The following is a 115,343-nucleotide window of genomic DNA, read 5'->3' on the forward strand; positions in this document are numbered from 1 at the left end:
GCCACCCCCAGGCACACCCCGGCGAACCCCACCTGCAACGCCCGGGCCGGAACCTTGGCTGATAAATGCCGGCCAAGCATCATCCCGACGATGCTCGCCACAATGAACGCCGCCCCGACCCGGTCGATGCTCACGCCGGCATGAAACGCACCCACCACGCCAATCAACGAAATCAGGCTGATGACCATCAACGAGGTCGCGACGATCCCGCGCATCTGCACGTCGGTCAGTTGCTTGAACGCCGGGACGATCAGGAAACCGCCGCCCACGCCCAGCAGTCCCGAGACCATGCCGGTTACCGCACCCAACGCCGACAAGGTGGCGGTGCAACGGGCGGTCCAGGCCAGGCGCCCGGTCTCGCGGTCGAGCATGCAGTTTTTCTGGCCCCAACTGGCCGCGCCATGATCGCTGGGGCCCGGTTGTGCGGTCTCTCGACGCAACATGCGTGCCGCCACCAGCACCATTAGCAAGCTGAACAGCATCATCAGGATTTTTTCCGGAAGCCGGTGGGCAAAATAAATACCCACCGGCGAGAACACCGCGCCCAACAGCGCGATGAGCAACGCCGCGCGATAACGCACCAGGCCGTGGCGCAGCCCATCGATGGCGCCGACCGCCGCTGCACTGCCCACCGCCAGCAATGCCACGGGGGCGGCTTGGGTCATCGTCCAACCCAGGCCCAACACCAGGGCCGGCACCGCAAGAATGCCACCGCCCGCGCCCGTCAGGCCCAGGACCAGCCCCATGACCACACCCAGAAAACTTGCCAGCAACATAAAAGTCTCTCAAGCCGCGCACGCCTGATGTCAGGCGTGATCGCATTTGCAGGACTCGGTGGCCCTCACTTAAGCTGCGGACCTTATGTTGAAAATCCTACGCACCGCAATAGACTCTTCCTACAGGTCCGTCACCATGCCTGCGCAGATCCAGAGCTTCCTCGACCCCGCCTCGAAGACCTACACGTACGTGGTTTATGAGCACGATGGCGGGCAATGCGCGGTAATCGACCCGGTGCTTGACTATGACCCGGCTTCGGGCCGCAGCGGCACCGAACAGGCTGATCGGGTAATCGCTTTCGTGACGGAACACCAACTGACGGTGCAATGGCTGCTGGAAACCCACGCCCATGCCGACCACTTGTCCGCCGCCCCTTACTTGCGAGGGAAACTGGGAGGCAAGATCGCCATCGGCGAATCGATCCACCAGGTTCAGCGTGTCTTCAAGGCGCTGTTCAACCTTGAACCGCATTTTGCGGTGGATGGTTCACAGTTCGATCACCTGTTCACGGCGGACGAATCTTTTTTCATCGGCAACCTCAAGGCCACCGCCCTGCACGTGCCTGGCCACACCCCGGCGGACATGGCCTACCTGATCGATGGCGACGTGATCATGGTGGGTGACACGCTGTTCATGCCAGACGTCGGCACCGCCCGTTGCGACTTTCCCGGTGGCAATGCCCATCAGCTCTACGCCTCGATTCAAAAGTTGCTGGCCTTTCCCGCCAGCGTGCGCCTGTACGTGTGCCACGACTATCCGCCGGAAGATCGCGAGCCCCAATGCATGAGCCCCGTGGGCGAACAACGCCGGGACAACATTCATGTTCGCGACGGCATCGACGAAGCCGCGTTCGTGGCCATGCGTACCCAGCGCGACAAGACATTGGGCATGCCAACGCTGCTGTTGCCAGCGATTCAGGTGAATGTGCGGGCCGGCCACATGCCGCCGGCCGAGGGCAATGGCGTGACCTATCTGAAGATTCCGATCAATCAGCTTTAGAAGCTTTTACGTACCCAACGTCAACCCATTCGCCGGCAACGGCAACGCGGTCTTGTAGCGCACCTGCTTGAGGGCAAAGCTTGAGCGGATGTTCGCCACGCCCGGCACCTTGGTCAGAAAATCCATCATGAACCGCTCCAACGACTGGATCGTCGGCACCAGCACGCGGATCAGATAGTCCGGATCGCCGGCCATCAAGTAGCACTCCATCACCTCCGGCCGGTCGGAGATGGCCTCCTCGAAATGCTGCAGCGCCTCCTCCACCTGCTTCTCCAGGCTGACATGGATGAACACGTTGACGTGCAACCCCAGCAGGTCGGCATCCAGCAGCGTGACCTGCTCGCGGATCACTCCCAGCTCCTCCATGGCCCGGACGCGGTTGAAGCACGGCGTCGGCGACAGATTGACCGAACGGGCGAGATCGGCGTTGGTGATGCGGGCGTTTTCCTGAAGGCTGTTCAGAATGCCGATGTCGGTGCGATCCAATTTACGCATGAGACAAATAATCCTGATTTTTATCGTTGTGCAGATTTTTTATCTGCAAATGATCTGAACAGCAAGCTAACAGAGAAAAATATTCTTCTTCGTCGAGCCTATGATTGTTGTAGGACAATTTCCCGTACCCGGGGAAATTCGTCAGCTAGCGCGCCCACTACAAGAAATTCACAAGATCGAGCGTAGAAAGCCATGAACCCAGCGTACGAACCGCTACGCCTGCACGTCCCAGAACCCTCGGGCCGTCCCGGCTGCAAGACCGACTTCTCCTACCTGCATCTGTCCGATGCCGGCACGGTGCGCAAACCACCCATCGACGTCGAACCCGCCGACACCGCCGACCTGGCCCGCAGCCTGATCCGCGTGCTCGACGACCAGGGCAATGCCTTGGGCGACTGGGCCGCGGACATTCCCGTCGAGATCCTGCGCAAGGGCATGCGTGCCATGCTCAAGACGCGCATCTACGACAACCGCATGGTCGTCGCCCAGCGTCAGAAAAAAATGTCGTTCTACATGCAAAGCCTTGGCGAAGAAGCCATCGGCAGCGCCCAGGCCCTGGCGTTGAACATCGACGACATGTGCTTCCCCACCTACCGCCAGCAAAGCATCCTGATGGCCCGCGAAGTGCCGCTGGTGGACCTGATCTGCCAACTGCTGTCCAACGAGCGCGACCCGCTCAAGGGCCGGCAATTGCCGATCATGTACTCGGTCAGGGACGCCGGTTTCTTTACCATTTCCGGCAACCTCGCCACCCAGTTCATCCAAGGCGTGGGCTGGGGCATGGCCTCGGCGATCAAGGGCGATACCAAGATCGCCTCGGCCTGGATCGGTGACGGCGCCACCGCCGAATCGGACTTCCACACCGCCCTCACCTTCGCCCACGTCTACCGGGCGCCGGTGATCCTCAATGTGGTCAACAACCAATGGGCCATTTCGACGTTCCAGGCCATTGCCGGCGGTGAAGCCACCACGTTCGCCGGGCGCGGCGTCGGCTGCGGCATCGCTTCCCTGCGTGTCGATGGCAACGATTTCATGGCGGTCTATGCCGCCTCGCGTTGGGCCGCCGAACGCGCCCGCCGCAATCTCGGCCCGGCGCTGATCGAATGGGTCACCTACCGCGCCGGCCCGCACTCCACCTCCGATGATCCCTCCAAGTACCGTCCCGCCGATGACTGGAGCCATTTCCCGCTGGGCGATCCGATTGCCCGCCTCAAGCAGCACATGGTGAAGATCGGCCAGTGGTCCGAAGAGGAACATGCCGCCGTCACCGCCGAACTCGAAGCCGAGGTGATCGCCGCGCAGAAGGAAGCCGAGCAGTACGGCACCCTCGCTGGCGGGCAGATTCCGAGCGCCGCGACCATGTTCGAGGACGTCTACAAAGAGATGCCGGAGCACTTGAAGCGCCAGCGTCAGCAGTTGGGGATCTGACATGAACGATCACAACAACACTATTGCGTTGGACACCGCCATGACCACTACCACCATGACCATGATCCAGGCCCTGCGCTCGGCCATGGACGTGATGCTCGAGCGCGACGACAACGTCGTGGTGTTCGGCCAGGACGTCGGTTACTTCGGCGGCGTGTTCCGCTGCACCGAAGGCCTGCAGAACAAGTACGGCACCTCGCGAGTATTCGACGCACCGATTTCCGAAAGCGGCATCGTCGGCGTGGCGGTGGGCATGGGCGCCTATGGACTGCGGCCGGTGGCCGAGATCCAGTTCGCCGACTACGTCTACCCGGCTTCGGACCAGATCATTTCCGAAGCCGCGCGCCTGCGCTATCGCTCGGCCGGCGAGTTCACCGCGCCGATGACCCTACGCATGCCTTGCGGCGGTGGTATCTATGGCGGCCAGACCCACAGCCAGAGCATCGAGGCGATGTTCACCCAGGTTTGCGGGCTGCGCACCGTCATGCCGTCCAACCCCTACGACGCCAAGGGCCTGCTGATCGCTTCCATCGAAAACGATGACCCGGTGATCTTCCTCGAACCCAAGCGCCTGTATAACGGCCCGTTCGACGGCCACCACGACCGCCCGGTGACGCCGTGGTCAAAGCACCCTTCGGCACAAGTGCCGGATGGCTACTACACGGTGCCGCTGGATGTCGCCGCCATCACCCGTCCTGGCAAGGACGTGACCGTTCTCACCTATGGCACCACGGTCTACGTTTCCCAAGTCGCGGCCGAAGAGACCGGCATCGACGCCGAAGTCATCGACTTGCGCAGCCTCTGGCCGCTGGACCTGGACACCATCGTCAAATCCGTGAAGAAGACCGGTCGCTGCGTGGTGGTCCACGAAGCCACCCGCACCTGCGGTTTCGGCGCCGAGCTGGTGTCATTGGTACAAGAACATTGCTTCCACCACCTGGAAGCGCCCATCGAGCGCGTCACCGGTTGGGACACCCCCTACCCGCACGCGCAGGAGTGGGCGTATTTCCCTGGGCCGTCCCGTGTGGGCGCGGCGTTGAAACGGGTCATGGAGGTCTGAATGGGCACGCACGTTATCAAGATGCCGGACATCGGCGAAGGCATCGCGGAAGTTGAGCTGTCGGTGTGGCACGTCAAGGTTGGCGACATGGTGGTCGAGGACCAGGTATTGGCCGACGTCATGACCGACAAGGCGATGGTGGACATCCCTTCACCGGTGCATGGCCGGGTCATTGCCCTGGGTGGCGAGCCCGGTGAAGTCATGGCGGTGGGCAGCGAGCTGATCCGCATCGAAGTCGAAGGCGCGGGCAATTTGAAAGAATCGGCACAACCGGCTCCAGCTGCGGCGGCTGTACAGGCGCCAAAGCCAGCGCCAGTGGCCACGCCTGAACCGGTGGTGGAAAAAACCGTCGCGCCACGCTGCGCCCCGCAAGCCCCGGTGGCCCGCGCCCCTGAAGAGCGTCCACTGGCCTCGCCGGCCGTGCGCAAACACGCATTGGACCTGGGCATCCAGCTGCGCCTGGTCCAGGGCAGCGGCCCCGCCGGGCGGATTCTGCATGAAGACCTGGAAGCCTATCTGGCCCAGGGACCGTCGGCCCAGGCCAAGGCTGGCTCGGGTTATGCCGAACGTCACGACGAGCAGCAGATCCCGGTGATCGGCATGCGCCGCAAGATCGCCCAGCGCATGCAGGAAGCCACCCAACGCGCCGCCCATTTCAGCTACGTCGAGGAAGTCGACGTGACCGCCCTGGAAGAACTGCGGGCTCACCTGAACGAAAAACACGGTGCCAGTCGCGGCAAGCTGACCTTACTGCCGTTCCTCGTGCGTGCCCTGGTCGTGGCCTTGCGGGATTTTCCGCAGATGAACGCCCGTTACGACGATGAAGCCCAAGTGATCCACCGCTCCGGCGCGGTGCATGTCGGTGTCGCCACCCAGAGCGACGTCGGCTTGATGGTGCCGGTGGTGCGTCATGCCGAGGCCCGTACACTGTGGGACAGCGCGGCGGAGATTTCGCGCCTGGCCACGGCCGCCCGTAATGGCAAGGCCAGTCGCGATGAGCTGTCCGGCTCGACCATCACCCTGACCAGCCTCGGCGCACTCGGTGGCATCGTCAGCACGCCGGTGCTGAACCTGCCGGAAGTGGCGATTGTCGGCGTGAACAAAATCGTCGAACGCCCGATGGTGATCAAGGGCCAGATCGTCATTCGCAAGATGATGAACCTCTCCAGCTCCTTCGATCACCGGGTGGTCGATGGCATGGACGCGGCGCAATTCATCCAGGCCCTGCGTGGCTTGCTCGAACAACCCGCCACTTTGTTTGTGGAGTAAGAGATGCAAACTTTGAACACCACGCTGCTGATCATCGGCGGCGGTCCTGGCGGCTACGTGGCGGCGATCCGCGCCGGGCAACTGGGCATCTCAACCATCCTGGTGGAAGGCCAGGCGCTGGGCGGGACCTGCCTGAACATCGGCTGCATTCCGTCCAAGGCGTTGATCCATGTCGCCGAACAGTTCCACCAGACCCGGCACCACAGCCAGGGCTCGGCCTTGGGTATCTCGGTGTCGGCGCCAACCCTGGACATCGGCAAGAGCGTGGAATGGAAAGACGGCATCGTCGATCGCCTGACCACCGGCGTCGCGGCGCTGCTGAAAAAGCACAAGGTCCAAGTCATTCACGGCTGGGCCAAGGTCATCGACGGCAAGACTGTGGAAGTCGGCGACAGCCGTATCCAGTGCGAACACCTGTTGCTGGCCACCGGCTCGAAGAGTGTCGAGCTGCCGATGCTACCGATTGGCGGGCCGATTATTTCATCTACCGAAGCCCTCGCCCCCACCTCGGTGCCCAAGCACCTGGTGGTGGTCGGCGGCGGTTATATCGGTCTGGAGCTGGGCATTGCCTATCGCAAGCTCGGCGCCGAGGTCAGCGTGGTCGAGGCCCAGGAGCGGATTCTGCCGGCCTATGACGGCGAGCTGACGCAACCGGTGCATGAGGCGCTCAAGCAGTTGGGCGTGAAGCTGTACCTCAAGCACAGTGTCGAGGGTTTCGATGCCCAGGCCAGCACCTTGCAAGTGCGTGATCCCAACGGCGACACGTTGAACCTGGACACCGACCGGGTGCTGGTGGCGGTTGGGCGCAAACCCAACACCCTGGGCTGGAACCTCGAAGCGCTGAACCTGGCGATGAACGGTTCGGCGGTGAAGATCGACAGCCGTTGCCAGACCAGCATGCGCAACGTCTGGGCCATCGGCGACTTGAGCGGCGAACCGATGCTCGCCCACCGGGCCATGGCCCAGGGCGAAATGGTCGCCGAGCTGATCGCCGGCCAGCATCGGGAATTCAACCCGACCGCCATCGCGGCGGTGTGCTTCACCGATCCAGAAGTGGTCGTGGTCGGCACAACGCCGGACGAAGCCAAGGCCGCCGGGCTCGACTGCATCGTGTCGAGCTTCCCGTTCGCCGCCAACGGCCGGGCCATGACCCTGGAATCGAAAAGCGGTTTCGTCCGGGTCGTGGCGCGCCGGGACAATCACCTGATCGTCGGTTGGCAAGCGGTGGGCGTGGGTGTGTCGGAGTTGTCCACGGCGTTCGGCCAATCCCTGGAGATGGGTGCGCGCCTGGAAGACATCGCCGGCACCATCCACGCCCACCCAACGCTGGGCGAGGCCGTGCAGGAAGCGGCGTTGCGAGCGTTGGGGCATGCGTTGCATCTGTGACGCATTGATCGTTCCCATGCTCCGCGTGGGAATGCAGCCAGGGACGCTCCGCGTCCCAAAGCCGAACGCGGAGCGTCCGTTGAGGTATTCCCACGCGGAGCGTGGGAACAATCATCTGAGTGAGGCTGCGAAACAGCCCCGGAATGAAGTATTGTTGTCCCCATCCAAAAAACGTCAGAAGCCTTGAACCGTTTCGACGGTTGTTAAGAAATAGAGGGTGTCATGGGTAACGAGAGCATCAATTGGGACAAACTGGGCTTTGACTACATCAAGACCGACAAGCGCTACCTGTCGCACTGGCGCGATGGCGCCTGGGACACAGGCACCCTGACCGAAGACAACGTGCTGCACATCAGCGAGGGCTCCACCGCCCTGCACTACGGTCAGCAATGCTTCGAAGGCCTGAAGGCCTATCGCTGCAAGGACGGCTCGATCAACCTGTTCCGCCCGGACCAGAACGCCGCCCGCATGCAACGCAGCTGCGCCCGCCTGCTGATGCCGCACGTCGACACCGAGCAGTTCGTCGAAGCCTGCAAGCAAGTGGTCCGCGCCAACGAGCGCTTCATCCCGCCGTATGGCACCGGCGGCGCGCTGTACCTGCGCCCGTTCGTGATCGGCGTGGGTGACAACATCGGCGTGCGCACCGCACCCGAGTTCATCTTCTCGATTTTCTGCATTCCGGTCGGCGCCTACTTCAAGGGCGGCCTGACCCCGCACAATTTCCTGATCTCCAGCTTCGACCGCGCTGCCCCACAGGGCACCGGCGCGGCCAAGGTCGGTGGCAACTACGCCGCCAGCCTGATGCCCGGCTCCCAGGCAAAGAAAGCCAGTTTCGCCGACTGCATCTACCTGGACCCGATGACCCATTCGAAAATCGAGGAAGTCGGCTCGGCCAACTTCTTCGGCATCACCCACGACAACAAATTCATCACCCCCAACTCCCCGTCGGTCCTGCCAGGCATCACTCGCCTGTCGCTGATCGAACTGGCGAAATCGCGCCTGGGCCTGGAAGTGATCGAAGGTGATGTGTTCATCGACAAGCTGGCAGATTTCAAGGAAGCCGGCGCCTGCGGTACCGCCGCGGTGATCACGCCGATTGGCGGCATCAGCTACAAGGACAAGCTGCACGTGTTCCACAGCGAAACCGAAGTCGGCCCGATCACCCAGAAGCTCTACAAAGAGCTGACCGGTGTGCAGACCGGCGATGTGGAAGCGCCAGCGGGTTGGATCGTCAAGGTTTGATCCAAGCCCCTCTGGGCACCTGAAGCTCCAGTAAAAAGCCCACCCCTGTCCATGCAGGGGTGGGCTTTTTACATTCTTCTTTCAGTTACTCCCGCCGCAAAACCGACCCTCGTCCCCAACGCTGGCGAAACCAGCCGTAGCCGCTGACCAGCAGAATTCCGCCCAGCACCAAGACCGCGCCAACGATGAAGTTCGGCTCCAGCGGCTCATCCAGCAACCAGACGCCAAAACCGATGCCATACAGCGGCGTCATGAACGACAGCACTCCCAGTTGCGACGCCAGGTAGCGACGCAGAAGGGAGAACCAGATCAAGAAACTGGCGAAGGACACCAGCAACACCTGGAACGCCATGCTCGCAAAGAGCTGCGGCGTCGGGTTGATCGCCGTTTCCCCGAGCGCCGCCGACACTCCGATCAGCAGTATCCCGGCGCCCACCAGCTGATAAAGCAGCGTCTGGCTGGCCGGCAAGTCCGTCAGTCGCGAACAGCGTACCGTCACCGTGGTTGCGCCCCACAGTGCGCCGGCCAGCAAGCCCATCCCGTCGCCCAGCAACGAGCTGCCGCTCGCCGCGCCCGAGCCGCCACTGAAGGCCACCACGATCCCGCCGAATGCCATCGCGATACCGAGCCATTGCGCCGGTTTGAGACGTTCGCTCGGCAATCTCCAGTGCAGGCCGAGGGCGGCGAACATCGGTGCGGTGTACAAGAAAATCACCATGTGCGAAGCCGTCGTATGACGCAGGCCTTCGCCCACCAGCACGAACTCCAAGGCGAACAACAACCCCACCAACAGGCCCGGACGCCAACTTCCATCGGCCAGGGATAAACGTTCACCGCGCCCCAATACCAACAGCCAGACCAGTACCGCTGCGATGGCCGAGCGCACGCCCAGTTGCAGCATCGGCGCCATGTCGGCCGCGCTGGCCTTGATCGCGACTTGCTGGAATCCCCAGATGGCACAGAGGCCGGTCATCAGGACGCCGACCTGGCCATCCAGGGCGCGGCGGGTAGTCATGGGAAAACTCCTCGGGCAGAAATAGATGAAAGGATTGTCTGCCTGACAGCTTTGCTGGATATAGTGATTACCCGACAAGCCATCCCGGTAATCCGCCATTGCGGTCGATATGCAGCCTCCAGCCCAACATCTGAAGATTCCTCCGTTCGAAGCGGCCCTGCCCTCGCCGATTTTCTTTCGCAGCGCCTGCATGCCGGCCCATGCCACTTACCCTCGGCACCGGCACGCCTGGGGTGAGTTCGTCTACTCCTACAGTGGCGTGATGGAAATCGAGATCGCCCAGCACCATTACCTGGCGCCACCGCAGTACGGCATTTGGCTACCGCCGGACATGGAACACGTTGGGTTCAATCGGCATGAGGCCTGCCATTGTTCGTTGTATCTGGCGGCCGAACTGTGCGGTGCGCTGCCCGCCGTGCCCTGCGCGCTGACCTTGAGCCCACTGATCCGCGCCCTGTTGGAAGAGTTGCGCAGCGACCCGCCGAGCCAGCCACAGACGCCCGAGCAGCAGCGCTTGTTGCAGGTGCTGCTGGACAAGCTGGTCCAGGCACCCCATGTCGGCAGTTACTTACCGTCTTCGGATGACCCGCTGTTGGGCCCAGTGCTACGGGCCTTGGAGGCGAACCCCAGCGACCCGCGCTCCCTGCCACAACTGGCCCGCGCCGCCAACACCACCGAGCGCACGCTGATGCGTCGGGCCCAGCGGGACCTGGGCATGTCACTGGTGGAATGGCGCCAGCGCCTGAAAGTCATCGAAGCCCTGGCCCTGCTCGAACGTGGCCAGAGCGTAGAAACCATCGGCCTGGACCTGGGCTACAGCAGCGCATCGGCGTTCATCAGCATGTTCCGCAAAATGATGGGCACCACGCCGGATGAATACCGGCGCAAGCATATGGCCTGATTAGCGCAGGTCCACAGGCGAGGCAAGCCTGCTCGCGATAGCGGCCGCGGGTTTGGTCTGCGTTTCGGTGATGATGCCAAACCGCGCCGCCATCCCTCGCTGTCCTTCAGCCGTCAGCCTCAAGGCACGACTGTCCAGGTCCTGGATCACCCACTTGCGCTTGATCGCCACTTGCAGCAATGCCTTGCCCAAGGCACCGCCCAGATGCGGCCGGCGCATGCTCCAGTCCAGGCACGGGCAGGCGAATCGGCGTCGCTGGAGCGTCAGCGCCGGAACGTCAATGCCCAACCCGTTGAACAGCGCCTCGCCGGGCTCACTCAACTGGTAGCCGTCGCCCTCCACACCTACGAGCCATCCGGCTTCCAGCAGACGGTCATGCAATCTCACCGCCAAGGCGCCGGCCATGTGGTCGTAGCAGGTGCGAGCGAATTGCAGGCGATCCGGCGTGCGCGAAGTGAAGGGCGGGCTGGCGCTCTGGCCGATCACCATCAAGGCTTCGAGGGCCTGGGCCACACGTGGGTCAGCGAGGCTGTAGTAACGATGACGACCCTGGACATGCAACCGCACCAGGGCCAACTCCCTGAGCTTGGCCAGATGTGCACTGGCGGTGGAGGCGCTGACTTCGGCGATGCTCGCCAGCTCCGTGCTGGTGCGCGCATGGCCGTCCATCAACGCGCAGAGCATGCGGGTGCGGGCCGGTTCGGCAATGGCCGCCGCCACCCTGGATACGCCCACGTCATGTTGTTCTGCATCCATATTTCGCTCCCCGCCGAATCAAGCCGTGCATCGACTGGAGATAGTAGCAACACTTTCTCCATCACGAACGAGGCAGCGCTTCATGGACCCGATCATCGCCGCGACTCACGTCGATCCTTACCCTTACTACGCGAGCCTGCGGGCCAATGGCGGGTTGACCTTCGACCCTCGATTGAAGCTCTGGATCGCCAGCAGCGCCGAAGCGGTTTGCGCCATCTTGCATCATGCCGATTGCCATGTGCGTCCGACCGATGAGCCGGTGCCGAACGCCATCGCCGATGGGCCTGCCGGCCGGGTCTTCGGGCGCCTGATGCGGATGAACGACGGGGAACGGCAGCGGTGCCCGAGGGCGGCGGTTGAGCCCGTGTTGCGGGACGTCGATCCCTGGCAAGTCGAAGCGTTGGTCAAGACGCGCTTTCTCAGGGATGGCGCCGAGGGCCTGCATCAGGCCCAGTTTATCGGGCCGGCCAGCGTGGTGGCGGCGTTGCTGGGCTTCGACCCGGCGCAGAGCCGCCTGATCAGCGAATGGACGGGAGATTTCGTCGCCTGCCTGTCGCCCTTGAGCCAGGCGGCGCAGCGAGAAGCCGCGCACCGGGCCAGTGAGCTACTGACCGGCGCTTTCCAAGGGCGGATCGCGGCGCAAGACAATCCTTTTTTGAAGCGCATCTGCCAGGGTTTCCAAGACACCGACAGCCTCGTCGCCAACCTGATCGGCCTGCTCTCGCAAACCTACGAGGCCACGGCAGGCCTCATCGGCAACGCGCTGCTGGCGCTGATCCGTGATCCCGCCTTGCGCGGCTTGCTCCGCGATGATCCCGAACAGGTCGGCCCGTTGCTGGCCGAGGTCCAGCGTTTCGACCCTGCGGTACAAAACACCCGGCGCTTCGTCGCCCTGCCCTGCGAAGTCCTCGGCACGGCGCTGCAACCCGGGGATACGGTGCTGGTGCTGCTGGCCTCGGCCAATCGCGACCCGCAGCTCAATCCGCAACCGGACGTCCTGCTGCTGGACCGCCCGAACCGCCGAAGTTTCAGCTTCGGCAGCGGGCGCCATGAATGTCCCGGCCAGAGCCTGGCGATGGACATTGCCCGCGCCACGCTGGGTGCGATTCTCGTAGGCCAACCACGACTGGAACAGTTGGCTTGGTGCTACCGCCCTTCCGTCAATGGACGGATCCCGCTGTTCAACGACCGATGATGCACACAAGCCCTCAGTCGTCGCGCGTCAGCACTTCCAGCAGCTCGATTTCAAATATGAGATTGCTGTTGGGCTTGATGTGCGCCCCCATGGACCGCTCACCGTAAGCGAGGTGTGCCGGCACCAGGAGTTTGCGCTTGCCGCCGACCTGCATGCCTATCAGCCCTATGTCCCAACCCTTGATCACGCGACCGGTGCCGATCACGCATTGAAAAGGCTTGCCGCGACTGTAGGACGAATCGAATTCGGTGCCGTCCTCCAGCGTGCCGCGGTATTGGGTGGTGATCAGCGCACCGTTGACTACGCTTTTGCCATCGCCGTGTTCCAGGTCGATGATTTGCAGTTCTTCGTTCATCGCGTCATTCCCGTGTGATCCAGGCGCGGGGTTTTCGCAGAATTCGATGCGACTGGCAACCTTTTGCGGCGCAAGGGAACCGCAACGGCCACTTCGGTTCACATGGGTATCGACCCTGCATTTCAGATAAGGACTTTCTGATGATCGACTCTCGCCCGCTGCATAGTTTTATCCCGCCTTATATCCTCAATCGCATTATTGCCCATGGCTCCGAACAGCAACGCTCCAGCGCCCTCGGCACGCTGACCCACGTTAAAAACCTGCGTCACAATCCCGGCCCGCCGAGCAATGCGCCCGCTGCGGCCAAACTGCCCAAGCCTGGCAAGGCCGGCCATCCGCAGCGCAGTATTCATGACGCCCAGAACAACATGGAATTGCCGGGCCAACCGGTGCGCCTGGAAGGCCAAGCGGCCAGCGGTGACCCGGCGGTGGACGAGGCGTACGACGCACTCGGCGCCACCTATGATTTTTTCTGGAAAGTGCTGGGGCGCGACTCCATCGACGGCAAGGGCTTTGCCCTGGTTGGCACCGTGCATTATGGCCATGGCTACGAAAACGCCTTTTGGAATGGCGCGCAGATGGTGTTTGGCGACGGCGATGGCGAAATCTTCCAACGCTTCACCCGCTCCCTCGATGTCGTCGCCCACGAGCTGGCCCACGGCGTCACCGAAAGCGAAGCCGGCTTGGTCTATGCCAACCAGTCCGGCGCGCTGAACGAATCCATTTCCGATGTGTTCGGCGTGCTGGTCAAGCAATTCGTCCTGGGCCAGACCGCCGACCAGGCCGACTGGCTGATCGGTGCCGACCTGCTCACCGACAAGATCAACGGTGACGGCCTGCGCAGCATGTCCAACCCCGGCACCGCCTACGATGACCCGCTGCTGGGCAAAGACCCGCAACCGGCGCACATGCGCGAGTTCGTCATCACCCGTGAAGACAATGGCGGCGTGCACATCAACTCTGGCATTCCCAACCGGGCCTTTTATCTGGTGGCGACGGCACTCGGCGGATTTGCCTGGGAAAAGGCCGGACGGATCTGGTATGAAACCTTGTGCGACCGACAATTGGCCAACGATGCCTCCTTCAGCGCCTTCGCCCGCCTGACTGTCGAACACGCCCGTCAACGTTTCGGCGAACGGGAAGTGCAAGCGGTGCAGGATGGCTGGGCCCAGGTGGGCGTCGACCTGAACGAGGAGAACGGATGAAAACCCTTCCAGACCTGGACGACAAAGCCGTCGTCAAGCTGTCACGCCAAGGCGGCGTGGCGGCCATCCACGCCCTGACCCGCCCCCGGGAAATCGAGTTCGCCCAGTGCGACCTCGATCAGCGCACGCGCATCTGCTCAGTGTTGGAGGGGTGCCTGCCGCTCACCTCTTCTACGCCGGGCCGGGGCGACCAGCGTTACTTCCAGATCGAGGTGCGTTTCCGCGCCAACGACCAGGACGATGAGATGGTGTTGCAGGTGCCCGAGGACCAGGCACCTGGCGAACTGGTTCATTTGTGGGACAAGGGCGAGGTGCTCTGATTAACGTGTGGCCGGGACGATCTTGACGATCGCGCCGGACACGGTTTCGATCAGCAAATACTTGTCGTCAATCTGCACCCATTGCTGCTCTTCTGTAGGTTGCTCGAGTTTCTTCTGCTTCCAATCTTTAATGGCCCGGTCCGAACGCTGATAGTCGGCGGGTACCCGGTCATTCTCCACCAGCCTGCGGCCATTGCTCGGCGAGTGCTCCAAGGCGTCTCCAGTCTTCTCGACCGCTTGTGCAACGGGGCCAAGGGCTCCGAGGCTGGCGATCAGGACCAGGCTGGCGATCAGGGTTGGTTTACGCATAAAAAACTCCAGGTTATTCGAGGTACTGAATCTGGGACTTCATTGACGGCGAAACATTCCTTTTACTGTCCGCTATCAAGCTCCCTCGCCACGGGTTGCGCCTGGCATGGCATAGTGGCGCCCTCTGGACTACGGATCTCGCCATGACTACGTCATCCCCTGCCCTGAAGGAAATCTTCAACACCGAGCGCCTGCAGCACATCGCCACCGAAACGCGCGCGGTGTACCCAGCCTTCGATTCCAAGGCGTTCCTGCACATGGCCAACGACGGACTGGCCGGGTTGTCGGTGATGCAGCGCATGGCGCGGGTCAGCGAATGTCTGCATGCGGTCCTGCCGCTGGATTACGAAGCATCGATCGAGGTCTTGCGGGCCCTGGCGCCACGCATCAACAGCATGTTCGTCAGCATGTTCCTCCCCCACTACGTCGCGTCGTACGGGCGGCATGCCTTCGATCAATCCATGGACGCGCTCAAATATTTCACCCGGTTCGGCTCTGCGGAGTTCGCCGTCCGGCATTTCCTGCGCGATGACTTGGCGCGCACCCTTGAGGTGATGCATGACTGGGCACTGGATGCCAACGAACACGTGCGCCGCCTCGCCAGCGAAGGCAGCCGGCCACGCTTGCCGTGGTCGTTCCATCTGGAACCGATCCAGGCCAACCCGGAACTCACCGCCGCGATTCTTGATGCCCTCAAGGCTGACGACAGCCTCTACGTGCGCAAATCCGTCGCCAACCATCTGAACGATGTGACCAAGCAGCATCCCGACTGGGTGCTGGAGCGGATCGAAGGGTGGCCGTTGCAGGACCGCCACACGGCCTGGATCGCCCGTCATGCGCTGCGCAGCCTGATCAAGCAAGGCAACCTTCGGGCGCTGGCTGTCATCGGCGCAGGCGGCAAGGCGCAGGTTGAGATTTCGGATTTGCAGGTGACGCCGCCAGTGATTCGCCTTGGCGAACAGGTCACCCTTTCGTTCAAGGTGCGATCAACGTCTGAACAGGATCAGCGCCTGGTGATTGATTACGCTATCGACTACGTGAAGGCATCGGGCGGCACGTCGGCCAAGGTGTTCAAGCTCAAGACCTTCGACCTGCCCGCCCTGGCGTGCGCCAGCCTCAGCCGTTCCCAGCACATCCGCGAACTGACCACCCGCCGACACTATGCGGGCCGGCATGCGGTGCATTTGCTGGTCAATGGCGAGCGACTGGGCAGCGCCGCATTCGAGATCCTTCCCTGAGCGAACGCCTCAGGCCATCGCCACGCTTTGCGCCTGGCGGATGTCGTGCAAGAAGCGCTCGGCCGGCAGCGGGTGACCCAACAGATAACCTTGCAGCGAATCGCAGCCCAACTGGGTCAGGAAGTCTTGTTGTACATCGGTTTCCACGCCTTCGGCGACGATCCGCAGGCCCAAGGCCTGGCCGAGGGCAACGATGGCCGAGACGATGGCCGCGTCGTCACTGTCGTGTTCCAGGTCACGGACGAAGCCACGATCAATCTTCAGCTCATTCGCCGGCAGGCGCTTGAGGTACATCAAGCTCGAGTAACCGGTGCCGAAGTCGTCGATGGACAGGTCCACGCCCATGTCCGACAGTTGCTGCAACACGGTCATGCTCGCGTCCGCGTCGCTCATGGCCGTGGTTTCGGTGATTTCCAGGGTCAGGCTGTTGGCAGGCAAATGGTGGGTCTCCAGCGCCTTGGCGACACTCTGCACCAAGCCTGTATGGCAGAACTGCAACGCCGAAAGGTTCACCGCGATGCGCCAATCGGTGTAGCCCAGCACGTACCACTCGCGCATCTGCCGGCAGGCTTCGTTCAGCACCCATTCGCCGATGGGAATGATCAGCCCGGTCTTTTCCGCCAAGTCGATAAAGGTGTCGGGCATCATCATGCCCTGGGTCGGATGGGTCCAGCGCAGCAGCGCTTCAGCGCCGACCGGACGGCCATTCGCTGCGTCGAACTTGGGTTGGTAATGCAGGCTGAACTGCCGCTGCTCGACCGCGATGCGCAAGTCTTGCAGCAGCTGCAACTGCTTGCGGGCGTTGCTGTTCATCGACGCGTCGAAAAAACTGTAGCCGTTCTTGCCGGCGCCCTTGGCGTGGTACATCGCGGCGTCGGCATTCATCAGCAGCTCTTCGGCGCTTTCGCCGTTGCCGGGAAAAAGCGCGATACCGACACTGGCGGATATCTGCAGGTCATGGTCGGCGACCCGGAACGTGCGAGCGATCAGCGCGACCTGGCGCGCAGCCAGGCGCAAGGCGTCGTCGGGATCGGCCAGTTGCACGAGCAGGACGAACTCATCGCCACCAATCCGCGCGAGTGTGTCCTGGTTGCGCAAGTCCTCGCGCAGACGCAAGGCCACGTCCCGCAACAACAGATCGCCCATGTGATGCCCGAACGCGTCGTTGACCGGCTTGAAACCGTCGAGGTCGATGAACATCAACGCAAAACAGCCGCCCTGCTCTTGCACCCGGTGCATGGCCTGGCCGATACGATCCGCCAACAGCACGCGATTGGGCAACCCGGTCAGGGGATCGTGCAGGGCCAGTTGGGTCAGTTCCCGATTGGCCTGGGTCAGCGACTTGGCCAGCTCCGCGGTACGGGCTTCAAGACGCGCATCCAGAATCGATGTCAGCAAGGCGATCGCCAGCACCGCCAACGTGGTGATCAGCACCAGATTGTCCAGGCCCTTGCCGCTCAAGCCATCGAGGGATCCGCAGAAACTGCCTTCGCTGAACTGCGCCGCGGCCATGCCGGTGTAATGCATGCCGACAATGGCGATGCCCATCACCACGGCGGCGCCGGCGCGGGCGATTCGTACATGAGGGGAATGCTGGCGAAGGCGCACGGCAATCCATAACGCCGCCGCGCACGCCACGACAGCAATCAGCAGTGAAGCGCCAAACAACGTCGGGTCATAATCAATGCCCGGCTGCATCCGCAACGCCGCCATGCCGGTGTAATGCATGGCGCTGATCCCGGTGCCCATGACCAAAGCGCCAAACGCCAACTGCCAAACCCGCAGCTTTGGCTGATTGACCAGCCACAGGGCAAAGCCACTGGAAAGAATCGCGATCAGCAGGGACAGCGCGGTGATCGCCACATCGTAGCCAAGCTCCACCGGCAAGGTGAACGCGAGCATGCCGATGAAGTGCATGGACCAGATGCCCACTCCCATCGCCAGCGAACCACCCGCCATCCAAAGGTGAACGGCGCGGCCTTGCGCAGTGGCGATACGCCCAGTCAGGTCCAGCGCAGTGTAAGACGCCAGGATCGCAACAAACAAAGAGATGGAAACAAGGGCGGGGGAATAACTGCCGATAAGCATGGGTTTTTCTCGTGACAGAAAGCCGAAGTGCCTCCATGCCCGGTTGAAAGTCGGCGATTGTACACAATTGGTACGGTAGTGCACGGACCGAACATCAAAAAGCCATCACCGTTGGGATATTTGCGACGAAAGACATTTCGAGCCTAAGCTCAGCAGGTCAATCTCAAGGAGCAGTCTGCATGCCTACCACGGATAGCAAGTCTACAAACACCGCACTACTGGTGATCGACATACAAAACGACTTCACCCCCGGCGGCCAACTCGCCGTGCCGGGCGGCGATGAAATCGTGCCGCTGGTCAACCAACTGGGCCGCACGTTCCGGCACATCGTGGTCGCACAGGACTGGCACCCGGCCGGACATGCCTCGTTTGCCTCCAGCCACGCAGGCAAACAACCTTTCGACATCATTCAACTGCCCTACGGTGAACAGAAACTCTGGCCCGACCATTGCGTCCAGGGCACACCGGGCGCCGCGCTGCACCCGGCCTTGGACTTGCCCCATGCGCAACTGATCATCCGCAAAGGCTGCAACCCATCCATCGACAGCTATTCGGCTTTCATGGAAGCCGACCGTCAAACACCTACCGGGCTGGCAGGCTATCTCAAGGAGCGCGGTATCGACACGGTGTACATGGTCGGGCTGGCCCTGGATTTCTGCGTGATGTATTCGGCGCTGGATGCTCGTATGGCAGGTTTCAATGCGATTGTCTTGCTGGACGCTTGCCGAGGCATTGATATCGACGGCTCGATGGATACGGCCATCCGCCGCATGCAAGAAGCTGGCGTGAAACTGATCCAATCCAGCGACATTGCCGGTCCCGCATTGGCGTGATGATTCATACTCCGTGCATTCCCGCCTGACAGTGAGCTCCCATGCCCCGCCTCGCCCGCACCCACCCGCGTCTTTCCTGCGCCACGATCATTGGCCTGGCGGCGGGGCTGCTGATTCCCGCGGACTCGATCATCAGCCAAATCCTGATCGGCTGGAACGTCGGGGTCTGGACGTACCTGGTGCTGATGTTCTGGCTGACCGTGCGGGCCAAGGCACCGGACGTCCAGCGCATCGCCGAACGCGAAGACGAGAACGCGGGGTTGGTCCTCCTGATGGTCTGCATCGCGGCGCTGGCGAGCCTGGCAACCATCACCTTCGAACTGGCCGGCAGCCGCGACCTGCAAACCGCCGCCAAACTCTTGCATTACGGCGTCACTGCGTTGACCGTGATTGGTTCATGGCTGCTGATCGGGGTGATCTTCAGCGTGCATTACGCGCGGTTGTATTACACCTGGGAAGGCAAGGAACCGGCCCTGCGCTTCGCCGAGGGTCTGACCACGCCCAATTATTGGGATTTCCTGTATTTCTCTTTCACCATCGGCGTGGCGGTGCAGACATCGGACGTGGGTGTTGCGACGCGGCAGTTGCGCAAGATTGTGTTGGCGCAGTCGTTGATCGGGTTTGTGTTCAATACGGCGATCCTGGGGTTCTCGATCAATATTGCGGCGGGGTTGTTTGGGTGATTTGGGGCTGCTCCGCAGCCCAGCGGGGATAAATCCCCTCGCCACAGGGACTGCACCAGGCCTCAGGACGGTGTGGGAAGCCACAGCCGGAAGCGTGCGCCGCCCAGCGGAGAACCTTCGGCCGTTAATGTCCCGCCCTGGGCTTGCAGGGCCCGGCGGCTGATGGCCAGGCCAAGGCCGAAGCCGCCCGTGGCGCGGTCGCGGCTGCGGTCCAGGCGATAGAACGGCTCGAACACCCGCTCGCGCTCGCTGTCGGGAATGCCGATGCCATCGTCGTCGACCCAGATTTCACACCCCTGCTCACCCACCAGCACGCCGACCTGGATCCGCTTCTCGCAATAACGCATGGCATTGCGCAACAGGTTCTGCAAGGCCCGTGCGGTCAGGCGTGGGTCCAGCACGAAACGCTCCAGCGCCCCGTGCAGCAACACGTCGATCACCACTTCCGGCGCGGCCAAATCTTCGTCGAGGCTGCCGAGGATGCTGTCGATGAATTCGTCCAGCGGCACTTCGACCCGCTCCGGTAAACGCTCGGGATTTTGCAAACGACTGTAGGACAACAACTCCAGTACCAACTCATCCAGCTCGCGAATGTGCGCCACCAACCCCTGCAACCGCTCGCGACTGGCCGCTGGCATATCCTCGGACAACGCCAGAGCCAAACCAAAGTCGAGGCGAGTCAACGGCGTGCGCAATTCATGGGACACGGCATTGAGCAAGTCCCGCTGCTGATTGAGCAGATTCTCGATGTCGCCGGCCATGGTGTCGAACACATGGGCCAGACTGCCGATGTTGGAACTCGGTGCGATCTTCGTACGCTCACTTAAATGTCCCTTGCCGAAACGCTCGGCGGTGCGTTTGAGCCGTTCCAGATCGCGCCAGTGCGGCCGCAGCCAGAGCAGCAGGCAGGCCAGCATCGTTGCGCCGATCAGCACGTTGATGCTCCAGTACAACCAGCTGACATCCGCCGGGTCCGGCGGCACGATCATCTTCACCGCCGTGCGCTCATCCAGCGGCGCAGCCGCCAGGGTTCGCCAGCCCCAATCGCCGATGCGCACAACATTCTCGCCGCGCTTGAGACGCGCCTGCTCGGTGGCGGTGAAACCTGCATCCTCGGTCGCCGCCAGCTCGATGTGCAGCGGCGCGAATTCCCTGTCCATCTGCGCCGCCAGGGCCGGCCATTGCTCGCTGGGCACGCCGCGAAACTGCTTGACCATCAAGGTTTGCAGACCACGGGAATAGTCGAGGTTGTACGCCTGGAAGCGTTCATGAAACAGACGGATCACCAGTTCCGGCATCAGGTAGATGGCCGCGCTGTAGGAGACGATGGTGACGAGGTAGAGGCGAATCAGCAGCTTCCACATCGGTCAGCATTCCCACTCGGAACGGCTGAACAAATAACCCTTGCCCCACACGGTCTTGATCTTGCGCGCTTCGCCGGCGTTGTCGTCGAACTTGCGCCGCAACTTGGAAATGGCCACGTCCACCGAACGATCAGTGCCGTTGAACTCGATGCCGCGCAGGCGTTGCAGAATCTGGTCGCGGCTCAGTACTTCGCCGGAATGCCGGGCCAGCACCACCAGCAGGTTGTACTCGCCGCTGGACAACTCAACCGGCTGCTCGCGCCAAGTTACCGTGCGCTCGGACAGATCGATGCACAGGTTGCCCATGACGATGCGGTCATTGACCGTCTGCGGCTCGGTCAGGCTGCTTCGCCGCAGCAAGGTCCGCACTCGGGCGAGCAACACCCGGGGCTCGCAAGGCTTGGTGACGTAGTCGTCGGCGCCCATCTCCAGGCCCAGGACCTGGTCGTGGCTGTCGTCCCGGGCGGTGAGCATCAGGATCGGCAAGGTCGCCGAATCGGCCCGCAGCAGGCGGCAGACCTGCAGGCCATCCAGTCCCGGCAGCATCAGGTCGAGGATCACCAGGTCCGGCGGATTGACCCGCGCTCGCTCACGTACATGATCGCCACGGTTGAGCACACTGACGTGATAGCCGTTGCGTTCCAGATAGCTGGCGATCAGTTCGCAAAGGGCGGCGTCGTCTTCGACGAGGAGGATGTTGGGCATGGGTGGGTCCAAAGGTACGAGGCGCTGAGAATCTCAAGCCGCCAAGGATATACACCGTCGCCCTTCCCAAGAGCAAAACCCTTACACAATTTCACATCCAGTCTATAAAGCGTTACCGTCTTGTTCCCCTGGAATACTGGGACGGACTGCCAACCAGGGAGCGCCGCTCGTGCACGGCGAATGCCTATCGCCATTCATTCCTTTGGCAAGATCAACCAACGTAGTACTTGCAGTGGGCTGAGGAAGACTGCTCCCTCAACCCACCGGTCCGATGCAACCAGGTCACGAGCAATTGCTGTTCCGGCAGAGCCGTCAACTGTCCTCGTTGTCGATCCCCCAGTAATCGTTGAGCTTTTTTCGCAGTACCAGCAACGCGGCAGTTTCAGCCAGCGCCTATCTTTACGGCGCAGTTCGCGCTCAAGTTGCTCGATGCGTTTCTTGTCCTTGCGGGCTTGCTCGCGGTCGTCTTTGGACTGAGCTTTTTCCGACTTCTGACCCCTGATGAAGGCTTGTCGCCACGCCTTGATCTGCTCAGGGTAAAGGCCTTTTCGACGGCAGTACTCACCCAGCTCGATCTCGGATAAACCGCTGGCTTCAAGGACGACGGCAGACTTGGTTTCGGCTGTCCAGTTCTGGGCCGATGGGGTGTTTTCGGGCACTGCGTTTCCTTCAGAACTGACCTGTTTTCGCCAGTTGGACAAAGACATTTCGCTGACCCCTTCGCGCCGGGAAACCTCGGCCATCGATAGGTTGAGCGGGGGAAGCAGCATCTTGAGCAATGCGGCTTTGCGTTCCGGTGAATAGTACGGCACGAGAAATCGAGATGTGCGTACTGTCAGAACTCACAGGTGCGGGCAGGTTTCAGATGGGTGGTCATGGGAGGATCAGGGCAATCAATCTCAAGCGGACAAGATAGATGTCCTCATCCATCTCTGAGCAAAACCATTACACAATTTCACACGCCAGCATCAACCTCGTTATGCGCATTGTTCGAATTGACGTCCGACATCAGTACAGGTGGGCCGACGCAAAACATCGATTGGGTATTTATCAGATACAGAGGGAACCGTTGCGCTATAGAAAAGGCACAAGGATGTCCATCTGTAAACTGTAAAGTCTTACAGTTTACAACCCCTCAAGACTGGCATTACATGGTCTAGTCTCGTCCATTGCTTCCATTGACGGGATATCACTTGTCAAGACAGCGGAGAGTACCTCAATGAACGCATTTGCTAGAACGAGTATGCATCAGGAAGTACAGGGGATGTGTCAAGGAACCATTAATGGCACGGAAACGTTCAATGCCAGTTTGGTAGAACTTTCAGAGGTGGACTTTCCTAACCATCCACCACCTCATAAAAAGGCTCACGTCATGCTGGCCACGCAGATGGCCCCTGGGCCTGATTACACGACCAAAGAGGTGCGAGTTTCGTTTTCCATGGATATGGATGATGACGAATATGGACTAGGTGAGGATAGCTATCCAGTAGGGGTGCTGTTCGTTGATCGGTCGGACCCAGCAGTCGCAGTGGTCTATAAACAAGTCAAAGGTATCGCCAGGCTCGCCTACGACGCTTCAAGCGCGACGCTCTCAGGTACCATTTGCGCGGACGTGGAAAATAATGATGAGAATACCCCCAGTACATTGACTTTAAAAATGGACTTCATCGCCTCCGCTCGCAGCCGCACTAGGAGAAATCCGCGTCGCCCGTCAGCCCGAGTTGGGACCTGCTAGACAGCAAAAACAGTCTAGGCATAAAGATGAAGAAGGAGGCCGAGGCCTCCTTCTTCATCTTTATTCGATTTTGCTCTGTGTTAGAACGCGTAGCGTAACCCCACTGTCCACCCAGCCGGCTGTCGAAAATTTTCTCCATCGCTGTATTCATAATCCGCATGCAATTTCAACTTGTCCGTCATCGACGCAGCGACACCCGCCCCAAACCCAGCGCGCGAGCCAGACAAGTCATTATTGAAGACATTATCATTGACCTGCACTTCGTTACTTTTCGAAAATTCATAACCGCCGGATACCCGTACATAGGGCTGCAGCTCAATGTCATTTTGTACTTTGAAATTTCGGCCGGCGGTCAGGCCCACTTCTCCCAACAATGATCGCGCACGATCTCCATCGGCTTGCAAACCATTATCCAACGAAAAGCTTTTACCCTGGATGACCACGGCAGACCATTTGGTGAATGGCTCGATGAAAAAATCGTCGTCGAGTTTGATATGCCGACCGAACTCGACGGAACCACCAATGCCGCTATTGTCATAATCACCCTTTGCACGTCCCCCATCACTCAGACTGGCCTTGGCTTCGTTGCGAAAGCGGTTAACCTTCAGCACAGCGTCTGCATAGTACCCGCTGCTTGCATCAAGCCAAGTGGCATAGGTGCCGAGGTAGTAGCTGTCCACGCTACCCGAGCTACCCGCATCCAAGTTAAGGTCAGACGTGCTATGCCCGCCCATTACCCCCACCAGCCATTGACCATCCCCCGCCGGTATCGCAGCGTCCGCTCCGAGGGTGAACCCCTGCTGGGTTTGCCGATAAGCCAAGCCGGAACCGTTGGCGATTTCATATTTGTTTCCGTAGGTGCGTCCCCAGGCTCCGGACTGACCGGGATTCCATCGCAACTCGCCCATGCGGGTGCGCAACGACGTCAATTCACCATACCAGGTAGGTAAAGGTGTGTTGAACAGCGCCATCACCGAACGCGTCCCTGGGCTGATGATCCGAGTGCTCGGATCCAGAACCCAGTTGTTGCCACTCTTCTCCAAACTGTAGGAATAGGCGCCTTGATCGACCACGTCATTGAACAACTTGAACTGTGCGTCGCCCCCTCCTGTGGTAACAACCGTAATAGGCTGGCCGGCGGCTGGTTCAGCTCCGCTGCTTGCAATCAGCAGTTCGTGGGTGCCGCTGGCATTACCCGTAACATTCAAGACATCTGTACGACCGGTGGCAAAATCGGTTCCCATGATGAAACGCCCCTGGCCTGACAGGTTTGCCACATCCAGCCGATAAAACGCGTCGTCAGCCCCGAATTTTACTGAGCCGCCATTAAGTGCAAGATTTCCAACCTGGCTGTCGCCCACCAATACCCATTGGGATGTGTCGTTTACGGTCGCGCTCGCGACATTTTCCAACCGACCGGTCAGCACGGAATTATTCTGCAGTGTCAGTTCAGTGGTACTTCCAGATTCAGTAACAATGTTTCCATTCAATACACTGCCATTAACCGTCATCGCCGTGGTAGCGCCTCCCTTGACCTCGAGTAGAGTGCCGTTGCCGGCCAATAAAGTAGAATTGGTCAACGTCAACGTGGCTTTGGAGCTGTCCTCGTTTTTGAAATCGACCACAATCGCTGAACCATTTTTTCCTTGGACCGTGGTGTTCTCCAGATTCAAGGTGGCTGGCGCAACCCCCGTCACATCCAGCTCAACGAACACCCCGTTTTCCCCACCCGTAATCGTGCTGTTCTTGACAATGGCATCTGCACTCTGAAGCCAAAGGCCATAACCGGTAGAAGCCGTTCCTTCTAGCGTGGAGTCGGTGACATTGATCAAGCTATGGGACGAGGCGAATATACCGGCGTTCGCGCCTTTAATAACGCTTTTTCCCGTTACGTTAACGACGGAACCGTCCAGACCGGTGGAAAATCGAACTGCCGATATGCCTGTATTACCGCCACTGATATGACTGCCATTGATGTTGCCGGTACTTGAAATCAGTTGTAACCCAGCCGCACCAGTAGCACTCGTAACGCTGGCACCATTCAAATTGACCGTCGAATTATTTCTGGCTGTGATTGCCTGAGTGCTACTACCCGCATTGACATTAACCGTAGAAGCATCGGCATCAATGGCCAGCGCCTGAGCATTATTGACATTCAACGTAGCACTCTGCGACAAAAACCAGCTTTCAACGGCGTCGCCATTGTTGACGGTGGCACTCCCGCCGACAACGGGCGCGGCTTCGATGACGGAAGAAAGCAAAAATACGGGAAGGCACAATACGCACTTCACAAAGGGCGGCGATGGGACCGGGGGGGAAGTTGGCTGCATGCTAGACACCTGCTTTTACAATAAGGATCGGATTACGGGCCAGCCGCCGAATCAACGACTATCCTTTTCAGGGTTCGCAAGGCTACAGATGAACCAGGCATAGTTATGTAGGATTTCTCCCCACGTGACGTCAGATAACTCTCCAATGCTTCCTGAAGCGACCTGAGTACACGATGGGCATGACAAAGCACCATGCCCACCGCTTTCACGTTAATATCGCTTACGGTACTGGATTTGCGATCTCACAGAAGTCGCCATTATTATCCGTCAAAAACACGAAATGGATAGCCGGGTCCGACTCCGGCGTGACGTCGGTGACGGTGTAGAACAATTTCCCATAGCCATCCGAAACAGGTCTGAAGTTGTCAGAATAATCGCCAATCTCCATTTCTATACCCTCAGTCGGTACAGTTCCGCTAATAAGATGAGTCGCCGTGGTAGCGGTTCCGCTAATTGGAACTGTCGCATTCTCATCGCTATATCCTCCCCAATTCAATGTCACGGTCCTCCCATCGACAAGCGATGAGCTGAATGGAATTACGACTTTCAAATTTCTGCGACTGGTGCCATCGCCGTTCACAAAATTTAACGTAGGACAAGCAATTGCGTTCCTCGAAAGTCCTTGCACTTCGGGCATTGGCAACTCTATTTTAGTAATATCGACATCGACATCCTGCGGTAGCGACGACTGTGGGTTGCTGCCCCCAACGGCCGATAACACCCATTTTATTTTGATCACTTCATTCGGTTTTCTCGCAATAACATCCCATGGAACCGTCGCGGCGAGAATTTCCGTATCTTCTTCTCCTGGCGTCAGGTAATAAGGATCAAGTTCCACGTCGTCGTACCAAACCGTTACAACTTGCCCCGTCTCGGTTGGCGGAACATCGTATAGCTGAATGTATATATCAGCCGGCTTGCCGTGATCGTCGTCGTCCAAGACGTTGTCCACTCCTTGAGACGAAACCAAACGAGGCAACTCAAGATTAGGATTCTCTGGATCCGGCTCTTCGGGATTCTCAGGACCTGCATAAGATATATCAACGTCGATGGTCGTCTGTCCCGTGGCAATAGGATTACCCGAGCCGCGCACCATGACATAGCTGACAGTTGTAGCTTTCCTACCGTCGGTTGCGCCATAGGCTGGCTTGATGACGGTTTCGTAATCAACGGGGAAAGAAAGCAAAGTTTCTGTCCCCACGGTTTGATCGGGTGATAGTTCAATATCCTGCCAAGTGACACGAATCATGTCTCTGCCTTGACTTGGCTGAGGAACAGTAATTTCTACCGTCACACCGTCGGCGCAATCTGCTAGATTAATTAAGTTATCACCATCGGTGCCATCTGCCAGCGGTACGACAGGCGTTGTCGGCACAGGGGGTTCCAAATGCCGGACAGTACGCTGGTTAAGTCTGGACTCTCGGCTGATATTCCCTGCCAAGTCCCTTACCACATATTTCAGAAAATTCACGCCTTCTGCCGAATCTTCAAGAATGGTGACATCTAAAGGAATTTCCCCGCTTACTGGTAACGGGTGATCGCTCAGCACTGGCGTGTCAAAAGCAGGGGTTCCCGGGATGCCCCAATAAATATCTACTGTGTCTGTTGTCTCAGCGTTGGAAGTCGCTAATGGCACCGTGATGACTATCCCACTGGGGTTTGCGGTAAGGTAATCCGCATCGATCTCCTGGGTGGGCGGTAAATTTGCCGGAAACCCAGCAGCGGGAGGAGCGTAATCTGTGGGGGGCGTTTTAGTCTGATAGGGTTTGGTCCGGTCGATTACATACTCGGCGACAACTTCTCCACCCGGATTGACACCGCCAGCAAACATCTCGTAGACCAGCTCGTACTCAGTTGGCGTTTCCGGTGCAGGCAGCTCTATGAGGCGTGCAAGCGGAATGCTCAAGCGCAATGGCCAAATGCGAGCACTAGGCGGATCCCCCAATGGTTTAGCGCTTTCCAAGTCAAATCTTGTGGTCGGGTCACCTTTGACCTGCATGAAAATATCTATCGTATCCTTGTCGAACTCTTGATCAGGCTGGGGAACTTCGTACACCAGATCAGCATTCAGCGCAGCCACTGGAATACGCAAGTCACCCCCTGGCAGGGTTTGCTCAGGAAAAGTAGCAGGGTCGAACAAAATGGTGTTCTGTAGAGAAATTTGTTTATTGGTTGCGGCCGTTCCAACTTTAGCATTCATGAAATTAACTCCGATCTTATACACGATGGTGTCAGGTAAATAACGTGACAAAGTGGCGCATTTGATGCTTCGCTCAAAAACTTTTATTACGCCTTACGGGCCGCACGGCTGCGACTCTCCCGGAATGATTCGATCAATTTTAACCAACTCCCTCACCGAAGCGCCTATCTTCCTCGTACCACGATAGAGCGTGTAATTCGCCGCGCCCGACGCTTTGTCTATCATCGGTTCCAGATGCGGTCGAAAAGGTTCAATCGTTACTGAGAAACCGTTAGTTATCTGGAGCAATGTCAACGGCGTGTCGATTTTTTTATAAGTAGCATTGATGGGCGGACCACTGCCGTTGAGGCTTTGATACCCAATCCATTCCACGGCGCAAATGTCACCGGGTCGGCAGAAATTGGGGAGCGGAGGAACCTTGACTTCCACACCCTGCCAAATAGGCGGTTGTGTGGAGCAATTAAGATAACCATGCAAATTTTGTTTCGCCGCGGGAAACTCAACCTCGGGAAGGTTCGACGGAATCGGTGTGTGATCAATCGTCAATTTCCGTGGATACGAAGGGTGCTCATTTCCAAGGTAGTTTTCGGTCGTGTAACTAACTTCAACCACACCATCCACGGCCAGATACTGCGGACCGATTAGAATGAAAAATTCCGTTTCGCTAATCGGATTTAGATGGTACGTCGCCGAGGTAAACTCCACGACACCATTACGTTTCATCTCGACAGTAAGCGTATCGGTTTCTCCCGAAGGAGAAGGTACAGGCCAAATAGGTATCCTGACCTCGATCCCTGTCTGCAACAGCTCGAACGGGATATAGCCATCCGGGTCGTTTTCGTCCACGCCCACGACCGTCGGCGGATCGTATTCCAGAACTTCAACAGGCTGCATGATGGCTGACCTCGACCTTTGCTTGAAGCACCTAGTCGAAGCGAATTAAGCACCGGATTCCTCTTCTTAACTACTGTCAGACCTGACAGGTATGACTACCGCTTGTCGGCTTTCCATTGCGACATAACTATTCACACAACCGGTTTTAGTTGGATGGCGGTTTGGGGTCGCTGGCCTGTTCAATATACAGCGCCGGCTCAGGCACGTCGCACCCGCAACAATTGCGCCACATATAAGACAATCCGCCGGCACGCCCCCGCCAGCTTCACCTGATCGACCACCAACCCAATCCGAATATGCCCCGCCGCACTGGGCCCGAACGCCTCCCCCGCCAACACTGACACGCCATACCCATCCAGCAGCCGCTCGGCAAAAGCCTGGGCGTCGAGGCCGGTCTGGCGCACGTCAACCATCACGAACATGCCACCATCGGGCCGCACGGGCTTGAGGCCTGGGCAGTCATCGAGCATGGCGCACACCAAGTCCCGGCGTTGGCGATATTCCTCGCGCATCCGCGCCACTTCAGGCAAATCCTGCTCAAGGGCAACCTGGGCGGCGCGCTGGACGAAGTCCGGCAGGCCGAACAGCATGCACAGCGACAGGTTCGACAAGTGTTCGGCCAGGGGTTCAGGGCCTATGGCCCAGCCAACGCGCCAACCGGTCATGGCGTGGGATTTGGACAGGCTGTTGATGGTCACGGTGCGCTCGGCCATTCCCGGCAGGCCGGCCGGACTGATGTGTTCGCCTTCGTAGAGCAAGTCGCTGTAGACCTCGTCGCTGATCAGCCACAGGTCATGGTCGATGCACAGCTGCGCCAACGCTTGCCAGGTCGGCAGCGGCAGGCTGGCGCCGGAGGGATTGTTGGGACTGTTGAGCAGCATGGCGCGGGTGCGCGGGGTGATCAGCCGGGCAACGTCGGCCGGCTGGACCCGGAAAGCGTTTTCCGGGCTCACCGGCACCGGCACCACCGTCGCCCCGCAGGCACCGAATACTGCTTCGTAAGTGACGTACATCGGCTCGGCGACGATGACTTCATCGCCGGGGTTGAGCAAACATTGCGCGACGGCATACACGGCGCACTGAGCACCGGGTAACACCGTGACGTGTTCGGCGCCGACCGGTTGGCCGCAACGCTGCTGATGACGCCGGGCGATGCTGGCGCGCAGGGAGTGCAGGCCACGAGTATCCGAGTAGTGAGTGTCGCCGGCACGGAGGCTGGCGACGGCGGCTTCGACGATGGCCGGCGGGGTATCGAAATCCGGGTCGCCTACTGACAGCAACAACACTTCCCTGCCCTGCTCGCGCATGGCCAGCGCCCGATCATGTATCTGCCAGGCGGCGGCGCCATCGCCAGTGATGCGTTGGGTCAAGGCTGAAAAGCGCATGTAGTTCTCCTGTGAGCGCGGTGTCCAGCCTCAACCCTATCTCAAATCACGAAGCGCGCCAGACACATTGACGCCCATCCTCGCCCATGGTCTCCTGTGCACCTTGTTACGGGTGCCCTTCACGGGGTGAAACGGGAAACCGGTGAATCGTGTGCTTTACTTCAAGGCCACGTCAGTCCGGTGCTGCCCCCGCAACGGTAAGCGAGCGAAGCGTCGAATCCACTGTGCATGCGCATGGGAAGGTGATGCTTGCCGGCAAGGCCAAGGCCCTGCCCCTCGCAAGCCCGGAGACCGGCCCATGACTCAAGCTCAACAAACCCGCGGTGGGCGGGCGCTGTTCGAATCCTGGCGAGCCTTCGCCCGGTTTTTCATTGCGCTCGATTTACCCGCTGACAAGACCAGAGGGAAGCGCCATGTCGACCATCAGCAATACCGCCCGCACCACCAGTAGCACCATCACCCTGAGCCAGCGCCTGAGCGCGGCAATCTTCGCCTCGATCCTCGGTGCGGGCCTGGTCTATTTCGCCGGTTTCTCCCACATCGAAGCGGTGCACAACGCGGCCCACGACACACGGCATAGCGCCGCGTTCCCGTGCCACTGAGACCTGCCGACATGATCAAGCGTATCGCCCAGACCGCCGGTTTCAGCGGATTGCTGGCCGCCCTGCTGCTGACCCTTCTGCAAAGCCTGTGGGTATCGCCGCTGATCCAGCAGGCCGAAACCTACGAAAAGGCTCCGGTGGCGGAGGCCCATGAGCACGTCTCAGGCGCGGCCCACAGCCACGATGCCGAAGCCTGGGAGCCGGAAGACGGCTGGCAGCGGGTACTTTCCACCACGGGCGGCAATTTGGTGGTCGCGGTGGGTTTCGCCCTGATGCTGGCGGGCCTGTACACCTTGCGCGCACCGACTCGTACGTCCCAAGGCTTGCTTTGGGGCTTGGCCGGCTATGCCACGTTTGTCCTGGCGCCGACCCTTGGCCTGCCGCCGGAATTGCCTGGCACCGCGGCGGCTGACCTGGCCCAGCGGCAGATGTGGTGGATCGGCACCGCGGCGTCCACGGCGGTCGGCATCGCGCTGATGGTTTTCGGTCGGCATTGGCTGCTCAAGCTGCTGGGTCTGGTGACCTTGCTGGTGCCGCACGTGATCGGCGCGCCGCAACCCGAGGTTCATTCGATGCTGGCGCCCGAAGCGCTGGAAAGTCAGTTCAAGATTGCCTCGCAATTGACCAACGTCGCGTTCTGGCTCGCCTTGGGCCTGATCAGCGCCTGGCTGTTTCGCCGTGGCGCCCAGGCGCACCACGACGCATGAAGGTCGGGCCGATCCTGGTGGTCGGCCTGGGCTGCCAACGCGGCTGCCCGGCCAGTTCGCTGCGGGCATTGCTCGACCAGACGCTGCAGGCCCACGGCATTGAGCTCGATGAAGTGCGGGCCCTGGCCAGTATCGAACTCAAGCGCAACGAACCGGGCCTGCTGGCGTTGGCTGAGCAACTGGCGCTGCCGTTGATTTGCTTTACCGCCGAACAGTTGTCGGGCTATCAAGGGCAGCTCAGCCATCGCTCCCGGATTGCTTTCGAGCGTACGGACTGCCATGGCGTTGCCGAAAGCGCTGCTCTCGCGCTGGCCAATCAATTGGGCGATTCGCCCGCAACGCTACTGATTACCCGCCAGAAAGCTTTGCAGGCCACATTGGCATTGGCGGCCGCTTCGTAACGCTCGATAATCGCCACCGGAATCATGAGCGCGGCTCATGCAAGCCACTCTTTCGACAGGAACCGGTCATGACCGTTTATTTCATCGGCGCCGGCCCCGGCGACCCGGAACTGATCACCGTGAAGGGCCAGCGACTGATCCATAGCTGCCCCGTGATCATCTACGCCGGTTCCCTGGTGCCGACGGCCGTGCTGGAAGGCCATCGTGCCGAACAGGTGATCAACAGCGCCGAGCTGCATCTGGAACAAATCATCGAGGTGATCAAGGCGGCCCATCTCAGTGGGCAGGATGTGGCTCGGGTGCACTCTGGCGATCCGGGCCTGTATGGCGCCATCGGCGAGCAGATCCGCTGCCTGCGGGAGCTGGACATCCCTTTCGAGATCATTCCAGGCGTCACCGCCACCTCGGCCTGCGCCGCCCTGTTGGGTGTCGAACTGACGCTGCCCGATGTGTCCCAGAGCGTGATCCTCACTCGCTACGCGGACAAAACCGCCATGCCCGCTGGAGAGGAACTTGCCAGCCTGGCGCAGCATGGAACGACCATGGCGATTCACCTGGGCGTCAATCACCTGCAGAAAATCGTCGGTGAACTGCTGCCTCACTACGGCGCGGATTGTCCGATAGCGGTGGTTCATCGGGCGACGTGGCCGGATCAGGATTGGGTGGTGGGTACGCTGGAGGATATCGCCGAGAAGGTGCAGGCCAAGGGTTTTCGCCGCACCGCGCTGATTCTGGTGGGACGGGTGCTGGGCAACGATGTGTTCAGCGAATCATCGCTGTATCGCGCAGGCCATGCGCATCTCTACCGGCCCTGAAACAATCGATCAGGCGGTAAAACAACCTGTGGCGAGGGAGCAGGCTCGCTCGCCACGGGTCTTGCCGCAGTGACACCTATCAGTAGTAGGCGTTTTCTTTCTGCGTGTGGTCGGTCACGTCGCGCACGCCCTTGAGTTCCGGGATGCGCTCGAGCAGGGTGCGCTCGATGCCTTCCCTCAAGGTCACGTCCGCCTGGCCGCAGCCCTGGCAGCCGCCGCCGAACTGGAGCACGGCGATGCCGTCTTCCACCACGTCGATCAGCGATACCTGGCCGCCGTGGCTAGCCAGCCCCGGGTTGATTTCGGTCTGCAGGTAATAGTTGATGCGCTCGTTGACCGGGCTGTCGGCGTTGACCATTGGCACTTTCGCGTTGGGCGCCTTGATGGTCAGCTGGCCGCCCATGCGGTCGGTGGCGTAGTCGACTACCGCATCGTCCAGGAAAGCCTCGCTGAACGAGTCGATGTACGCGGTGAAGCTCTTGAGCCCCAGCGCGGTGTCTTCAGGTTTTTCTTCCCCCGGCTTGCAGTAGGCAATGCACGTTTCGGCGTACTGGGTGCCGGGCTGGGTGATGAAGATGCGGATCCCGATTCCCGGGGTGTTCTGCTTGGACAGCAGGTCAGCCAGGTAATCGTGGGCGGCATCGGTAATGGTAATGGCGGTCATGGAAACTCCTCGCAGGCTTGCCGGCAGTTTACGCCAATCATCGCGCCGGACAAAGTCCTAGTATTTTTGTCAGGAAAGCACCCGACGGCAGGCAGGATCGCCGCCGAGCACCTTACTCACGGCCTCTGGTAGCGGTTCATCTGCAGCACCCCCGCTTGCGAGGGCTCGGCTTGCTGACAGCACCACCTTGCAAACATGAGCGAAATTCATGCAAAAGCCATCATGATCAAATCCTGTACAGGTTTGCTATCATCCCGGCCTTCGTAATGGTCTTTTTTTCCAGGTAGTCCTATGTCTGATCGCAGCGCTCGCTTTTATCTTCTCCAGCAAGCCCTCAAGGAACGCATCCTGATCCTCGACGGCGGCATGGGCACGATGATCCAGAGCTACAAGCTGGAAGAGCAGGACTACCGCGGCAAGCGCTTCGCCGACTGGCCGAGCGACGTCAAGGGCAACAACGACTTGCTCGTGCTCAGCCGTCCCGACGTGATCGGCGCCATTGAAAAAGCCTACCTGGACGCAGGCGCCGACATCCTCGAAACCAATACTTTCAACGCCACCCAAGTGTCCCAGGCCGACTACGGCATGCAAGGCCTGGCCTACGAGCTGAACCTTGAAGGCGCGCGCCTGGCGCGCCGGGTGGCCGACGCCAAGACCCTGGAAACCCCGAACAAGCCGCGCTTCGTCGCCGGCGTACTCGGCCCGACCAGCCGCACCTGCTCGCTGTCGCCGGACGTGAACAACCCCGGCTACCGCAACGTGACTTTCGACGAACTGGTGGAGAACTACACCGAGGCCACCAAGGGCCTGATCGAAGGCGGCGCCGACCTGATCCTGATCGAAACGATCTTCGACACGCTGAACGCCAAGGCGGCGATCTTTGCCGTGCAAGGCGTCTACGAAGAACTGGGCGTCGAATTGCCGATCATGATCTCCGGCACCATCACCGATGCGTCCGGCCGCACCCTCTCCGGCCAGACCACCGAAGCCTTCTGGAACTCCGTGGCCCACGCCAAGCCGATCTCCGTGGGCCTGAACTGCGCCCTCGGTGCCAGCGAACTGCGCCCCTACCTGGAAGAACTGTCGAACAAGGCCAGCACCCACGTATCGGCCCACCCGAACGCCGGCCTGCCCAACGAATTCGGTGAATACGATGAACTGCCGGCCGAGACGGCCAAGGTCATCGAAGAGTTCGCCCAAAGCGGTTTCCTGAACATTGTAGGCGGCTGCTGCGGCACCACCCCGGCGCACATCGAAGCCATCGCCAAGGCCGTGGCCGGTTATGCGCCACGGCAGATTCCGGAAATTCCCCGGGCGTGCCGCCTATCGGGCCTGGAACCGTTCACCATCGATCGCAGCTCGCTGTTCGTCAACGTTGGCGAGCGGACCAACATCACCGGCTCCGCCAAGTTCGCTCGACTGATCCGCGAGGACAACTACACCGAAGCCCTGGAAGTGGCGCTGCAACAAGTCGAGGCCGGCGCCCAGGTAATCGACATCAACATGGACGAGGGCATGCTCGATTCGAAGAAGGCCATGGTGACCTTCCTCAATCTGATCGCCGGCGAACCGGACATTTCCCGAGTGCCGATCATGATCGACTCTTCCAAGTGGGAAGTGATCGAGGCCGGCCTCAAATGCATCCAGGGCAAGGGCATCGTCAACTCCATCAGCATGAAGGAAGGCGTCGAGCAGTTCATTTATCACGCCAAGCTGTGCAAGCGCTACGGCGCCGCCGTGGTGGTGATGGCCTTCGACGAAGCCGGCCAGGCCGACACCGAGGCGCGCAAGAAGGAAATCTGCAAGCGCTCCTATGACATCCTGGTCAATGAAGTCGGCTTCCCGCCGGAAGACATCATCTTCGACCCGAACATCTTCGCCGTCGCCACCGGCATCGAAGAACACAACAACTATGCCGTGGACTTCATCAACGCCTGCGCCTACATCCGCGACGAACTGCCGTATGCACTGACCTCCGGCGGCGTGTCCAACGTGTCGTTCTCGTTCCGCGGCAACAACCCGGTGCGCGAGGCGATCCACTCGGTATTCCTGCTGTATGCGATCCGCGCGGGCCTGACCATGGGCATCGTCAACGCCGGTCAACTGGAGATCTACGACCAGATCCCGGCGGAACTGCGCGATGCCGTGGAAGACGTGATCCTCAACCGCACCCCCGAAGGCACCGACGCCCTGCTCGCCATCGCCGACAAGTACAAGGGCGACGGCAGCGTCAAGGAAGCGGAAACCGAGGAATGGCGCGGCTGGGAAGTGAACAAGCGCCTGGAGCACGCGCTGGTCAAGGGCATCACCACCCACATCGTTGAAGACACCGAAGAATCGCGTCAGTCTTTCAGTCGTCCGATCGAGGTCATCGAAGGCCCGCTGATGGCTGGCATGAACATCGTTGGCGACCTGTTTGGCGCCGGCAAGATGTTCCTGCCGCAAGTGGTGAAATCCGCCCGTGTCATGAAGCAGGCCGTGGCCCACCTGATCCCGTTCATCGAGGCGGAAAAAGGCGACAAGCCGGAGGCCAAGGGCAAGATTTTGATGGCCACGGTCAAGGGCGACGTGCATGACATCGGCAAGAACATCGTCGGCGTGGTGCTCGGTTGCAACGGCTATGACATCGTCGACCTCGGCGTGATGGTGCCGGCGGAGAAGATCCTGCAGGTGGCCAAGGAGCAGAAATGCGACATCATCGGCCTGTCCGGCCTGATCACCCCGTCCCTGGATGAGATGGTGCATGTGGCCCGCGAGATGCAGCGCCAGGACTTCCATCTGCCACTGATGATCGGTGGCGCCACGACTTCCAAGGCCCACACGGCGGTGAAGATCGAACCCAAGTACAGCAACGACGCAGTGATCTACGTCACCGACGCCTCCCGCGCCGTGGGCGTGGCGACCCAATTGCTGTCCAAGGAATTAAAACCGGCGTTCGTCGAGAAAACCCGCCTGGAATACATCGATGTGCGCGAGCGCACGTCCAACCGCAGCGCTCGCACCGAACGCCTCAGCTACCCGGCGGCCGTGGCCAAGAAGCCACAGTTCGACTGGAGCAGCTACCAGCCGGTCAAGCCGACCTTCACCGGCGCCAAGGTGCTGGACAACATTGACCTCAATGTCCTCGCCGAATATATCGACTGGACGCCGTTCTTCATTTCCTGGGACCTGGCCGGCAAATACCCGCGCATCCTCACCGATGAAGTGGTCGGCGAAGCGGCCACCGCGTTGTACGCCGACGCCCGGGCGATGCTGCGCAAGCTGATCGACGAAAAGCTCATCAGCGCTCGCGCCGTGTTCGGTTTCTGGCCGGCCAACCAGGTGCATGACGACGACCTGGAAGTCTATGGCGACGATGGCAAGCCACTGGCGCGCCTGCATCACCTGCGCCAGCAGATCATCAAGACCGACGGCAAGCCGAACTTTTCCCTGGCCGACTTCGTCGCACCGAAGGACAGCGGCGTGACCGACTACGTCGGCGGCTTCATCACCACCGCCGGCATCGGCGCCGAAGAAGTCGCCAAGGCCTACCAAGAGGCTGGCGACGACTACAATTCGATCATGGTCAAGGCCCTCGCCGACCGTCTGGCCGAGGCCTGCGCCGAGTGGCTGCACCAGCAGGTGCGCAAGGAACATTGGGGTTATGCCAAGGACGAGAGCCTGGACAACGACGCCTTGATCAAAGAGCAATACACCGGCATCCGCCCTGCTCCCGGCTACCCGGCCTGCCCGGATCACACCGAGAAGGCCACCCTGTTCCGCCTCCTCGATCCCGAGGCCAGTGAAATGAAAGCGGGACGCAGCGGCGTGTTTCTCACCGAGCACTACGCCATGTTCCCGGCGGCAGCGGTCAGCGGCTGGTACTTCGCCCATCCGCAGGCGCAGTATTTTGCCGTGGGCAAGATCGACAAGGACCAGGTCCAAAGCTACACCGCGCGCAAGGGCCAGGACTTGAGCGTGACTGAACGCTGGCTGGCGCCGAACCTGGGTTACGACAACTAAGCGAGAAACATGCAGACCGCTCTGTCGACGGCGTTGGCATCGACAGGGCGGCATACATCCATAGCTTGAACGCAGATCCAGATCAGTTGTGGTGTGACGGTCCGGGTTGAGGTGAACGGTTACCGGATTGCTCCGCTTCAGCGGCAACGCCCTGCAAGTCATCCAGCTCTCTTCGCGTCAACTCGACCAGTTTCTGCGTGCGCAGGGAATCCACCGTTCTGCTCAGCGCGTTCAGTTGCAGATTGTACTGCTCCGTGTCGACTTTACCGTCTCCCCTGCGATCCTCCAGTTCACTCAAAAGCTGTTCGCGCCTGCTGGCAACAGTGTCTTCGATATCGTCCATCTGTTCTGGGTAACGCTCGCGCAGGTAGGTCGTCCAGTAATCACGCGACGCCATGCTCTCCAGTAGAGCATCCGTCTGCTCCGCCTCAAGAATCGAGGCACGGGTCTGGGCCAGTGTCACTCCGGTGATCGGGGCGCCGTAGGCCATATGAGAAGGCTGCCCGGGCAAATCAATACCGTCGCCCCATCCACTTGTCAGCCCAATGCGATAACGCAGGCGAACTTCCGCCCGATCCATGCCCAGGCCGGCTGCTTCGGCCAACGTATCGACCCGGTCCAACCGAAACAATTGCCGCGACAAGCGCAGCAATGCCCGCCCCCTAAGCATCGGGCGATCCGGCGGAATGTCGCGCAAGGCTTGATAGACAAACACACGAACCTCCAGCTCGCTGAACGTCAGGATGCGCCCATCGATGCAGGTGCCGTGGGTTTCGGCGTTGTGGAACAGCACCTGGCGCAGTTCGCTGCTTTCGCTGGCCGCATCCATGACGTTCCATACCCGTTGCGTCAGCTCTGCTCGATTGAACCTGAAATCGAAGGTGTCACGTAACAGCGCGAGCAATTGGAAGAACCGCTCGTGTTCGGTTTCTTCGGACAACTGCGTCCAGATCGTGCTTCGGATGCTGGTCTGCTCGGCGCTGGAGCCGACCAGCCATGGCTCTAACGCCAGGTTCGATGAATCGCCCAAGGGATCGAGCAGAGGCTCGACTGGAGCGACGGCGGCATGAGGATCGTGACCGACACCCTGGCCTTCTTCGGAGTCCTCATCAAAATCCGAAGTGCCACCTTCACCTTCCGATCTCTCTAACACGGCTATCCAGCTATCCAACTCGTCCAGGGAAAAGCCCATCACGCTGGTGCTATTGTGCTGAATACTATAATTCCTGAGTTGCTGGAGCGCGGCGAGCGAGAGGTCTTCGCAATGACTCAGGTCCGTCCCGGCCACCAGCGTTTCGTGATTGCCGTCCAGCAGTCCTGGCGCAATCTCCGTAAGCTCATTGCTACCCAAATTCAGCTCACGCAAGTGTTGCGCACTCAATAAGTGCTGGGGCCAATCATTTATCCCATTGTCACTGAGATCCAGCGTTTCGATCCGGCCAAAATCTACAGGATCGAATGTCTCCATCCAGTTGGATCGCAGGTTAAGCTCGCGCAGGCGACCATGGGTCAGCAACGGGTAAACCGCCTCGGGCGGGATGTTGTTATAAGCCAGTTCCAAATGCTGCAGTTGACTCATTTGCACGACAGCGTGGGGGACGTCGGTCAGACCATTGCTGCTCAGATTCAATCGGCGCACATGAGGGAAGGACTCGAAAAAACCGTTTGAACCTTGTTCGGTTAAAAGCACCCCCGACAGATCCAGTGTCGTCACGCCGGGAAGCCGTTCAACCAGTTCAGGCAAGTCACCTAATAGCAAACCATGCAGACTGAGTGTCTGTTCCGAAGCACCGACGTGTATCAATCCTTCTTGCCACACCTCACCAATGCGCATCGCCGCAAGCAGGCGGCTTTGCGCGGACACCGTGCGCCTGGCCGGGTGTACTCCCCGCGTATAGATCCAACCATTCAACTGACGAGTCAGCGTGTCACACGCCTGATGCCACTGGCTGATCCGCGCATCTATTTGCACCTCGGTCATCCCGTTTTCGCGCCATTGCGCAAGCTTCAGGGCTGCCCGTTCCGGCGTCATGATCGGCCCAAGACGCTGCAGCCGAAGTTGAAGCCCGGCGTCTCCCTCGACCACTGCCGATTCCTCGGGAAGCGATAATAAAAGCTGGGTGATAGACCAGCCTGTTTCCACAGGAGGGAAATCAAGCGGTACCGTCTCCTTCGCAAACCGTGCCAACGCGCCGAGGGGAAGTCCGTTGCTTTGCTCTACCCGTTGCTGCGCAGCGCTCAGGGCTGCTTCTGCTTCAAGGCTGAAGGAATTCCCGGTCAGATTGATTTTCAGCAGGACATCGTCATCGGACAGCACTGCCATCGGGAGCGACTCGAGCCGGTTGTCCCGCAAGTCAAGCCAAGACAATTGGGGCAGGCTCTCGGCGCCGATCGGCCAACCTCGCAATTGGGTGGCTTTGAGATTCAACGCCTTGAGCTGGGTCAAGCCGCTGACATCGAGGGCGTTGAGCGGGTTGTTTTCCAGATTCAATACTTCAAGGCTCTTCAAGCCACTGAATTGTGCTTGTACGGATGAGCTGACGAGTACGTTGTTGTTGCGCATGTCGAGTTGCCTCAAGGCAGGCAAATCCTCGGCGACAAAAGGCAATTCGGTGAAGCCGCTGCCGCTGATATCCATTGTTCGAATGCCACTGAATGCCCTGAAGAAGTTGCGTGCCTGCTCTAGGGAAACATCCAACGTTCCCAGGTTTAATGTTCGAACGTGGGAAAAGCTGCCGGCCGGCAAAACCGGCAGGGTCTTTATCCTTTCACCGCCGAGCCCCGGTTCCAATGAAGACAGTTCAAACGTGGAAACATCTATCGGCAGACCAAAACGTCGGCGAAGAGCATTACCCCAGCTATCCTGCAGGGCTCGAAGCAAGCGTCCTTCTCCAGGCTGGCGCCATTGCGCTGACGGTATGGCCTGTATCAATCCACCCGGCTCAGCCGGCTCATAGAACTGGGTAAAGATCCCATCGTGTTCTGCCCTGATCGTTTCCAACGCATCGAATCGTTCCCGGGGAGTATTCCAAGCATCCTTGAATCGCTCGGGCAGGCGCCCCAGGTATTCGCTCCTTCCGACCATGTGCTGCAATTGCCCGCGACAGTATTCGTTCACCATCTGGTCCAAATCGGCCAAGTGACCGAACTCACCCGAGTAGTTGCTGACATACCGATAGGCGCGCGTGAAGACGTCCGGGGGCAATCTTGACCAATCCAGCGACAACCCGGCCCACAGCTTTTCGTGCCCTTCGAATATCGCGTCAGGCAATGTGTGTATCAATGTATGCGTCAGGTCCAGGCGTTCGAGCGAAGGCAAATTCTGCAGGTAATCGGGCCATCGCGTTAAAGCGAAGGGCGCCGCGATTTTCAACGTTCGTAAACGACTGAACGAGGTCAAATCGGCACCTTGCATGACGGCCGAGTCGAAGCCTGAGTAAGAGATGTGCAACGCCTCCAGCGAGGTCAACGCATTCAGTCTCGCCGGATAGGTGGCTGCCAATCTGGGCGCGCTGGTGGTAAACCGCAAGTCGATGAGTCCTGGCATTTGGCTCAACGCTTGCGGCAAGGTGGTCAACGGTTGCGCTTGAACGGACAAATCGATATGGGCGTTTTCCCTGCCGCCAATCGACAGTTTCGTCACGCCTGGGAAATGCGCCAGGAAGGCATCGGCGCTGGCATCTGTCAGGCCGCTGCCAATGACCGACAATTCCTGCACGTGTGGAAAGTCGGCGACGATTTCAGGCAGTGGTTCCTCGCAGGAAAGCGTCAAGCGCGCTGCCTCGGGCATTTCTTCCGCCAGCGGGCGGTTGCGCCAACTTTCCTTGAGGGCTTGCGCAAACTGACTCTTGTGCACATTGGCCGGGCTGTCCGTCGCGATTCCCTGCCATTGATCGAGCGTATCGCTGAGGGTCTCCCACTCACGCAGGCGCGTTTGCAGTACCGAATAGATCTGCTGATCTGTCTTGCCTCGCTGCTGCCTGATAAAGGCCTGCGCCTGTCGTCCGTCTGGATAAACTTGCTCCACCCGAGGCTCCAGGGAAGGATTCATTCCTTTGCCACGTCCGCTCGCATAATAGCCCTTGAGTGTCGCGCTTACCCGAACCGGTGGCTTGAAGCGTTTGGACTGGGGCTCCAGGACCTTGGACATTTCGCCGTGATGGATGTCCGCGTAATCGATGATCTTGCGTTGCAGTTCGGCGCTCGGATCGACACGCGACAGCCCCAATGCGGAACGCGTGTCATCAGGCAACGCATGCAGGACCGACCTGTAGAAGTCGTCACCCTGCCCGGGCAAGCTGGCGAGGTTTTCCCCACGTTCATTGAGCGCCTGATAGCGAGGTCCGTTTTTGATCAGGTAGGTTTTTTTGGAAGCATTTTCGGCGCCGATGCTATCGAGCAATACCCCCTCGTTGTTCTCCGCGCGAACTTCCAGGCGCACCGTGTCAGGCCATCCCGGCAGTTTTTCCAGGGCACGCAATGCCAGGCGCCGGCTGTCGGCCGAACCGACAGTGTCGCTGCGCAACCCCGCATACGCCCGAACCTGACGTCCTTGTCGCGCATACCAGCGAGCTTCCTCCAGCATCGTCAATGGCGAGCGTCGCGTTGCATCCAGACGGGCCAGGTCAGCGGAACTGCCATGGGCAATCACCTCTTGCGCAGCAGCCTCGCTGAGGCCGGGACACTCTCGCTGCAAAATCCTGACTCGAACGTCCGCAGGTTTGGTGAAGTAGAGGCTGTCAAAAATCGCCGGTTGACGTAGCGAGGCCATATCCATCGGTGGCCGGGTGGACTCGCCCGAGTTTACCGCAGCTTGCGACCGGCCAATCATCTGGGCTGCCTCGGCATCCGCCTTGAACAGGCGCATCGCATCCCTCAGTTCAGGAGGGGAAGCGGTACGGTCCAGGTGCATTTTGCGCAGAGCGTTGTCGCCAACACCGCTGATATCGGCGAGCCGGAGCAGGACCTCGTCCGAGAAGGTTGCGGTCTCATGCCCGATGCGCCTGAGCAGTGTCAGGCGATCCCACGCCATCGGGCGCTCCAGCGTGTGTCGCCAGGCTCCGGTGCCGTTATGCACGAGGATAGGCTGATACGCCGCCGTGTCCGTCGGATGCTTGATACGCCATTTTTGGATCGACTGATCGTAAAACTGCTCGTAGACCTTGTTCCCCTGGCGGATGTAGGTCCTGCCATCGACTTCGTATTGTCCCTGCGCGTTGGGAACGCTCGTGTCGTCGAGCGTTACGCCGCTCTCATAGCCGCTCAGATCAGGCTTGCACAGGCGTGTTTCGCCGTTGGGCAATGTCACGGGCTGAAGGCGCTCGATCACCGGCTCCGGCTTGATAGCGGCGAACTTGCTGTACCCGGCGCCCGCACCGGCCATCACGCCAATCAGCGCTAGGTTTTCCGCGACATCGACCAAGTGGGCCTTGGCGGCTCGCTTGTCGCCCTCACCCCACCCGACTGCGCCTTCCAGGGTTTCGTACAACAATTGCCCCGCCATGACGGTCATCATGACCTCGCCCAACACCGGAACGAACATGGACACCATGTTCACCGCAAACATGCCCATTTGCAGCAGGTGGGCCAATTTCGCTTCTCTTGCCTTGACGTCGACGGCATTCGTAGGAACTGCATGACTGCGCGCATCGGCAAGCACCTTTTCACGGTGCTGATCGAAAAGGTAGGTCCACAGGTCCAGGTTATCCGCCCACAAGTCCCGACCTTTCTGGGGACGCGTGGAAGGTGCGACGTAAGGGTCAGGTTCGCGGCGCAATGTTGGCCGTGGCGGGGGCACGTCGCGGATCTTTGTCAGTAATGACGTGGGATTGACCAATACGGCGAAAGACACCCACGGGGAAAGGAACGGATCACGCGGTGCATCGATCGCACCCTGGACAAACTGACTGAAGTAATAGGGTCGCTTTTCATAGGGTACAAACTGGCTGAAAAAACGCTGATAAGGGGTAGGACTGGCCTCTTGCGATGGTCCAGTATCAGGCGTGGTGAGTAATTGCTTGAAGCGCGTTTGAATCTGGCTATCGTCGTAGCGCTTGAACGGATGCTCGGGGTCATGGGGAACGTAGAGAATCATCTCAGTGCTGTAGCGATGCATTTCACAAATCGAGAACGCGACACAGCCCACCAGCCTTTGCTTCATCAGGGTCATGTCTTCGAACCAGACCCGTTTGTTGCCCATCCTGGGATTGTTCTCTCCCTTGATAACCGAAAGGATCATCGCGTAATCCTTGGGCTCGATATCCTTCGTCAACAGCGCTTGCTCGGCTGCGGCCCTCATCGCCGCTTTCTGGCTGGCAATGAATTGCTGTCGAAGCGTTGTTTCAGTCGTCGCGTCAACAGGATAGAAAAATGACTGGAGGTAGACCTGGTACTTCGCACCGATATCAAGCGTGCGGCACAGGGTAAGGAATTGGCTGACCGATAAATTCAACACCACGGGCGCATAAGTGCCGGATGTGACCGTTTCCACAAGAAACCCGGAGCTTTCATGATAGGCGCCGTCGTCGCATTCCCAGCGCTCGAAGTTATGCAGCGCGGCCTGTAGCAGCGGCAACTTCAACAGTTCGAACGAAGTCACTTCCACCTCGAACGCGCCCATTCTCACGGGTCGTCTAAGGCATAACAGGGTTTTGTCGACGTCTGTCTCTACCTTGAACTGATCTTTCAATGCCTGGATCAATAACCCCCGGCCAAACGTGTCGACGTCGATGAACGATGACAAGGTCTTATCCAGCTGATTCTGTGCTACGACATTTTCCTTGAAACAGGCATCCAGCACCTTGCGCTGCTCTGGCGAAGCGTTTGTGTACCAGGCCGGCGGGCGCGTTCCGGCCTGCTTGATCGCCTGCCTGCGTTGTGTCGAAGCGTCTATAAGCCATGCGGGCATGGCGGCTTCCAGAAAGTCTGCATGCAAGCTCTCTGTGGCCCTTGGATTTGTGGGTTCTGATTTTTTTGGGTCTTGTGTGGGATTCGCTGACATACGTCGCTCCTGTGAATGAAGCGACAGCAAATCAGCTCGGCAAAGCGCATGTGCGGTACATAGTTATTGAGGGATCGACACTGTGTCGCAAAATGAGACTGAGCAGATTCATCGAAAAATGCGCAGTTTGACTATGCTTTGTCGGATACGACTTTCAATGAGGAATGTATGGACGATCCAGTCGACAACAAACCGCCAACGCTGTTGCAGATGATGCACAGCGTGTTGGCTGCGGCCCTGGGCGTGCAGAGCAACAAGAACCGCGCCCGGGATTTCACCCACGGCAAGCCGAGTCACTTTGTGATATTGGGGATCGCGTTCACGGTGATCTTTGCCCTGACGCTGTTTGGCATCGTCAAGCTGGTGGTGCACTTGGCGGGGTTGTAACGCTTCGCGCACAACACAAATCGATAGGGGAGCGAGCCTGCTCGCTCCCCTATCGAGTCATGTGTGGACAGAAGCTATTGGTGACTGACCCAGAACACCGCCGTGCCCACCACCAGGATAATCAGGAACAAAATGGCCCAGGCATCAACGGTACTGTCGCTTTTCCTTGCTTTGGTCGGATTGCTCATTGCATCGCCTCTTGTCGGTTTTGTAGGTGATTGCATAGGGACTCGACCACAGTTAAGACGATGATTGCCCGTACGACAAATGTGGGTTAGGCAATAATCGATCTCATTAGTCGATTTGGTTCTTTACATATACTCAAACATCACTTTTGCGCATAACTCAAAACAGGTATCTTGCACCGGCTCCTTTAGGAGTGCGCGGCCGTGCGCGCAGAATTGCCGAGGCAGAACCCGATTTCAGCGAGCCAACCTGCAGCTGTTTCTGATCGGCCCAAGCCTGAGAACGAGACTTATATGTACGTATATGACGAGTACGATCAGCGGATCATCGAGGACCGCGTCAAGCAGTTCCGGGATCAGACCCGACGCTATCTGGCAGGCGAGCTGAGCGAAGAAGAATTCCGCCCTCTGCGCTTGCAGAATGGCCTGTATATCCAGCGCTTCGCCCCGATGCTGCGCGTGGCGGTGCCTTATGGTCAGCTGACTTCGCGCCAGGTGCGCAAGCTGGCGCAGATTGCCCGCGACTATGACAAGGGCTACGCCCACATCAGTACCCGGCAGAACGTCCAGTACAACTGGCCAGCCCTGGAAGACGTGCCGGAAATTCTCGCGGAACTGGCCACCGTGCAGATGCATGCGATCCAGACCAGCGGCAACTGCCTGCGCAACGTCACCACCGACCAGTTTGCCGGTGTTGCGGCCGACGAGGTGATCGACCCGCGCCCATGGTGCGAAATCGTCCGTCAATGGACCACGTTCCACCCGGAATTCGCCTACCTGCCGCGCAAGTTCAAGATCGCCATCAACGGCTCGAGCTCGGACCGCGCCGCTATTGAAGTGCATGACATCGGCCTGGAAACGGTCTACAACGCCGCAGGCGAGCTGGGCTTCCGGGTGCTGGTGGGCGGCGGCCTCGGCCGTACGCCGGTGGTCGGTGCGTTCATCAACGAGTTCCTGCCGTGGCAAGACCTGCTGAGCTACCTCGACGCCATCCTGCGCGTGTACAACCGCTACGGTCGTCGCGACAACAAGTACAAGGCGCGGATCAAGATCCTGGTCAAGGCCCTGACGCCTGAAGTGTTCGCCGAGAAGGTCGAAGCCGAGATGGCTCACCTGCGCGGCGGCCAGACCACCCTGACCGAAGCCGAAGTGCAACGCGTGGCCAAGCATTTCGTCGACCCGCAATACAAGGCTTTGGACAACGGGGACGCCGAACTGGCTGCCCTTGACAAGGAACATCCCGGCTTCGCCCGCTGGCGTACCCGCAACACCCTGGCTCACAAGAAGCCGGGCTACGTTGCAGTGACCCTGTCCCTGAAGCCCACCGGCGTCGCGCCGGGCGACATCACCGACAAACAACTGGACGCCGTCGCCGACCTGGCCGACCGCTACAGCTTCGGCCAGCTGCGCACCTCCCACGAGCAGAACATCATCCTCGCGGATGTCGAGCAGAGCCAGTTGTTCACCCTGTGGGGCGAGTTGCGCGAGCAAGGTTTCGCCACGCCGAACATCGGCCTGCTGACCGACATCATCTGCTGCCCCGGCGGTGATTTCTGCTCCCTGGCAAACGCCAAGTCGATCCCGATCGCCGAATCGATCCAGCGCCGCTTCGACGACCTCGATTATCTGTTCGACATCGGCGAGCTGGACCTGAACATTTCCGGTTGCATGAACGCCTGCGGCCACCACCACGTCGGCCACATCGGCATCCTGGGCGTGGACAAGAAAGGCGAAGAGTTCTACCAGGTCTCCCTCGGCGGCAGCGGTAGCCGCGACGCCAGCCTGGGCAAGATCCTCGGCCCGTCGTTTGCCCAGGATGACATGCCTGACGTGATCGAGAAGCTGATCGACGTGTACATCGAACAACGTACCCCGGACGAGCGTTTCATCGACACTTACCAACGTATTGGCATCGACCTCTTCAAGGAACGCGTCTATGCAGCGAATCATTAAGAACAACGAGGTCATCGACGAAACCTGGCACCTGCTGCCCAAGGACGCGACCTTCGATGGCATTTCCAACTGCGATGACTTGATCGTGCCCTTGGCCCTGTGGCGCGACCATGCCCACGCCCTCAAGGCCCGCGACGGCGGCCTGGGCGTGTGGCTGGACGCCGACGAGGAAGCCGAGGAGATCGGTGATGACGCCAATCAGTTGCAGGTCATTGCCTTGAACTTCCCGGCCTTCACCGATGGGCGCAGCTACTCCAACGCCCGCCTGTTGCGTGACCGTTATGGCTTCAAAGGCGAATTGCGGGCGATTGGCGACGTGCTGCGCGATCAGCTGTTCTACATGCGCCGCTGCGGTTTCGACGCCTTTGCCCTGCGGGCCGACAAGGACCCCTATGAAGCTCTCGAAAGCCTCAAGGACTTTTCAGTGACTTACCAGGCCGCCACTGACGAACCGTTGCCGCTGTTTCGTCGTCGCTGATAACGAGAAAATGAAAAAGCCCTGATCCGGGTGCACCGGATCAGGGCTTTTTTATTGCCGATCAATGACCGCGCGTTACCAGAACCGCTGCTGCGTCAGGCGACTCCACCAGCTCAGCAGCACGCGGTCCACCGAACCGCTGGCGGCCATGCCGATACGCTCTTGCAGGCTTTTACGTTCGGCATAGTGCAGGTGATACAGCTCAGCGGTCTTGGCCCGTTCGGCCAGGTATTCGTCGCTGGTTTTCAGCTCGTCGACCAGACGCTTGCTCAGTGCGGCAACCCCCAGCCAGACTTCACCGGTCGCCACTTCATCGATGGCCAGTTGCGGGCGATAGTTGGCTACGAAGTTCTTGAACAGCTCATGAGTAATATCCAGGTCTTCCTGGAATTTTTCCCGGCCCTTCTCGGTGTTTTCGCCAAACACTGTCAGGGTTCGCTTGTATTCGCCGGCTGTCAGCACTTCGAAATCGATGTCGTGTTTCTTCAGCAGGCGATTGACGTTGGGCAACTGGGCGACGACGCCGATGGAGCCCAGGATGGCGAAGGGGGCGCTGATGATCTTCTCGCCGATGCACGCCATCATGTAGCCGCCGCTCGCCGCGACTTTGTCGATGCACACCGTCAGCGGCACGCCGGCCTGGCGGATCCGTGCCAGTTGCGACGAGGCCAGGCCATAGCTGTGAACCATGCCGCCACCGCTTTCAAGGCGCAGCACCACTTCGTCCTTCGGGGTCGCCAGGGTCAGCAGTGCGGTGATTTCGTGGCGCAGGCTTTCGGTGGCGGAAGCCTTGATGTCACCGTCGAAATCCAGCACGAACACCCGAGGCTTGGCGGCCGGCTTGTCTTTTTGTTTCTTCCCGGCCTTTTCAGCCTTGCCTTCGGCCTTGCGCAGGGCCTTGAGCTGGTCTTTGTCCAGCAGCGTCTGCTCCAGGCGCTCGCGCAACCCTTTGTAGAAATCGTTGAGCTTGCTGACCTGCAACTGCCCGGCCGACTTGCGTCGCCCCTTGCTGCGCAGCGCGGCAAAACTGGCCATGACCACCAGAATAGCGATCACCAGCGTCACCGTCTTGGCCAGGAAACCGGCGTATTCGACAAAAAACTCCACAGCGACTCCTTAAATGCAATGCGCCACTGAACGCAGGCGCGTAACGCTGCCAGCATACCCATGCGCCTGTCCTGCTGCCAGCCATGAAATCTGTGGTTACCTTAGCGCCCGCCAAGGTGAAGCCAAGCACTCAAGCGGGAGCAGGCTTCCTCGCTACAGGCTGTAACGGCCATTTCAAACAAGCGTATGTTTTTTCATTGACAGGCCAACGCCATCCTCATAACCTCGCCAAACCTTCAACGTACCGGGATGACGCGGACGTGGGCAGCATTTATCTGATTCGACATGGCCAGGCCTCCTTCGGTGCGGACGACTACGATGTCCTTTCGCCCAACGGCATACGCCAGGCCCAAGTGCTGGGCAGCCACCTGGCGGAGCTCGGTGTCGTGTTCGATCGCTGCCTCTCGGGCGACCTGCGTCGCCAGCAGGACACCGCCATCGGCGCGCTAGGCCAGATGGCCGCCGCCGGGCTGCCGGTTCCCGAAGTGGAAATTGACGCCGCGTTCAATGAGTTCGATGCCGACGCAGTGATCCGCGCCCTGCTGCCGGACATGCTGCCCCAAGAGCCCGAAGCCCTTTACATCCTGCGTAACGCTGCGCAGAACCGCGCCGAATTCCAGCGTATCTTCGCCTTGATCGTCGAGCGCTGGCTTGGTGGCCAATACGACCCGCCGGGGCTGGAAAGCTGGCTGGGTTTCGTCGAGCGCGTCCAGACCGGCCTGCAGCGCATCCTCGAAAAGGCCGACAAGACCGACAAGATCGCCGTGTTCACCTCCGGCGGGACCATCACCGCCCTGCTCCACCTGATTACCCAGATGCCTGCCCGGCAGGCCTTTGAACTGAACTGGCAAATCGTCAACACCTCGCTCAACCACCTGAAATTCAGGGGCCGCGAGGTAGCCCTGGCTTCCTTCAACAGTCATGCCCACCTGCAACTGCTGAAGACCCCGGACCTCATCACCTTCCGCTGAGGCCGGATTACTTGCAGACCCTTGCCGTACCACTCAAATAAGGACCGAAACCATGACCTCCGTAGCCGACGCCGTACAAGCCATGAAAGCCAAGTTCAACCCAGCCGCCGCTGCCGGCCTGGACCTGGTGTTTGGTTTCAACATCACTGACGAAGACAAGCAATACGCCCTGATCGTCAAGGACGGCACCTGCGAATTGCAGGAAGGCGAACATGCCGACGCCAATTGCACACTGATCATGGACAGCGAAACCCTCAAGGGCATCGTCAGCGGCGAAACCGACGGCATGCAAGCCTTCATGGGCGGCAAGCTGCGCGTTGAAGGCGACATGATGTTGTCGATGAAACTGGCCGAGCTGTTCCCTTCCTGAGATCGGCTCGCGCCACCGCTCTAGCCAAATCCCGCCCTTGTGGCGGGATTTTTGTTTCCTCTGAATGAGCCACCGCATCGCGAGCGGATCACGGTGGTATCGGACAAAACTGCCAGCTCTTACAATGCCCGCTTCCCCCGCATCGGCATGACCATGGACATCGACCTCGCCCGCACCTTCCTGGAAATCGTCCGCCACGGCAGCCTCGCCGCCGCGGCTGAAAAGCTGCACGTCACCCAGACGGCAACTACCGCCCGGGTACAGAAGCTTGAAAGCCAGCTCGGCTGTGGGTTGTTCGTGCGCAACCGGGCCGGCGCACGATTGACCGCCGATGGCGAAGCCTTCGTGGTCTATGCCAATCAGCTCGTACAAACCTGGGAGGCCGCTCGCCGCGATCTGCCGTTGCCCGAGGGTTATCGCAACGTTCTGCACCTCGGCGGGGAAGTCAGTTTGTGCAACCCCTTGATGCTTGCCTGGGCCGGCGCGCTGCGCCAGGCAATTCCCGGCCATGCCCTGCGCATGGACATCCGTGACGGGGAAAAGCTGTTGCAACAACTGGAGCTGGGGCTGCTGGACGCAGCGGTGGTGTATCAGCCCGAATACTGGCCAAGGCTGCAAGTCGAACAGCTTCTGGAAGAAAAACTCATCCTCGTGCGCCTGGCCGCTCGCCCCGAGCCCTACGTGTACATCGACTGGAGCGCCGATTTTCGCCGGCAGCACGATACAGCACTGCCGGACAAGGCCAAGGCCGCCGTGACCTTCAATCTCGGCCCCCTGGCGTTGCAGTACATCCTGGAAAACGGTGGCAGCGGTTATTTCCGCACGCGGGTCGTACAGAGCTACCTGGACAGTGGAATCCTGGAGCGGGTGCCCAAGGCGCCGGAGTTCAACTACCCGACCTATCTGGTGTATTCCAGGGACCGTGATTCGGCGGCGTTGCAGCAGGCATTCGAGGTGTTGCGGGGAATCGTCAAGACGGGCAGCGACTGGTCCCAACGCTGGGACCCTTTGGGCTGATGCCCCTATCATCTGTGGCGAGGGGATAAATCCCCTCGCCACAACGGTTCTTAGCTAATCGCTACGTGCTACTCCTGCATCAATGCAGCGATCTCATCCTTGACCAATAGCCGTTCCTTTTTGAGTGTCTCCAAAGCGGGGTCGGACAGCGTGACGGGTGGTTTCTCGGCATTCACGACCTCGGCATCAAGTCGCGAATACTTTTGAAGCAATGAGTCGAGCTTCGGGTCCTTGCTGCGCTTTTGCTGGATATGGTCTTTTGTGCATTTGAGATCCTGACAAAGATCATGGGACACCGGCATGGAGCACCTCCTTCATGAGTTCGGTGGCAAGCGCTTTTCAGGGCACTGCCTGTCCTCAGCATGGCCTTGCCGGTCGGGTTCTGTCGACCGCCAATCAGACCAGTGGTGACCGTTCGTCGTCCCGCCATGCGCTGCGATCAAACCTTCACCCACGTATCGCCCTCCATTGATCAGTGACCACAAGAAACACTTGTACAACCTGTGTGGAGACTTACCTATGGACAGATTTACCCTGCGTCAACTCGGCCTGGCAGTTGCCTTGAGTACCAGCATGGGCATGGCATGGGCCGCGACGTCCAACGACTTCGTCGACAACGCGGCGGCCGGCGGCATTGCGGAAATCGAAACCAGCAAGCTGGCGTTGCAAAAAAGCCAATCGGCAGACATCAAGGCGTTCGCCGACAAGATGATTGCCGACCACACCAAAGCCAATGAAGAGCTGAAGGCGCTGGCGCAAAAACATGACATCGAAGTCCCTGACGACACCACGCTGATGAAGAAGGCCAAGGCCAAGATTCTCGATGTGCGTGATGAGTCCTTCGATCCAGCCTACGCCAACAACCAGGTGATGGCCCACGAAGAAACCATTGCCCTGTTCAAGAAAGAAGCCGAGACCGTCACCGACGACAAAAAGCCCGGCAATACCGAACTGAAGGCGTTCGCCCAGAAAATGCTGCCGGCCCTGCAGCATCACCTGGAAGAGGCCAAGAAACTCCAGGCGGCTCACCCCAGCAAATAAGCTGTTTGAGGCCATGGAAAAAGGCCGTCTTCATTTGAAGACGGCCTTTTTGTTGCTTTTCGGGATCAGCCTCCGTCGGTGTCAATATCCGCGTCAGTGCTCTCGTTGGACTTAGGCCGATCAGGATCAGGCTCGAAGCCTGGACTGAAGGTGTTGTCATTGTCCTGGTGATGTTGTTTCTGATCGACCTCGCTATCAGCACTCTGGGCCTCGTCCGCCCCAGGTGGGCTCACCGGTTGGGCGCCCGACGGGTTGGCCTGGGTCTGCGGATCGATGGCCGGGTCGTTGCGTGGGGACGGGGTCTGCGTCTGGCCTTGCTGCTGCGAGTTTGCAGGCTTGTCGTTCATAGGTACCTCTCATGACAGGGCCGGTTAATGACCGGCCTTGGTTATTCGAAGGTCGCGAAGGGGCCTGGGTTCCATTTGTTTGCAGTGCAGCGTTCAGCCACCCAGTACTGACCTGACCATCCGGGTCAGCGCCTCCGGGTTATAAGGTTTGCTCAGCAAATGAGTATCGGGGCTCAATTGATGGTTGCGCGAGATGATGTCGCGCGTGTGCCCCGACGTGAACAGCACCGGTATCGGCGGGATCTGGACCTTGGCCCAGGCTGCCAGGTCGGAACTCTTGATCAGGCCGGGCATGACCACGTCAGTGAAAATCAGATCCACCGCGACGCCTTCCAGCAATAGCTTCATCGCCTCGTCGCCGTTGGTGGCGGTCAAGGTCCGGTAACCGGACAGTTCGAGCATGTCCACCGAGGCGCTGCGTACTTCATCGTTGTCTTCCACCACCAGGATCGTTTCCTGTCCGCCGCAGGCGAGCGTGCGCTGGTGCGCCGGATCCGAGGCTTCAGGCTGGTGGCTGCGCGGGAAGTACATGTGCACTTGGGTACCTTCCCCCGGGCGGCTGGAAATTTCGATATGCCCGCCGCTCTGTTTGACGAACCCGAAGACCATGCTCAATCCGAGCCCGGTGCCCTGGCCGTCGGTCTTGGTGGTAAAGAATGGCTCGAACACTTGGTTCAGGACTTCCGGCGCCATGCCTGCGCCGCTGTCGATCACCGACAGTCGTACGTAATCGCCGGCAGCGACGCCCTTGCCAACGCAGGACGATTCATCCAACACGATGTTATCGCCGATCATGCTGATGAAGCCTTCGCCGCCCATGGCATCGCGGGCGTTGATCGCCAAGTTCAACAGGGCATTTTCCAACTGGTTGCGATCGACATGGATACACCAAGGCTCAACGGGCAACGAGACCTCGATCCGAATGGTTTCGCCCAGGGCCCGTTGCAGCAACTCGCCCAGGCCGTCATAGATGCGCCGTGGGTTGTAGACCGCCGGCGACAATGGCTGGCGACGAGCAAAAGCCAGCAGTTGCGACGACAACTTGGCGCCCCGCTCCACGGCTTCGATTGAAGCCCCCACCCGCCGCTGCACGTTGGGATTGTCAGGTTCGTGACGAGCCAGCAAGTGCAGGTTGCCGGCAATCACCTGCAACAGATTATTGAAGTCATGGGCCACGCCGCCAGTGAGGCCACCGATGGCCTCGAGTTTCTGCGACTGGCGCAACTGCTCTTCAGCCGCCAACCGCGCCTGTACCTCGGCGGCAACGCGTTGCTCCAGATCGCGGGTGAACCTGAGCAATGAGGCTTCGGCGGTCTTGCGCTCGTTGATATCGATCAGCACACCGGGAAAGCGCAGGGGCTTGCCCAACGCATCGAACTCGCATCGACCGCTGGCCAGTACCCAAAGGTAATCGCCCTCGCCACGGCGCACACGGTACTCAGCGGTGTAGGGTGTGCCCGTGCGCACCGTCAGATCGACCCGTTGCTCAACGTCTTCAAGGTCATCCGGATGGATACGCTGGCGTGCGATTTCGATGGGCAATGCGTCCAGCGGACATTGCGGCGGATAGTCGAACGTACGCGCGAAACGCTCATCGCCAGACAGCGTGTCGGCCTGGATATCCCAGACAAACGAGCCCAGCAGCGGCCCGGCCGAGAGCGCCAGTTGGATGCGTTCATTGACCGCACGGTAACTGCGTTCAGCCTCTTGCCGGGCCCGCTCGGTCAGTACCAGTTCGGTGGTTTCCACGACGATGGCCAATACGCCCGCCGGTGTGTGATCGTCGTCCGGCACCGGGCTGTAATAGAGGTCCATCCAGACATCTTCGGGCTTGCCATCGCGCAGCAGCACCAGCTCCTTGCTGCGGTAGGACAAGGTGCCACCGGCCAGGCACACGTCCAGCACGTGGCGATTGAACTCGGCCACTTCCGGCCAGCCCAACTCCACCGCGCGCCCCAATAGATAGGGATGACGGCCGCCCGCAAACTCGGCATAGGCGTCGTTATAAATCATGAAGCCCTGGCGGCCCCACAACATGACCATTGGCAAGGGCGAAGCCAACATCAATTGGACGGCACTGCGCAGGCTGGCGGACCAGTGCTCGATCGCGCCCAGTTCGGTGCGACTCCAATCGTACGCCCGGATGCGCCGGGCCATTTCGCCGTCCCATCCGGGACACCCGTTATTCTGGGATAAGAACTTCATGGGACGACTCTCACCTCAAACTACCAGCAGGGAAGCGGCATACCACAAGTCCCTTGTGCTAGTGCTTCGAGCGCATCGTTGGCAATTGGTTTCATGCTGGCTAACAGCGTCAACTCATTGTGCAAGGTGGTTAACGGAAATCGCGACTGCGCACATGGATGCCCGCCAGGAGTCCGGTCAGGTCGCTCAAGCGCCCGGCGATCAGGTGGCGGACTTCACCGACACTCTCCCAGCGCCCATCCACCCTGAGCAATTGCGATCCCACCAGGACCTTGCGCTGGCGTTCGGCGAGGTCGCGCCAGACCACTACGTTGAGGTTGCCGAATTCATCTTCCAGGGTGACGAAGGTCACGCCGCTGGCCGTCCCCGGGCGCTGGCGACCGGTGACCAGACCGGCGACGCTGACGTTGCGACCATGTTCAACGTCCTGCAATTCCCGCGAACTGCGGCAGCGCCGGGCGCGCAGTTCGGGACGCAGCAAGGCCAGCGGATGGGGGCCCAACGTCGTGCCCAGCGTGGCGTAGTCGGCGAACAGGTTTTCTCCCACGGTGGGTTTTGGCAGGTCCACGGGCGGCTCTTCCTGACTGGGCAAGCCCGCGAACAGGCCCAGTTGTTCTTGTACCCCGGCAATTTCCCAACGGGCGCGGTGGCGATCTCCGGCCAGACCGCGCAAGGCACTGGCGTCAGCCAATTGCGCCAAGGCCCGGGCATCAAGTCGAGCACGCTCGCCGAGGTCGGCCACATCGCTGAAAGCCCGCTGCCCGCGAGCCACCTCAATGCGCCTGGCATCGTCCTCGCGAAAACCCTTGATCATGCGCAGGCCCATGCGAATGGCCGGTTGCCGGCCCTCCAAGGGTTCAAGACTGCAGTCCCAATCGCTGGCGCGCACGTCCACCGGACGGATCTGCAATTGATGACGGCGAGCATCCTGGAGGATCTGGTCAGGACTGTAGAAACCCATGGGCCAGCTGTTGATCAAGGCACAGGCGAACGCCGCCGGTTCGTGGCATTTGAGCCAGCTGCTGGCGTAGGTCAGCAAGGCGAAACTGGCGGCGTGGGATTCAGGGAAACCGTAATTGCCGAAGCCTTTGATCTGCTCGAAGATTTGCGCGGCATATTCAAGGCTGTAACCCCTGGCCTCCATCCCGTCGGCCAGCCGCTTCTTGTGAGGCTCAAGCCCACCGTGGCGTTTCCAGGCAGCCATGGAGCGCCGCAGCTGGTCCGCTTCGCCCGGGCTGTAACCCGCGGCGACGATGGCGATCTGCATGACCTGCTCCTGAAATAGCGGAACACCCAAGGTACGTCCCAATACTTCTTCCAATTCTGGCGAAGGGTAAGTGACAGCCTCCTCCTTGTTCCGCCGACGCAGATACGGATGCACCATGCCGCCCTGGATCGGTCCCGGCCGCACGATCGCCACTTCGATCACCAGGTCGTAATACTCCTTGGGTTTGAGCCGCGGCAACATCGCCATCTGCGCCCGGGATTCGATCTGGAACACGCCGATGGTGTCGGCGCGGCTGATCATGTCGAACGTGGCTTTATCGTCCTTAGCCAGCGACGCCAAGGTATGGCGCATGCCCCGGTAGTGCGCGATCAAATCGAAACATCGGCGAATCGCGCTGAGCATGCCCAAGGCCAGGATGTCCACCTTGAGCAGCCCGACCGCATCAAGGTCGTCCTTGTCCCACTGGATGATGGTGCGCTCGGCCATGGCGGCGTTTTCCACCGGCACCAGGGTGTCCAGGGGTTGCTGGGAAATCACGAAGCCGCCGGGGTGCTGGGACAAGTGCCGGGGAAAGCCGATCAACTGCTGGGTCAACCCCAGCACCCGGCGCAACACCGGGCTGTCCGGGTCGAAACCACCCTCACGCAAGCGGTCCAATGGCGGTGCCTCGTCACTCCAACGCCCGCAGCAATCGGCCAGGGCATTGACCTGGTCCGGCGGCAGGCCCAGGGCCTTGGCCACGTCGCGCACCGCCCCGGCGCCGTGGTAACTGCTGACCACTGCGGTCAACGCCGCGCGATGACGGCCATAACGCTGGAACACGTACTGCAAGACTTCTTCACGGCGCTCGTGTTCGAAATCGACATCGATGTCCGGCGGTTCATTGCGCTCGCGGGACAGGAAACGCTCGAACAGCATGTCCGTACAGCTCGGGTCGATTTCGGTGATGCCCAGGGCGTAGCACACCGCCGAGTTGGCCGCTGAGCCGCGTCCCTGGCAGAGAATATGGCGGCTGCGGGCAAACCTGACGATATCGTGGACCGTGAGGAAATAGCTGTCGTAACCCAGCTCGGCGATCAACTTCAATTCCTTGTCGATCTGCACCCGCACCTTGTCTTCCACGCCGTCCTTCCACCGCTCGCGCATGCCGCGTTCGGCCAGCTCCCGCAGCCAGGACGCCGGGTCGTGGCCCTCAGGAACCAGCTCGCGCGGGTATTCATAGCGCAACTGATCGAGATCGAAGGTGCAACGCTGGGCGATCTCCAGGGTTTCGTCGAGCAAGGCGCGAGGGTAGAGATCGGCCAGATCCTTGCGATTGCGCAGATGGCGTTCGCCGTTAGGGTGCAAGCGCTGGCCGGCGTCGGCCACGGTGACGTGGTGGCGGATGGCGGTCATGGTGTCTTGCAAGGCGCGGCGACCGCGAACATGCATGTGCACATCGCCCGTGGCGACGGCGGGAAGGTCCAGGCGTGCGGCCAACGCCAGCAAGTCGGCCAGGCGCTTGCGGTCGTCCTGTCCGCAATGCAGCTGCACGGCCAGCCACAGGCGCCCGGCAAAAAACCGTTGGAGCCAACGGCCTTGCGCCTCGGGGTCCTTGCCGTCGGGAACCCACAACGCCAACAGTCCCGGCAGGGGTTCGTCGAAATCTTCCCGGACGATGCGATAACGGCCCTTCTCGCTGCGACGCCGGGCGCGGGTAATCAACCGGCACAAGGCTTGATAGCCTTCGAGATTTTCCACCAGCAGCACCAGCTTGGGGCCATCCTCGACCTGGATTTCGCTGCCCACGATCAGTTGCAGGTCCAGCTCTTTGGCCGCCTGCCAGGCTCGGACGATCCCGGCCAGGGTGCACTCATCGGTAATCGCCAGGGCCCGATAGCCCTGCTGTCTGGCACGGCGACACAGCTCCAGGGCGCTGGAGGCGCCGCGCTGGAAGCTGAAATTCGACAAACAATGCAGTTCGGCGTAGTCGATGCTCATGCGAACCAGCCTTGCAGCCATAACGGCCCGCTTTCGCCCACCGGTCGATAGGCCCAGGCCCGTTGCCCGGTACGGGTTTCGATCAGGTAGTAATCGCGGCGCACATCGGCGCCGTCCCACCAGCCGGACTCGATGCGTTCCGGGCCCATGAGGATGCGCGCCTGGCCTTCGGGCAACGCTTGGGGCTCGCCAAGCAACCAGCCGGGACGCTGGACTTCATCGCGCAGAGGACAGGCCTGGAGCCGCGGCTCGGGCGTCAGTTGCCAAGCGCACTCGGGTCGATGATCGTCGCCAAACCCCAGCCCCTGCACGGCATCGTCGCCCAGGCGCGCCCGCAGTCGTTCGCGCAATTGCTCCCAGGGCAAGGACTGCTGGGGACGTTCGTCGAACAACTCCAGGCGCTGGGGCACGAAGCTCGGCAGGTCTTCGGCGCACAACCGAAAACCGCGCACGGGTGCCTCGACCTGTACCTGTTCGAGACGGCCACGGGCCAGTTCGAACAGCATCGAAGGGTCCCGCTCGGAGCTGAGCAGGCCGACCTTGATCACCGTGTCGGGCAAACCCGCATGCTCCAGATGCAGGTCAAAGCGCTGCACGCCGCTGTCGCGCCCGCATAAAAAGGCCGACAGATCACCGGTCAAGCGGCGCAACGGAAACAGCAACGCTTGGTGCGATTGCACGTCGTAATTGAGCTCGATACGCGCATCGAAACGGTCCGCAGGCAAGTAGAACGACAGCGCCAGGGTGCGACTGCCCGTCAGCGCGTCGAAGTGCTTGAGCACGTCGGCCTCGAAGCGCCGCGCCAGGGTGTGCCGGGGCAAGGCCTGGACCTGATCCAGGCGGCGCAGCCCCATGCGCGACAACGCCGTGGCGACGTCGGGCGCCAGGCCGATGCGGTCCACGGGCATGTGCCCCAGGTACGCTTGCAGGGTCTCGCCATCGGGCACCACCAGGGCATCATAAGCATTGGCCAGTACCCGCGCCGCCACCGGGTTGGGAGCGGCGACGATGCGATGGCGAAAGCCCAGTTCCGTCAGTTCGTCCCGCAAGCGTGCCTCGAACACCGGCCAGGGCCCGAACAGCCCCAGGCTCGATTCGATTTCGAACACCACCGTGCGCGGGTAATGCACGCTGACCTGGGAACTGAAGCGGTAGGCCCAGGCGGCTAGAAATTGTTGCCAGTGCTCGATCTGCGCCGCGTCGTACTCGGCCGTGGCAAACCCTTTGCTCAGGGCCTGGGCGGCGGTCATGGTCTGCCCGGGCCGCAAGCCCAGGGCGCGGGCCGGTTCATTGACCGCTTGCAACACCCGACGCTGGGCCGGACCGGTCAGCAGCGCCAGGGGCTCGTCGGGATCGGGGCGCTGGCGCAGCGCGGCGTCCAGCGCCAATTGCGGAAAGAGGATACAGACCCAGCGCATCGCAACCTCAATGCTCGGTGCGCGTGGGAAACGCAATCGGTGCCGAACGAGCCAGCCCGCCCCGGGACTTGAGCACTCGCAATTGTGCCGGCCGGGCATCGATGGCAATCCGCAGGGCCGCCGGAGACGGGTTGATGGCTTCCTGGATCGAGCGCCAGGCGAACGCCAGGGTCTGGCCGGTTTCCGCCGCGACTTGCAAACGGCGCAGGGCCCGGTCATCCGCCTGCCGAGGCCAGCACAGCACCGCGCCGCAACTGCCCGAACGCAAGCATTGCTCAGTGGCCCACAAGGCATCGCGTTGATCGGCCTGGATGATCGACAGCTGGCGCAGGTCGACCCCGGCATTTCGCCAAGCCTGGGGATAGGGTACGAACGGCGGCGCCACCAGCACGATCCGCTCCCCCGCCGCCGACAGCCGCGCGAGGGTCGGCCAGACCAGTTGCAACTCGCCCACGCCCGGCGCGCCGATAAGAATTTCCGTCAGTGCCGCTTCCGGCCAGCCGCCATTGGGCAATGCCGCGTCCAGCGCCGCATGACCGGTGGGCTGCGGACTGGCGGCCGGCGGCGCAGGTCGCCCCTTCCAGACCTGGCCGCCATTGAACAGCGTATCCAGCGCAACGACAGCGCCCATCAGCCTTGTCTCACCAGGCCACAGAACACGCCTTCGATCGCCAGGTCCTGGTCGGCTTCAACGATGATTGGCTGATAGGCCGGATTGCGGGGCAACAGGCGCACGCGCTCGCCGATTTGCTCGAAGCGCTTGATGGTCACTTCCCCGTCCAGGCGCGCCACGACGATCTGCCCATTGGCGGCCTGGGGCGTGCGCTGCACGCCCACCAGGTCACCGTCGAGGATGCCGTCCTCGATCATCGAATCGCCCTGGACCCGCAACAGATAATCCGGCGCCTTGGTGAAAATCGCCGGGTCCAGCAGCAGGCGGCTGTGAACCTCGGCGTCGGCACCAATCGGCAGCCCGGCAGCCACCCGCCCCAGCACCGGCACGTCCAGCAACTCGGGCCGTGGCGGCTGGTTCAGCAGCCGAATGCCTCGGGCCTGGTGCGCATTGACCTCGATGAAACCGGCCTCGGTCAACGCCAGCACATGCTTGCGCGCCACGCTGCGAGAGGCGAAACCAAACGCCTCGCTGATTTCAGCAAGGCTCGGAGACTGGCCCTGCTCGGCGATGCGTTCGCGGATAAAGGTCAGGATAGCGGTGCGGCGAGGAGTGAGAGTCGTCATGGAGTACATTTGTACTCCTGTCGGTTTTTTCTGACAAGCGCCGCCAGTCAGTTCACAGGTTGGCTGCGCTTGTGATTGTGCCGAGGGAGCTTGCTCTCATGGAACAAATTGCAACCATCTGATTTTTAAGGTTGAAAATACATACTGATCGTTCAGACATAACCTTAGAGTCAGGGCAACAGCAGCCCCTGCTCACGCTCGCACAATTGCACCGCGTAATCCCACAACACGCGCAATCGGACGGATTTGTGCAGCTCGCGGCGGGTACTGATCCAGTAGCTGCGGCAGATGCTTTCGTCCGGCAGCAAAGGCACCAGCGTCGGATCGCTGCTGGCCATGTAGCACGGCAGCACGGCGATCCCAAGGCCCGAACGCGCGGCCTGCTGCTGGGCGATGACACTGGTGCTGTGGAAGACGACTCGGGGCTTGCGGCAAAAGCTGTTGAGGAACATCAATTCCTGGCTGAACAGCAGGTCGTCGACGTAGCCGATCCAGGCGTGACGGGCCAGATCCTCGCGGCTGCGCAACGGCGGCGAGCGGTCCAGGTAGGCCTGGCTGGCATACAGGGCCAGGCGGTAATCGGTGAGTTTTCGCGTCACCAGCAGGTCGGCCGCCGGGCGTTCGAGATGAATACTGATTTCCGCCTCGCGGTTGAGGATGCTGACGAACCGCGGCACCGCCACCAGCTCAACCTCCAACCCCGGATAACGTTCGAACAACCCGTTCATGCGACTGGCCAGGAACATGATGCCCAGCCCTTCTGTAACGCCGAGGCGGATCTTGCCCAAGGGCGCGCTGGATTGGGTGATGTCCTCCTGGGCCAGCAGCGCGACATTTTCCATGGCCTCGGCATGCTTGAGCAGTGCTTCACCCGCTGGGGTCAGCTCATAGCCCTGGGCGTGCTGGACAAACAACGCCGTGCCGAGACTTTTCTCAATGGCCTCGATGTGCCGCGCCACCGTGGCATGGGTGGTGTTGAGCCGTCGCGCGGCGGTCAACAAGCGGCCGCTGCGTTGCAGTTCCAGGAAGTAGCGCAGGTCATTCCAATCGAACATGAGCCTTCCTTGCAAACGCCTGAAAGTGAGGGGCTGTTTATAAACGCACAGCCGCTGCGCAAAAACTAACATTCTTTTGACGAAAACTAACAACTAGGATGAGTCCCACAAGAACAAAAAATGAGGTCGCGAATGCAACCTGTCGTCGATGAATACGATTACGTGGTCGTGGGCGCCGGCCCCGCTGGATGCCTTCTGGCCAACCGGCTTTCGGCCAATCCGCAACACCGGGTGCTGCTGCTCGAAGCCGGTGGCCGTGACAATTACCCCTGGATTCATATCCCGGTCGGCTACCTGTTCTGCATCGGTAACCCGCGCACCGACTGGTGCTTCAAGACCGAAGCACAACCGGGCCTGCAAGGGCGCGCGCTGAGCTATCCGCGCGGCAAGGTGTTGGGCGGCTGCTCGTCGATCAACGGCATGATCTACATGCGCGGCCAGGCCGCGGACTACGACGGCTGGGCCGCCGAGGGTAATCCCGGCTGGGCCTGGAAAGACGTGTTGCCGCTGTTCAGACAGAGCGAAAACCACTTCGCGGGAGACTCCGATTTTCATGGCGTGAACGGGGAATGGCGAGTCGAACGCCAGCGCCTGTCATGGCCGATTCTCGACGCCTTCCGCACCGCTGCCGAGCAGAGCGGCATCCCCAGCGTCGACGATTTCAACGGTGGCGACAACGAAGGCTGTGGCTACTTCCAGGTCAACCAGAAAGCCGGGGTGCGCTGGAACGCCGCCAAGGCCTTTCTCAAACCGATTCGCAACCGCCCCAACCTGACGATATTGACCGAGGTCGAGGTCGATCGCGTGTTGTTGCGTGACGACCGCGCCCATGCCGTCAGCGCCCGCTGGCAAGGCAAAAACATGACGTTCAAGGCCCGCAAGGAAATCGTCCTGTGCGCCGGTGCCGTTGGTTCGCCGGGCATCTTGCAGCGCTCTGGGATCGGCCCGCGCAGCCTGTTGCAGCGCCTGGGCATCGGCGTGGTCCACGAGTTGCCCGGCGTTGGCGGCAACTTGCAGGATCATTTGCAGTTGCGGCTGATCTACCAGTTGGAAAACGCCCGCACGCTTAACCAGATCGCCGGCACGCTGTGGGGCAAGATGGGCATGGGCTTGCGCTACCTGTACGACCGCAGCGGCCCGTTGTCCATGGCCCCGAGCCAACTCGGCGCGTTCGCCCGCTCGGGCCCGGAACAGACCTCGGCCAACCTTGAGTACCACGTACAACCGTTGTCCCTGGAGCGCTTCGGCGAACCATTGCACAGCTTTGCGGCGTTCACCGCATCGGTCTGCGATCTGCGCCCGATGAGCCGCGGTCGCGTAGACGTCCGCTCAGCCGATCCCCATGACGCGCCGTTGATCCAGCCCAATTACCTGAGCCATCCCGAAGACCTGCGGGTCGCCGCCGACGCCATCCGCCTGACCCGACGCATCGTCGCCTCCCCGGCCCTGGGCGCCTTCAAGCCGGTGGAATACCTGCCCGGCCCCAGCCTGCAAACCGAAGAAGAATTGCACCAGGCCGCCGCGCGCATCGGCACGACGATTTTCCATCCGGTGGGCACTTGCCGCATGGGCCCGGACGCCGACGCCGTGGTGGATGCGCAATTGCGCGTGCATGGCATCAAGGGCCTGCGCATCGCCGACGCATCGATCATGCCGCACATCATCTCGGGCAACACCTGCTCGCCGACGCTGATGATTGCCGAGAAGGCGGCGCAGATGATGCTAGCGCCAGCGATCACCAGCATCACGACACAAAAGCAGCCCGCCACGGTCTGAAAAACACCAAGAGCCCCCGTGGCGAGGGAACAAATGTAAACCAAGGAAAATGCGTCAAGTCAGGAGACGCCCCACCCGGCGTTGCAGTGGAACAACAAAAACAATCACTGTGAGGGATACCGCTATGTCTGAGCATGTTCAGCCCCTGGAAGCCACGCGCAGCGCCGGCACCAGTCAGGAAACGCAGAAAGTCATCTTCGCCTCGTCCCTGGGGACGGTGTTCGAGTGGTACGACTTTTTTCTCTACGGCGCCCTGGCGGCGGTGATCAGCAAGCAGTTCTTTGCCGGGGTGAACGACACCACGGCGTTCATTTTTGCCTTGATGGCCTTCGCCGCCGGCTTCATCGTGCGTCCGTTCGGCGCCTTGGTGTTTGGTCGATTGGGCGACATGATCGGGCGCAAATACACCTTCCTGGCGACCATCGTGCTGATGGGCCTGGCCACGTTCTGCGTCGGCCTGCTGCCCAACTACGCCAGCATCGGCATCGCCGCACCGATCATCCTGGTGGTGTTGCGCATGCTCCAGGGCCTGGCCTTGGGCGGGGAGTACGGCGGCGCGGCCACCTATGTCGCCGAGCACGCGCCGATGGGCAAACGTGGTTTCCACACCAGTTGGATTCAGTCCACCGCCACCCTGGGGCTGTTGCTTTCGCTGTTGGTGGTGCTGGGGTGCCGTTACTTTACCGGTGACCAGTTCGAAGTCTGGGGCTGGCGCATTCCGTTCCTGCTGTCGATCCTGCTGCTGGGCATTTCCACCTGGATCCGCCTGAGCCTGCACGAATCGCCAGCGTTCTTGAAAATGAAAGAAGAAGGCAAGTGCTGCAAGGCGCCGATCCGCGAATCGTTCGGCAAATGGGAGAACCTGAAAGTGGTGCTGATCGCCCTGTTCAGCATCAACGCCGGGCAAGCGGTGACCTTCTATGCCGCGCAATTCTATGTGCTGTTTTTCCTCACCCAATTCCTCAAGATGGACCCGGCACTCGCCAATAGCCTGCTGATCGTCAGCGTCATCATCGGCGCACCGTTCTTCATCTTCTTTGGCTGGCTGTCGGACAAAGTCGGACGCAAGCCGGTCCTGATGATCGGCCTGCTGCTGGCGACGGCGTTGTACTTTCCGATCTTCAAGACGCTTGCGCATTACGCCAACCCGGCCATCGACCTGGCAAGCCGCCAGGCACCGATCACCGTGGTCGCCGATCCGGCCACCTGTACCTTCCAGTTCGACCCGGTGGGCAAGGCGCGTTTCGACAGCCCCTGCGACAAGGTCAAGACCTTCCTGGTCAAGCAGGGCCTGCCCTACAGCAGCGTCGCGGCGCCTGCCGGCAGCACCGTGCAAGTCAGCGTCGGTGACGTGAAACTCGAAGGCTACGACGAGGCCGCCCTGCGCGGCGCGGTGACGCTGGCGGGCTACCCGCAACAGGCCGACGCCCAGCAGATCAATCGGCCGATGATCGTCGCACTGATCGTCGCGCTGATCATCATCTCGGCGATGTGCTACGGCCCGCTGGCGGCGCTGATGGTGGAGCTGTTCCCGACCCGCATCCGCTACACCTCGATGTCCCTTCCATACCACATTGGCAATGGCTGGTTCGGCGGCTTCCTGCCCACCGTGTCGTTCGCGCTGGTGGTCTATACCGGGGATATTTTCTATGGGCTGTGGTACCCGGTGGTGATCACTGGCGTGAGCCTGGTGGTGGGGATGATTTGCCTGCGGGAAACCAGGCACGTGGATTTGGATACCAACTGAAACCCGAGTATGGCGAGGGAGCAGATGCCCCTCGCCATGGTTTTCAGAAGCGCGCCTTCACCGTCGCGGTGAAATTGCGCGGCTCACCGTAATAGTTACCGAAGCCCTCGGTCCCGATGGTGGTGTAGTAGCGCTTGTCGAACAGGTTGTTGCCATTGAGTGCCACGGACCAGGTGTCATCGATGCGATAACCGATACGACCGTTCCACACCGCATAACCGGCCTGGGTGATCTTTTCACCGCTCACCGGCGATACACGGAAATTATCGCTCTGCGCGTTGACCCCGGCGCCGACATTGAAGCGCTCGAAGGCCCCGCCCAAGGCATAATCGCCCCACAGGCGCAGCACATGACGCGGCACATAGCTGTTGAACGAACCGCCATTGAGGCTGGTGTCGATGTCTTCCAGGGTCTTGGTCTGGGTGTAGGTATAACCGGCGAGCAGTTGCAGTCGCTCGATGACTTCGCCGCTGATCTCGGCTTCGAAACCCTGGGCGCGAACCTTGCCGGCGTTCTCGTAGCAATAGCCATCCGATGAGGCGCAGGTCGAGTTGAAATCCGTCTGGGCCTGGTCCTTCTGCACGGTGCGGAACAGGTTGAAGGCCGTGTTCAAGCGCCCTTGGAACCATTCTCCCTTTATCCCCAGTTCATAACTTTCACCTACCAGTGGCTTGAGCGCCGAGCCACTTTGCGAGCGGTAGTTGCCTTGGGGCGTGAAGATGTCCGAGTAACTGGCGTAGGCCGTCAGGTTTTCGTTGAGGTCCAGCAACACGCCGGCAAAGGGCGTGACCTGGCCGGTCTCGGTGCTCCTGGCGTGTTCCGTACCGCCCGTGAGAAACACCGAGTCGCTCTTGGAGCTGTACCAGCTCACCCGGCTGCCCACGACGAAGGTCAACGGGTCCGCCAACTTCAGGCGCAGGGTCGAATACACGCCCTGCTGCTCGGTGACGGTTTTGACCGGTCCGCCGCGAGTCGAATTTTCAATGAAGTAACTGTCGTCCGGTTCCGGGATGTGCCGGTCCGGATCGAATACGTTCTGCTTCTGCGGCAACAAGGCGACCGAGTAGAAATCGTCCTTGTCCGAACGACTGGCGTTGACGCCGAGAATCAATTCATGTCGCTGACCGAGGGCTTGGAAGGTGCCGTCCAGATAGGCGTCCAGACCGTAGTCGACCTGATCGTAGTCGTACATGCTGCCAAGCAGGTTGGTGGTGGAGGCGCCGGGCGCCACCGAACCTGATGCGAACGCATATTTGATGTCCTGGGTATTTTTCGTATAGACACCTGCGACCTTCACCGCCCAGTCGTCGTTGAGCGAATGCCGCAGGTCACCAAAGACCGTGGTCCGCTGACTGCGCCAGGTATTCCACGACGGGTCCAGGCAGGTGGAACGGCTGAGCTTGAGATCACTGCCATCGCGGTAGCGCGCAAGGCCGCCCCAGCACGGGCTCGCGTCGACGTCCTCATAGGCCACGCCCAGGCCGAGCGTGGTGTCGGACGTCAAGTCGACGTCCAGGGCACCGTAGTAGACCTGATCCTTGCGTTGGGCATCGTCGTAGAAATAACGCCGGCTCTGTTCGGCAATCACCGCCCTGCCCCGTACAGTGCCGGCGTCGTTCAGCGGACCGCCGGTATCGACTTGCCCGCGGTAGTTGTTCCAAGTGCCACCCGAGAGGCTGAGTTCAGTCTGGGGCGTGGCCTGGCCGCGCTTGCGAACAAAATTGACGCCCCCCGAAGTACCGCCGGAGCCCTTCATCATCCCGGCCGCACCGCGCAGGACTTCAACGCGGTCGTAGTAGGCCATGTCACTGCTGAAGCTGTCGGCCTGGACATAGCTGTTGCCCATGTCCAGCGGAACACCGTCGTACTGGTATTGGCCCGACATCCGGAACCCGCGGGAATAGAAATATTTGCCGCCCATCGTCGAGTCGTAGACGGTAATGCCAGGCGTTTTCTCCATCACCTGATCGATGGTGTTCAGGTTCTGGTCGTCGAGCATCTTGCGGGTAATCACCGTGACCGACTGCGGCGTTTCGCGTAGCGAGTGTTCACCTTTGCCAATGGTGACCGCCCCGGTGGTGTAGGAGCCGCTGTTCTCCGTGGTTGCCGTGAGCAACTGTCCGTCGATGGTGGTGGTGCCCAGTTCCATGGCCGAACCGCGCGAGGGTGCGGCACGAAGCCGATAGGTCCCGTTGGCCTGGGGTTCGGCTTGCAGGCCGCTGTCGTCCAGGATGCGAGCGAAGCCCTCGTCCACGCCAAAAAAGCCGTTCAGGCCGCGCGACTGCAAGCCCCGCAGCTGTGCGGCATCGAACGAAATGGCGACACCGGCCTGGCTGGAGAAACGCGTCAGCACATCGACGAGCGAGCCCGCGCCAATATCGTAAGCCTGCACCGCGCGTTGCTGCGCCGGGGCCTCTGGAACGGGATTGGCTGACGCCTCCCAGGCACAGGAAGACGTAGCAGCCAATAAACCGATTTTCATTGCAATCGCCAGACGACCTGGCGTGTTCACGCAAGACATGCGTCCCCTCCCCCAAACAATCAAGAAACTCACTGAGGGATGAGCCGAACCATGCCGATGAAAAGTGCAAAAGTTTTTTAATTGCATCAACGCGTGCGCGTCAGCCTCGTTCGCCGCGAGACACCTGGACCCAGAATCGGCTGTATCGCGTCACTCGCAACGAAAAGCCGGTTTCCAGGGCCGCCAGGGCAAGGTCGGTATTGTCGATGGGGAAAACACCTGAGACTTTCAAGTCGCCGATAGCCGGGTCACAACGCAGTATTCCCAGGCGATAGCGTGAAAGCTCCGTGAGTAACGCCGCCAGCGGCCGGTCAATGGCGATGACGCTGCCTTGCTGCCAGGCACCGACCGATACGTCATTGGCCCGCAGCGTACCGAGCGATTGGCGGTCGAAGCCTAGCTGTCTGCCAGCGTCGACTCGGACTGCCGGCCCGCCACCGAGCAGCCTGACCTCCACCGCCTTTTCAAGTACCGAGACCTCCCCGCCCTGACTGTTAGCGCGCACGATAAAGCGTGTTCCCAAGGCAAGCACTTCGGCTTGGTCGGTGAACACCTTGAATGGACGCTGCGAGGGATCAGCCGCAGTCGTCACGATGATTTCGCCCCACAGCAGCTTCAAGATCCGTTGTTGTCCGTCGAAACGAACGTCGACCGATGTATTGGTATTGAGCAACACCCTGCTGCCGTCCGCCAACCGGACCTCCCGCCGCTCGCCGACGCCCGTGCGGACGTCGCAAAGCAGGTTCTGCGCGGTCTCGCTGCGCCAACTCAACCAGCCCAGGCAGCCTGCGGAGGTCAGCAACAAGGCGCTTCGCAGCACCTGCCGACGGGATCGGCCGGGGCTGGTGCTCAAGGTCGGGGCGGCCAATGCACCTGGCACGCTGGACATTTGCTCGGAGACCGCCGCCACGCGCTGCCACGCTTGGTCATTCAAGGCGTCCGCAGCCAGCCAGGCGCGCCATCCCGCCCGTTCCGCGTCCGTCGTGATGCCGGAATGAAGCCGGGCGTACCATTGCGCCGCCACACGAATGGCCTGCAATTGCTCGGGCGACAGGCTCATGGGAGCTGTAACTGGAGCTGCATCAGACAGCAGTGCTCCATGGCCTTGGCCATGTGATTGTTGATTGTGCGCACGCTGACGCCGAGGCGCTCGGCGATTTGCGGGTAGGTCAGGCCGTTGAATTGCGACAGGATGAACGCTTGCTTGACCTTGGGACCCAAGCCCTGCAAGAGCCGGTCAATTTCCATCAGGGCCTGGAACAGGATCGCCTGCTCTTCCAACGACGGTTGCTGTGACTCAGGCATCGCCGCCAAGGCTTCGAGGTAGGACTGTTCAAGAGAGCGGCGGCGAAAAAGATCGATCAGCAATCCCTTGGCGATCATCGACAGGTAAGGTCGCGGTTCGCGGATATCCAGCGCGGAGCGCGCCTTGATCACGCGTACGAAAGTATCCTGGGCCAGATCCGCCGCATCGAACGTGTTACCGAGGCGCTTGCGAAGCCATCCCTGAAGCCAACCGTGATGGTCGCAATACAGATCGTTGACGGCGCTGCGTAAGGACAGATCGTTGGCGGACATGACAATGGAATAATTCGCGACTGATAATGACTCGCATTGTCATAGGGGCAACCGCCGTTTTGCAACCTAAACGTGAATAAACGCCCCGCCCCGGCGCCTGTCTCGATCAATGCACCGAATGATCTTTCACCGTATTTTCCACCAGGTCCAGCATCTGCCCCAGCGCCCACGGCTTGGCGATGAACGAGGCGTGATGCTTGATCCCCGCGCTCTCCGGCGTCTCGAAGCCCGACATGATCAGCAAGGGTATCTGCGGCCAGCGATCTCCCGTGAGATTGGCCAGGTCCGCTCCATCCATTTCCCCGGGCATGGTGATGTCAGTGAGTAACAAGTCCACGTAATCGGCGCTTTCCTCGAGAAAAGTCAGTGCCGAATCGGCGCTTTCCCGAGGCTCGACGACAAATCCTTCTTCCTCGAGGATTTCACACAAAAACTCCAGGATGGTCGGATCATCCTCAACAACGAGAATCAAACGCGTGGTCGCCTGTCCGTTGCCCTTCGGCATCGAATTCATGAAAGTGACTCTCCTTGATTCCATTAACTTGCTCTGCGGTTTCAATCGCTCTGCAAGTTATGAGCTATGGCCTTGCAAGAAATTCATTCTGCTTGCCTATTCAGTCGCCGAGCGACAAGACAAGCGGGCTGTTGCAACGCAGCGCAATGTTTTATCTGTATATCCATACAGATAAAGCTTGCTCCGGCGCCGATCCCTGACCATGCTACGGCCCCATGAAACCCGCTTAGGAAGAGGCGTTATGCGGTTGTACCTGTGTGAAAAACCGTCCCAGGCCAAGGACATCGCCACCGTGCTGAGCGCCACGCGGCGCGGCGACGGTTGCTGGCTGGGCGCGAACGTCACGGTCACCTGGTGCATCGGCCATCTGCTGGAGACCGCCCCACCCGACGCCTACGACGCGCGCTACAAGCGCTGGGCGCTGGCCGACCTGCCCATCGTGCCGGTGCAATGGAAAATGACGGTCAAGCCGAAAACCGCCGGGCAGTACAAAGCGGTCAAGCGGCTCTTGGGTGAAGCGACGGAACTGATCATCGCCACCGATGCCGACCGCGAGGGCGAAATGATCGCCCGGGAGCTGGTCGAGCATTGCCGCTATCGCGGACCGATTCAGCGACTGTGGCTGTCGGCCCTGGACGACGCGTCGATCCGCAAGGCCCTCGGCGCGCTCAAGCCCGGCGCGGAAACTTTCAACCTGTACCATTCGGCCCTCGGTCGCTCACGGGCCGATTGGCTGATCGGCATGAACATGAGTCGCCTGTTCACGCTCCTGGGTCGCCAATCCGGTTACCAAGGCGTCTTGCCGGTGGGCCGCGTGCAGACACCGACCCTGCGTCTGGTGGTGGATCGCGACCGCAGCATTGCCGACTTCGTACCGGTCGCCTACTGGGCCATCGACGTGCAACTGAGCGATGCCGGCACCGCCTTCACCGCTCAATGGCGCGCCGATCCGGACGCCTGCGACGACCAGGAACGCTGCCTGAACCAGGCCCTGGCCCGAGACGCCGCCCAGGCCATGGGCAACGCTGCCACCGCCCGGGTCATCAAGGTACGCACCGAACGCCTGCGCGAAGCGGCGCCGCTGCCGTTCGACCTGGGCACCCTGCAGGAAGTCTGCTCGAAGAAGCTCGGCCTTGGCGCCCAGGAGACCCTGGACGTTGCCCAGTCGCTCTACGAAACCTACAAGCTCATCACCTATCCCCGCAGCGATTGCGGTTTCCTGCCAGTGAGCCAGCACAGCGAAGCCCCTGCCATCCTGGCCGCCCTCGCCCAGGCCGACCCGGGCCTTGCACCGCTGCGCGATCACCTGCAACCCCAACGTAAATCCCGCGCCTGGAACGACGCCAAGGTCAGCGCGCACCACGGCATCATCCCCACGGCTGCGGCGAAAAACCTCGACAAGCTCGCCGGCAAGCAGCGCGCCGTCTACACGCTGATTCGCGCGCGCTACCTGGCGCAGTTCCTGCCCAACCATGAATACGACCGGACCCAGGCCGACTTCGATTGTGCCGGCCAGGATCTGCGCGCCGTCGGCAAGCAGATCGTCGAACCCGGCTGGAAGCGCGCCCTGCCCGAAGCACTCGCACCGGCACGGGGCCGCGAAGCACCCGCGCCACAAACCTTGCCGCCGCTGGCCGAGGGCGGTGACTGCAAGGTGGATGCGGTTACGCCCAAGGACCTGTGGACCCAGCCGCCCAAGCCGTTCACCGAGGGCGACCTGATCAAGGCGATGAAGAACGTCGCCAAGCTGGTGCAGGATCCGTTGCTCAAGCAGAAGCTCAAGGACACCACCGGCATCGGCACCGAAGCGACCCGCGCCTCGATCATCCAGGGCCTGCTCGACCGCGGTTACCTGGTGAAGAACGGCAAGGCCTTGTCCGCCACCCCGGCAGCGTTCAGCCTGATCGACGCCGTACCTCGCGCGATTGCAGATCCAGGTACCACCGCGATCTGGGAACAAGCGTTGGACATGGTGCAAAGCGGCGAAATGAGCCTGGAAGAATTCGTCACCCGGCAAGCCGCCTGGATGAGCAAGCACGTCGCCCGCTGTCAGGGCATGAGCTTGACCATCAGCGGCCCGGCCAGCCCCGCCGGGCGCGGGGCTACGCCGTGGAAAAACAAACGCAAGCCGACCAAGCGCAAGGCTGGCGGCGCACCGCGCAAGACGAGCAAGGCCAAGGCGACCTGAGCCCTGCCGCAGAAGACAAAGCCAGATGCGATCCCCGTGGCGAGGGAGCTTGCTCCCGCTGGGTTGCGTAGCAGCCCCAAGGAAACACACGCGCTATATCTGATACATCGCATGTGCCTTTTTGAGGGCCGCTTCGCGCCCCAGCGGGAGCAAGCTCCCTCGCCACGGGAAACCACTCGCAGCCGCTTTTTCATACCCAAACCATTTTGTCCGACAATATGTAGTGAACAAAAATAATCACTACAAAACCGTTGACGCCTCCGATTTGCCCTTGCATGATGCAGACGTCTCCCCGATCGGGAGTACAGGCAAATGTTTGAGCAAGCTCGTCTGACCGCCGAGCTGTTTTTTCGATAAAGGGACTGCCCACAAGGCAGATTGAAGGTGCTGACCTGGCATGACCGTCCGGTGACAAGGACGAGAAACGCTGGCGATCAATCCTCATGACGCATGGGCTCGACCCTCAAAGTCGACACTGGCCTGAAGATTCTTCGCTGTTTCTCTTCGTTGTAGCGCATTTGCGTAGCAGCCCTTCGATAACACTACACAACTGATGCACGACCCCGTCGAAACTCGACGGACGAACGCTGACGGCCTGGTTTCGGCGACAGGCAAACAAACACCGAACAGCGAAGTTTTGCGAACCACCAGACAGATCAACCAAATGGTCAAGGGGCTTACACATGAATCTGAATAATCAACCATCTATTGATGAACTGGCTCGCATGTTCGCAGCACACAAAGACAGCCTGGACAGCCACATCCTGTGGATCAGCAAGAACGGCCAGGTCCATATGGACTGCCTCTCGCCCTTCACCCAGGAAGACGAGTTCGACAAGCACCAGCAAGACCTGTGTGCCCGGCTGAAGATGTACCGCCGTGGCCAGGGCTACGTCGGCAAGAAAGCCGCCGCCGACAAGGACTTCATGAGTCGCGTGCTACAAACGCTGACCCAGGCCTGGCCGTCGGTGCAGGACAGCGCTGAGGTTCGGGTCATCGACCGCCTCTGCTGAAAATCCATAAAACAAAAGGGCCCGCTCCTGAATCAGGAGCGGGCCCTTTTTTTGTCATCAGAAAACCGACCAGCCGATCCGTTGGCTGAGCAGTTCCAGCGCCGCCATACCGGCGAGGGAATTGCCGGCAACGTTGAGTTCCGGCGACCAGACGCAGACCGTGAACTGCCCCGGCACCACGGCGACAATCCCACCGCCCACGCCGCTCTTGCCCGGCAGGCCAACGCGATAGGCGAAATTGCCCGCCTCGTCGTACAGGCCGCTGGTGGCCATGATGGAGTTGACCTGCTGGGTCTGGCGAGCGCTGAGGATCTGCTCGCCGCTGTGCTTGCAGAAGCCATCATTGGCCAGGAAGCAGAACGCCCGCGCCAGGTCGATGCAGTTCATTCGTAGCGCGCAGTGGCTGAAATAGCTGCGCAACACCGCTTCCACGTCGTTGTGGAAATTGCCGAAGGATTGCATCAGGTAGGCCATCGCCGCGTTTCGCGCACGGTGCTGGTATTCCGACTCGGCGACCTTGCCATCCACCATCACTTGGGGATTGCCCGACAAGCGACGTACGAAATCCCGCATCGACAGCGCCGGAGCGGCAAAGCGTGATTGATTGATGTCGCAGATCACCAGGGCACCGGCGTTGATGAACGGATTGCGCGGTCGGCCGCGTTCGAATTCCAGTTGCACCAGCGAGTTGAAGGGCTGGCCGGACGGCTCGTGGCCCAAGCGTTGCCAGATGGCTTCGCCGGAATGCTCGATCGCCTGCACCAGGCTGAACACCTTGGAAATGCTCTGTACCGAAAACGGCGTTTCAGCATCGCCTGCGCAATACATCTCACCGTCATTGCTGTACACGGCGATGCCCAACTGATTGGCCGGCACCGTGCCGAGGGCGGGAATGTAGTCGGCCACCTTGCCCTGGCCGATCAGGGGGCGAACCGCATCGAGGATCTCGTTCAACAGTGCTTGCATGTGCGCATGGGTCCAGTCATTCCCCGTTCGAGTGCGGGGATACAGACGCTAGACGCCGTTGGGCGGGGGCAGAGCACACTGAGCGGGATGAAAATCCCGCAGTCTATAGTTCAAGGGATCAACCGGCAGGAGGTAAACGATGCGCCAGATCATGCAAAAAGAACCCTGGTGGGCCGCGCCGCCCCGGCCAGGGCAGGATGAGAATGAATTGGAATGGGGCTGGCTGGTGATCTACAGCGAAGGCGAGCCGCGCTTTGAATTCATCAGGGAACGCCCCTCGGACGAACAGATCCGCCATCGCAAGGGCTGCCGCGTGACGCTGGGGTCTGAGTGAGCGACTAGGGCGTCAGGGCTGGTAGATTCGCAGGCCGATTGTTGAGGTCCGCTTCCACCAGGTTGCTATCGATTTCCCCGCCCAGGTAATACACCGGCGCCATCACCCCGCTGAGAGGGTGCTTGAGGGATTTGAACCAGGCTTCGTCGAACGCCGCGCTCAGGCTTTTACGAATGTGCGCTTCCATTTCCGGCCGGTCGCCCTCGTGGAGGATCGCGCGAATGCCCGCCACGCCCACCGAAATCAACGCACCTGCGGCCTTGCCGGCCACGGCCGCCGCCGCCCCGGCCGCGCCTCGGGTGGCGAATTGCGCCTCGATTTTTTCGCTGGTGCGTTGTGCCACCGTGGCGATCACCGCATCCGAGGGGCCAGAACCGGTGTCGGCGGCCTTGTCGACGTGATCGATCAGCGCCGCATAGGCCGGCAGTGTATTGAGCGGTTCGGTGTGGACCACCTCGTACAGCGACGCGTTGCGCGCCGCTGGCGGCCCCAGGTTGATCGCCCGGATTCCGTGCAGGCGCCGATTCATCAGTTCGAGGGGGATGCGATGCCGTTGCGCGATCACCTGGACCTGCTGATTCAGCAGGCGCAGGTAGTAAGCCGTCGCGTTGGCCCTGATCGCCTCGGGATCGATTTCCACCGCCACCGGTTCCAGCACCTGTTCGCGATATTGCTCCTGCAGGTAAATCGCCAGGCGCTTGGCCGACGAATCCGCCTCGCCCTCTGCGCTGGCCGAATACCAGCTGACCTTCACGGCCAGCCACTCCTGGGTCCAATAACTGCTGAACCAGGGTATGAACTCGGCCTCCGTGCGCTCATACACCAGCACCCGCCAATGCTCCATAGAGCCGCGCGCATAGAGCCCGGCTTGCTCTGTGGCGCTTTTCGACGCGGCAATGATCTGTCGATCAACCTGTCGCCAAATGCCCTCGGGGATCGCCACCGGGGCGACCTGCTGACCGCGCTGCGACGTGGCGCACCCCGCCAGGACGAGCAGAACGGACAGCATCAGCACACGCAGCACGATTGCCCACCCCGGATTCAGATGATCTCAGGGAATGAGTATAGGTGTTGAGCCAAGCTGGCCGAGTCGCTTGCATTGGGGGCGCTGCGCCCCCCCAGCGCGCGCCAGCTCCCTCGCCACAGGTCGGCTGTTTCAGAACCGCGTGAAATGCTCGAATTGCCAATCGTCCGCCGCCCCGTCCGTAGAGGTTCTATGGTTCGAACCGCTGGGCGTCCAGTCGGTACGCTGGCCCACCAGCGTGCCGAGGTAAGGCCGTGCGACTTCCAGCACACGCTGGTAATCCATTTGCTCGGGCTCGACGATGCCACGGTCCGGATGCTCTACCGCCCAGACGATGCCCGACAGCACCCCCGCCGCCACTTGCAGGCTGGTGGCATTGTTGAAGGGCACCAGCGCCCGGGCCTCGTCGATGCTCAGCACCGAACCGAACCAGTAGGCATTCAGCTCATGGCCCATCAGCAAGACACCGAGGGCGTCGGCACCGCCGCTGTCGATTTCGCCATTGAGGATGCGTTGCCGGGCTTGCGTTTCCCAGCCGCGACCGACCAGCTCATGAATCGACAGCAGTGCGTCATTGCAAGGGTGATAGGCGTAATGCAGCGTCGGTCGATAGACCAATCTGCGTTGCTCCTTGACGGTCAGCAGGTCAGCCGTCGATGCGGTTTCATGATGAGTAATCATCAGCCCCAGGCAGGGACCGCCCAACGGCGTCCACGTCTTGACCAGCACGCTGGCACTCGGGCGTTCGAGATAAATCGTGTTGCGAGTGCCGAAGCGATGACGCCGGGCAGGCGTCGGCCAACTGCGCTCATGGCTGCCCCATCCCAGTTCCGCCGGCTGGCTGCCCTCGCTGATGAAGCCTTCCACCGACCAGCTGTTGACGAACTCATCGTCCTCCTTGGGACGCTGCGAACGCTGGGTATCGCGTTCGGCAAAATGAATGACCTTGATCCCCATCTCCATGCATAACCGCGCCCAGTCGATGCCTTCGCGGTCTTGGGGCAATGGATGGTCCAACTGCACCGCCAACTCCATCAGTCCAGCTTTGAGCAAATGGGTAATCAAGCCTGGATTGGCGCCGTGGGCAACGACTGCCGTCGGGCCTTTGCCCAACCTCCGGCGCAGGTCCAGTACTTGATAGCGCAACGCATAATTGGTGCGGTGGGAAAGGTCCAGGTGCGGATCGTCATAGCCACCGGCCCAGGGTTCGACGCAGGTGTCCAAGTACAGGGCGCCCTTGTCGAAGGCGTACGCCATGACGGCCAATGAGCTGACCTCCACTGACAAGTTGACGATGAAGTCCCCGGGTTTCACGAAGCGATCCAGCGTCTGTACAAAGGTCTGCTCGGTCAGCGCCTTGCGGACAAAACGAATGCCCCGCTCCTTGAACCAGATCTCCTGCTCAATCACCGGTGCGATGACGGTGATGCGCTCGACCTCGATATGGTCCTGCCTGAGTAGCAAGGGCAACGTGGCTCGGGCAATGGAACCGAAGCCGATGAAGACCAGATGGCCGCTGAACGGGACCTGATGTTTCATGTGCTGCCTCCTTGGGAACGGTGTACTTCAGATGAAATAACCGCACAACAGCCGAGGCTCCTGCCAACCTGACAGGTACGGCGCGGGAACATCCCGCACCGCCTCTTGCGCTCGCCTACGAGGTACCCAACCCGCCGGACAGATCCGCGCCGGAATGCGCGTGTCCAGTGGCTGGCGTGGCGGCTGGCTCGTCACGATGCTCAGTGGTCTTGCTCACCGTATCGCGCACCGTTTCATAGCCTTCGCGCGCCTTTTGCTTGGCCTTGTCAGCCAGGTCGGCGCTGGTCCTGCCCATCACCCGCTGTTCGGTCGACGTGCCAGGCAACGCAGCCCCCAGCATGGCGCCCAAGGCGATACCCGCAGCCGCCAGCATCAGCGGTTGCTCCTTGAGCAGACGACTGAACTGCTCGCCCAGGTCCTGGGTACCCTGGCTCATTCGCGCCCCGGTTTCATGGGCGCTGTGGCGGGCATGACGGGCGCTGGCACCGAGGCCGTCAGTCAGGTGCGAAGCCTTGTCCTTAAGATGATGGAAGCCCTCGCGCAACGAATCGGTGGTGTCATGCAAATGATCCTTGGCGCTGCCCAGGCCACCGGCAAGTCCCTCGCTCCAGCCGCTGCCGTCCTGGTCGGGTCCGACGCGATAGCCGACCCGCGGCGGGTGGTTCTGGCCGAGCATCAACCAGCACAAGCCGACCGTGGTCAACACGGTCGGCACCGGGTTATTGCGCACCGTGGTGCCGAGGTTGCCGAAAAATTCCGCGCCATTGCCCTTCACCAGGCCCAGTGCCTGATCGAGCATTTGCCCCGGGGTGAACTTGCTGCCCAAGGCATCGACGATGTGGCTGATATGGGCGCGCTGCTCATCGATCTCGCGTTCGATGGTTTCCGGGCTCTTTTCGGATTCGGTTTTGAATTCATCCTTCATGAGGCTTTCCTCCGCAGGGCTTCCTGGTCTTTGTTCAAGGCATCGAGCGTTCGGTCAGGCTTGAAGTGGGATGGTTCGAACTGCTTCTTGCCCGACTGGACCATGACGAAGCCGATGATCATCGCCACCACACCGACGATCAGCGCGGCCAGCCACGGCGCCATCATCGTACTCAGGCCATACACCACTGCCATCAGCAGGATGATAAAACCGGCCAGCAGCACCATCGCGCCGCCGGCCACTCCGGCGATGCCCGCCTTCAGCGAGTTGAGACTGGCCTGAAACTCAGCCTTGGCCAGCGCCAATTCCTTAGTGAACAGCGAAGGGACTTCATGGGTCAGTTGCCTGAGCAAGCCCATGACCGACGCATCGTTCTCGGGGGCCGTGGTCCCGGTGGGGCGCTGTAGATCTGGGTCTGGTCGGTTCATCACAATTCTCCTCTGGTATTGGCCGAACCCGGCAGCGAGCCGGTGGCTGAGTCACTGGGATGGTCTTGGACGCTGGGTGAAGTCGGGGTAACGCCGGTGGCCAGGCCACTGCTTGATGTTGTTGCGGCACCCGGACCGATGGGGTCTGGGGTGGACTCGAAGGGTCGCTGGGCGCCGAATCCGCCGGCCGGTGGATTCGAACTCCCGGCGGCGGGGTCCTCGACCTCAGTGGCAACCGGGGAGGTGCCGGCCTTGAGGAACCGCGACAGGCCGAAGCCCACGGCGATGCTGCCGGCGAGGAACAGACCGGGATTGTCCCGTGCCAGGCGAGAGCCGTCGTGCAGCAACTCTTCGGCGCTCTTGTTGCGCAACTTGCCGGCCAGACCGCTCATGCTATCGGCCATGTCCGCCAAGTAATGCGAGAGGCCAAGGGTGTCGTTGGCTTCGAGTTCCGACATGGCCGACTTGGCGCCACGCGCCAAGGCATCGATCTGGTCCGCCGCGGTATCGCGGTATTGGCCGAAGTGAGCATCGGCCTTTTCGCGGGCGCTGCCGATGGCTTCGTTCACGTCCTCCTTGATGTGGTTAAGGGACTCGTCAGGTCGACCCTGACTTGAAGTGCCGCTTTGTCGCTCGGGGTTGTTGTCCGGGATAGTCATGTCTGTCCATCGCCTCCGTGATGAAAAACTCAACAACAGGCACCGCCGTAGCGATGCCCGAATACGTGCCTCTCAGAACAAATGACGGAGTGTGTGGAAGCGTAGTTCCACTGAGTTTTAATCCCGGACGCTGTGCGGTCGGTGGGGCCGTTTGGCTGGGTTTCGCTTATAAAAAAGGCATTGGAGGTGAACACCAATGCCCGATCCAACGCCGAACCCGGGAGCTCGTCAGTGCGAACTCAAGACTCCATCGTCGCCGCCTGATTGCCACCCTGCTCGGCAATTTTCGAAAGTTTCTCGTCGGTGGCTTTTTCTTCTTCGAGGGTCGCCAATAGCAAGCCGACCACTTCGTTGCCCAGGTTCAGATGCTTGGCCATGGCGATCAGCGTGCCGTAGCTGGCGATTTCATAGTGTTCGACTTTTTGCGCCGCGCCAATCAGCCCCGCATCGAGCACCGCGCCCTTCTCGATTTCCTCGATCAGTTCCTTGGACTCTTCCACCAACCCTTCCATGGCGACGCACTTCATGCGCTTGAGCTTGATGCCCGCCACCTCGACGAGGGTGTCGATGCGCTCGATCTGACCTTGGGTTTCTTCCAGGTGATCGTTGAAGGCTTGTGCCAACAGCGGGTTGGTAGTGGCCCGGGCCATGCGCGGCAAGGCGCGAGTGATCTGCTTTTCAGCGCTGTAGACGTCGGACAGTTCGTGAATGAACAGGTCGGTGACTGATGTTCTGGCCATCTCAGTATCCTCCGGTCACAGAAGGCGCCGCGTCTGGCGCCTCTCGATTGAAGAGGTGAAGCGCGCTTCACCTGTCATCAACACTGACCCGGAGGAAATTGCGGATGTTCAACAAAATCCGTGCGCGCCTGGACGGAGGGTTGCGAGCGCGTTTTCAGCCCAGCGCCGTGTCGAGGAACATCATCACCGCGAACCCCATCATCAAGCCAAGGGTCGCTGGCGTCTCGTGACCATTGCGGTGGGTTTCGGGAATGACTTCGTGGGACACCACGAAGATCATCGCCCCCGCCGCCAGCCCCAGGCTGATGGGATAAGCCAACGCCACGCCGGACGACATGCCCAGGCCGATCACCGCGCCCAGCGGCTCCATCAATCCCGAGCCGACCGCGATGAGCGCGGCACGCAGGGTACTGATGCCGGTGACGCGCAACGCCATGGCAATCGCCAGCCCTTCGGGAATGTCCTGGATGGCGATGGCGGTGGTCAGGGGCAGACCCACCTTCAGGTCACCGTTGGCAAAGCTGACGCCGATTGCCATGCCTTCCGGTAGATTGTGCAAGGTGATCGCCAAGACAAACAGCCAGACCCGGTTGATACGCTTGGCTTCGGGCCCTCGCCGCCCACTCAACTCATGTTCATGAGGCACGAAGCGATCGAGGCCGACCATCAGCGCGACGCCCAGCCCGAGCCCGATCACGACGACAAGGGCGGCGAGCAACTGATTGCCGAGAATGGTCTGCGCGGCGTCAATGCCCGGCAAGATCAGCGAGAACGAGCTGGCGGCCAACATCATGCCCGCGGCGAACCCCAGCATGATGTCCTGGGTCCGCGACGAGATATCGCGCAGCACCACCGCCATCAGCGCGCCCAAGGCCGTGGCGGCAAACCCGGACGTACCGCCCAGCGCCGCGTACCCGAGGTTCTGGCGGTCGGCGCCGACCAACGCGTTATAGCCGCTATAGAGCAGCAGCGCGGCGACCAGCGCCAAGCCCAGCCAGAAAGCCAGCCCCAGGAACAAGTTGTTTTGCACAGGATCAAGCCAGGTACGCCAGGGCGATCGGATCCGGGAGGTGGGCTGGTCCATCAAATGTCCTTGTCGATTTAGCCGTGCGGCGCCCAACCGCCGTGCACCAAGGCGCAACGGTCAGGCAATGATTTCAGGCGAGGGGGCACGCCCCCTCGCCGGCGTCCTACAGTTTGTCACTTTGCATTCCCGAGCCCAAGTCGGCACCCGTCGTAGGGTCGCTTTCAGGGTTGGACATCGTCCGCGCCTTCATGTCCATCAGCAACGCCTCGTCTTTTTCGCTCAGCTGCACGCTCGCCAGGCCATCGCCACCGTCGACTGCCGGCGTTGGGTTCTCGACAAACTCCCAATCGTCGCCCTGGTTCCAGGGACCGCGTACCGAAGGTTCACCCTGGGACATATTGAAGTACACATTGGTGAACTCCGGCATGCCAGGCAATTTACCTTGTGGGAAGTTGGGCTGGATAGCGTGCAGGGCTTTTTCGAACGACAACTGGTGGGCGATTTCGCGGGTCATCAAAAAACCCAGGGCCTCTTTCACGCCAGGGTCGTCGGTGACGTTCATCAACCGCTCATAAACGATTTTCGCCCGGGCCTCGGCAGCGATATTGGAACGCATGTCCGCCGTCGGTTCGCCAATCGTATCGATATAGGCGGCGGTCCAAGGCACCCCAGCCGAATTGGTCAGCGGCGAACCGGCGCCATACAGGACACTGGTAATGTGCGAGTCATTGCCGGCACCGTGAATCTCGCGGTACAGCTGGCCTTCCTTCTCGACGCCCTCGGCCATCTTGCCCTTGGCCCCCTTGTTCAGCATCACGATGATCGAGCCGATCACCTCGAGGTGGCTGAGTTCTTCGGTGGCGATGTCCATCAGCAAGTCCTTGCGACCCGGATCGTCCTCGGACAAGGCTTGGGTGAAATAACGCGATGCGGCCGCGAGTTCACCTTGGGCACCACCAAACTGCTCAAGCAACAGATTGGCGAGCCCTGGATTAGGCTCAGCGACACGCACGGTATATTGCAGTCGTTTGTTATGTATGAACATGATTAAACTCCTCGGTCAGGACGCAGGTCATGAGTAACACTGCCGACGGCAGGCTCATGAAAGTCAGAAGAAGTTACACGGATAAAATTTATTTTTTATTCGAGACAAAAGACGAACGGTAGTTGCAGTCTATATAGGATTGTCGGTATTTCGACAGGAACAAATCAACGAAGCCGGGCATATCATGCCCGACTCGATTAACGCTTTATTGTTGCGGCTGGAACAGGTCCCATGCCAATGGCATGAGACCTGAAGACCACGGGATATTACGATTTACGACCGCCACCGTGGCTGTTTTCGCCGCCTTTCTTACCCGCTTCGGAGGCTTTTTCCCGGTCGTTGGCAAAATTGCCGCCCGACGCCTGCCCGCCTTTCTTGCCGGCTTCAGAGGCCCGCTCAGGGTCATTGGCAAAGTTCCCGCCCGAAGCCTGCCCGCCTTTGCGACCGGCTTCTGCGGCACGTTCCGGATCGTTGGCGAAATTGCCACCGGACACATGGCCACCCTTGCGGCCGGCTTCAGCTGCGCGTTCTGGATCGTTGGCGAAGTTGCCACCCGATGCTTGTCCGCCTTTCTTGCCAGCTTCCGACGCTTTTTCACGATCGTTAGCGAAATTGCCAGGGTTGTTATTACCTGTGTTTGCCATTTCATTCACCTCGTTAGTTGCTATTTGCGAACCTCGTTGGCTCGTATTATTCGGAAAACCTGACACGTCCAAGGTTTGAATAAAGTTCTTCAAGTGGCGACGAACGGTCAAGCTCAACCAAACTTTTAGTCTGCAATTAATTTGCCGTCATCGGGACTATTCCTAAGCGCTATCAAACAAGCGGCTATTGATAAATTATCTTTACCGCCGTTCATCAAAAGAACCACCGCGCTGAGATGAACAGTGTCCGATTGCAAAACAGTGCGTGTCTTTCCACGCTGTCCGCCAAGGGCCGAGTGGCGCCGGCACCCCATTGCACCGGTCTCGTCACCCTGGCCTCGCGCCGTTCCAGGAAGCCAAAACTCGCGGGCTGCCGGTGTTGTCTTGCACCACCGCACTGACCGGCTTGCGGTGTCCGGGTACCCTGTCGCCGATACCCGGATATAGCTATGTTCAGGGTGAGATCGGGTCACTGGCCGGGAAGGTTTCCTCCAGCGCTTCATCCAGTTGATTGTTGGTGATGTCCCTTTCGCCGACCTTGCCACTGCGCTCGCAATGGCAATCCGACGCCGGACACGGTTCGCCGTTGGGGTGTTGTTCAGCGCAGGCCTGGCTGCAATAGGCCTCGCCGTCGTGATTGAACACCCGCTCCGGATCTACATCGCAATGGCAGCCGGGGCAACCACAACGTAATTCACTCATGCTCGTCCTCCTGGGGTCCGGGTCGTCAGGATCCCACCAGCAATTGGACCTCGAGGTTCGCCGCCGCCACGCCGTGCTTTGCCACGTACACGTCGTCGGTCCAACCCTTGGTCCGGTTGCGATAAGTCTGGGTGCCAATGGCCGTTCCGCTGTCCCACTCCATGACATCGCCGATATCGACATCATTGGCCGGTCCCAGCTCGAGGACGGTATGGGCGTCCTCCTGTGCCACATAGACACCCACCCTCGCGCTCTGTCGATTGATGGCTCTTACCTCACCGGTGGTCTGCTTCATACCTGTCCTCTTTGCGTTTGACGGCAGGTCTGGCGCGGCCGGAACAGGCCTGGCCGCGCCGCTTGCATTGCACTCAATTCAGCGCTTGGCTTCGGTATGCGGATTGGCCGAACGCTCGAGAAACGCCTGGGTGATTTCCGGCAAGTGATCGCGCAGCCATTCGGCCATGGCGATCTCCTGGGGCAGGATCTGCTCGCAGGCCCGCTGAGTCTCCACATCGCCAGCTACTTTCGCCGCCTCGATCAGTACCGTGTAGGAAGCGATTTCCAGGTTCTCGAATACGTAGCCGCTCATGGCGCCCTTGACCACTTCGTCACTCATCGCCATGCCGCCCATGGCTTGGCCGAACGCCATCAGCTTGCCGGCCATGTCCTTGAGCATCGAAGGGCTGCCGCCCAGGCGCTGGATGCATTGCTCAACCAGCTTCTGCTGCCCGAGGGTCTCTTCGATGTGCTGTTCGATCCGCGCCTTGAGTACCGGGTAATGTTCCAGGCGCTCGGCCTGGGCCTTGAGCATTTTCTCCGCTTGCTGTTCCATGGCGTGAGCGTCGTTGAGCCAATCCAGCAGGTTGTCTTTAGGGGTTGCCATTGCGTTCTCCTTATTCAGTATCCATAGCGCACCGTTGTGCGAAAAAATCGAAATACCGCACATAAGGTGGATGTTCCGCGCGCCGGGAAAGTTTGAAGAAAGACCCAGGGAGGGCGACGAAAGGCGCACAGCGAGCCCGATGCTAACCTCAAGATTCAAGCCCTGCGGAGAATGCAAATGCCCGACGATCTTCACCGTGACCCTATCGAACAGCTTCAGGCATACATGGCCGGACGCCGCTTCCTGGTGTTGACCGGCGCGGGCATCAGCACCCCCTCCGGCATTCCCGATTACCGCGACAGCGACGGCGTGCGACGGGGCCGTCAGCCGATGATGTATCAGGAGTTCCTCGCCAGGCCCGAGGCACGGCGGCGCTATTGGGCGCGGGCGATGCTGGGCTGGCCGCGCATGCGTCAAGCCCGGCCGAACCAGGCCCACGAAGCTTTGGCGGCGTTGCAGGGAAAAGAACGCATCAGTGGCCTGATTACCCAAAATGTCGACGCCCTGCACGACCAGGCCGGCAGCCAGCAGGTCATCGAGCTGCACGGCAACCTGCACCGGGTGCTGTGCCTGGATTGCAGCCAGCGGAGCGAGCGGCAGCGGATACAATTATTGATGGAGGCACAAAACCCTTACCTGGCCGGCGTCGATGCGGTGCAGGCACCCGACGGCGACACCTTGTTGGATCCGGCATTCGAAGCGCGCTTCCAGATTCCCCGCTGCCCTCATTGCGACGGCGAGCGTTTGAAACCCGATGTGGTTTTCTTTGGCGAAAACGTCGCCGCCGCCACGGCGACCCGCGCCACCGAAGCTGTCGAACAAGCGGATGGATTGTTGGTGGTGGGTTCTTCGTTGATGGCGTATTCGGCGTTTCGCCTGTGCCGGGCAATCAAGGAACAAGGCAAGCCGCTGCTGGCGATCAATCGGGGCAAGACCCGCGCCGATGACCTGCTGGACCTCAAGGTCGAGGCGCCCTGTGAGCAACTGTTGCCCTTGCTGATCTGACGACGGCTGGCGATCTATCGCGCCGACAGCCGAGCAGCCAAGTCCTGATCCTTGAACGTATCGAACAACGCCTGGGCGGCCGCCGACAGCTCATACCCCGGCTTGGTCAGCACGCCGATGGCCCGCTCTATCACCGGATCGCTAAGCGTGATGCAGCGCGCGCCCAGTTCCTGCATCTGGCCGACGCACAAGGCCGGCACGGCGCTTACGCCCAAGCCGCTGGCAACCATCCGCCCAACGGTCGCCAACTGATGGCTCTCGAACTCCACCGGCAGTTTCATCCCCCGGGCCTGAAGGTGCTCTTCGAGCATGACCCGCACGGTGGACGGTCGTTGCAGGGTAATGAACGGATGCTCCAGCAACGCTTGCCAATCGATCTCGGCGCGCTGGGCCAAGGGCGAATCCAACGGCACCACCGCAACGAAACGATCGAGGTACAACGGCGTGAATACCAGCGACGAACTCTGCAGCGGCTCGAATGCCACGCCCAGTTCCACGTGACGATCACGAACCATTTCCAGCACCTGCTCGTTGATCACGTCGTTGACCGTGACATTGACATTCGGGAACCGGGCGCGGAAGGTCTTCAGGATCGGCGGCAGCAGGTTGCCGGCAAAGGACGGCATCGCCGCCAATGTCACGCGACCGCGCTGCAAGGTGAAGCGCTGGCGCATCTCGTCTTCGGCGTTGTCCCAGTCGGCGATCAATCGACGGGCCAAGGGCAGCAGCGATTCGCCTTCCGGCGTCAACGCGACATTACGGGTATTGCGACTGAACAAACGACCACCAAGCCCCTCTTCCAGCGCCTTGATGGTCAAGCTCAAGGCCGATTGGGAAAGATGCAGCCGCTCGCACGCCACGGCGAAGCTCAGGCTCTGGGCCACGGCGAGGAATGCGCGGATTTGCTTGAGGGTCATGGCGTCAGGCTCGGAGGATGATTGGTGAGTTTTATCAATCAATCCCACTTAAAAATCAACTTAACAAATATATGACTTGGCGCAACACTGCATTCATTGCGACCCCATTCAAGAATAAAAGAGGTGTCTATGGCAGGTTTCGACAAACGCGTGAGCTCTTATGAGGAAGCGCTGGAAGGCTTGACGGACGGCATGACCGTCATTGCCGGCGGCTTCGGCCTGTGCGGTATCCCGGAAAACCTGATCGCCGAGATCAAGCGCAAAGGCACCCGGGACCTCACCGTGGTATCCAACAACTGCGGCGTCGACGGTTTCGGCCTCGGCGTGCTGCTCGTAGACCGGCAGATCCGCAAGGTCGTGGCTTCCTATGTGGGCGAAAACGCCTTGTTCGAGCAGCAACTGCTCAGCGGCGAAATCGAAGTCGTGCTCACTCCCCAAGGCACCCTCGCCGAAAAAATGCGCGCCGGTGGCGCAGGCATCCCGGCGTTTTTCACCGCCACCGGCGTCGGCACGCCCGTGGCCGAAGGCAAGGAAGTGCGTGAATTCCATGGCCGCCAGTACCTGATGGAGGAATCCATCACCGGCGATTTCGCCATCGTCAAAGGCTGGAAAGCCGACCATTTCGGCAACGTGATCTATCGTCACACCGCCCAGAACTTCAATCCGCTGGCCGCCACGGCGGGCAAGATCACCGTGGTGGAAGTCGAGGAAATCGTCGAACCCGGTGAGCTGGACCCGGCGCAGATCCACACCCCTGGCATCTACGTCGACCGGGTCATTTGCGGCACGTTCGAAAAGCGCATCGAACAGCGCACCGTGCGCAAGTGATCCCCCGTCCCCGGCCCGAATGAAGGAATAACACCATGGCACTTTCCCGCGAACAAATGGCTCAACGCGTCGCCCGCGAAATGCAGGACGGCTACTACGTGAACCTCGGCATCGGCATTCCGACCCTGGTCGCCAACTACATCCCCGAAGGCATGGAAGTCATGCTGCAATCGGAAAACGGCTTGCTCGGCATGGGCGCGTTTCCCACCGAAGCTGAAGTCGATGCCGACATGATCAACGCCGGCAAGCAGACCGTCACCGCGCGCATCGGCGCGTCGATCTTCTCTTCCGCCGAGTCCTTCGCGATGATCCGTGGCGGCCACATCGACCTGACCGTGCTCGGCGCTTTCGAGGTGGACGTCGAAGGCAATATTGCCTCGTGGATGATCCCCGGCAAACTCGTCAAGGGCATGGGCGGCGCGATGGACCTGGTCGCCGGTGCCGAGAACATCATTGTCACCATGACCCACGCGTCCAAGGACGGCGAGTCGAAACTGCTGCCCCGCTGCAGCCTGCCGCTGACCGGCGCCGGTTGCATCAAGCGCGTGCTGACCGACCTCGCCTACCTGGAAATCCAGGACGGCGCCTTCATCCTGAAAGAACGTGCTCCAGGCGTCAGCGTCGAGGAAATCGTCGCCAAGACCGCCGGCAAATTGATCGTGCCGGACCACGTGCCGGAAATGCAGTTCGCTGCCCAGTGAGGAGAGATTCGATGCAAGAAGTCGTGATTGTCGCCGCAACCCGCACCGCCATCGGCAGCTTCCAGGGTTCGCTGGCTTCCATTCCCGCGCCGGAACTCGGCGCGGCGGTGATTCGCCGCCTGCTGGAACAGACCGGCTTGTCCGGCGAACAGGTCGATGAAGTGATTCTTGGCCAAGTCCTGACCGCAGGTTCCGGGCAAAACCCGGCACGCCAGGCATCGATCCTCGCCGGCCTGCCTCACGCGGTGCCGGCCCTGACCCTGAACAAGGTCTGCGGCTCGGGCCTCAAGGCGTTGCATCTCGGCGCCCAGGCGATTCGCTGCGGCGATGCCGAGGTCATTATTGCCGGCGGCATGGAAAACATGAGCCTGGCTCCCTACGTCCTGCCAGCCGCTCGCACCGGCCTGCGCATGGGCCATGCGAAGATGATCGACAGCATGATCACCGACGGCCTGTGGGACGCGTTCAACGATTACCACATGGGCATCACCGCCGAGAACCTGGTGGACAAGTACGGCATCAGCCGCGAGGACCAGGACGCTTTCGCCGCCGGCTCCCAGCAGAGAGCCATCGCCGCCATCGAAGGTGGCCGCTTTGCCGATGAGATCACGCCGATCCTCATCCCTCAGCGCAAAGGCGACCCGGTGGCGTTCGCCACTGACGAACAACCGCGCGCCGGCACCACTGCCGAATCCCTGGGCAAGCTCAAGCCGGCCTTCAAGAAGGACGGCAGCGTGACTGCTGGCAATGCCTCCTCGCTGAACGACGGTGCCGCCGCCGTGATCCTGATGAGCGCGGAAAAAGCCAAGGCATTGGGCTTGCCGGTGCTGGCGAAAATCAGCGCCTATGCCAACGCTGGCGTCGACCCGGCCATCATGGGCATCGGCCCGGTCTCGGCCACCCGCCGCTGCCTCGACAAGGCCGGCTGGACGCTGGACCAACTGGACCTGATCGAAGCCAACGAAGCCTTCGCCGCCCAGTCGCTGGCCGTGGCCAAGGAACTGGAGTGGGACATGGCCAAGGTCAACGTCAACGGCGGCGCAATCGCCCTGGGCCACCCGATTGGCGCTTCGGGCTGCAGGGTGCTGGTGACGCTATTGCATGAAATGATCAAGCGCGACGCCAAGAAAGGCCTGGCGACCCTGTGCATCGGCGGCGGCCAAGGCGTGGCTCTCGCCCTGGAACGGGCGTAACCGCAACGAGCAAAACGATGCGCGCGCAGACCCACGATATCTGCGCAAACATCGGCAACACCACCGGCGCGGCCCCTTGGGTGCGCTCGTTCCCAGGCTCTGCGTGGGAATGTCGCCAGGGACGCTCCGCGTTCCGCTTCTGTAAGGTGACGCAGAGCGTCACTGGATGCATTCCCACGCAGAGCGTGGGAACGATCAAACAAGGATGATGTTCAGGAGCCCGCGCCAAATCGGTCGCGGCTGTTGGTCAGGTGCAGCCACATGGCCGCACGGGCTGCGTCCGGGTCCTGGCGTCTGATCGCGTTGAAAATCGCTTCGTGCTCAAAGTTCGCCAACTGCGCCAGCTTGCCCAGGTCCGCCTGGCCGCGTTCGGCCACATTGACCCGCGTGCGCGGAATCATCGAACTGCCCAAGTGCTGCATGATCTCGACAAAGCAGCTGTTTTGCGTGGCTTCGGCAATCAGTAGATGGAAACGCCGGTCGGCTTCGGCACAGCTATCGTTGCTGCTGAGCAAGCGCTGATAGTCATCCAGCGCCTGGCGCATCTGCTGCAGTTGCTGCTCGCTGCGACGCTGGGCGGCTAACGCGGCGGCCTGGGTTTCCAAGCCCAGGCGCAATTCCAGAATGCCCCGCACGCCGGCGGCGGTATCGACGTTGAGGCGCAGCCCCTGCTCCCCGGTCTGCTCCAGCACAAAGGTGCCGATGCCGTGCCGGGTTTCCACCAACCCCGACGCCTGCAACTTGGAAATCGCCTCGCGCACCACGGTGCGACTCACCCCGTGCTCCCGCACGATGGCGCCTTCGGACGGCAGCTTCTCACCAGGCTTCAACTGCCCAAGCAAGATGCTCTGGCTCAACTTTGTCACCAAGTCATGGGCCAGGTTATGGGTGCGCTTGCGCAAGGGCGCTTCGGTGGTTTGCTGCATGGTTGCTGTTCCTTGAAACGAGCAGTCTGGTGGCGGGACGGCCGCCGCATGATGCACTTGTATGACAAGCTGGATAATGTCAGCGATTGAAAGGATCCGCCAGAGCCTAAAAAATAAACACTCGCTCAAGCTTAAAAATTTAAATCTTATAAATTAATAAGTTACCACCAAACTAAAAATTAATCGTTGTTGATCACCAGAGCACGCTTGTCACCTAAAAAAATCGAGTTGTATGATGTCTATCAACATCGCAACCATACGATGCCCGTATAAAAACAAAGAGTGGGATAACAATGCATACCCAAGACACCAGCAAAGCCCCGATCATCACCAGCATGCAGGTCGTGCCGGTGGCCGGCCACGACGGCATGCTGCTGAACCTCAGCGGCGCCCATGGTCCGTTCTTCACCCGCAACATCGTCATTCTCCAGGACAACGCCGGGCGCACCGGCGTGGGCGAAGTGCCCGGTGGCGAGCGCATTCGCCAGACCCTCGAAGACGCCCGTTCATTGGTGGTCGGCAGCCCCATCGGCACCTACCAGAAAATCCTCAACAGCGTGCGCCAGGCTTTCGCCGACCGCGATGCCGGTGGCCGTGGCTTGCAGACGTTCGACCTGCGCATCACCATCCACGCGGTCACCGGCCTGGAAGCCGCATTGTTGGACCTGCTCGGCCAGCACCTGGACGTACCGGTCGCCGCCCTGCTCGGCGAAGGCCAGCAGCGCGACGAAGTGAAAATGCTCGGCTATCTGTTTTATGTCGGTGATCGCCAGCAGACCGACCTGGCCTACCGCAGCGAGCCGCAGGCCGATAACGACTGGTTCCGCCTGCGTCACGAAAAGGCCCTGGACGCCGATGCGGTGGTGCGCCTGGCCGAAGCGGCCCAAGCGCATTACGGTTTCCAGGACTTCAAGCTCAAGGGCGGCGTGCTCAGCGGCGATGAAGAAATCGAAGCGGTCACGGGCCTGGCTGAGCGTTTTCCCGAAGCGCGTATAACCCTGGACCCGAACGGCGCCTGGTCATTGAAGGAAGCCATCCGCCTGTGCCGTGACCAGCATAAAGTGCTGGCGTACGCCGAAGACCCGTGCGGTGCCGAGAACGGTTACTCGGGCCGCGAAGTCATGGCTGAGTTCCGTCGCGCCACGGGCCTGAAGACCGCCACCAACATGATCGCCACCGATTGGCGTGAAATGGGCCACGCGATTACCTTGCAGTCAGTGGACATCCCCCTGGCCGACCCGCATTTCTGGACGATGCAGGGGTCCGTCCGGGTGGCACAGATGTGCAATGAATGGGGCCTGACCTGGGGCTCGCACTCCAACAACCACTTCGATATTTCCTTGGCAATGTTCACCCACGTGGCCGCTGCGGCACCGGGCGATATCACTGCCATCGACACCCACTGGATCTGGCAGGACGGCCAACGGCTGACCAAGGCGCCCCTGCAGATCAAGGGCGGTTGCGTGCAGGTGCCGAAGAAACCGGGGCTGGGGGTTGAGCTGGATATGGACCAGTTGGCGAAGGCCCATGAGCTCTACAAGGGCATGGGACTCGGGGCGCGGGATGATTCGGTGGCGATGCAGTATCTGATTCCGGGCTGGAGTTTCAACAACAAGCAGCCGTGCCTGGTGCGCTGAGCCTGAGATGAATGATCGTTCCACACGCTCCGCGTGGGAATGCAGCCAGGAACGCTCCGCGTTCCGAAAGCGTGACGCAGAGCGTCACAGGAGGCATTCCCACGCGGAGCGTGGGAATGATCAGACACGGACGACTAACCCTCCGGCCGCAGGATCAACACCGCCAACGGCGGCAGATTCAGTTCCAGCGACAGCGCCTGGCCGTGGCTCGGGACTTCCTCGGTTGAGGCTCCGCCGCCGTTGCCATAGTTGGAGCCGGCGTAGGTGTCGGCATCGCTGTTGAGCAGCTCTACCCATCGTCCGCCAAACGGCACGCCCACTCGGTAAGCCTCCCGCGGCACCGGGGTGAAGTTGGCGACCACCAGCACCGGCCGGCCATCCTTGCTCCAGCGCAGCCATGCATAGACGCTGTTGACCGCATCGTCACCGATCAACCATTGGAAGCCTTGCGGCGCGTCGTCCTGGTCGTGCAGCGCCGGCTCTTCGCGATAGAGTCGGTTCAGATCGCTCACCAGCTTCTGCACCCCACGGTGCTCGGGGTATTGCATCAGGTACCAGTCCAGTTGCTGGTCATGGTTCCACTCGCGCCACTGGCCAAACTCGCAACCCATGAACAACAACTTCTTGCCTGGATGGCCCCACATGAAGCTGAGGTAGGCGCGCAGGTTGGCGAATTTCTGCCAACGATCGCCGGGCATCTTGTCGATCAGCGAGCGTTTGCCGTGGACCACTTCGTCATGGGAAATCGGCAAGACGAACCGCTCGGACCAGGCGTACACCAGGCCGAAACTCAGCTCGTTGTGATGGTGGGCGCGGTAGACCGGGTCCTGCTGGATGTAATGCAGTGAGTCGTGCATCCAGCCCATGTTCCATTTGTAGGCGAAACCCAGCCCGCCCTGCTGCGTGCTCTGGCTGACGCCGGGCCACGCCGTGGACTCCTCGGCGATGACTAGCGCGCCGGGGGTTTCCAGCGCGACCACGTCGTTGAGGTGGCGCAGGAAATCGATGGCTTCCAGGTTTTCCCGGCCACCGTGGCGATTGGGCACCCATTCGCCAGCCTTGCGTGAATAGTCGCGATACAACATCGAGGCCACGGCATCCACCCGCAGGCCATCAATGTGAAAATGCTTGAGCCAATGCAACGCCGACGCCAGCATGAAGCCGTGCACTTCGGTGCGGCCCAGGTTGTAGATCAGCGTGTCCCAGTCCTGGTGAAAGCCTTCCAGCGGGTTGCCGTATTCGTACAGCGCAGTGCCGTCGAATTGGGCCAGGCCGTGGGTGTCTGTGGGGAAATGCGCGGGCACCCAGTCGAGTATCACACCGATATTGGCCTGGTGGCAGGCGTTGACGAACGCAGCGAAATCGTCGGGCGAGCCGAACCGCGCCGTCGGCGCAAATTGCGAGAGCGGCTGATAGCCCCACGAACCGCCGAACGGGTGCTCCATGATCGGCATCAGTTCGATATGGGTGAACCCCAGGTCCTTGACGTAGGGAATCAGCCGGTCGGCCAGCTCGTGCCAGTTGTACTGCCGGGCAACTTCGCCCGCCTCGTCGATTTCGCACTGCCAGGAACCGGCGTGCAATTCGTAGATCGACAACGGCGCGCCTGGCAGCTGGCGTTCACGGCGACTTTGCATCCATTCGTCGTCACGCCATTCGACTTTCAGTGGCGCGGCGACTTTGGATGCCGTATCCGGCGGCATCTGGGTGGCCAGTGCCACCGGGTCGGCCTTGAGCGGCAGGATGCCGTGGGCGCCGAGGATTTCATATTTGTAGCCCTCCCCCGGGCCCAGCCTCGGGATGAAGATTTCCCACACACCGGACGGATAACGAATGCGCATCGGGTGCCGACGGCCATCCCAGACGTTGAAATCCCCGACCACCGATACTCGCCGAGCGTTCGGCGCCCAGACGGCGAAGCGCACGCCGTCGATGCCATCGACTGTGGTCAGTTGCGCACCGAGGCAGGAACTGAGGTCGCGGTGATTGCCTTCGGCGAACAGGTAAAGATCCATTTCCCCCAGCAACGGGCCGAAGCTGTAGGGGTCTTCGGCGACTTGCTCGCCACCCGCCCAGCGAGTGCGCAGCAGGTACGGCTGGGCGCGGTCGAAATGGCCGACGAAAAGGCCCGGGGTTTCGGTGACCTGCAACTCGCCCAGCTCTTCGTCGCTGTCGCGGGCAAGCACGTGCACGCTCAGTGCGCCGGGCAGGTACGCGCGGATGAATTGTCCGCCCGCGCCATCGCCATGGGGCCCCAGGATCGAAAACGGGTCTTGATGCTCGGCGCGCACCAGCGCGTCGATGTCATGGGGGGCCGGCAGCAATGACTCTTTGGCCTGCCCCTGGGATTGCTTGTTCGAGACGCTCATGATTCTCTCCACTAAATCGGTCCGGCAATATCGGAAAAGGGTTGCAGCCCACTCAATAACCCGTACAGACCGTGCAACGGCACGGGCAGCCAGGCGGGGCGATTCTCGGCTTCATAAGCCACCTCATAGGCCGCCTTCTCCAGGCCGAACAACGCCAGCGCGGCGTTTTCGCCTTCAGCATCCTTCCACTCATGGGCAAGACTAGCTGCCGCCAGCCGATATGCCTGGACAAATGCCTGGCGGGCCTCAGTCAAATAACGCTCGGCGACCCGTTTGCGCGCCGCATCGGCATCGGCCGTGGTGTCGACGGTGTGCAGCTGAATCGCCATCGCCGCCGCGTAGTCGAAGGAACGCAGCACACCACTGACGTCCTTGTATGGGCTGTGCTTGCCACGTCGCTCATGCAACGGCCGCGCCGGCTCGCCCTCGAAGTCGATCAGATAGGCATCGCCCTTGATCACCAGCACCTGCCCCAAGTGCAGGTCGCCATGGACGCGGATGCGCAAGCCACCGGCGGCCTTGCCGGCGAGGTCCTGGACGTGGGACAGGACGGTTTTCTTGTGTTCCAGCAAGCGTGCGACCATCGCCTGATCCGCCGGGTTCAATTGGCCCTGGTTCTGCTTGAGCAGGCGCAAAGCGTTTTCCACCTGCGCGACGACGTCCTTGCCAATCGCCTGGGCTTCCTTGGCGCTGGTAGCCTGCGGCGCGAAGTCCGGGTTGTCGGTGGGCTCGGCGAGTACCCGATGCATTTCTCCCAGGCGCTGGCCGAGCATGCCGGCAAAGTCCTTCAACTCGCCCAGGGCGTTGTAATGTTGTTCCTGTTCGGACATGGCGTCCGCCAGCTCATCGCGCAAGGCGCGTTCAAGGTTGTTCTGGGTCCATTCCCACGCATCGCCCTGATTGCTCAGGTAGCCCTGGGCAATCATCAGCAGTGCATCCTCGCCTTGGGCGTCGCGACGAATCACCGAACCCAGCAGCGGCGAGATATTGCTGAACCCCGCAGCGGTCAGGTAAGCGCTCATCTCCAGTTCCGGGTGCACGCCGGACGCGACCTTGCGGATCAACTTGAGCACCAGGCTGCCGCCCACCACCACCGAACTGTTGGACTGTTCGGCGGACAAGTAACGCACCTCAGGCTCGGCACCCAGGTTCAGCGCCGCAAGGCCCTCGGTGGGTTCGAAACGCAACTCGCCATCGGCGCAAGGCAGCACCGTGCTGTCCTGTATCCCTTGCATCACCGCGCGCACGAAGCTTTCGAGGGTGAACGCATCGGTGATCAGCCCGACCTGACGGCCCCGGCGAACCCGCGACAAGGCCAGTTGCTGGGGCAGCGCTGGGCCCACCTGGTCCTCGGCCAACAGACCGAAGGGCAGCTGATAGCGCAGCGTCTGGCCCGCGCTAGTGACATCGATTTCGCTGAGCAGCACCGGGTGTTGCGGATCGCCGAAACGCACGCCGTAGACGATGTCGATTTTCTCGATGGCGCTGTCCTTGCCGGAGAACCAGCGGCGGTTCTGCAGCCAGTTCGGCAGGATGCCCTGCTCCAGGGTGGTACGCGACGGCGCCTCGAGCAATTCTTCCAGGCGTTTTTTCAGTACCAGCGTGGTGAAATCCGGCAGGCTCTGGGCGGGCTCCACGTGCCAGCTCGGCATCTGGTTTTCCCCGGCCAGGGCAAACCAATAGAAGCCATACGGCGCCAGGGTCAGGAGGAAATTCAGCTGACCGATGGGCGGGAAGGCATTGCCGCCGAGCATCTCCACCGGGACCATGCCGGCATAGGCCGAAAGATCCAGCTCGGCGGCCTGGGCGCTGCGCGATACGTTGGCCACGCACAAGATGATTTCATGCTTGCCGTCCGGCCCGGTGTATTCACGGGTATAGGCCAGGATCCGGCGGTTGCTTGGCGAGAGCATCTTCAGCGTGCCGCGACCGAAGGCCTTGGACTGCTTGCGCACCGCCAGCATGCGACGGGTCCAGTTGAGCAACGAATGGGGGTCGCCGGCCTGGGTCTCGACGTTCACCGACAGGTAGCCGTATTGCGGGTCCATGATCGGCGGCAGCACCAGGCTCGCCGGGTCGGCGCGGGAGAAACCGCCGTTGCGGTCGATGGACCACTGCATCGGCGTGCGCACGCCATCGCGGTCGCCCAGGTAGATGTTATCGCCCATGCCGATCTCATCGCCGTAGTACAAAGTCGGCGTGCCGGGCATCGACAGCAGCAGGCTGTTGAGCAATTCCACACGGCGACGGTCACGCTCCATCAGCGGCGCCAGGCGCCGGCGAATCCCGAGGTTGATTCGCGCCCGGCGGTCGGCCGCGTAGTAATTCCACAGATAGTCGCGTTCCTTGTCGGTGACCATCTCCAAGGTCAGCTCATCGTGGTTGCGCAAGAAAATCGCCCACTGGCAATTCGCCGGAATCTCCGGGGTCTGGCGCAGGATGTCGGTGATGGGGAAGCGGTCTTCCTGGGCCAGCGCCATGTACATGCGCGGCATCAGCGGGAAGTGGAATGCCATGTGGCACTCGTCACCGTTCAGGCCCTGGGCATCGACGTCGCCGAAATACAGCTGGGTGTCTTCCGGCCACTGGTTGGCCTCGGCCAGCAACATGCGGTCGGGATAATTGGCGTCGATTTCGGCGCGGATCAGCTTGAGGACGTCGTGGGTCTCGGGCAGGTTTTCATTGTTGGTGCCGTCGCGCTCGATCAGGTACGGAATCGCATCCAGGCGCAGGCCGTCGATGCCCATGTCGAGCCAGTAGCGCATCACCGACAGCACGGCCTTGAGCACCTGCGGATTGTCGAAATTGAGGTCCGGCTGGTGCGAATAGAAGCGGTGCCAGAAGTACTGGCCGGCGACCGGGTCCCAGGTCCAATTGGACTTCTCGGTGTCGAGGAAGATGATTCGCGTACCGTCGTATTTGTGATCGTCATCGGACCAGACGTAGAAGTCCCGCGCCTTCGAGCCCGGCTTGGCCTTGCGTGCTCGCTGGAACCAGGGGTGTTGGTCGGAGGTGTGATTGATGACCAGCTCGGTGATCACCCGCAGGTTGCGCTTGTGGGCCTCGGCGATGAAGCGCCGCGCGTCGGCCATGGTGCCGTAATCGGGGCTGACGCCACGGTACTCGGCGATATCGTAGCCGTCATCGCGCCGGGGCGAAGGATAGAACGGCAGCAGCCAGATGGTGTTGACGCCCAGGTCGGCAATGTAGTCGAGCTTCTCGATCAGGCCGGGAAAATCACCGATCCCGTCGTTGTTGGAGTCGAAATAGGATTTGACGTGGACCTGATAGATAACCGCATCCTTGTACCAGAGCGGGTCGTTGATAAAGGTGGCGGACCGGGGTTTCTTGGCCATTTGCAACTCCTGAAAATTCGATAAAACCGCGGGTCACAGGCTTGTTTCTTTTGTAATGCAAGATCTTCTGTGGCGAGGGGATTTATCCCCGCTGGGTTGCGAAGCGACCCCAAAAGCTTCAGCGCGGCCAACCGGACGTATCCGTTTTGACCGATTGGGGCTGCTTCGCAGCCCAGCGGGGATAAATCCCCTCGCCACGAAAGCCGTTCTCGCGCCTCACGCCACGCTGATCCGCCAGATCCCGAACGGCTGGTACGCCGGGTCGATGCGCATGAACTGGTACTTGCCGTACCAGCTCCAGCGATGTCCGTTCATCAAATCCTCGCCTTGAGTCTGGGCATCGTCAGGCAGGCCCATTTCCCACAGGGGCAACTCGAAATTGGCCTCCTGGACGTTATGCGGATCAAGGCTCACCGCCACCAGGATGAAATTGCTGCCATCGGGGGTGCGCTTGCCGAAATAAAGGATGTTGTCGTTCCAGGCGTTGTAGATCTTCAGGCCCAGGTGCGTGTGCAATGCCGGGTTCTGCCGGCGGATTCGGTTGAGCTGGGCGATCTCGGCAATGATGTTGCCCGGCGCGGTGAAGTCCCGTGGACGGATCTCGTACTTCTCCGAGTCGAGGTATTCTTCCTTGCCCGGCACCGCCGCCGATTCGCACAGTTCGAAACCCGAGTACATGCCCCACAGGCCCGACCCCATGGTCGCCAGCGCCGCGCGTATCAGGAAGCCCGCACGCCCCGACTCATGGAGAAACGCCGGGTTGATGTCCGGCGTGTTGACGAAGAAATTCGGCCGGTAGCATTCGCGCAAGGGCGATTCATTGAGCTCGGTGAAATAGGTCGCCAGCTCGGCCTTGGTGTTGCGCCAGGTGAAATAGGTGTAGCTCTGGGAATAACCGACCTTGCCCAAACGCGCCATCATCGCCGGGGTGGTGAATGCTTCCGCCAAGAACATCACTTCAGGGTATTGCGATCGCACATCGGCGATCAGCCACTGCCAGAACGGCAAAGGCTTGGTGTGGGGATTATCGACGCGGAATATCTTCACCCCCTCGTTGACCCAGCCCACCACGATGTCGCGCAGCTCCAGCCACAGGCTGGGAATGGCATCGGCGGCATAGAAATCGACGTTGACGATGTCCTGATACTTCTTCGGCGGGTTTTCCGCGTATTTGATCGTGCCGTCCGGCCGCCAGCTGAACCAGCCCGGGTGCTGCTTGAGCCACGGGTGGTCCTGGGAACATTGGATGGCGAAGTCGAGGGCGATCTCCAGGCCATGGTCGGCGGCAGCGGCCACCAGGCGGCGGAAATCTTCGCGGGTGCCCAACTGAGGATGAATCGCCTCGTGCCCGCCCTCCTCGCTGCCGATGGCATACGGGCTGCCCGGATCGTCTGGACCTGCGTGGAGGGAGTTGTTCGGGCCCTTGCGGAAGCTGCGGCCGATGGGATGGATCGGCGGAAAGTACAGCACATCGAAGCCCATGTCCTGGATCACCGCCAGGCGCGAATGAACGTCGTTGAACGTGCCGTGGCGGCTGGCATCATCGGTGATGGAGCGCGGAAACAGCTCGTACCAACTGGCGAACTCGGCAAGTTCACGCTCCACGTCCAACGGGTACTCGGGGCTGATGCTCAAGTAAGGCCGGTGGTCGGCCAGGGACATCAAGTCGGCGCTGCGGGGATCGAGGAACAATGCGACCTGCTCTACCGGCAACAGGCCTGAAAGCTCATGGTGCAGCGCGGTCAGCTGTTCCCTCAGTTCGCCATCGCTACGCTCGGCGGCCTGTTGCACGTAATTGCGGCCTTCCTGCAATTCGAGGCTGATGGGCACCCCGGCGGCGTATTTCTTTTGCAGCTCGTAACAAAAGCTGGCGAATTGATCGAGCCAGGCCTCGATGCAAAACACGTAGCGACCCTGGACCGGCGCATTGAACTGCCCACTCCAACTGTTATTGCCCAGCTCGGCCATGACCTCGCTGTTCCAGATCTCGTCTTCCAGGGCGCGCCAACGAATCCGCACGGCCAGCTTGTCGTGGCCATCGGCGAACACCTTGCTGGTCACCGTCACATCCCGCCCCGCCAGGGCCTTGGCGGCAAATAGGCCGCCGTCGATCACCGGCATGGTGTTTTCAATTGCAATACGTGGCAACAACAAGGCCTGTGACAACGGCAAATGCGGGTTGTAGGCCAGGTCAGTCGGGTGTTCGGCAGTCATCGAGCATCGCTCCTTTTACGCCCCATGGACGCGCTTGTGGCGGTAAAGGCCCAACGGGTCCCTGATTAAACTCACTTAAGCTCCGAACCGGACCGGCGACCAAAAGTTCAGCGAGATTTACTGGCCGGCTCCGGGGAATCAAATCCGTCGAGTCATGGTCAACCCAACAAGCACGACTCAAGCCACATCCCCTCCGGAGAGCCGCCCATGAGCATTCCCATCCCGGCCGAAACACCCGATCCGAATATCGACGACCCCAACCTGCCGCCAGCGGGTCCCGACCCGGAGCCGATACCGGAAAAAGACCCACCGCTCGACCCGCAACCGCCCCACGGTGACCCGCCGAGCGAGGCGCCGCCGGAGCGCGTGTGAGGTAGCCTAGTCGCAACTCTCGGGAACGACGTGAAACCTGCCGGAGTGTCAAGCCAGGGCGCCCTGGCTTACCCCTTGTTGTCCCTTTCCAACGCCCGGACAATCATCGGCATCACGCTGAAGATCGCCAGCGCCAACACCGTGCTGAGCAGCGCAGTCGCTTCGCGCCCCAGCCCGGCAGCAACGCCGATGGCCGCCGTCATCCACAGGCCAGCGGCGGTGGTCAGGCCCTTGACGTGGCTTTCATCGCCGTCGGCGTTTTTCAGGATCGTGCCGGCGCCGAGAAAGCCGATGCCGGCCACAACGCCCTGGATCACGCGGCTCATGGCGTCAGCCTGGGAACCGGACATCTGCGGCACCAGCACGAACAGCGCAGCCCCTAGCGCCACCAGCATATGGGTACGCACGCCCGCGGCCTTGCCCTTGTGTTCACGCTCGAACCCGAGAATGCCCCCAAGCAGTGCAGCCATCACCAGACGCACCGTTACGCGCGTCATTTGCTCGGTATCGGTGATGTCGGCGAATTCCGCTTGCAGGGTTACCCAGACTTCATCCCACCAGGATTCCATGGACCTTCCTCTCTCACGTCGATAAATGATGGACCACAAGCGGGGCCAGACGTGCCCGCTGCGACCGCTGATCAGCCGCAACGAACCCTGCTGGTCGCCAGGCGCCTAACGATCAGATATCAGGAAGGAGCACCACCATGACTGTGCGTATCGATGACGACCAGACCTGCCATTTCGAAACCCCCAACGGCCCGGAACAGCGTCCGGCCAGCGAACTGACCATCATCACAGACCCGGACAAAGCCATGTCGGCTGTGGAACTCAATGGCGGGCGGGTCTACCTGACCGAGGCGGAAGTGGACGCCTTGACCGTGGCCGGGGCGGCTGACCGTCGCCAGAACCTGAAGGCGACGGACAGCGACTCAGTGATTTGAATCCCAATCCAATACATTTGTGGCGAGGGGATTTATCCCCGCTCGAGTGCGCAGCGCTCGCAAATTTTTAGGGGCGCTGCGCGCCCCAGCGGGGATAAATCCCCTCGCCACAGTAGTATGTTCGTCCAGCCATGGGTGCATCAACGTGTCGCAGGGCTTGGGGCCGACGGCATCTGATCCGGTTTTTATCCGGCTACCTGAGTCTGTTATGCAAACAGTTCGATGCTCATAGTGCTCCGGCCAGATAGCGGCTGATGAGCGACCGACCATGAGCGAACGAATTCCCGTCCAGTTGATACCGACCTACGATCCCGCGCCGACCAGGATCAAGGCCCGGACCACCGACAACCTGATCCATACCCGCAGCTTCACCGGTTTGTTTCGCACCTTGCGCATCAGCGGTGCCGGTGTCTTGTTCCTGCTGTTCTTCGGCACGGTGTGGTTGGACTGGAACGGTGGCCAGGCCGTGCTCTGGGACCTTTGCGAAAGCAAATTCCATATTTTTGGCGCGACCTTCTGGCCGCAGGATTTCATCCTGCTGTCGGCGTTGCTGATCATCGCCGCGTTCGGCCTGTTTGCAATGACCGTGTTCGCCGGACGCGTGTGGTGCGGCTACACCTGTCCGCAGAGTTCGTGGACCTGGCTGTTCATGTGGTGCGAGAAAATCACCGAGGGTGAGCGCAACCAGCGGATCAAGCTGCAAGCCGCGCCCTGGGGACCGAACAAACTGCTGCGACGCTGGGCCAAGCACACATTGTGGCTCGCCATCAGCCTGCTCACTGGCCTGACATTTGTCGGCTACTTCACCCCGATCCGCCCGCTGGCCGAAGAACTCCTGACCCTGCAAATGGCCGGCGTCAGTTTGTTCTGGGTACTGTTTTTCACCGCTGCCACCTACCTCAACGCCGGCTGGCTGCGCGAAGCCGTGTGCATGCATATGTGCCCTTATGCGCGGTTCCAGAGCGTGATGTTCGACAAGGACACGTTGACCATTTCCTATGATGTGGCCCGTGGCGAAAACCGTGGCCCGCGCAAGCGTGAGGCAGATCCGGCCGCCATCGGCCTGGGTGACTGCATCGACTGCCAGATGTGCGTGCAGGTTTGCCCCACCGGCATTGACATCCGCGACGGCTTGCAAATGGAGTGCATCGGTTGCGCGGCATGCATCGATGCCTGCGATTCGATCATGGACAAGATGGGCTACGCCCGCGGCCTGATCAAATACACTTCCGAACACCAGTTGCAAGGGGGCAAGACCCACCTGCTGCGACCGCGGCTGATCGGCTACACCGCCGTCTTGCTGGTCATGATCGGCGCGTTGGCCCTGGCACTGGTGGAGCGGCCGATGGTGTCGCTGGACGTGAGCAAGGACCGTGGCCTGTTTCGTGAAAACAGCCAGGGCCAGATCGAGAACATCTACAGCCTGAAGATCATCAACAAGACCCAGCAACGCCAGTCGTATCACCTGTCCTTGGTGGACGGCGACGGCTTCGTCCTGCAAGGCCAGACCCAACAGAGCCTGGCGCCGGGGGAGATCGTCGACGTGCCGGTGTCGGTGGCGATGCTCAGCGGGCGTGCTGGCAAAGGTTCAGAGGAAGTGACCTTCAAGGTCGCCGACAGTGACGCGCCTGATGTCTACAGCGAAGCAACAAGCCGTTTTGTCGCACCGATGAATCGGTGAAGCCTTAAGATGCCTCGCTCCCATAATGAAAGCCGCTCCAGACCGGGCCCGCCATGAAACGCTACGAACAATTCGCCGACGACATCGCGCAACTGATCCGCTCCGGCATGCTGGGGCCCGGCCAGCGGATACCGTCGGTACGCTATGCCAGCCAGACCTATGGCGTCAGCCCGTCCACCGTGTTCCAGGCCTATTACCTGCTGGAGCGCCGAGGCCTGATTCGCGCCCGGCCGCGCTCCGGCTACTTCGTCAACCATCATGGGCCAAGCCCGTTCTACGAACCGGTGATCAGCAGCCCGGTTCATGAGTCCACCGAAGTCGATGTCAGCGAACTGGTATTTTCAGTGCTCGACTCGATCAAGGACCCTGCCACCGTACCGTTCGGCTCGGCCTTTCCCAGCCCACTGCTGTTTCCGCTGCAGCGCCTGTCGCGCTCGTTGTCCAGCGCCACGCGGGACATGGATCCGCGCGTGGTGGTCACCGACATGTCACCGGGCAACCCTCAGCTGCGCCGCCAGATCGCCCTGCGCTACATGGTCGGTGGGCTGATGTTGCCAATGGAGCAATTGTTGGTCACCAACGGCGCGCTAGAGGCGTTGAACCTGTGCCTGCAAGCGGTCACAGAACCGGGCGACCTGGTGGCGATCGAGGCACCGGCGTTCTACGCCAGCCTGCAAGTGCTGGAACGGCTCAAGCTCAAGGCCGTGGAAATTCCTGTGCATCCGCGCGATGGCATCGACCTTGAAGTGCTGGAACAGACCTTGGCGCGCCATCCGATCAAGGCCTGCTGGTGCATGACCAGTTTCCAGAACCCCATGGGCGCGACGATGCCCGAAGCGCGCAAACAGGCGCTGGTCGAGCTGCTGCGCCGTCATGAGGTGCCACTGATCGAAGATGATGTCTATGCCGAACTCTATTACGGCCAACAGGCGCCCAAACCGGCGAAGGCGTTCGACACCGAAGGACTGGTGATGCATTGCGGTTCGTTCGCCAAGAGCCTGGCCCCGGGCTATCGCATCGGCTGGGTCGCCGCCGGGCGCTATGCGCAGAAAATCGAACGGCTCAAGCTCATGACGTCGTTGTGCGCCTCGATGCCAGCCCAGGCCGCCATTGCCGACTACCTGCAACACGGTGGCTACGACCGTCACCTGCGCAAATTGCGCTACGCCTTGGAAGAGCAGCAAAGCGCCATGCTCGCCGCCATTGCCCGCTATTTTCCGGCCCAGACCCGCGTGAGCCAGCCAGCGGGTGGCTATTTCCTGTGGCTCGAACTGCCGGAGCAGATCGATTCGCTGAAGCTGTTCCAGATGGCCCTGGCGCAGGGCATCAGCATCGCGCCGGGACCGATCTTTTCAGCGACCCGGCGCTTCAACAATTGCATTCGCCTGAACTATGGCGGCCCTTGGACCGACGTTTCGGAAAAGGCCATGGAGACGTTGGGGCGGATCATCAAGTCGTTCTGAGTCGATTGCCAGCGCTGGACAGCTCAGCGCCCGCCGCCCAGGTCCACAAACGTGCCGGTCGCATACGAAGCCTTGTCCGACAGTAACCAGATAATCGCTTCGGCCACTTCATCAGGGCGTCCGCCCCGCGCCATGGGAATCGCCGATTCCAGCTTGCTGACGCGATCCGGGTCGCCACTGAGGGCGTGGAAATCGGTATAGATATAGCCAGGACGGACCGCGTTGACGCGAATGCCTTCGCCGGCCACTTCCTTGGAAAGTCCGACCGTGAAAGTATCCAGTGCGCCTTTGGAGGCCGCGTAGTCGACGTATTCAGCCGGCGCGCCGAGGCGGGCGGCAACTGACGAGACGTTGACGATGCTGCCGCCCTGCCCGCCATGGCGGGGCGACATGCGCAGCACCGCGTGCTTGGCGCACAGGATCGGCCCCAACACGTTGGTCTTGAGGATCTTGAGAATGCGGAACTCGGACATTTCATCGAGTCGGGATTTGTGCGCAACCGTACCGGCGTTGTTTACCAGTGCAGTGACGCGCCCCAACTCGGCGTCAACGCGATTGAACAGGCCGACCACCTCGTCCTCGATACTCACGTCGGCCCGGACCGCAATGGCCTGCGCGCCCTTGGCCCGGACCTGTTCGAGTACATCCTGGGCGGCATTTTCGTCGGCTTGGTAATTGATGCAGATCCGATAGCCCAGGTCGGCAGCCAACAGCGCCGTGGCCGCCCCGATCCCGCGACCGCCGCCGGTGATGACGATGATTTTATCCACGCTGCTTCTCCGTTTCACGCAAACACATCGGGCCCAAGAATAGCGTTCGCCTGTGTTTTTGCACAACGCGGCCCGCTTACCGGGCCGAGGCACACGCCCTAGCGAACGAGTGCGCGCAGGTCCAGGCGACCGTCCAGCAGCGGCGGGCACCAGTAATAACCGCCGGTAATCGGTCGGCTCATGCGGTACAGGCCATCGGTGATACCGTCCTCCAACCCGCTCATGCGGCGCAGTTGCGCCTCGAAGGCGTCGAGGGAGAAACCGAACGCGAGGAACATCAGGCCAGCGCGATCACCTTCGATCCAAGGCATGGAACGGCGCACGACGAAGGCCTCCGGGGCGAAGCTTTCCTGGGCCGTGCGCTTGACGTGGGCCGACTCCCGCGCGTCTTCGATCTCTTCGTTGTCGCTCAGGCGACGGCCCATGATGTTGTCCCGCTCATGGGGCTGCATCGCCGCGAAACCATCCAGATCATGTTGCCACTGCTGGATTGCGGCAAAACTGCCACCGCGCAACCCGTCGTTGCCCTGGGCCAGGGCGGCGGCGATGGCCGCTTCGTCATGGGGGTTTTCGGTGCCATCTTCGTAGCCGGTCAGGTCGTGCCCGGTCATGTGGCGGAAGGTTTCGTTCATCTGCACCAGGCGCAGGGCCGGCGCCAATGCCGCTTCGATGGCGCGACTGCGGTGCAGCAGCTCGCCCCGGTCCTCGCCGTGCAGCCAGCACCAGAGCGCGTGCTGGGTCGACGGGTTGTCGACGCCGACACCGGCCAGCGCGGGAAACGCCCGCAAGCCTTCAACCTGGCCGCCCAGCGCCTGGACCAGCGATTCGCCAAGGCCGACCACCGCGCGACCATCCAATTGAAACAGCAGTTTGTCGAGCGCAGCCGGCAGTGCCTCGACCGATTCCAGGGCAAAAAACAGATGACGAGCCTGAGGCGGAACAGGGGTGGCGAGAATGCCGGGCTGGTAGTAACTCATGGGAACTCCTTTGGAAAGAGCCGCGAGTTTACCCGGCGGCCGCCGCTTTGTGTGGTTTCGCTTGAGGCCCGTCATTTTGAGCCATTACGCGTTTTTGTAGGAACATGCCCACTGCGCTGTCAGACCAGACGGAAACAAGCCCCTGCCCAACCACTCCCAATTGTCGCGTAGCGGAAAACATCCTAGATTGACCACCCTCAAGGAAGGCCAACAGGAGCGGTCCATGATGCAAATTGCCAGATCGATACTCGCCGGGACGTTTTTCCTCGTCTGCGTAACCACCCCAAGCTTTGCCAAGGAGCGAATTGAAGACCGGGTCAACGCGGTCATCCAGCCCTTGATGAAACAACAGGACATCGCCGGCATGGCGGTCGCGATCACGCATAACGGTCAGCGGCAGTATTTCAATTTTGGGGTCGCTTCCAAGGACACGAAAAGCGCGGTGACTGACCAGACCCTGTTCGAAGTCGGCTCGATCAGCAAGGCCTTCACCGCGACGCTTGGCGCCTACGCCCAGGCCCAAGGCAAACTGTCCCTGACGGACCCCGCCGGCCGCTTCGCCCCCGAATTGCGCGGCAGTGCCTTGGAAAGCATCCGCCTGCTCGATCTCGCCACCTACACCCCGGGCGGCCTGCCGTTGCAGTTCCCCGACGATGCCGACCGTCCCGACCGGATGTTCAGTTATTACCAGAGTTGGAAACCGCTCTACCCGGTCGGCACCCAGCGGCTGTATTCGAACCCGAGCATCGGCTTGTTCGGCCATCTGGCGGCCCGCAGCCTGGGGCGACCGTTTGACGAGGTGATGGAACAAACGTTGATGCCCGGGCTGGGCCTCAAGCACAGCCACGTGCGGGTGCCGCAGGACCAACTGGGCCGGTATGCCCAAGGCTACGCAAAGGATGGCAGGCCGGTGCGGGTCGGCCCCGGCGCGATGGATTCGGAGGCCTACGGGGTGAAGACCAGCTCATCGGACCTGATTCGTTTCGTCGAGGCCAACCTGCAACCTGAAAAGCTGGACGCTGACCTCAAGCAAGCCATCGCCACGACACAAACAGGCTTCTACAAGGCCGGCCAAATGACTCAGGGGCTGGGCTGGGAGTTCTACCCCGCCCCGTTCACCCTGGAGAAATTGCTCGCTGGCAACACGCCAGGGATGGCCCTGACCCCGCAAAAAGTCGAACCGCTCGACCCACCCCGGCCCGCGCCGGACGGTGCCTGGATCAACAAGACCGGGTCTACCAATGGTTTCGGTGCTTATGCGGCGTTCGTCCCTGGGAAGGATGTGGGGATTGTGCTGCTGGCGAATAAAAACTACCCGAACGAAGAACGGGTGAAGGCCGCGCACCAGATTCTGATGGCGTTGCAAGAGCAATGAGGTCACCTCACCACAGGGACCTCGTCGCTCTTGGAATCAATCATCCAGCGGTTTCGGCGCAGCCGCTGGCTTGGCTGCCTTGCCCGGCTTCGCACCTTTCGCGTCCTTGGCCGGCTCGGGTTCCGGCGCGGGGGGTGACGCCGCAGGGGTCGCTTCTTTTTCCGCTGCGGGAAGTTTATCGACAGTGTCGAACAATTCTTTCAACTCGATCGCGCCCGAATGCTCAAGCTTCTTTTCCCCGTCCTTGCCCACCAGGATGATCTTGGTCTGCGCACCGGCCCCCAGTTTGAGAGAACGAATCAGCGCCATGGTGCTCTGCGGGTCGAGGTCCTTGCCGTCACGCTGCCCGATGGTGTTGAGCACCGTGTAAAGCACCATGTTGCGCTCGGAAAAACCCTGCTTGCCCGCCGGCTCATCCAAGGCTTTCTTCAGGTTGACCCACGCAGGGTCGACGGAGCTGGGCGCGATGACGATCAGCGGGCGAGACTTGCCGACTTCCGCCACCAGGGGTGAATCGCCATCGGCGGCGAACAGGGGGCCAGCGATGGCCAGCAGGGTAGCGAAGGTCAACGACCGAATAAGCATGCGCCTCTCCTTTTGATATTTACGCTGTACTGATTGCACATGGCGGCGATTGTTCCGCGAGAGTCGCCCGATACGCTGCTGCCTGCCTTGAAGCTTAGGCGACCGGACCCATAGCGCAACCGTGACACAAGGCGTTCAAAGGCCGAACGGAAAAGTGTCCTCCTCGTTTTCCAGCGGGTGAGGCGCGGGTAACGGCGTGACGGCTTCGGTCTGTTCGAACCAGAGCCAGGCGTCGAATTGTTCGGCCAGCACCGCCTCGAAATAGTGGCTCTGGCGTTCGGTCTCAGGGCGGTAGATCACACCGATAGCGCGTTCAAGCAGCGGTTCCGACAACGCGTCCAACAAGTCTTCGTCGGGCGCGGTTCGCCAGTCGGTCAGCGATGCGCCCACGCCTGCCAGCAAAAACTCCCGCTCCCAACTGCCGGCCAGCGCTGGCACGACTGGCTTGATTTTCATCGGCGCGTCCCAGTCATCGGCCGCCGCCACGCTGCCATGGTCAGTGCCCATGCCCAGCAACACCGCGTCGCGACCATAGGCCATGCGGCACAATTGGCCAATATTGAATTCCCCTTCCCAGCCCATGCGCGTCGCGGCGGCATTGCCGATGTGGGAGTTATGTGCCCAGACCACCGCTTTTGCACCCGGCCCACGATGCTCCAACAGGCTTTGCAAGGTGTCGAACATATGCCTGTCCCGCAGGTTCCAGGACGATTTGCCGCCACGGTACATCGCTCGGTAATACTGCTCGGCGGCGCGCACGACACGAGCATTCTGGACGGCACTGAAGAATCCTTCGTCGTCCTGGATCAACGGGTCGAGGCGCTCGGCCAGCAAGCTGTTGAGCTGCTCGACCACGGCGTCTTCGCACGTCGCCAGGTTGCCGCGTTCGGTGAAATGGCCGTACAACGCCGGATCGTCGTGCCACGGCGTCAGGCAGCCATAACGGTGTCGGGCGTCACGGGACAGATGTGGATGGCTCTTGTCGAGGTAATCGAGCACCTCGTCGATGGAATGCCGCAGGCTGTAGACGTCCAGGCCGCGGAACTCCACGCGTCGAGCGGCAGGCTGGCCGAGGTTGTGGTCCCGCAGCCAACGGACGAACGCCTGGACATCACTGTTGCGCCACATCCAGCTCGGGAAACGGGCGAAGGCCTGCTGTTTCCAGGCCGAGGGGCCCAGGTCACGGACGCAGCGGTCGATTTGCCCGGCGTCGGGCCAGTCGGCTTCGACGGCGACAATGGCGAAGCCGTGATGCTCGATCAGATGTCGGGTGATGGCGGCGCGGGTGCGGTAGAAATCGTGGGTGCCGTGGCTGGCTTCGCCGATCAGTACGACCTTGGCGTCGGCGAAGCGATTGAACATCTGGCCAAAGGCCGGGCTGTCCTCGGCGGGCAGCGGCTCGGCGTGATGACGCAAGATGTCGGCAATGCCGGTGCGCGGTTCGGCGCGATGACGGCGTAGGCGTTGCAGCAGATCTCTGGCTGGGCTGTTCATGGATCGTGGCCTCATCAGTACCTGGTTTACAGGTATGACTACGGCGACATCCGCATGACTCCGAGCAAATCAGAACGCCAGTTTGAAGCCGATCAGCGCCAACATCACCGCCAGGCAAGGGCGCAGGAGCTCGTCGGAAATGCGTCCCGACAAGTGGCTGCCCAGATAGATGCCCGGCAACGAACCGATCAGCAGAAAGCCCAGGATGTGCCAGTCCATGTTGCCCATGCTCGCATGGCCCAGGCCAGCGACCAGGGTCAGCGGCACCGCGTGGGCGATTTCGGTGCCCACCAGGCGCTTGGTAACCAGGAACGGATAGAGGATAAACAACGCGACGGTGCCCAGCGCGCCAGCACCGATGGAGGTCAACGCGACCATCGTGCCCAGGACCAGGCCAGTGATCACGGTCAAAACGTTGAGCCGCGAACCGCTGGGGTTGTAATGGCCGCCGGCGCGGTCATGGGCGAATTGCAGCAGGCGTTTCTTGAACAGGATCGCCAGGGCGGTGGCAAACAGCACAAAGCCCAGGGCTTGCTTGATGACCGCGTTCATCGCGTCGGGCGAGCCGTCCAGGCTGCTGAGAAACCACAGGGTCAACCCGACCGCCGGCACACTGCCAAGGGTCAGCCAACCGGTAATCGCCCAGTCGATATTGCGATTTTTGGCATGGACCAGGACGCCGCCGGATTTGGTGATTGCCGCGTACAGCAGGTCCGTACCCACCGCCGTCGCAGGGTTGATACCAAACCATAACAGGATGGGAGTCATCAGCGATCCGCCACCCACGCCGGTCATTCCGACGATGAAACCGACCACCAGGCCCGCTACGACTAAACCGACATTACCGAAATCCATCAAACCCGTCTCAGCGCGACCGCGTGAAAAATCTGGCCGCGAGCATAGCGATTTTTCTTATAACTCCCTATATCGATGTGATCTATCTTTATTCCATTCTTACTGGACCGGCAGGAAATTGAGGAACAGCAAGCTCTGCGCGTAATTGAGCCCTATGCGCCGGTAGCGCTCGTCGAGCATCTGCGTCAGCAGGTCCAGCCGCGCGACTATTTTCCCGAACTCGACGGCGAAGCTCAGGTTGCTCCCCTCCTCCGAAATTTCATTGGAAAACAACATCGGCGTGCCGTCCTTGTTCTGTCGCTGGCCCAGCAACCACGTGGCTTTCTCGATGTTGCGCGCCGCGTTGCTGACGAAGCGCGGGTCAATGGTATCGGTCATATAGAACTCGAGCCGATTGCCATGGGCCGTCACCAGCATGCTGCCGATGGCGTAGATGAATGCACCGACCCGATCGCCGAGAAACTCCGGGCTCATGGCGTAGCTCAGGGCGGCGAGATCCTTCTTGTTGCCCAGGGTTGGCAAAGGTTGTTGCTGCTCGATGGCCTGGCGCACCTGCTTGACGGCAATACGCGCATCCAGGAAGCCCGACTTACGCAGCTCTTCAGGGTTGCGCAGGTAAAGCTTGTGCATCAGCAGGTACAGACTTTCCAGGTTGTCATGCATCGAGAGCGTGGCCATGCGGTCGACACTGGTCTGCAAGAATTCCTGGGGCCGGGCGTTGCTGAACTGATTGACCATGTCCTGGCCCTGCTGCTGACTGCAGCCGCCGCTGAGCAGCAACAAAAGCCCTGCCAGCAGCAAGCCGCAGCGCCGTGGCAATACCATTTCGAAAGGGAAAACACCGGCCATTGAATCTCGGTCTGGGCATGGGGAAACGGTGGGGGTCGCCGCTTCCTGGCCATGGATAGAGCGGCAAAAGTCCCAAAAGTGCAGTGGTCGCCATCAAATCTCCCGCTCGGGTCAGGCTCGCCCCGCTCAATTAGTCTTACTTTTTAATTGATAATTCTGTATTTATGGCTATAAATCCCTTCGCAAGCCATAAATAGAAAGACTACTGAACAGAAAAACCTTCATCGCTGTCCGACCAAGTAACGGACTCGACCCGCGTTAAAACAACAACAAAACAACAGGAAGGAAGGTCACACCATGCTTGAATCCAAATATCTGCTCACGGCCCTCGGAGTCTCTCTGATGATCGCCACCTCATCCCAGGCCGCGGGCCTGACCAACGAACGCGTTGCGTTCGGCAAGACCAACGACGGCACCGCGGTTGAAAAATACATCCTGCGCAACAGCCATGGCATGGAGGCGACCGTCATCACCTATGGCGGGATCCTGCAATCGCTGGTCGTGCCGGACAAAAACGGCATGACCGCCGACATCGTGCTGGGCTTCGACGATGTTCAGGGCTATCAGAAGAACGGCAATGTGTATTTCGGCGCGACCATCGGCCGCTTCGGCAACCGCCTGGCCGGCGGCGCCTTCGAGCTGGACGGCAAGCGTTACCAAGTACCGCAGAACGATAAGGACAACTCCTTGCACGGCGGACCTCAAGGGTTCGACAAACGGGTATGGAAAGCCGAGCCGAGCAATGACAAGGATTCGGTGGGCGTGACCCTGACGTATGTATCGGCGGACGGCGAAATGGGTTTTCCCGGCAACCTGAAGACGGACGTTACCTACAGCCTCAACGATAAGAACGAGCTGCGCATCGACTACAAGGCCACCACCGACAAACCGACGGTGCTGAACCTGACCAACCACAGCTATTTCAACCTGGCTGGCGCGGGCAACGGCGACATCCTCAAGCAAGTCGCGACCCTGCACGCGTCGCGTTATACGCCGGTGACGGCCAAGCTCATCCCCACTGGCGAGCTGGCGCCTGTGGCTGGGACGCCTATGGACTTCACCAAGCCCACTGCCATTGGCACGCATATCAAGGCCGATCACCCTCAACTCAAATTTGCCGAGCCGAAACAGGGCGGCTTCGATTTCAACTGGGTGCTCGACGCCAAGGGGGACGTGAGCAAACTCGCCGCCGATGTCCAGGATCCGCAATCCGGACGGCGCCTGCAGCTCTATACCAGCGAACCCGGCGTGCAGTTCTACACCAGCAACTTCCTTGATGGCACGGTCAAGGGCAAGCAAGGCAAGGTCTATTCGCACTGGGGTGCGTTCACTCTCGAGACCCAGCACTACCCGGACTCGCCCAATCAGCCGTCCTTCCCTTCAACACGACTTGACCCGGGCCAGACCTACACCCAGGCCATGGTGCTGAAGTTCTCGGCCGAGTAACTTCCCCACGATTGATCGTTCCCGCCCGTTACACGGGAACGATCAAGATGGGAACACCTGGTCTATCCTGCTGCCACACGCTTTATCGACCCGCAGAGCAGGAGATGTGCATGAGAACTGTGGAATTGGCCGGTGTTTCGGTACCGGTAATCGGCCAGGGCACTTGGCGCCTGGGTGAAGAACCGTCCCATCACAAGAAGGAAGTGGCCGCCCTGCGCTTGGGCATCGAACTGGGCATGACGCTGATTGATACGGCGGAAATGTACGCCGAGGGCGGCGCCGAACACGTCGTTGGCGAAGCGATCACCGGGCTGCGCGACCAGGTGTTCCTGGTGAGCAAGGTCTATCCGCACAACGCCAGTCGTAAAGGCATTCCGTTGGCCTGCGAGCGCAGCCTACGGCGGCTCGACACCGATTACATCGACCTGTATCTGCTGCACTGGCGCGGCCAGTACCCGTTGGAAGAAACCGTCGAAGCGTTTGAACGCCTGCGCGAAGAAGGCAAGATCGGGCGCTGGGGCGTGTCGAACTTCGATGTCGCTGACCTCGAGGAATTGGCCTCGCCGGCCTGCGCCACCAATCAAGTGCTGTATAACCTGCAAGAACGCGGCATCGAATTCGACCTGCTGCCCTGGTGCCAGCAGCAGCGCATGCCGGTCATGGCTTACTGCCCGGTCGGCCAGGGTGGACATTTGCTGAAGGATCACACCCTGCAACAGATTGCCGAGCGCCACCGCGCGACGCCGGCGCAGATCGCCCTGGCCTGGCTCTTGCGCCAGGACAATGTCATCGCCATCCCCAAGGCCGTGCAACCTGAACATGTGCGCCTGAACGCCGAAGCAGCGAATCTGCAGCTTGAGCCCCAGGATTTGGCGGCGTTGGACCTGATGTTCCCGCAGCCACAGGGCAAGCAGCGGTTGGCGATGGTCTGACTCCACTGAAATCGGCGGGCACTGACCTGTGGCGAGTCATGGAAAATCAGAACAACCCCATCTGCCCCCCGATCAACGTTGAAAAATCATCGTCCACAAACGGCAGGATCGCATCCGCCAATGGCTGCAGCTGCTTGGTCACGTAGTGGTCGTAGTCGATTGGCGCACTACGGGTTTCCAGTGGTTCAGGTCCTGTGACGGTGATCACGTAGCTGATCCAGCCACCGTTCTGATACTGCCGTGGACGGCCCTGGCGCTCGTTGAACTCATCGGCGAGCCGCGCTGCCCGAACGTGGGGAGGAACGTTGCGTTCGTAGTCATCCAGCGGACGGCGCAGGCGCTTGCGGTAGACCAGTCGATCATCGAACGCCCCGGCCAGCGTCTGCTGGACATAATTGCGCACGTAGTCCTGATAGGGCTTGCGATGGAAGATCCGCCCGTACAGCTCCTGCTGGAACTGCCGGGCCAGGGGCGACCAGTCGGTGCGCACGGTTTCCAGGCCCTTGTAGATGATTTCGTCGCTGCCGTCGGCACGGGTCACCAGGCCGGCGTAGCGCTTCTTGCTGCCCTCCTCCGTGCCACGAATCGTGGGCATCAGGAAGCGCTTGAAATGGGTTTCGAACTGCAGCTCCAGCGCACTCTGCAATCCATACTCGTCGCGCACATGATCGCCCCACCATTGGTTGACGTAAGCGACCAGGTCCCGGCCGATCTGCGCGGCCTCTTCCTGGCCGTGAGCCCGGCCCAACCAGACGAATGTCGAGTCGGTATCGCCATAGATCACCACGTGCCCCTGGGCTTCGATCAGCTGCCGGGTGCGCTGCATGATCTGGTGTCCGCGCAGGGTGATGGACGACGCCAGCCGTGTATCAAAGAAGCGACAGCCGCTGGAGCCGAGCACGCCGTAAAACGCGTTCATGATGATTTTCAGCGCCTGGGACAGCGGCGCGTTGTGTTCGCGCTTGGCCGTTTCCCGGCCTTCGGCGACCCGCGCCACGATGGCGGGCAGGCAGTGGCGGGTGCGGGAGAACCGCGCCCCGCGAAAACCGGGCACCGACTCGCCATCGTCCGGGTGGCGCAGGCCTTCGATCAAGCCCACCGGATCGATGAGGAAGGTGCGGATGATCGACGGGTACAGGCTCTTGTAGTCCAGCACCAGCACTGACTCATAGAGCCCCGGCTGGGAGTCCATGACAAACCCGCCAGGGCTCGCCTCGGGCGGACGCTGGCCAAGGTTCGGCGCGACGAAACCCTGGCGGTGCATCAGCGGCATGTACAAATGCGTGAACGCCGCCACCGATCCCCCGCTGCGATCCGCCGGCAGGCCGGTGACGCTGGCCCGCTCCAGCAGGAACTTGAGCAGCTCGGTCTTGGCGAAGATCCGCGTGACCAACTCGCAGTCCTTGAGGTTGTAGCGAGCCAGGGCCGGCTTGTCCTCGGCGAACATGCGGTTGATTTCATCCATGCGCTGGTAGGGGTTGTCGATGGACTTGCCTTCACCGAGCAGCGTCTGGGCGACGTTTTCCAGGCTGAACGAGGGAAAGCTCCACGTGGCCGAACGCAAGGACTCGATCCCGTCGATGATCAACCGCCCAGCCGCCGAGGCGAAGAAATGGTTGTTGCGCGCGCCGTGCTCGCGCCATTGCATTTCTTCGCCACCACGCCCCAGGCGCAGCGGCACGGCCAGCCGGCGGGCGTGTTCATGCAGCACGCGCAAATCGAACTGCACCAGGTTCCAGCCGATGATCGCGTCGGGGTCGAAGCGAGCGAACCATTCGTTGAGTTTCTTCAGCAGCAACGTGCGGGATTCGCAATATTCGAGCTGGAAATCCACAGCGCTGTCGTCGCCGTTGGGCGGCCCGAGCATATACACCTGGCGCTCGCCGCAGCCTTCCAGGGCGATGGAATAGAGATCACCCTGGGCGGTGGTTTCGATGTCCAGGGACACCAGTCGCAACGGTGGACGGTACTCAGGCGCCGGTTTCATCTGGGCGTCGACCAGTTGGCCATCCGCGGCCGGCGTGCCGCCGAACCAGACCGGCGCGGTGATGAAGCGCTCCATCAGGTAACGCTCCGGCGGCCGGATGTCAGCCTCGAACACCTCGACGCCGGCGCGGCGCAACGTGGTGTCCAGGCGCATCAGTTGCGCATGTTGCCGGCAATACAGGCCCAGCACCGGGCGATGCTCGAAATCCAGCAGCTCCAGGGGACGCAACTCGACATCCTTCTCGCCCTGCAGCAGCGCCTCAACCTGGCCGCGCTGGACCTGCGGCACGAACGCCACCGATGGCTGCACCGGCAGGCGCACACGGCGGGGACCGGCGTCGGTGGCCAGCCAGAACTCGACTTCAGTGCCCGCCGGGGTATCGCGCCAATGCCGGGTCAGGACGAAGCCCTGCTGTAGATCCACCGCTGAAACCTCAGATTTTACATAAGGGGTGATTCTACCTGTGGCGAGGGGATTTATCCCCGCTGGGCTTGCGCAGCAGCCCTAAAACTACCAACGCGATTTATCAGGCCGATGTAATCCTCTTATCGGGGCTGCTGCGCAGCCAACGGGGATAAATCCCCTCGCCACAACTGCGCAAGACATTACTTTTACACGAATCCAGCTTTCATGACGCTTTTGGACGGCTGACTGCCGCTTTATCGCTTGCTCTGCGCCGTTGGGTCTACGATTCTTAAACCACCCGCAAAAACGCTACCCGAGGCCACCCATGAAAACCGTCGCGCAGTTGCTCCGGATAAAAGACGAGAAGAACCAGCAAGTGCATACCATTTCACCGGACGACATGGTGCTGCAGGCGCTGATGCGCATGGCCGAAAAAAACGTCGGCGCCCTGCTGGTAGTAAAAAACGACGA

At 60.9% G+C, this 115,343-nt stretch carries 98 protein-coding genes, 2 pseudogenes and 1 riboswitch (2 of these 101 only partly in view); of the genes and pseudogenes, 44 read left to right on the forward strand and 56 right to left on the reverse strand.

Features of this window, described 5'->3' with window-relative positions:
- Positions 1-776, reverse strand: the 5' portion of a protein-coding gene (locus HU742_RS15735) for a sulfite exporter TauE/SafE family protein (protein WP_186640440.1). It extends 25 nt beyond the left edge of the window; only the first 776 of its 801 coding nucleotides appear in the window; it begins with the start codon at positions 774-776; its stop codon lies beyond the left edge, outside the window.
- Between the two features lie 136 nt (positions 777-912).
- On the opposite strand from HU742_RS15735, the gene HU742_RS15740 reads away from it, so the two are divergent.
- Positions 913-1,776 (forward strand): MBL fold metallo-hydrolase, encoded by an 864-nt coding sequence (locus HU742_RS15740; RefSeq protein ID WP_186640439.1) that lies wholly within the window; start codon positions 913-915, stop codon positions 1,774-1,776.
- A 6-nt stretch (positions 1,777-1,782) separates the two neighbouring features.
- Here HU742_RS15740 and bkdR read toward each other — a convergent pair whose 3' ends face one another.
- Positions 1,783-2,271 carry a Bkd operon transcriptional regulator BkdR gene (gene bkdR / locus HU742_RS15745; RefSeq protein ID WP_003202929.1) on the reverse strand — a complete coding sequence of 163 codons (489 nt, stop codon included), beginning with the start codon at positions 2,269-2,271 and terminating at the stop codon, positions 1,783-1,785.
- Between the two features lie 192 nt (positions 2,272-2,463).
- On the opposite strand from bkdR, the gene HU742_RS15750 reads away from it, so the two are divergent.
- The 5 genes from HU742_RS15750 to HU742_RS15770 all read left to right on the forward strand — a co-directional run bounded on the left by HU742_RS15750 (position 2,464) and on the right by HU742_RS15770 (position 8,656).
- Entirely contained in the window at positions 2,464-3,699 is a 1,236-nt protein-coding gene (locus HU742_RS15750) for a 3-methyl-2-oxobutanoate dehydrogenase (2-methylpropanoyl-transferring) subunit alpha (protein ID WP_186643273.1), read from the forward strand.
- A gap of 1 nt (position 3,700) precedes the next feature.
- The gene (locus HU742_RS15755) at positions 3,701-4,759 is read left to right on the forward strand and encodes an alpha-ketoacid dehydrogenase subunit beta (protein WP_186643272.1); all 1,059 of its coding nucleotides are present in this window, start codon (positions 3,701-3,703) and stop codon (positions 4,757-4,759) included.
- Positions 4,760-6,028, forward strand: a complete 1,269-nt coding sequence (locus HU742_RS15760; RefSeq protein WP_186643271.1) for a dihydrolipoamide acetyltransferase family protein — start codon at positions 4,760-4,762, stop codon at positions 6,026-6,028.
- A 3-nt stretch (positions 6,029-6,031) separates the two neighbouring features.
- On the forward strand, positions 6,032-7,414 hold the full coding sequence (gene lpdA, locus HU742_RS15765; protein WP_186640433.1) for a dihydrolipoyl dehydrogenase: 1,383 nt from the start codon (positions 6,032-6,034) through the stop codon (positions 7,412-7,414).
- A 222-nt stretch (positions 7,415-7,636) separates the two neighbouring features.
- Positions 7,637-8,656, forward strand: coding sequence for a branched-chain amino acid aminotransferase (locus HU742_RS15770; protein WP_186640431.1), 1,020 nt, complete (start codon positions 7,637-7,639; stop codon positions 8,654-8,656).
- A gap of 85 nt (positions 8,657-8,741) precedes the next feature.
- Here the strand turns inward: HU742_RS15770 and HU742_RS15775 are convergent, their stop codons facing one another.
- On the reverse strand, positions 8,742-9,671 hold the full coding sequence (locus HU742_RS15775; protein WP_186643270.1) for a DMT family transporter: 930 nt from the start codon (positions 9,669-9,671) through the stop codon (positions 8,742-8,744).
- Between the two features lie 109 nt (positions 9,672-9,780).
- Between HU742_RS15775 and HU742_RS15780 the strand changes: the two genes are divergently transcribed.
- Entirely contained in the window at positions 9,781-10,572 is a 792-nt protein-coding gene (locus HU742_RS15780) for an AraC family transcriptional regulator (RefSeq protein ID WP_186643269.1), read from the forward strand.
- Here HU742_RS15780 and HU742_RS15785 read toward each other — a convergent pair whose 3' ends face one another.
- Positions 10,573-11,328: an ArsR/SmtB family transcription factor gene (locus tag HU742_RS15785; protein WP_186643268.1), complete on the reverse strand. Its 756-nt coding sequence runs from the start codon at positions 11,326-11,328 to the stop codon at positions 10,573-10,575. It lies immediately after the preceding gene.
- 82 nt (positions 11,329-11,410) lie between these two features.
- On the opposite strand from HU742_RS15785, the gene HU742_RS15790 reads away from it, so the two are divergent.
- The gene (locus HU742_RS15790) at positions 11,411-12,523 is read left to right on the forward strand and encodes a cytochrome P450 (RefSeq protein WP_186643267.1); all 1,113 of its coding nucleotides are present in this window, start codon (positions 11,411-11,413) and stop codon (positions 12,521-12,523) included.
- 13 nt (positions 12,524-12,536) lie between these two features.
- Here the strand turns inward: HU742_RS15790 and HU742_RS15795 are convergent, their stop codons facing one another.
- A complete protein-coding gene (locus HU742_RS15795; RefSeq protein WP_186643266.1) occupies positions 12,537-12,878 on the reverse strand; it encodes an FKBP-type peptidyl-prolyl cis-trans isomerase in 342 nt (113 codons plus the stop codon).
- A gap of 140 nt (positions 12,879-13,018) precedes the next feature.
- Here HU742_RS15795 and HU742_RS15800 point away from each other — a divergent pair, with 140 nt between their 5' ends.
- Entirely contained in the window at positions 13,019-14,083 is a 1,065-nt protein-coding gene (locus HU742_RS15800; RefSeq protein ID WP_186640420.1) for a M4 family metallopeptidase, read from the forward strand.
- Positions 14,080-14,403 (forward strand): protealysin inhibitor emfourin, encoded by a 324-nt coding sequence (locus HU742_RS15805; protein ID WP_186640418.1) that lies wholly within the window; start codon positions 14,080-14,082, stop codon positions 14,401-14,403. The genes HU742_RS15800 and HU742_RS15805 overlap by 4 nt, the downstream gene beginning before the upstream one ends.
- Here HU742_RS15805 and HU742_RS15810 read toward each other — a convergent pair whose 3' ends face one another.
- Positions 14,404-14,712, reverse strand: coding sequence for an RcnB family protein (locus tag HU742_RS15810; protein WP_186643265.1), 309 nt, complete (start codon positions 14,710-14,712; stop codon positions 14,404-14,406).
- A 143-nt stretch (positions 14,713-14,855) separates the two neighbouring features.
- Here HU742_RS15810 and HU742_RS15815 point away from each other — a divergent pair, with 143 nt between their 5' ends.
- Entirely contained in the window at positions 14,856-15,950 is a 1,095-nt protein-coding gene (locus HU742_RS15815) for a DNA alkylation repair protein (protein WP_186643264.1), read from the forward strand.
- A gap of 9 nt (positions 15,951-15,959) precedes the next feature.
- Here HU742_RS15815 and HU742_RS15820 read toward each other — a convergent pair whose 3' ends face one another.
- Positions 15,960-18,038, reverse strand: a complete 2,079-nt coding sequence (locus HU742_RS15820) for a putative bifunctional diguanylate cyclase/phosphodiesterase (protein ID WP_186643263.1) — start codon at positions 18,036-18,038, stop codon at positions 15,960-15,962.
- Positions 18,039-18,217: 179 nt separating this feature from the next.
- Here HU742_RS15820 and pncA point away from each other — a divergent pair, with 179 nt between their 5' ends.
- On the forward strand, positions 18,218-18,871 hold the full coding sequence (pncA, locus tag HU742_RS15825) for a bifunctional nicotinamidase/pyrazinamidase (RefSeq protein ID WP_186643262.1): 654 nt from the start codon (positions 18,218-18,220) through the stop codon (positions 18,869-18,871).
- Positions 18,872-18,912: 41 nt separating this feature from the next.
- Positions 18,913-19,554, forward strand: a complete 642-nt coding sequence (locus tag HU742_RS15830) for a DUF1345 domain-containing protein (RefSeq protein ID WP_186640411.1) — start codon at positions 18,913-18,915, stop codon at positions 19,552-19,554.
- 62 nt (positions 19,555-19,616) lie between these two features.
- On the opposite strand, the gene HU742_RS15835 is transcribed toward HU742_RS15830, so the two are convergent.
- From HU742_RS15835 to HU742_RS15845, 3 genes and pseudogenes are all read right to left on the reverse strand, one after another.
- On the reverse strand, positions 19,617-20,918 hold the full coding sequence (locus tag HU742_RS15835) for an ATP-binding protein (RefSeq protein ID WP_186640409.1): 1,302 nt from the start codon (positions 20,916-20,918) through the stop codon (positions 19,617-19,619).
- Positions 20,919-20,921: 3 nt separating this feature from the next.
- Entirely contained in the window at positions 20,922-21,623 is a 702-nt protein-coding gene (locus tag HU742_RS15840; protein ID WP_186640408.1) for a response regulator, read from the reverse strand.
- 271 nt (positions 21,624-21,894) lie between these two features.
- Positions 21,895-22,393: pseudogene (locus HU742_RS15845) on the reverse strand (transposase); the annotation flags it as partial.
- A gap of 449 nt (positions 22,394-22,842) precedes the next feature.
- Between HU742_RS15845 and HU742_RS15850 the strand changes: the two are divergent.
- Entirely contained in the window at positions 22,843-23,358 is a 516-nt protein-coding gene (locus HU742_RS15850) for a hypothetical protein (protein WP_186643261.1), read from the forward strand.
- An 80-nt stretch (positions 23,359-23,438) separates the two neighbouring features.
- Here the strand turns inward: HU742_RS15850 and HU742_RS15855 are convergent, their stop codons facing one another.
- The 4 genes from HU742_RS15855 to HU742_RS15870 all read right to left on the reverse strand — a co-directional run bounded on the left by HU742_RS15855 (position 23,439) and on the right by HU742_RS15870 (position 30,167).
- Positions 23,439-25,688, reverse strand: coding sequence for an autotransporter outer membrane beta-barrel domain-containing protein (locus HU742_RS15855; protein WP_186643260.1), 2,250 nt, complete (start codon positions 25,686-25,688; stop codon positions 23,439-23,441).
- Positions 25,689-25,908: 220 nt separating this feature from the next.
- Complete coding sequence (locus HU742_RS15860; RefSeq protein ID WP_186643259.1) at positions 25,909-27,888, reverse strand: hypothetical protein; 1,980 nt, start codon at positions 27,886-27,888, stop codon at positions 25,909-25,911.
- Between the two features lie 93 nt (positions 27,889-27,981).
- A complete protein-coding gene (locus HU742_RS15865; protein WP_186643258.1) occupies positions 27,982-28,782 on the reverse strand; it encodes a hypothetical protein in 801 nt (266 codons plus the stop codon).
- Positions 28,783-28,979: 197 nt separating this feature from the next.
- A complete protein-coding gene (locus tag HU742_RS15870; RefSeq protein ID WP_186643257.1) occupies positions 28,980-30,167 on the reverse strand; it encodes a pyridoxal phosphate-dependent aminotransferase in 1,188 nt (395 codons plus the stop codon).
- 93 nt (positions 30,168-30,260) lie between these two features.
- A riboswitch (cobalamin riboswitch) is annotated at positions 30,261-30,481 on the forward strand.
- 99 nt (positions 30,482-30,580) lie between these two features.
- On the opposite strand from HU742_RS15870, the gene HU742_RS15875 reads away from it, so the two are divergent.
- The 4 genes from HU742_RS15875 to cobM all read left to right on the forward strand — a co-directional run bounded on the left by HU742_RS15875 (position 30,581) and on the right by cobM (position 32,692).
- Positions 30,581-30,769 (forward strand): CbtB domain-containing protein, encoded by a 189-nt coding sequence (locus tag HU742_RS15875; protein ID WP_186640393.1) that lies wholly within the window; start codon positions 30,581-30,583, stop codon positions 30,767-30,769.
- Between the two features lie 11 nt (positions 30,770-30,780).
- Complete coding sequence (locus HU742_RS15880) at positions 30,781-31,476, forward strand: CbtA family protein (RefSeq protein ID WP_186643256.1); 696 nt, start codon at positions 30,781-30,783, stop codon at positions 31,474-31,476.
- The gene (locus HU742_RS15885) at positions 31,473-31,877 is read left to right on the forward strand and encodes a cobalamin biosynthesis protein (protein WP_186643255.1); all 405 of its coding nucleotides are present in this window, start codon (positions 31,473-31,475) and stop codon (positions 31,875-31,877) included. The genes HU742_RS15880 and HU742_RS15885 overlap by 4 nt, the downstream gene beginning before the upstream one ends.
- A gap of 68 nt (positions 31,878-31,945) precedes the next feature.
- Positions 31,946-32,692: a precorrin-4 C(11)-methyltransferase gene (gene cobM / locus HU742_RS15890; RefSeq protein ID WP_186643254.1), complete on the forward strand. Its 747-nt coding sequence runs from the start codon at positions 31,946-31,948 to the stop codon at positions 32,690-32,692.
- A 79-nt stretch (positions 32,693-32,771) separates the two neighbouring features.
- On the opposite strand, the gene nfuA is transcribed toward cobM, so the two are convergent.
- Positions 32,772-33,356: a Fe-S biogenesis protein NfuA gene (nfuA, locus tag HU742_RS15895; protein ID WP_025214551.1), complete on the reverse strand. Its 585-nt coding sequence runs from the start codon at positions 33,354-33,356 to the stop codon at positions 32,772-32,774.
- Positions 33,357-33,647: 291 nt separating this feature from the next.
- Here nfuA and metH point away from each other — a divergent pair, with 291 nt between their 5' ends.
- Complete coding sequence (gene metH, locus HU742_RS15900; RefSeq protein WP_186643253.1) at positions 33,648-37,358, forward strand: methionine synthase; 3,711 nt, start codon at positions 33,648-33,650, stop codon at positions 37,356-37,358.
- Positions 37,359-37,440: 82 nt separating this feature from the next.
- Here the strand turns inward: metH and HU742_RS15905 are convergent, their stop codons facing one another.
- Positions 37,441-44,358: an NEL-type E3 ubiquitin ligase domain-containing protein gene (locus HU742_RS15905; RefSeq protein ID WP_186643252.1), complete on the reverse strand. Its 6,918-nt coding sequence runs from the start codon at positions 44,356-44,358 to the stop codon at positions 37,441-37,443.
- A 168-nt stretch (positions 44,359-44,526) separates the two neighbouring features.
- On the opposite strand from HU742_RS15905, the gene HU742_RS15910 reads away from it, so the two are divergent.
- The 3 genes from HU742_RS15910 (at position 44,527) to HU742_RS15920 (ending at position 47,361) form a co-directional block, all read left to right on the forward strand.
- Positions 44,527-44,745, forward strand: coding sequence for a DUF2970 domain-containing protein (locus HU742_RS15910; protein ID WP_186640381.1), 219 nt, complete (start codon positions 44,527-44,529; stop codon positions 44,743-44,745).
- A gap of 479 nt (positions 44,746-45,224) precedes the next feature.
- Positions 45,225-46,883, forward strand: coding sequence for a nitrite/sulfite reductase (locus tag HU742_RS15915; RefSeq protein WP_186640379.1), 1,659 nt, complete (start codon positions 45,225-45,227; stop codon positions 46,881-46,883).
- Positions 46,867-47,361, forward strand: a complete 495-nt coding sequence (locus HU742_RS15920; RefSeq protein ID WP_053121484.1) for a DUF934 domain-containing protein — start codon at positions 46,867-46,869, stop codon at positions 47,359-47,361. The genes HU742_RS15915 and HU742_RS15920 overlap by 17 nt, the downstream gene beginning before the upstream one ends.
- Before the next feature lie 75 nt (positions 47,362-47,436).
- On the opposite strand, the gene sohB is transcribed toward HU742_RS15920, so the two are convergent.
- Positions 47,437-48,468 (reverse strand): protease SohB, encoded by a 1,032-nt coding sequence (gene sohB / locus HU742_RS15925; RefSeq protein WP_186643251.1) that lies wholly within the window; start codon positions 48,466-48,468, stop codon positions 47,437-47,439.
- Positions 48,469-48,728: 260 nt separating this feature from the next.
- On the opposite strand from sohB, the gene HU742_RS15930 reads away from it, so the two are divergent.
- The 3 genes from HU742_RS15930 (at position 48,729) to HU742_RS15940 (ending at position 50,826) form a co-directional block, all read left to right on the forward strand.
- Positions 48,729-49,439, forward strand: a complete 711-nt coding sequence (locus tag HU742_RS15930; RefSeq protein ID WP_186643250.1) for a histidine phosphatase family protein — start codon at positions 48,729-48,731, stop codon at positions 49,437-49,439.
- Positions 49,440-49,491: 52 nt separating this feature from the next.
- Positions 49,492-49,809, forward strand: a complete 318-nt coding sequence (locus HU742_RS15935) for an SCP2 sterol-binding domain-containing protein (RefSeq protein WP_186640373.1) — start codon at positions 49,492-49,494, stop codon at positions 49,807-49,809.
- A gap of 153 nt (positions 49,810-49,962) precedes the next feature.
- A complete protein-coding gene (locus tag HU742_RS15940) occupies positions 49,963-50,826 on the forward strand; it encodes a LysR family transcriptional regulator (protein WP_186643333.1) in 864 nt (287 codons plus the stop codon).
- Between the two features lie 68 nt (positions 50,827-50,894).
- On the opposite strand, the gene HU742_RS15945 is transcribed toward HU742_RS15940, so the two are convergent.
- Complete coding sequence (locus tag HU742_RS15945; RefSeq protein ID WP_186640371.1) at positions 50,895-51,128, reverse strand: HP1242/YdcH family protein; 234 nt, start codon at positions 51,126-51,128, stop codon at positions 50,895-50,897.
- 217 nt (positions 51,129-51,345) lie between these two features.
- Here HU742_RS15945 and HU742_RS15950 point away from each other — a divergent pair, with 217 nt between their 5' ends.
- On the forward strand, positions 51,346-51,867 hold the full coding sequence (locus HU742_RS15950; RefSeq protein WP_186640369.1) for a DUF4142 domain-containing protein: 522 nt from the start codon (positions 51,346-51,348) through the stop codon (positions 51,865-51,867).
- Positions 51,868-51,932: 65 nt separating this feature from the next.
- On the opposite strand, the gene HU742_RS15955 is transcribed toward HU742_RS15950, so the two are convergent.
- The 7 genes from HU742_RS15955 to HU742_RS15985 all read right to left on the reverse strand — a co-directional run bounded on the left by HU742_RS15955 (position 51,933) and on the right by HU742_RS15985 (position 61,339).
- Positions 51,933-52,214, reverse strand: a complete 282-nt coding sequence (locus HU742_RS15955; RefSeq protein ID WP_186640367.1) for a hypothetical protein — start codon at positions 52,212-52,214, stop codon at positions 51,933-51,935.
- A gap of 93 nt (positions 52,215-52,307) precedes the next feature.
- Positions 52,308-54,419, reverse strand: a complete 2,112-nt coding sequence (locus HU742_RS15960) for an ATP-binding protein (protein ID WP_186643249.1) — start codon at positions 54,417-54,419, stop codon at positions 52,308-52,310.
- 130 nt (positions 54,420-54,549) lie between these two features.
- Positions 54,550-57,648, reverse strand: coding sequence for an error-prone DNA polymerase (locus HU742_RS15965; RefSeq protein WP_202884261.1), 3,099 nt, complete (start codon positions 57,646-57,648; stop codon positions 54,550-54,552).
- Positions 57,624-59,045: a Y-family DNA polymerase gene (locus tag HU742_RS15970; RefSeq protein WP_186643247.1), complete on the reverse strand. Its 1,422-nt coding sequence runs from the start codon at positions 59,043-59,045 to the stop codon at positions 57,624-57,626. The genes HU742_RS15965 and HU742_RS15970 overlap by 25 nt, the downstream gene beginning before the upstream one ends.
- 7 nt (positions 59,046-59,052) lie before the next feature.
- Positions 59,053-59,676 (reverse strand): translesion DNA synthesis-associated protein ImuA, encoded by a 624-nt coding sequence (gene imuA, locus HU742_RS15975; protein ID WP_186643246.1) that lies wholly within the window; start codon positions 59,674-59,676, stop codon positions 59,053-59,055.
- Positions 59,676-60,293, reverse strand: coding sequence for a transcriptional repressor LexA (gene lexA, locus HU742_RS15980; protein WP_186643245.1), 618 nt, complete (start codon positions 60,291-60,293; stop codon positions 59,676-59,678). Before lexA ends, imuA begins: the two co-directional genes overlap by 1 nt.
- A 161-nt stretch (positions 60,294-60,454) precedes the next feature.
- Positions 60,455-61,339, reverse strand: a complete 885-nt coding sequence (locus HU742_RS15985) for a LysR family transcriptional regulator (protein ID WP_186643244.1) — start codon at positions 61,337-61,339, stop codon at positions 60,455-60,457.
- Between the two features lie 132 nt (positions 61,340-61,471).
- Between HU742_RS15985 and HU742_RS15990 the strand changes: the two genes are divergently transcribed.
- Together HU742_RS15990 and HU742_RS15995 are read left to right on the forward strand one after the other, a co-directional pair.
- Positions 61,472-63,115, forward strand: coding sequence for a GMC family oxidoreductase (locus tag HU742_RS15990; RefSeq protein ID WP_186640355.1), 1,644 nt, complete (start codon positions 61,472-61,474; stop codon positions 63,113-63,115).
- A 124-nt stretch (positions 63,116-63,239) separates the two neighbouring features.
- Positions 63,240-64,862: an MFS transporter gene (locus HU742_RS15995; protein ID WP_186643243.1), complete on the forward strand. Its 1,623-nt coding sequence runs from the start codon at positions 63,240-63,242 to the stop codon at positions 64,860-64,862.
- 43 nt (positions 64,863-64,905) lie between these two features.
- Here the strand turns inward: HU742_RS15995 and HU742_RS16000 are convergent, their stop codons facing one another.
- From HU742_RS16000 to HU742_RS16015, 4 genes are all read right to left on the reverse strand, one after another.
- The gene (locus tag HU742_RS16000; RefSeq protein WP_186643242.1) at positions 64,906-67,383 is read right to left on the reverse strand and encodes a TonB-dependent siderophore receptor; all 2,478 of its coding nucleotides are present in this window, start codon (positions 67,381-67,383) and stop codon (positions 64,906-64,908) included.
- Positions 67,384-67,483: 100 nt separating this feature from the next.
- On the reverse strand, positions 67,484-68,443 hold the full coding sequence (locus HU742_RS16005; RefSeq protein ID WP_186640349.1) for a FecR domain-containing protein: 960 nt from the start codon (positions 68,441-68,443) through the stop codon (positions 67,484-67,486).
- The gene (locus HU742_RS16010) at positions 68,440-68,961 is read right to left on the reverse strand and encodes a sigma-70 family RNA polymerase sigma factor (protein ID WP_186609653.1); all 522 of its coding nucleotides are present in this window, start codon (positions 68,959-68,961) and stop codon (positions 68,440-68,442) included. Before HU742_RS16010 ends, HU742_RS16005 begins: the two co-directional genes overlap by 4 nt.
- A 106-nt stretch (positions 68,962-69,067) precedes the next feature.
- Positions 69,068-69,475 (reverse strand): response regulator, encoded by a 408-nt coding sequence (locus HU742_RS16015; RefSeq protein ID WP_186609654.1) that lies wholly within the window; start codon positions 69,473-69,475, stop codon positions 69,068-69,070.
- A gap of 241 nt (positions 69,476-69,716) precedes the next feature.
- Here HU742_RS16015 and HU742_RS16020 point away from each other — a divergent pair, with 241 nt between their 5' ends.
- Both HU742_RS16020 and HU742_RS16025 read left to right on the forward strand, forming a co-directional pair.
- The gene (locus HU742_RS16020; RefSeq protein ID WP_186643241.1) at positions 69,717-71,663 is read left to right on the forward strand and encodes a DNA topoisomerase III; all 1,947 of its coding nucleotides are present in this window, start codon (positions 69,717-69,719) and stop codon (positions 71,661-71,663) included.
- Between the two features lie 683 nt (positions 71,664-72,346).
- Positions 72,347-72,676 carry a hypothetical protein gene (locus tag HU742_RS16025; protein ID WP_186643240.1) on the forward strand — a complete coding sequence of 110 codons (330 nt, stop codon included), beginning with the start codon at positions 72,347-72,349 and terminating at the stop codon, positions 72,674-72,676.
- A gap of 57 nt (positions 72,677-72,733) precedes the next feature.
- Here the strand turns inward: HU742_RS16025 and glsB are convergent, their stop codons facing one another.
- On the reverse strand, positions 72,734-73,642 hold the full coding sequence (glsB, locus tag HU742_RS16030; protein ID WP_186640343.1) for a glutaminase B: 909 nt from the start codon (positions 73,640-73,642) through the stop codon (positions 72,734-72,736).
- A gap of 139 nt (positions 73,643-73,781) precedes the next feature.
- Here glsB and HU742_RS16035 point away from each other — a divergent pair, with 139 nt between their 5' ends.
- A complete protein-coding gene (locus tag HU742_RS16035) occupies positions 73,782-73,976 on the forward strand; it encodes a hypothetical protein (protein WP_186609658.1) in 195 nt (64 codons plus the stop codon).
- A gap of 4 nt (positions 73,977-73,980) precedes the next feature.
- Here the strand turns inward: HU742_RS16035 and HU742_RS16040 are convergent, their stop codons facing one another.
- From HU742_RS16040 to HU742_RS16095, 13 genes and pseudogenes are all read right to left on the reverse strand, one after another.
- The gene (locus HU742_RS16040) at positions 73,981-75,000 is read right to left on the reverse strand and encodes a hypothetical protein (RefSeq protein ID WP_186643239.1); all 1,020 of its coding nucleotides are present in this window, start codon (positions 74,998-75,000) and stop codon (positions 73,981-73,983) included.
- 132 nt (positions 75,001-75,132) lie between these two features.
- Positions 75,133-76,539 (reverse strand): saccharopine dehydrogenase NADP-binding domain-containing protein, encoded by a 1,407-nt coding sequence (locus HU742_RS16045; protein WP_186643238.1) that lies wholly within the window; start codon positions 76,537-76,539, stop codon positions 75,133-75,135.
- A gap of 115 nt (positions 76,540-76,654) precedes the next feature.
- Positions 76,655-77,464 carry a DUF3618 domain-containing protein gene (locus tag HU742_RS16050; RefSeq protein ID WP_186643237.1) on the reverse strand — a complete coding sequence of 270 codons (810 nt, stop codon included), beginning with the start codon at positions 77,462-77,464 and terminating at the stop codon, positions 76,655-76,657.
- Entirely contained in the window at positions 77,461-77,892 is a 432-nt protein-coding gene (locus HU742_RS16055) for a phage holin family protein (protein ID WP_186640335.1), read from the reverse strand. Before HU742_RS16055 ends, HU742_RS16050 begins: the two co-directional genes overlap by 4 nt.
- Positions 77,892-78,551, reverse strand: a complete 660-nt coding sequence (locus tag HU742_RS16060; RefSeq protein ID WP_186640333.1) for a hypothetical protein — start codon at positions 78,549-78,551, stop codon at positions 77,892-77,894. Before HU742_RS16060 ends, HU742_RS16055 begins: the two co-directional genes overlap by 1 nt.
- Before the next feature lie 239 nt (positions 78,552-78,790).
- Complete coding sequence (locus tag HU742_RS16065; protein WP_186609664.1) at positions 78,791-79,291, reverse strand: YciE/YciF ferroxidase family protein; 501 nt, start codon at positions 79,289-79,291, stop codon at positions 78,791-78,793.
- A gap of 154 nt (positions 79,292-79,445) precedes the next feature.
- Positions 79,446-80,375 (reverse strand): ZIP family metal transporter, encoded by a 930-nt coding sequence (locus tag HU742_RS16070; protein WP_186640332.1) that lies wholly within the window; start codon positions 80,373-80,375, stop codon positions 79,446-79,448.
- A 106-nt stretch (positions 80,376-80,481) separates the two neighbouring features.
- Positions 80,482-81,363, reverse strand: coding sequence for a manganese catalase family protein (locus HU742_RS16075; RefSeq protein WP_186640330.1), 882 nt, complete (start codon positions 81,361-81,363; stop codon positions 80,482-80,484).
- A 266-nt stretch (positions 81,364-81,629) separates the two neighbouring features.
- Positions 81,630-81,857: a con-10 family general stress protein gene (locus tag HU742_RS26970; RefSeq protein WP_346656878.1), complete on the reverse strand. Its 228-nt coding sequence runs from the start codon at positions 81,855-81,857 to the stop codon at positions 81,630-81,632.
- Positions 81,855-82,007, reverse strand: a pseudogene (locus HU742_RS26975) (con-10 family general stress protein); the annotation flags it as partial. The gene HU742_RS26970 and the pseudogene HU742_RS26975, both read right to left, overlap by 3 nt.
- A 453-nt stretch (positions 82,008-82,460) precedes the next feature.
- Positions 82,461-82,709, reverse strand: coding sequence for a metallothionein (locus HU742_RS16085; protein WP_186640328.1), 249 nt, complete (start codon positions 82,707-82,709; stop codon positions 82,461-82,463).
- A gap of 25 nt (positions 82,710-82,734) precedes the next feature.
- Entirely contained in the window at positions 82,735-83,004 is a 270-nt protein-coding gene (locus tag HU742_RS16090; protein ID WP_186643236.1) for a hypothetical protein, read from the reverse strand.
- A 78-nt stretch (positions 83,005-83,082) separates the two neighbouring features.
- Positions 83,083-83,592, reverse strand: a complete 510-nt coding sequence (locus tag HU742_RS16095; RefSeq protein ID WP_186643235.1) for a ferritin-like domain-containing protein — start codon at positions 83,590-83,592, stop codon at positions 83,083-83,085.
- Positions 83,593-83,769: 177 nt separating this feature from the next.
- Between HU742_RS16095 and HU742_RS16100 the strand changes: the two genes are divergently transcribed.
- Positions 83,770-84,597, forward strand: coding sequence for an NAD-dependent protein deacetylase (locus HU742_RS16100; protein ID WP_186643234.1), 828 nt, complete (start codon positions 83,770-83,772; stop codon positions 84,595-84,597).
- Between the two features lie 14 nt (positions 84,598-84,611).
- Here HU742_RS16100 and HU742_RS16105 read toward each other — a convergent pair whose 3' ends face one another.
- Complete coding sequence (locus tag HU742_RS16105) at positions 84,612-85,514, reverse strand: LysR family transcriptional regulator (RefSeq protein ID WP_186643233.1); 903 nt, start codon at positions 85,512-85,514, stop codon at positions 84,612-84,614.
- 129 nt (positions 85,515-85,643) lie between these two features.
- Between HU742_RS16105 and HU742_RS16110 the strand changes: the two genes are divergently transcribed.
- From HU742_RS16110 to HU742_RS16120, 3 genes are read left to right on the forward strand one after another with little or no spacing between them, the layout of a single operon-like run.
- Positions 85,644-86,342, forward strand: a complete 699-nt coding sequence (locus HU742_RS16110) for a CoA transferase subunit A (RefSeq protein WP_186609672.1) — start codon at positions 85,644-85,646, stop codon at positions 86,340-86,342.
- Positions 86,343-86,377: 35 nt separating this feature from the next.
- Complete coding sequence (locus tag HU742_RS16115) at positions 86,378-87,043, forward strand: CoA transferase subunit B (protein ID WP_003180355.1); 666 nt, start codon at positions 86,378-86,380, stop codon at positions 87,041-87,043.
- 11 nt (positions 87,044-87,054) lie between these two features.
- Positions 87,055-88,236 (forward strand): acetyl-CoA C-acetyltransferase, encoded by a 1,182-nt coding sequence (locus tag HU742_RS16120; RefSeq protein ID WP_186640318.1) that lies wholly within the window; start codon positions 87,055-87,057, stop codon positions 88,234-88,236.
- A gap of 212 nt (positions 88,237-88,448) precedes the next feature.
- Here HU742_RS16120 and HU742_RS16125 read toward each other — a convergent pair whose 3' ends face one another.
- Positions 88,449-89,162, reverse strand: coding sequence for a FadR/GntR family transcriptional regulator (locus tag HU742_RS16125; protein ID WP_186643232.1), 714 nt, complete (start codon positions 89,160-89,162; stop codon positions 88,449-88,451).
- 293 nt (positions 89,163-89,455) lie between these two features.
- Between HU742_RS16125 and gudD the strand changes: the two genes are divergently transcribed.
- Complete coding sequence (gene gudD / locus HU742_RS16130) at positions 89,456-90,799, forward strand: glucarate dehydratase (RefSeq protein WP_186643231.1); 1,344 nt, start codon at positions 89,456-89,458, stop codon at positions 90,797-90,799.
- 134 nt (positions 90,800-90,933) lie between these two features.
- Here gudD and glgB read toward each other — a convergent pair whose 3' ends face one another.
- The 3 genes from glgB to HU742_RS16145 all read right to left on the reverse strand — a co-directional run bounded on the left by glgB (position 90,934) and on the right by HU742_RS16145 (position 98,738).
- The gene (gene glgB / locus HU742_RS16135) at positions 90,934-93,168 is read right to left on the reverse strand and encodes a 1,4-alpha-glucan branching protein GlgB (RefSeq protein ID WP_186643230.1); all 2,235 of its coding nucleotides are present in this window, start codon (positions 93,166-93,168) and stop codon (positions 90,934-90,936) included.
- Positions 93,169-93,179: 11 nt separating this feature from the next.
- Positions 93,180-96,524, reverse strand: coding sequence for a maltose alpha-D-glucosyltransferase (gene treS, locus HU742_RS16140; RefSeq protein ID WP_186643229.1), 3,345 nt, complete (start codon positions 96,522-96,524; stop codon positions 93,180-93,182).
- Positions 96,525-96,740: 216 nt separating this feature from the next.
- Positions 96,741-98,738 carry an alpha-1,4-glucan--maltose-1-phosphate maltosyltransferase gene (locus tag HU742_RS16145; protein WP_186643228.1) on the reverse strand — a complete coding sequence of 666 codons (1,998 nt, stop codon included), beginning with the start codon at positions 98,736-98,738 and terminating at the stop codon, positions 96,741-96,743.
- Between the two features lie 207 nt (positions 98,739-98,945).
- Between HU742_RS16145 and HU742_RS16150 the strand changes: the two genes are divergently transcribed.
- Positions 98,946-99,110: a hypothetical protein gene (locus HU742_RS16150; RefSeq protein ID WP_186643227.1), complete on the forward strand. Its 165-nt coding sequence runs from the start codon at positions 98,946-98,948 to the stop codon at positions 99,108-99,110.
- A gap of 68 nt (positions 99,111-99,178) precedes the next feature.
- Here the strand turns inward: HU742_RS16150 and HU742_RS16155 are convergent, their stop codons facing one another.
- Positions 99,179-99,679, reverse strand: coding sequence for an MgtC/SapB family protein (locus tag HU742_RS16155; protein ID WP_186640304.1), 501 nt, complete (start codon positions 99,677-99,679; stop codon positions 99,179-99,181).
- Between the two features lie 137 nt (positions 99,680-99,816).
- Between HU742_RS16155 and HU742_RS16160 the strand changes: the two genes are divergently transcribed.
- The 3 genes from HU742_RS16160 (at position 99,817) to mapR (ending at position 103,197) form a co-directional block, all read left to right on the forward strand.
- Complete coding sequence (locus tag HU742_RS16160; RefSeq protein WP_186643226.1) at positions 99,817-100,053, forward strand: DUF3203 family protein; 237 nt, start codon at positions 99,817-99,819, stop codon at positions 100,051-100,053.
- A gap of 268 nt (positions 100,054-100,321) precedes the next feature.
- Positions 100,322-101,734 (forward strand): cytochrome c oxidase accessory protein CcoG, encoded by a 1,413-nt coding sequence (gene ccoG / locus HU742_RS16165; protein WP_186643225.1) that lies wholly within the window; start codon positions 100,322-100,324, stop codon positions 101,732-101,734.
- A 53-nt stretch (positions 101,735-101,787) separates the two neighbouring features.
- Complete coding sequence (mapR, locus tag HU742_RS16170) at positions 101,788-103,197, forward strand: GntR family transcriptional regulator MpaR (RefSeq protein ID WP_186640298.1); 1,410 nt, start codon at positions 101,788-101,790, stop codon at positions 103,195-103,197.
- A gap of 23 nt (positions 103,198-103,220) precedes the next feature.
- Here the strand turns inward: mapR and HU742_RS16175 are convergent, their stop codons facing one another.
- Both HU742_RS16175 and HU742_RS16180 read right to left on the reverse strand, forming a co-directional pair.
- Positions 103,221-103,967 (reverse strand): SDR family oxidoreductase, encoded by a 747-nt coding sequence (locus HU742_RS16175; protein WP_186609686.1) that lies wholly within the window; start codon positions 103,965-103,967, stop codon positions 103,221-103,223.
- Positions 103,968-104,065: 98 nt separating this feature from the next.
- Positions 104,066-104,944: a Dyp-type peroxidase gene (locus HU742_RS16180; RefSeq protein ID WP_186643224.1), complete on the reverse strand. Its 879-nt coding sequence runs from the start codon at positions 104,942-104,944 to the stop codon at positions 104,066-104,068.
- A gap of 226 nt (positions 104,945-105,170) precedes the next feature.
- On the opposite strand from HU742_RS16180, the gene ampC reads away from it, so the two are divergent.
- The gene (ampC, locus tag HU742_RS16185; RefSeq protein WP_186643332.1) at positions 105,171-106,319 is read left to right on the forward strand and encodes a class C beta-lactamase; all 1,149 of its coding nucleotides are present in this window, start codon (positions 105,171-105,173) and stop codon (positions 106,317-106,319) included.
- A gap of 36 nt (positions 106,320-106,355) precedes the next feature.
- Here the strand turns inward: ampC and HU742_RS16190 are convergent, their stop codons facing one another.
- The 4 genes from HU742_RS16190 to HU742_RS16205 form a co-directional block, all read right to left on the reverse strand.
- Complete coding sequence (locus HU742_RS16190; protein WP_186643223.1) at positions 106,356-106,904, reverse strand: DUF4174 domain-containing protein; 549 nt, start codon at positions 106,902-106,904, stop codon at positions 106,356-106,358.
- Between the two features lie 135 nt (positions 106,905-107,039).
- Positions 107,040-108,398 carry an erythromycin esterase family protein gene (locus HU742_RS16195; protein WP_186643222.1) on the reverse strand — a complete coding sequence of 453 codons (1,359 nt, stop codon included), beginning with the start codon at positions 108,396-108,398 and terminating at the stop codon, positions 107,040-107,042.
- Positions 108,399-108,467: 69 nt separating this feature from the next.
- Positions 108,468-109,253: a sulfite exporter TauE/SafE family protein gene (locus HU742_RS16200; protein ID WP_186640288.1), complete on the reverse strand. Its 786-nt coding sequence runs from the start codon at positions 109,251-109,253 to the stop codon at positions 108,468-108,470.
- A 99-nt stretch (positions 109,254-109,352) separates the two neighbouring features.
- On the reverse strand, positions 109,353-110,102 hold the full coding sequence (locus tag HU742_RS16205; RefSeq protein WP_186609691.1) for a hypothetical protein: 750 nt from the start codon (positions 110,100-110,102) through the stop codon (positions 109,353-109,355).
- A 297-nt stretch (positions 110,103-110,399) separates the two neighbouring features.
- Between HU742_RS16205 and HU742_RS16210 the strand changes: the two genes are divergently transcribed.
- Together HU742_RS16210 and HU742_RS16215 are read left to right on the forward strand one after the other, a co-directional pair.
- Positions 110,400-111,548, forward strand: a complete 1,149-nt coding sequence (locus HU742_RS16210; protein ID WP_186640286.1) for an aldose epimerase family protein — start codon at positions 110,400-110,402, stop codon at positions 111,546-111,548.
- A 110-nt stretch (positions 111,549-111,658) separates the two neighbouring features.
- A complete protein-coding gene (locus HU742_RS16215) occupies positions 111,659-112,480 on the forward strand; it encodes an aldo/keto reductase (protein ID WP_186643221.1) in 822 nt (273 codons plus the stop codon).
- A gap of 46 nt (positions 112,481-112,526) precedes the next feature.
- Here HU742_RS16215 and HU742_RS16220 read toward each other — a convergent pair whose 3' ends face one another.
- The gene (locus HU742_RS16220; RefSeq protein ID WP_186643220.1) at positions 112,527-114,890 is read right to left on the reverse strand and encodes a DNA polymerase II; all 2,364 of its coding nucleotides are present in this window, start codon (positions 114,888-114,890) and stop codon (positions 112,527-112,529) included.
- A gap of 307 nt (positions 114,891-115,197) precedes the next feature.
- Between HU742_RS16220 and HU742_RS16225 the strand changes: the two genes are divergently transcribed.
- Positions 115,198-115,343, forward strand: partial view of a CBS domain-containing protein gene (locus tag HU742_RS16225; protein WP_186640281.1) — the 5' end (the start) only. The gene runs 295 nt beyond the window's last position; only the first 146 of its 441 coding nucleotides appear in the window; the start codon lies at positions 115,198-115,200; its stop codon lies beyond the right edge, outside the window.

This window comes from Pseudomonas marvdashtae, from assembly GCF_014268655.2.
In the GTDB taxonomy this organism is placed as follows: domain Bacteria; phylum Pseudomonadota; class Gammaproteobacteria; order Pseudomonadales; family Pseudomonadaceae; genus Aquipseudomonas; species Aquipseudomonas marvdashtae.

Bases quoted from the DNA above. Each gene is read 5' to 3' on its own strand.
- HU742_RS15740 (WP_186640439.1), top strand. From the start codon at position 913: ATGCCTGCGCAGATCCAGAGCTTCCTCGACCCCGCCTCGAAGACCTAC.
- bkdR (WP_003202929.1), bottom strand. From the start codon at position 2,271: ATGCGTAAATTGGATCGCACCGACATCGGCATTCTGAACAGCCTTCAG.
- HU742_RS15750 (WP_186643273.1), top strand. From the start codon at position 2,464: ATGAACCCAGCGTACGAACCGCTACGCCTGCACGTCCCAGAACCCTCG.
- HU742_RS15755 (WP_186643272.1), top strand. From the start codon at position 3,701: ATGAACGATCACAACAACACTATTGCGTTGGACACCGCCATGACCACT.
- HU742_RS15760 (WP_186643271.1), top strand. From the start codon at position 4,760: ATGGGCACGCACGTTATCAAGATGCCGGACATCGGCGAAGGCATCGCG.
- lpdA (WP_186640433.1), top strand. From the start codon at position 6,032: ATGCAAACTTTGAACACCACGCTGCTGATCATCGGCGGCGGTCCTGGC.
- HU742_RS15770 (WP_186640431.1), top strand. From the start codon at position 7,637: ATGGGTAACGAGAGCATCAATTGGGACAAACTGGGCTTTGACTACATC.
- HU742_RS15775 (WP_186643270.1), bottom strand. From the start codon at position 9,671: ATGACTACCCGCCGCGCCCTGGATGGCCAGGTCGGCGTCCTGATGACC.
- HU742_RS15780 (WP_186643269.1), top strand. From the start codon at position 9,781: ATGCAGCCTCCAGCCCAACATCTGAAGATTCCTCCGTTCGAAGCGGCC.
- HU742_RS15785 (WP_186643268.1), bottom strand. From the start codon at position 11,328: ATGGATGCAGAACAACATGACGTGGGCGTATCCAGGGTGGCGGCGGCC.
- HU742_RS15790 (WP_186643267.1), top strand. From the start codon at position 11,411: ATGGACCCGATCATCGCCGCGACTCACGTCGATCCTTACCCTTACTAC.
- HU742_RS15795 (WP_186643266.1), bottom strand. From the start codon at position 12,878: ATGAACGAAGAACTGCAAATCATCGACCTGGAACACGGCGATGGCAAA.
- HU742_RS15800 (WP_186640420.1), top strand. From the start codon at position 13,019: ATGATCGACTCTCGCCCGCTGCATAGTTTTATCCCGCCTTATATCCTC.
- HU742_RS15805 (WP_186640418.1), top strand. From the start codon at position 14,080: ATGAAAACCCTTCCAGACCTGGACGACAAAGCCGTCGTCAAGCTGTCA.
- HU742_RS15810 (WP_186643265.1), bottom strand. From the start codon at position 14,712: ATGCGTAAACCAACCCTGATCGCCAGCCTGGTCCTGATCGCCAGCCTC.
- HU742_RS15815 (WP_186643264.1), top strand. From the start codon at position 14,856: ATGACTACGTCATCCCCTGCCCTGAAGGAAATCTTCAACACCGAGCGC.
- HU742_RS15820 (WP_186643263.1), bottom strand. From the start codon at position 18,038: ATGCTTATCGGCAGTTATTCCCCCGCCCTTGTTTCCATCTCTTTGTTT.
- pncA (WP_186643262.1), top strand. From the start codon at position 18,218: ATGCCTACCACGGATAGCAAGTCTACAAACACCGCACTACTGGTGATC.
- HU742_RS15830 (WP_186640411.1), top strand. From the start codon at position 18,913: ATGCCCCGCCTCGCCCGCACCCACCCGCGTCTTTCCTGCGCCACGATC.
- HU742_RS15835 (WP_186640409.1), bottom strand. From the start codon at position 20,918: ATGTGGAAGCTGCTGATTCGCCTCTACCTCGTCACCATCGTCTCCTAC.
- HU742_RS15840 (WP_186640408.1), bottom strand. From the start codon at position 21,623: ATGCCCAACATCCTCCTCGTCGAAGACGACGCCGCCCTTTGCGAACTG.
- HU742_RS15850 (WP_186643261.1), top strand. From the start codon at position 22,843: ATGAACGCATTTGCTAGAACGAGTATGCATCAGGAAGTACAGGGGATG.
- HU742_RS15855 (WP_186643260.1), bottom strand. From the start codon at position 25,688: ATGCAGCCAACTTCCCCCCCGGTCCCATCGCCGCCCTTTGTGAAGTGC.
- HU742_RS15860 (WP_186643259.1), bottom strand. From the start codon at position 27,888: ATGAATGCTAAAGTTGGAACGGCCGCAACCAATAAACAAATTTCTCTA.
- HU742_RS15865 (WP_186643258.1), bottom strand. From the start codon at position 28,782: ATGCAGCCTGTTGAAGTTCTGGAATACGATCCGCCGACGGTCGTGGGC.
- HU742_RS15870 (WP_186643257.1), bottom strand. From the start codon at position 30,167: ATGCGCTTTTCAGCCTTGACCCAACGCATCACTGGCGATGGCGCCGCC.
- HU742_RS15875 (WP_186640393.1), top strand. From the start codon at position 30,581: ATGTCGACCATCAGCAATACCGCCCGCACCACCAGTAGCACCATCACC.
- HU742_RS15880 (WP_186643256.1), top strand. From the start codon at position 30,781: ATGATCAAGCGTATCGCCCAGACCGCCGGTTTCAGCGGATTGCTGGCC.
- HU742_RS15885 (WP_186643255.1), top strand. From the start codon at position 31,473: ATGAAGGTCGGGCCGATCCTGGTGGTCGGCCTGGGCTGCCAACGCGGC.
- cobM (WP_186643254.1), top strand. From the start codon at position 31,946: ATGACCGTTTATTTCATCGGCGCCGGCCCCGGCGACCCGGAACTGATC.
- nfuA (WP_025214551.1), bottom strand. From the start codon at position 33,356: ATGACCGCCATTACCATTACCGATGCCGCCCACGATTACCTGGCTGAC.
- metH (WP_186643253.1), top strand. From the start codon at position 33,648: ATGTCTGATCGCAGCGCTCGCTTTTATCTTCTCCAGCAAGCCCTCAAG.
- HU742_RS15905 (WP_186643252.1), bottom strand. From the start codon at position 44,358: ATGTCAGCGAATCCCACACAAGACCCAAAAAAATCAGAACCCACAAAT.
- HU742_RS15910 (WP_186640381.1), top strand. From the start codon at position 44,527: ATGGACGATCCAGTCGACAACAAACCGCCAACGCTGTTGCAGATGATG.
- HU742_RS15915 (WP_186640379.1), top strand. From the start codon at position 45,225: ATGTACGTATATGACGAGTACGATCAGCGGATCATCGAGGACCGCGTC.
- HU742_RS15920 (WP_053121484.1), top strand. From the start codon at position 46,867: ATGCAGCGAATCATTAAGAACAACGAGGTCATCGACGAAACCTGGCAC.
- HU742_RS15935 (WP_186640373.1), top strand. From the start codon at position 49,492: ATGACCTCCGTAGCCGACGCCGTACAAGCCATGAAAGCCAAGTTCAAC.
- HU742_RS15940 (WP_186643333.1), top strand. From the start codon at position 49,963: ATGGACATCGACCTCGCCCGCACCTTCCTGGAAATCGTCCGCCACGGC.
- HU742_RS15945 (WP_186640371.1), bottom strand. From the start codon at position 51,128: ATGCCGGTGTCCCATGATCTTTGTCAGGATCTCAAATGCACAAAAGAC.
- HU742_RS15950 (WP_186640369.1), top strand. From the start codon at position 51,346: ATGGACAGATTTACCCTGCGTCAACTCGGCCTGGCAGTTGCCTTGAGT.
- HU742_RS15955 (WP_186640367.1), bottom strand. From the start codon at position 52,214: ATGAACGACAAGCCTGCAAACTCGCAGCAGCAAGGCCAGACGCAGACC.
- HU742_RS15960 (WP_186643249.1), bottom strand. From the start codon at position 54,419: ATGAAGTTCTTATCCCAGAATAACGGGTGTCCCGGATGGGACGGCGAA.
- HU742_RS15965 (WP_202884261.1), bottom strand. From the start codon at position 57,648: ATGGCTGCAAGGCTGGTTCGCATGAGCATCGACTACGCCGAACTGCAT.
- HU742_RS15970 (WP_186643247.1), bottom strand. From the start codon at position 59,045: ATGCGCTGGGTCTGTATCCTCTTTCCGCAATTGGCGCTGGACGCCGCG.
- imuA (WP_186643246.1), bottom strand. From the start codon at position 59,676: ATGGGCGCTGTCGTTGCGCTGGATACGCTGTTCAATGGCGGCCAGGTC.
- lexA (WP_186643245.1), bottom strand. From the start codon at position 60,293: ATGTACTCCATGACGACTCTCACTCCTCGCCGCACCGCTATCCTGACC.
- HU742_RS15985 (WP_186643244.1), bottom strand. From the start codon at position 61,339: ATGTTCGATTGGAATGACCTGCGCTACTTCCTGGAACTGCAACGCAGC.
- HU742_RS15990 (WP_186640355.1), top strand. From the start codon at position 61,472: ATGCAACCTGTCGTCGATGAATACGATTACGTGGTCGTGGGCGCCGGC.
- HU742_RS15995 (WP_186643243.1), top strand. From the start codon at position 63,240: ATGTCTGAGCATGTTCAGCCCCTGGAAGCCACGCGCAGCGCCGGCACC.
- HU742_RS16000 (WP_186643242.1), bottom strand. From the start codon at position 67,383: ATGTCTTGCGTGAACACGCCAGGTCGTCTGGCGATTGCAATGAAAATC.
- HU742_RS16005 (WP_186640349.1), bottom strand. From the start codon at position 68,443: ATGAGCCTGTCGCCCGAGCAATTGCAGGCCATTCGTGTGGCGGCGCAA.
- HU742_RS16010 (WP_186609653.1), bottom strand. From the start codon at position 68,961: ATGTCCGCCAACGATCTGTCCTTACGCAGCGCCGTCAACGATCTGTAT.
- HU742_RS16015 (WP_186609654.1), bottom strand. From the start codon at position 69,475: ATGAATTCGATGCCGAAGGGCAACGGACAGGCGACCACGCGTTTGATT.
- HU742_RS16020 (WP_186643241.1), top strand. From the start codon at position 69,717: ATGCGGTTGTACCTGTGTGAAAAACCGTCCCAGGCCAAGGACATCGCC.
- HU742_RS16025 (WP_186643240.1), top strand. From the start codon at position 72,347: ATGAATCTGAATAATCAACCATCTATTGATGAACTGGCTCGCATGTTC.
- glsB (WP_186640343.1), bottom strand. From the start codon at position 73,642: ATGCAAGCACTGTTGAACGAGATCCTCGATGCGGTTCGCCCCCTGATC.
- HU742_RS16035 (WP_186609658.1), top strand. From the start codon at position 73,782: ATGCGCCAGATCATGCAAAAAGAACCCTGGTGGGCCGCGCCGCCCCGG.
- HU742_RS16045 (WP_186643238.1), bottom strand. From the start codon at position 76,539: ATGAAACATCAGGTCCCGTTCAGCGGCCATCTGGTCTTCATCGGCTTC.
- HU742_RS16050 (WP_186643237.1), bottom strand. From the start codon at position 77,464: ATGAAGGATGAATTCAAAACCGAATCCGAAAAGAGCCCGGAAACCATC.
- HU742_RS16055 (WP_186640335.1), bottom strand. From the start codon at position 77,892: ATGAACCGACCAGACCCAGATCTACAGCGCCCCACCGGGACCACGGCC.
- HU742_RS16060 (WP_186640333.1), bottom strand. From the start codon at position 78,551: ATGACTATCCCGGACAACAACCCCGAGCGACAAAGCGGCACTTCAAGT.
- HU742_RS16065 (WP_186609664.1), bottom strand. From the start codon at position 79,291: ATGGCCAGAACATCAGTCACCGACCTGTTCATTCACGAACTGTCCGAC.
- HU742_RS16070 (WP_186640332.1), bottom strand. From the start codon at position 80,375: ATGGACCAGCCCACCTCCCGGATCCGATCGCCCTGGCGTACCTGGCTT.
- HU742_RS16075 (WP_186640330.1), bottom strand. From the start codon at position 81,363: ATGTTCATACATAACAAACGACTGCAATATACCGTGCGTGTCGCTGAG.
- HU742_RS16085 (WP_186640328.1), bottom strand. From the start codon at position 82,709: ATGAGTGAATTACGTTGTGGTTGCCCCGGCTGCCATTGCGATGTAGAT.
- HU742_RS16090 (WP_186643236.1), bottom strand. From the start codon at position 83,004: ATGAAGCAGACCACCGGTGAGGTAAGAGCCATCAATCGACAGAGCGCG.
- HU742_RS16095 (WP_186643235.1), bottom strand. From the start codon at position 83,592: ATGGCAACCCCTAAAGACAACCTGCTGGATTGGCTCAACGACGCTCAC.
- HU742_RS16100 (WP_186643234.1), top strand. From the start codon at position 83,770: ATGCCCGACGATCTTCACCGTGACCCTATCGAACAGCTTCAGGCATAC.
- HU742_RS16105 (WP_186643233.1), bottom strand. From the start codon at position 85,514: ATGACCCTCAAGCAAATCCGCGCATTCCTCGCCGTGGCCCAGAGCCTG.
- HU742_RS16110 (WP_186609672.1), top strand. From the start codon at position 85,644: ATGGCAGGTTTCGACAAACGCGTGAGCTCTTATGAGGAAGCGCTGGAA.
- HU742_RS16115 (WP_003180355.1), top strand. From the start codon at position 86,378: ATGGCACTTTCCCGCGAACAAATGGCTCAACGCGTCGCCCGCGAAATG.
- HU742_RS16120 (WP_186640318.1), top strand. From the start codon at position 87,055: ATGCAAGAAGTCGTGATTGTCGCCGCAACCCGCACCGCCATCGGCAGC.
- HU742_RS16125 (WP_186643232.1), bottom strand. From the start codon at position 89,162: ATGCAGCAAACCACCGAAGCGCCCTTGCGCAAGCGCACCCATAACCTG.
- gudD (WP_186643231.1), top strand. From the start codon at position 89,456: ATGCATACCCAAGACACCAGCAAAGCCCCGATCATCACCAGCATGCAG.
- glgB (WP_186643230.1), bottom strand. From the start codon at position 93,168: ATGAGCGTCTCGAACAAGCAATCCCAGGGGCAGGCCAAAGAGTCATTG.
- treS (WP_186643229.1), bottom strand. From the start codon at position 96,524: ATGGCCAAGAAACCCCGGTCCGCCACCTTTATCAACGACCCGCTCTGG.
- HU742_RS16145 (WP_186643228.1), bottom strand. From the start codon at position 98,738: ATGACTGCCGAACACCCGACTGACCTGGCCTACAACCCGCATTTGCCG.
- HU742_RS16150 (WP_186643227.1), top strand. From the start codon at position 98,946: ATGAGCATTCCCATCCCGGCCGAAACACCCGATCCGAATATCGACGAC.
- HU742_RS16155 (WP_186640304.1), bottom strand. From the start codon at position 99,679: ATGGAATCCTGGTGGGATGAAGTCTGGGTAACCCTGCAAGCGGAATTC.
- HU742_RS16160 (WP_186643226.1), top strand. From the start codon at position 99,817: ATGACTGTGCGTATCGATGACGACCAGACCTGCCATTTCGAAACCCCC.
- ccoG (WP_186643225.1), top strand. From the start codon at position 100,322: ATGAGCGAACGAATTCCCGTCCAGTTGATACCGACCTACGATCCCGCG.
- mapR (WP_186640298.1), top strand. From the start codon at position 101,788: ATGAAACGCTACGAACAATTCGCCGACGACATCGCGCAACTGATCCGC.
- HU742_RS16180 (WP_186643224.1), bottom strand. From the start codon at position 104,944: ATGAGTTACTACCAGCCCGGCATTCTCGCCACCCCTGTTCCGCCTCAG.
- ampC (WP_186643332.1), top strand. From the start codon at position 105,171: ATGCAAATTGCCAGATCGATACTCGCCGGGACGTTTTTCCTCGTCTGC.
- HU742_RS16190 (WP_186643223.1), bottom strand. From the start codon at position 106,904: ATGCTTATTCGGTCGTTGACCTTCGCTACCCTGCTGGCCATCGCTGGC.
- HU742_RS16195 (WP_186643222.1), bottom strand. From the start codon at position 108,398: ATGAACAGCCCAGCCAGAGATCTGCTGCAACGCCTACGCCGTCATCGC.
- HU742_RS16200 (WP_186640288.1), bottom strand. From the start codon at position 109,253: ATGGATTTCGGTAATGTCGGTTTAGTCGTAGCGGGCCTGGTGGTCGGT.
- HU742_RS16205 (WP_186609691.1), bottom strand. From the start codon at position 110,102: ATGGCCGGTGTTTTCCCTTTCGAAATGGTATTGCCACGGCGCTGCGGC.
- HU742_RS16210 (WP_186640286.1), top strand. From the start codon at position 110,400: ATGCTTGAATCCAAATATCTGCTCACGGCCCTCGGAGTCTCTCTGATG.
- HU742_RS16215 (WP_186643221.1), top strand. From the start codon at position 111,659: ATGAGAACTGTGGAATTGGCCGGTGTTTCGGTACCGGTAATCGGCCAG.